This is a genomic window from Pseudomonas sp. KU26590, from assembly GCF_026153515.1.
Lineage (GTDB): Bacteria > Pseudomonadota > Gammaproteobacteria > Pseudomonadales > Pseudomonadaceae > Aquipseudomonas.
In genome coordinates this window covers 4,195,488-4,300,894 of the sequence record NZ_CP110644.1, presented here as the reverse complement: position 1 = coordinate 4,300,894, position 105,407 = coordinate 4,195,488, and the positions used below count along the sequence as shown (strand labels likewise).

General features: G+C 60.1%; 143 protein-coding genes, 3 tRNA genes and 1 pseudogene (2 of these 147 cut by a window edge). 84 read left to right on the top strand and 63 right to left on the bottom strand.

Annotated elements, in window-relative coordinates; all coding sequences use genetic code 11:
• Positions 1–1,281: the 3' portion of a RimK family protein gene (locus OKW98_RS19145; protein ID WP_265386186.1), read on the top strand. The gene continues 303 nt to the left of window position 1, outside the view; 1,281 of the gene's 1,584 nt are visible here — the last part of the coding sequence; the start codon falls outside the window, past its left edge; the stop codon is at positions 1,279–1,281.
• 4 nt (positions 1,282–1,285) lie between these two features.
• The gene (locus OKW98_RS19140; RefSeq protein WP_265386185.1) at positions 1,286–2,218 is read left to right on the top strand and encodes a magnesium transporter CorA family protein; all 933 of its coding nucleotides are present in this window, start codon (positions 1,286–1,288) and stop codon (positions 2,216–2,218) included.
• 44 nt (positions 2,219–2,262) lie between these two features.
• On the opposite strand, the gene pbpG is transcribed toward OKW98_RS19140, so the two are convergent.
• From pbpG to OKW98_RS19125, 3 genes are all read right to left on the bottom strand, one after another.
• Positions 2,263–3,213, bottom strand: a complete 951-nt coding sequence (gene pbpG / locus OKW98_RS19135) for a D-alanyl-D-alanine endopeptidase (RefSeq protein WP_265386184.1) — start codon at positions 3,211–3,213, stop codon at positions 2,263–2,265.
• A gap of 336 nt (positions 3,214–3,549) precedes the next feature.
• Positions 3,550–3,732, bottom strand: coding sequence for a hypothetical protein (locus OKW98_RS19130; RefSeq protein ID WP_265386183.1), 183 nt, complete (start codon positions 3,730–3,732; stop codon positions 3,550–3,552).
• A gap of 242 nt (positions 3,733–3,974) precedes the next feature.
• Positions 3,975–4,322, bottom strand: coding sequence for a hypothetical protein (locus OKW98_RS19125; protein ID WP_265386182.1), 348 nt, complete (start codon positions 4,320–4,322; stop codon positions 3,975–3,977).
• Positions 4,323–4,549: 227 nt separating this feature from the next.
• On the opposite strand from OKW98_RS19125, the gene OKW98_RS19120 reads away from it, so the two are divergent.
• Positions 4,550–5,362: a shikimate 5-dehydrogenase gene (locus OKW98_RS19120; protein WP_265386181.1), complete on the top strand. Its 813-nt coding sequence runs from the start codon at positions 4,550–4,552 to the stop codon at positions 5,360–5,362.
• A gap of 235 nt (positions 5,363–5,597) precedes the next feature.
• Here the strand turns inward: OKW98_RS19120 and OKW98_RS19115 are convergent, their stop codons facing one another.
• Positions 5,598–6,284 carry a YceH family protein gene (locus OKW98_RS19115; RefSeq protein ID WP_265386180.1) on the bottom strand — a complete coding sequence of 229 codons (687 nt, stop codon included), beginning with the start codon at positions 6,282–6,284 and terminating at the stop codon, positions 5,598–5,600.
• A 109-nt stretch (positions 6,285–6,393) separates the two neighbouring features.
• Between OKW98_RS19115 and OKW98_RS19110 the strand changes: the two genes are divergently transcribed.
• Both OKW98_RS19110 and OKW98_RS19105 read left to right on the top strand, forming a co-directional pair.
• Positions 6,394–6,903: a DUF1993 domain-containing protein gene (locus tag OKW98_RS19110; protein WP_265386179.1), complete on the top strand. Its 510-nt coding sequence runs from the start codon at positions 6,394–6,396 to the stop codon at positions 6,901–6,903.
• Positions 6,904–7,060: 157 nt separating this feature from the next.
• The gene (locus tag OKW98_RS19105; protein ID WP_265386178.1) at positions 7,061–8,218 is read left to right on the top strand and encodes an MFS transporter; all 1,158 of its coding nucleotides are present in this window, start codon (positions 7,061–7,063) and stop codon (positions 8,216–8,218) included.
• Here the strand turns inward: OKW98_RS19105 and nhaR are convergent.
• On the bottom strand, positions 8,215–9,111 hold the full coding sequence (gene nhaR / locus OKW98_RS19100; protein ID WP_265386177.1) for a transcriptional activator NhaR: 897 nt from the start codon (positions 9,109–9,111) through the stop codon (positions 8,215–8,217). The genes OKW98_RS19105 and nhaR overlap by 4 nt on opposite strands.
• 117 nt (positions 9,112–9,228) lie before the next feature.
• Between nhaR and OKW98_RS19095 the strand changes: the two genes are divergently transcribed.
• Positions 9,229–9,993 carry a TerC family protein gene (locus OKW98_RS19095; RefSeq protein WP_265386176.1) on the top strand — a complete coding sequence of 255 codons (765 nt, stop codon included), beginning with the start codon at positions 9,229–9,231 and terminating at the stop codon, positions 9,991–9,993.
• Positions 9,994–10,137: 144 nt separating this feature from the next.
• On the opposite strand, the gene OKW98_RS19090 is transcribed toward OKW98_RS19095, so the two are convergent.
• Complete coding sequence (locus OKW98_RS19090) at positions 10,138–10,314, bottom strand: hypothetical protein (protein WP_265386175.1); 177 nt, start codon at positions 10,312–10,314, stop codon at positions 10,138–10,140.
• A 225-nt stretch (positions 10,315–10,539) separates the two neighbouring features.
• Between OKW98_RS19090 and OKW98_RS19085 the strand changes: the two genes are divergently transcribed.
• Positions 10,540–11,241 carry a peptidase C39 family protein gene (locus OKW98_RS19085; protein WP_265386174.1) on the top strand — a complete coding sequence of 234 codons (702 nt, stop codon included), beginning with the start codon at positions 10,540–10,542 and terminating at the stop codon, positions 11,239–11,241.
• A 158-nt stretch (positions 11,242–11,399) separates the two neighbouring features.
• On the opposite strand, the gene OKW98_RS19080 is transcribed toward OKW98_RS19085, so the two are convergent.
• Positions 11,400–12,683 (bottom strand): NAD(P)/FAD-dependent oxidoreductase, encoded by a 1,284-nt coding sequence (locus OKW98_RS19080; RefSeq protein WP_265386173.1) that lies wholly within the window; start codon positions 12,681–12,683, stop codon positions 11,400–11,402.
• Positions 12,684–12,928: 245 nt separating this feature from the next.
• Here OKW98_RS19080 and OKW98_RS19075 point away from each other — a divergent pair.
• Positions 12,929–13,005 (top strand) — tRNA-Val (locus OKW98_RS19075).
• A gap of 111 nt (positions 13,006–13,116) precedes the next feature.
• Here OKW98_RS19075 and OKW98_RS19070 read toward each other — a convergent pair.
• Both OKW98_RS19070 and OKW98_RS19065 read right to left on the bottom strand, forming a co-directional pair.
• Entirely contained in the window at positions 13,117–13,338 is a 222-nt protein-coding gene (locus OKW98_RS19070) for a hypothetical protein (protein WP_237253429.1), read from the bottom strand.
• 162 nt (positions 13,339–13,500) lie between these two features.
• On the bottom strand, positions 13,501–13,824 hold the full coding sequence (locus OKW98_RS19065) for a hypothetical protein (protein WP_265386172.1): 324 nt from the start codon (positions 13,822–13,824) through the stop codon (positions 13,501–13,503).
• Between the two features lie 311 nt (positions 13,825–14,135).
• On the opposite strand from OKW98_RS19065, the gene OKW98_RS19060 reads away from it, so the two are divergent.
• The 3 genes from OKW98_RS19060 (at position 14,136) to OKW98_RS19050 (ending at position 15,478) form a co-directional block, all read left to right on the top strand.
• Positions 14,136–14,212 (top strand) — tRNA-Val (locus tag OKW98_RS19060).
• 253 nt (positions 14,213–14,465) lie between these two features.
• On the top strand, positions 14,466–15,023 hold the full coding sequence (locus OKW98_RS19055; protein WP_265386171.1) for a DUF4174 domain-containing protein: 558 nt from the start codon (positions 14,466–14,468) through the stop codon (positions 15,021–15,023).
• 83 nt (positions 15,024–15,106) lie between these two features.
• Positions 15,107–15,478, top strand: coding sequence for a 2-oxoacid ferredoxin oxidoreductase (locus OKW98_RS19050; RefSeq protein WP_265386169.1), 372 nt, complete (start codon positions 15,107–15,109; stop codon positions 15,476–15,478).
• 128 nt (positions 15,479–15,606) lie between these two features.
• Here the strand turns inward: OKW98_RS19050 and OKW98_RS19045 are convergent, their stop codons facing one another.
• The 4 genes from OKW98_RS19045 to OKW98_RS19030 all read right to left on the bottom strand — a co-directional run bounded on the left by OKW98_RS19045 (position 15,607) and on the right by OKW98_RS19030 (position 20,002).
• Complete coding sequence (locus OKW98_RS19045) at positions 15,607–16,239, bottom strand: DUF5666 domain-containing protein (protein WP_265386168.1); 633 nt, start codon at positions 16,237–16,239, stop codon at positions 15,607–15,609.
• 219 nt (positions 16,240–16,458) lie between these two features.
• Positions 16,459–17,925, bottom strand: coding sequence for a D-alanyl-D-alanine carboxypeptidase/D-alanyl-D-alanine-endopeptidase (dacB, locus tag OKW98_RS19040; protein ID WP_265386167.1), 1,467 nt, complete (start codon positions 17,923–17,925; stop codon positions 16,459–16,461).
• A 376-nt stretch (positions 17,926–18,301) separates the two neighbouring features.
• Positions 18,302–18,646: a YggL family protein gene (locus OKW98_RS19035; protein ID WP_265386166.1), complete on the bottom strand. Its 345-nt coding sequence runs from the start codon at positions 18,644–18,646 to the stop codon at positions 18,302–18,304.
• Between the two features lie 171 nt (positions 18,647–18,817).
• Positions 18,818–20,002 (bottom strand): MFS transporter, encoded by a 1,185-nt coding sequence (locus tag OKW98_RS19030; protein ID WP_265386165.1) that lies wholly within the window; start codon positions 20,000–20,002, stop codon positions 18,818–18,820.
• A gap of 105 nt (positions 20,003–20,107) precedes the next feature.
• Here OKW98_RS19030 and OKW98_RS19025 point away from each other — a divergent pair, with 105 nt between their 5' ends.
• On the top strand, positions 20,108–21,049 hold the full coding sequence (locus OKW98_RS19025) for a LysR family transcriptional regulator (protein WP_265389775.1): 942 nt from the start codon (positions 20,108–20,110) through the stop codon (positions 21,047–21,049).
• 21 nt (positions 21,050–21,070) lie between these two features.
• Here OKW98_RS19025 and OKW98_RS19020 read toward each other — a convergent pair whose 3' ends face one another.
• From OKW98_RS19020 to OKW98_RS18980, 9 genes are all read right to left on the bottom strand, one after another.
• Complete coding sequence (locus tag OKW98_RS19020) at positions 21,071–21,538, bottom strand: GNAT family N-acetyltransferase (protein ID WP_265386164.1); 468 nt, start codon at positions 21,536–21,538, stop codon at positions 21,071–21,073.
• The gene (locus OKW98_RS19015; RefSeq protein ID WP_416147382.1) at positions 21,535–25,194 is read right to left on the bottom strand and encodes a transporter substrate-binding domain-containing protein; all 3,660 of its coding nucleotides are present in this window, start codon (positions 25,192–25,194) and stop codon (positions 21,535–21,537) included. Before OKW98_RS19015 ends, OKW98_RS19020 begins: the two co-directional genes overlap by 4 nt.
• Positions 25,195–25,202: 8 nt before the next feature.
• A complete protein-coding gene (locus OKW98_RS19010) occupies positions 25,203–25,829 on the bottom strand; it encodes a response regulator transcription factor (protein WP_065991486.1) in 627 nt (208 codons plus the stop codon).
• A gap of 365 nt (positions 25,830–26,194) precedes the next feature.
• On the bottom strand, positions 26,195–26,584 hold the full coding sequence (locus OKW98_RS19005; RefSeq protein WP_265386163.1) for a response regulator: 390 nt from the start codon (positions 26,582–26,584) through the stop codon (positions 26,195–26,197).
• Positions 26,585–26,879: 295 nt separating this feature from the next.
• Entirely contained in the window at positions 26,880–28,211 is a 1,332-nt protein-coding gene (locus OKW98_RS19000; RefSeq protein ID WP_265386162.1) for a deoxyguanosinetriphosphate triphosphohydrolase, read from the bottom strand.
• A gap of 94 nt (positions 28,212–28,305) precedes the next feature.
• Positions 28,306–29,469: an EAL domain-containing protein gene (locus OKW98_RS18995; protein ID WP_265386161.1), complete on the bottom strand. Its 1,164-nt coding sequence runs from the start codon at positions 29,467–29,469 to the stop codon at positions 28,306–28,308.
• 160 nt (positions 29,470–29,629) lie between these two features.
• Complete coding sequence (locus tag OKW98_RS18990; RefSeq protein WP_265386160.1) at positions 29,630–29,971, bottom strand: hypothetical protein; 342 nt, start codon at positions 29,969–29,971, stop codon at positions 29,630–29,632.
• The gene (locus OKW98_RS18985; protein WP_265386159.1) at positions 29,968–30,354 is read right to left on the bottom strand and encodes a phage holin family protein; all 387 of its coding nucleotides are present in this window, start codon (positions 30,352–30,354) and stop codon (positions 29,968–29,970) included. Before OKW98_RS18985 ends, OKW98_RS18990 begins: the two co-directional genes overlap by 4 nt.
• Positions 30,355–30,359: 5 nt before the next feature.
• Positions 30,360–30,674: a DUF883 family protein gene (locus OKW98_RS18980; RefSeq protein WP_065991492.1), complete on the bottom strand. Its 315-nt coding sequence runs from the start codon at positions 30,672–30,674 to the stop codon at positions 30,360–30,362.
• A gap of 260 nt (positions 30,675–30,934) precedes the next feature.
• On the opposite strand from OKW98_RS18980, the gene OKW98_RS18975 reads away from it, so the two are divergent.
• Positions 30,935–31,174, top strand: coding sequence for a glutaredoxin family protein (locus OKW98_RS18975; RefSeq protein WP_265386158.1), 240 nt, complete (start codon positions 30,935–30,937; stop codon positions 31,172–31,174).
• 41 nt (positions 31,175–31,215) lie between these two features.
• Here the strand turns inward: OKW98_RS18975 and OKW98_RS18970 are convergent, their stop codons facing one another.
• Positions 31,216–31,482: a hypothetical protein gene (locus OKW98_RS18970; RefSeq protein ID WP_265386157.1), complete on the bottom strand. Its 267-nt coding sequence runs from the start codon at positions 31,480–31,482 to the stop codon at positions 31,216–31,218.
• 424 nt (positions 31,483–31,906) lie between these two features.
• Here OKW98_RS18970 and OKW98_RS18965 point away from each other — a divergent pair, with 424 nt between their 5' ends.
• Positions 31,907–32,797 carry a pseudouridine synthase gene (locus OKW98_RS18965; protein WP_265386156.1) on the top strand — a complete coding sequence of 297 codons (891 nt, stop codon included), beginning with the start codon at positions 31,907–31,909 and terminating at the stop codon, positions 32,795–32,797.
• Positions 32,798–32,907: 110 nt separating this feature from the next.
• Here OKW98_RS18965 and OKW98_RS18960 read toward each other — a convergent pair whose 3' ends face one another.
• Together OKW98_RS18960 and mobA are read right to left on the bottom strand one after the other, a co-directional pair.
• The gene (locus OKW98_RS18960) at positions 32,908–33,132 is read right to left on the bottom strand and encodes a YgdI/YgdR family lipoprotein (RefSeq protein WP_074887297.1); all 225 of its coding nucleotides are present in this window, start codon (positions 33,130–33,132) and stop codon (positions 32,908–32,910) included.
• An 84-nt stretch (positions 33,133–33,216) separates the two neighbouring features.
• Entirely contained in the window at positions 33,217–33,810 is a 594-nt protein-coding gene (mobA, locus tag OKW98_RS18955) for a molybdenum cofactor guanylyltransferase MobA (RefSeq protein ID WP_265386155.1), read from the bottom strand.
• A 78-nt stretch (positions 33,811–33,888) separates the two neighbouring features.
• On the opposite strand from mobA, the gene moaB reads away from it, so the two are divergent.
• Both moaB and glp read left to right on the top strand, forming a co-directional pair.
• A complete protein-coding gene (moaB, locus tag OKW98_RS18950) occupies positions 33,889–34,428 on the top strand; it encodes a molybdenum cofactor biosynthesis protein B (protein WP_065991499.1) in 540 nt (179 codons plus the stop codon).
• 6 nt (positions 34,429–34,434) lie between these two features.
• A complete protein-coding gene (glp, locus tag OKW98_RS18945; RefSeq protein WP_265386154.1) occupies positions 34,435–35,649 on the top strand; it encodes a gephyrin-like molybdotransferase Glp in 1,215 nt (404 codons plus the stop codon).
• 164 nt (positions 35,650–35,813) lie between these two features.
• Here glp and OKW98_RS18940 read toward each other — a convergent pair whose 3' ends face one another.
• Positions 35,814–37,646 carry a monovalent cation:proton antiporter-2 (CPA2) family protein gene (locus OKW98_RS18940; RefSeq protein ID WP_265386153.1) on the bottom strand — a complete coding sequence of 611 codons (1,833 nt, stop codon included), beginning with the start codon at positions 37,644–37,646 and terminating at the stop codon, positions 35,814–35,816.
• A gap of 264 nt (positions 37,647–37,910) precedes the next feature.
• On the opposite strand from OKW98_RS18940, the gene OKW98_RS18935 reads away from it, so the two are divergent.
• From OKW98_RS18935 to OKW98_RS18925, 3 genes are all read left to right on the top strand, one after another.
• Positions 37,911–38,099 carry a hypothetical protein gene (locus OKW98_RS18935; protein WP_122538211.1) on the top strand — a complete coding sequence of 63 codons (189 nt, stop codon included), beginning with the start codon at positions 37,911–37,913 and terminating at the stop codon, positions 38,097–38,099.
• Positions 38,100–38,248: 149 nt separating this feature from the next.
• Positions 38,249–38,515, top strand: a complete 267-nt coding sequence (locus OKW98_RS18930; RefSeq protein ID WP_037010913.1) for a PepSY domain-containing protein — start codon at positions 38,249–38,251, stop codon at positions 38,513–38,515.
• 158 nt (positions 38,516–38,673) lie between these two features.
• On the top strand, positions 38,674–39,105 hold the full coding sequence (locus OKW98_RS18925) for a GNAT family N-acetyltransferase (RefSeq protein WP_265386152.1): 432 nt from the start codon (positions 38,674–38,676) through the stop codon (positions 39,103–39,105).
• Positions 39,106–39,269: 164 nt separating this feature from the next.
• Here OKW98_RS18925 and OKW98_RS18920 read toward each other — a convergent pair.
• Positions 39,270–40,507, bottom strand: a pseudogene (locus tag OKW98_RS18920) (NAD(P)/FAD-dependent oxidoreductase).
• Positions 40,508–40,689: 182 nt separating this feature from the next.
• Here OKW98_RS18920 and OKW98_RS18915 point away from each other — a divergent pair.
• Both OKW98_RS18915 and OKW98_RS18910 read left to right on the top strand, forming a co-directional pair.
• Positions 40,690–41,721 (top strand): Ldh family oxidoreductase, encoded by a 1,032-nt coding sequence (locus OKW98_RS18915; RefSeq protein WP_265386151.1) that lies wholly within the window; start codon positions 40,690–40,692, stop codon positions 41,719–41,721.
• A 162-nt stretch (positions 41,722–41,883) separates the two neighbouring features.
• Positions 41,884–42,132 (top strand): hypothetical protein, encoded by a 249-nt coding sequence (locus OKW98_RS18910; RefSeq protein WP_265386150.1) that lies wholly within the window; start codon positions 41,884–41,886, stop codon positions 42,130–42,132.
• Positions 42,133–42,172: 40 nt separating this feature from the next.
• Here the strand turns inward: OKW98_RS18910 and OKW98_RS18905 are convergent, their stop codons facing one another.
• On the bottom strand, positions 42,173–42,385 hold the full coding sequence (locus OKW98_RS18905; protein WP_265386149.1) for a hypothetical protein: 213 nt from the start codon (positions 42,383–42,385) through the stop codon (positions 42,173–42,175).
• A 135-nt stretch (positions 42,386–42,520) separates the two neighbouring features.
• On the opposite strand from OKW98_RS18905, the gene OKW98_RS18900 reads away from it, so the two are divergent.
• The 3 genes from OKW98_RS18900 to map all read left to right on the top strand — a co-directional run bounded on the left by OKW98_RS18900 (position 42,521) and on the right by map (position 44,010).
• The gene (locus OKW98_RS18900) at positions 42,521–42,865 is read left to right on the top strand and encodes a helix-turn-helix domain-containing protein (protein WP_265386148.1); all 345 of its coding nucleotides are present in this window, start codon (positions 42,521–42,523) and stop codon (positions 42,863–42,865) included.
• Positions 42,866–42,973: 108 nt separating this feature from the next.
• Positions 42,974–43,228, top strand: a complete 255-nt coding sequence (locus tag OKW98_RS18895; RefSeq protein WP_265386147.1) for a ParD-like family protein — start codon at positions 42,974–42,976, stop codon at positions 43,226–43,228.
• Positions 43,225–44,010 (top strand): type I methionyl aminopeptidase, encoded by a 786-nt coding sequence (gene map, locus OKW98_RS18890; protein WP_265386146.1) that lies wholly within the window; start codon positions 43,225–43,227, stop codon positions 44,008–44,010. Before OKW98_RS18895 ends, map begins: the two co-directional genes overlap by 4 nt.
• Before the next feature lie 226 nt (positions 44,011–44,236).
• On the opposite strand, the gene OKW98_RS18885 is transcribed toward map, so the two are convergent.
• Both OKW98_RS18885 and OKW98_RS18880 read right to left on the bottom strand, forming a co-directional pair.
• Positions 44,237–44,506 carry a hypothetical protein gene (locus OKW98_RS18885; RefSeq protein WP_265386145.1) on the bottom strand — a complete coding sequence of 90 codons (270 nt, stop codon included), beginning with the start codon at positions 44,504–44,506 and terminating at the stop codon, positions 44,237–44,239.
• Between the two features lie 83 nt (positions 44,507–44,589).
• Positions 44,590–44,814, bottom strand: coding sequence for a DUF6555 family protein (locus tag OKW98_RS18880; RefSeq protein ID WP_265389773.1), 225 nt, complete (start codon positions 44,812–44,814; stop codon positions 44,590–44,592).
• A gap of 478 nt (positions 44,815–45,292) precedes the next feature.
• Between OKW98_RS18880 and OKW98_RS18875 the strand changes: the two genes are divergently transcribed.
• The gene (locus OKW98_RS18875) at positions 45,293–45,622 is read left to right on the top strand and encodes a hypothetical protein (RefSeq protein WP_065991512.1); all 330 of its coding nucleotides are present in this window, start codon (positions 45,293–45,295) and stop codon (positions 45,620–45,622) included.
• A 91-nt stretch (positions 45,623–45,713) separates the two neighbouring features.
• Here OKW98_RS18875 and OKW98_RS18870 read toward each other — a convergent pair whose 3' ends face one another.
• Both OKW98_RS18870 and OKW98_RS18865 read right to left on the bottom strand, forming a co-directional pair.
• Complete coding sequence (locus OKW98_RS18870; RefSeq protein ID WP_265386144.1) at positions 45,714–46,790, bottom strand: endonuclease/exonuclease/phosphatase family protein; 1,077 nt, start codon at positions 46,788–46,790, stop codon at positions 45,714–45,716.
• 46 nt (positions 46,791–46,836) lie between these two features.
• Entirely contained in the window at positions 46,837–47,037 is a 201-nt protein-coding gene (locus tag OKW98_RS18865; RefSeq protein WP_074887522.1) for a DUF1654 domain-containing protein, read from the bottom strand.
• 266 nt (positions 47,038–47,303) lie between these two features.
• On the opposite strand from OKW98_RS18865, the gene OKW98_RS18860 reads away from it, so the two are divergent.
• Both OKW98_RS18860 and OKW98_RS18855 read left to right on the top strand, forming a co-directional pair.
• The gene (locus tag OKW98_RS18860) at positions 47,304–47,528 is read left to right on the top strand and encodes a YgdI/YgdR family lipoprotein (protein ID WP_037010898.1); all 225 of its coding nucleotides are present in this window, start codon (positions 47,304–47,306) and stop codon (positions 47,526–47,528) included.
• Positions 47,529–47,666: 138 nt separating this feature from the next.
• Positions 47,667–50,285 (top strand): PAS domain-containing protein, encoded by a 2,619-nt coding sequence (locus OKW98_RS18855; RefSeq protein WP_265386142.1) that lies wholly within the window; start codon positions 47,667–47,669, stop codon positions 50,283–50,285.
• 65 nt (positions 50,286–50,350) lie between these two features.
• On the opposite strand, the gene OKW98_RS18850 is transcribed toward OKW98_RS18855, so the two are convergent.
• Positions 50,351–51,022, bottom strand: coding sequence for a lipopolysaccharide kinase InaA family protein (locus OKW98_RS18850; RefSeq protein ID WP_265386141.1), 672 nt, complete (start codon positions 51,020–51,022; stop codon positions 50,351–50,353).
• A gap of 373 nt (positions 51,023–51,395) precedes the next feature.
• On the opposite strand from OKW98_RS18850, the gene OKW98_RS18845 reads away from it, so the two are divergent.
• The 10 genes from OKW98_RS18845 (at position 51,396) to OKW98_RS18800 (ending at position 59,887) form a co-directional block, all read left to right on the top strand.
• Complete coding sequence (locus OKW98_RS18845) at positions 51,396–51,659, top strand: DUF1652 domain-containing protein (RefSeq protein WP_265386140.1); 264 nt, start codon at positions 51,396–51,398, stop codon at positions 51,657–51,659.
• Between the two features lie 255 nt (positions 51,660–51,914).
• Entirely contained in the window at positions 51,915–52,871 is a 957-nt protein-coding gene (locus OKW98_RS18840; RefSeq protein WP_265386139.1) for a sugar ABC transporter substrate-binding protein, read from the top strand.
• A gap of 93 nt (positions 52,872–52,964) precedes the next feature.
• Positions 52,965–54,515: a sugar ABC transporter ATP-binding protein gene (locus OKW98_RS18835; protein ID WP_265386138.1), complete on the top strand. Its 1,551-nt coding sequence runs from the start codon at positions 52,965–52,967 to the stop codon at positions 54,513–54,515.
• On the top strand, positions 54,515–55,510 hold the full coding sequence (locus tag OKW98_RS18830; RefSeq protein ID WP_122538241.1) for an ABC transporter permease: 996 nt from the start codon (positions 54,515–54,517) through the stop codon (positions 55,508–55,510). Before OKW98_RS18835 ends, OKW98_RS18830 begins: the two co-directional genes overlap by 1 nt.
• Position 55,511: 1 nt before the next feature.
• Entirely contained in the window at positions 55,512–56,534 is a 1,023-nt protein-coding gene (locus OKW98_RS18825) for a LacI family DNA-binding transcriptional regulator (protein WP_265386137.1), read from the top strand.
• A 48-nt stretch (positions 56,535–56,582) separates the two neighbouring features.
• Entirely contained in the window at positions 56,583–57,515 is a 933-nt protein-coding gene (gene rbsK / locus OKW98_RS18820; RefSeq protein ID WP_265386136.1) for a ribokinase, read from the top strand.
• The gene (gene rbsD / locus OKW98_RS18815) at positions 57,512–57,916 is read left to right on the top strand and encodes a D-ribose pyranase (RefSeq protein ID WP_265386135.1); all 405 of its coding nucleotides are present in this window, start codon (positions 57,512–57,514) and stop codon (positions 57,914–57,916) included. Before rbsK ends, rbsD begins: the two co-directional genes overlap by 4 nt.
• 42 nt (positions 57,917–57,958) lie before the next feature.
• Positions 57,959–58,987, top strand: a complete 1,029-nt coding sequence (locus OKW98_RS18810) for a nucleoside hydrolase (RefSeq protein WP_265386134.1) — start codon at positions 57,959–57,961, stop codon at positions 58,985–58,987.
• 62 nt (positions 58,988–59,049) lie between these two features.
• Positions 59,050–59,355, top strand: coding sequence for a hypothetical protein (locus tag OKW98_RS18805; protein ID WP_265386133.1), 306 nt, complete (start codon positions 59,050–59,052; stop codon positions 59,353–59,355).
• 205 nt (positions 59,356–59,560) lie between these two features.
• Positions 59,561–59,887, top strand: a complete 327-nt coding sequence (locus OKW98_RS18800) for an I78 family peptidase inhibitor (protein ID WP_265386132.1) — start codon at positions 59,561–59,563, stop codon at positions 59,885–59,887.
• 71 nt (positions 59,888–59,958) lie between these two features.
• On the opposite strand, the gene OKW98_RS18795 is transcribed toward OKW98_RS18800, so the two are convergent.
• Entirely contained in the window at positions 59,959–60,171 is a 213-nt protein-coding gene (locus OKW98_RS18795; protein WP_065991529.1) for a cold-shock protein, read from the bottom strand.
• 297 nt (positions 60,172–60,468) lie between these two features.
• Complete coding sequence (locus OKW98_RS18790; RefSeq protein WP_265386131.1) at positions 60,469–60,783, bottom strand: hypothetical protein; 315 nt, start codon at positions 60,781–60,783, stop codon at positions 60,469–60,471.
• Positions 60,784–61,181: 398 nt separating this feature from the next.
• On the opposite strand from OKW98_RS18790, the gene thrS reads away from it, so the two are divergent.
• The 9 genes from thrS (at position 61,182) to OKW98_RS18745 (ending at position 68,654) form a co-directional block, all read left to right on the top strand.
• Positions 61,182–63,104, top strand: coding sequence for a threonine--tRNA ligase (gene thrS / locus OKW98_RS18785; protein WP_265386130.1), 1,923 nt, complete (start codon positions 61,182–61,184; stop codon positions 63,102–63,104).
• Positions 63,104–63,655, top strand: a complete 552-nt coding sequence (gene infC, locus OKW98_RS18780; RefSeq protein ID WP_172613086.1) for a translation initiation factor IF-3 — start codon at positions 63,104–63,106, stop codon at positions 63,653–63,655. Before thrS ends, infC begins: the two co-directional genes overlap by 1 nt.
• Before the next feature lie 60 nt (positions 63,656–63,715).
• Positions 63,716–63,910: a 50S ribosomal protein L35 gene (gene rpmI / locus OKW98_RS18775; RefSeq protein ID WP_003442181.1), complete on the top strand. Its 195-nt coding sequence runs from the start codon at positions 63,716–63,718 to the stop codon at positions 63,908–63,910.
• Positions 63,911–63,938: 28 nt separating this feature from the next.
• A complete protein-coding gene (rplT, locus tag OKW98_RS18770) occupies positions 63,939–64,295 on the top strand; it encodes a 50S ribosomal protein L20 (RefSeq protein WP_007905879.1) in 357 nt (118 codons plus the stop codon).
• Between the two features lie 104 nt (positions 64,296–64,399).
• A complete protein-coding gene (pheS, locus tag OKW98_RS18765) occupies positions 64,400–65,416 on the top strand; it encodes a phenylalanine--tRNA ligase subunit alpha (protein ID WP_065991532.1) in 1,017 nt (338 codons plus the stop codon).
• Between the two features lie 32 nt (positions 65,417–65,448).
• Entirely contained in the window at positions 65,449–67,827 is a 2,379-nt protein-coding gene (pheT, locus tag OKW98_RS18760; protein ID WP_265386129.1) for a phenylalanine--tRNA ligase subunit beta, read from the top strand.
• 3 nt (positions 67,828–67,830) lie between these two features.
• Positions 67,831–68,133, top strand: coding sequence for an integration host factor subunit alpha (gene ihfA / locus OKW98_RS18755; RefSeq protein WP_002553164.1), 303 nt, complete (start codon positions 67,831–67,833; stop codon positions 68,131–68,133).
• Positions 68,114–68,470, top strand: coding sequence for a MerR family transcriptional regulator (locus OKW98_RS18750; RefSeq protein ID WP_037010862.1), 357 nt, complete (start codon positions 68,114–68,116; stop codon positions 68,468–68,470). Before ihfA ends, OKW98_RS18750 begins: the two co-directional genes overlap by 20 nt.
• A 107-nt stretch (positions 68,471–68,577) precedes the next feature.
• Positions 68,578–68,654: transfer RNA gene (locus OKW98_RS18745), tRNA-Pro, on the top strand.
• 79 nt (positions 68,655–68,733) lie between these two features.
• Here the strand turns inward: OKW98_RS18745 and OKW98_RS18740 are convergent.
• The 26 genes from OKW98_RS18740 to OKW98_RS18620 all read right to left on the bottom strand — a co-directional run bounded on the left by OKW98_RS18740 (position 68,734) and on the right by OKW98_RS18620 (position 82,706).
• On the bottom strand, positions 68,734–69,897 hold the full coding sequence (locus OKW98_RS18740) for a tyrosine-type recombinase/integrase (protein WP_265389772.1): 1,164 nt from the start codon (positions 69,895–69,897) through the stop codon (positions 68,734–68,736).
• Entirely contained in the window at positions 69,783–70,169 is a 387-nt protein-coding gene (locus tag OKW98_RS18735; RefSeq protein WP_265386128.1) for a hypothetical protein, read from the bottom strand. Before OKW98_RS18735 ends, OKW98_RS18740 begins: the two co-directional genes overlap by 115 nt.
• A 20-nt stretch (positions 70,170–70,189) precedes the next feature.
• Positions 70,190–70,906 (bottom strand): metallophosphoesterase, encoded by a 717-nt coding sequence (locus OKW98_RS18730; RefSeq protein WP_265386127.1) that lies wholly within the window; start codon positions 70,904–70,906, stop codon positions 70,190–70,192.
• Positions 70,907–70,960: 54 nt separating this feature from the next.
• Entirely contained in the window at positions 70,961–71,158 is a 198-nt protein-coding gene (locus tag OKW98_RS18725; protein WP_265386126.1) for a hypothetical protein, read from the bottom strand.
• Positions 71,155–71,310: a hypothetical protein gene (locus OKW98_RS18720; RefSeq protein WP_265386125.1), complete on the bottom strand. Its 156-nt coding sequence runs from the start codon at positions 71,308–71,310 to the stop codon at positions 71,155–71,157. The genes OKW98_RS18725 and OKW98_RS18720 overlap by 4 nt, the downstream gene beginning before the upstream one ends.
• Before the next feature lie 11 nt (positions 71,311–71,321).
• Complete coding sequence (locus tag OKW98_RS18715) at positions 71,322–71,534, bottom strand: hypothetical protein (protein ID WP_265386124.1); 213 nt, start codon at positions 71,532–71,534, stop codon at positions 71,322–71,324.
• Positions 71,531–71,929 (bottom strand): hypothetical protein, encoded by a 399-nt coding sequence (locus tag OKW98_RS18710; RefSeq protein WP_265386123.1) that lies wholly within the window; start codon positions 71,927–71,929, stop codon positions 71,531–71,533. The genes OKW98_RS18715 and OKW98_RS18710 overlap by 4 nt, the downstream gene beginning before the upstream one ends.
• The gene (locus OKW98_RS18705; RefSeq protein ID WP_265386122.1) at positions 71,926–72,612 is read right to left on the bottom strand and encodes a hypothetical protein; all 687 of its coding nucleotides are present in this window, start codon (positions 72,610–72,612) and stop codon (positions 71,926–71,928) included. The genes OKW98_RS18710 and OKW98_RS18705 overlap by 4 nt, the downstream gene beginning before the upstream one ends.
• A 148-nt stretch (positions 72,613–72,760) precedes the next feature.
• Positions 72,761–72,931 (bottom strand): hypothetical protein, encoded by a 171-nt coding sequence (locus tag OKW98_RS18700; RefSeq protein WP_265386121.1) that lies wholly within the window; start codon positions 72,929–72,931, stop codon positions 72,761–72,763.
• Positions 72,921–73,811, bottom strand: a complete 891-nt coding sequence (locus OKW98_RS18695; RefSeq protein WP_265386120.1) for a hypothetical protein — start codon at positions 73,809–73,811, stop codon at positions 72,921–72,923. Before OKW98_RS18695 ends, OKW98_RS18700 begins: the two co-directional genes overlap by 11 nt.
• A 42-nt stretch (positions 73,812–73,853) precedes the next feature.
• Positions 73,854–74,027, bottom strand: coding sequence for a hypothetical protein (locus OKW98_RS18690; protein WP_265386119.1), 174 nt, complete (start codon positions 74,025–74,027; stop codon positions 73,854–73,856).
• A 61-nt stretch (positions 74,028–74,088) separates the two neighbouring features.
• A complete protein-coding gene (locus tag OKW98_RS18685; protein ID WP_265386118.1) occupies positions 74,089–74,430 on the bottom strand; it encodes a hypothetical protein in 342 nt (113 codons plus the stop codon).
• Between the two features lie 75 nt (positions 74,431–74,505).
• A complete protein-coding gene (locus OKW98_RS18680; RefSeq protein ID WP_265386117.1) occupies positions 74,506–74,691 on the bottom strand; it encodes a hypothetical protein in 186 nt (61 codons plus the stop codon).
• A gap of 2 nt (positions 74,692–74,693) precedes the next feature.
• Positions 74,694–75,032: a hypothetical protein gene (locus OKW98_RS18675; RefSeq protein WP_265386116.1), complete on the bottom strand. Its 339-nt coding sequence runs from the start codon at positions 75,030–75,032 to the stop codon at positions 74,694–74,696.
• A complete protein-coding gene (locus OKW98_RS18670) occupies positions 75,029–75,661 on the bottom strand; it encodes a lambda exonuclease family protein (protein WP_265386115.1) in 633 nt (210 codons plus the stop codon). The genes OKW98_RS18675 and OKW98_RS18670 overlap by 4 nt, the downstream gene beginning before the upstream one ends.
• Complete coding sequence (locus tag OKW98_RS18665; protein ID WP_265386114.1) at positions 75,648–76,592, bottom strand: recombinase RecT; 945 nt, start codon at positions 76,590–76,592, stop codon at positions 75,648–75,650. Before OKW98_RS18665 ends, OKW98_RS18670 begins: the two co-directional genes overlap by 14 nt.
• Positions 76,593–76,599: 7 nt before the next feature.
• Positions 76,600–77,757 (bottom strand): hypothetical protein, encoded by a 1,158-nt coding sequence (locus OKW98_RS18660; RefSeq protein WP_265386113.1) that lies wholly within the window; start codon positions 77,755–77,757, stop codon positions 76,600–76,602.
• 169 nt (positions 77,758–77,926) lie between these two features.
• Positions 77,927–78,244 (bottom strand): hypothetical protein, encoded by a 318-nt coding sequence (locus tag OKW98_RS18655; protein WP_265386112.1) that lies wholly within the window; start codon positions 78,242–78,244, stop codon positions 77,927–77,929.
• Positions 78,241–78,510 (bottom strand): hypothetical protein, encoded by a 270-nt coding sequence (locus OKW98_RS18650; RefSeq protein WP_265386111.1) that lies wholly within the window; start codon positions 78,508–78,510, stop codon positions 78,241–78,243. Before OKW98_RS18650 ends, OKW98_RS18655 begins: the two co-directional genes overlap by 4 nt.
• Entirely contained in the window at positions 78,507–78,716 is a 210-nt protein-coding gene (locus OKW98_RS18645) for a hypothetical protein (protein WP_265386110.1), read from the bottom strand. The genes OKW98_RS18650 and OKW98_RS18645 overlap by 4 nt, the downstream gene beginning before the upstream one ends.
• Entirely contained in the window at positions 78,713–79,126 is a 414-nt protein-coding gene (locus OKW98_RS18640; RefSeq protein WP_265386109.1) for a hypothetical protein, read from the bottom strand. The genes OKW98_RS18645 and OKW98_RS18640 overlap by 4 nt, the downstream gene beginning before the upstream one ends.
• 39 nt (positions 79,127–79,165) lie before the next feature.
• Positions 79,166–79,423, bottom strand: a complete 258-nt coding sequence (locus tag OKW98_RS18635) for a DUF551 domain-containing protein (RefSeq protein WP_265386108.1) — start codon at positions 79,421–79,423, stop codon at positions 79,166–79,168.
• A gap of 123 nt (positions 79,424–79,546) precedes the next feature.
• On the bottom strand, positions 79,547–79,729 hold the full coding sequence (locus OKW98_RS27630) for a Lar family restriction alleviation protein (protein WP_416147365.1): 183 nt from the start codon (positions 79,727–79,729) through the stop codon (positions 79,547–79,549).
• A gap of 737 nt (positions 79,730–80,466) precedes the next feature.
• Positions 80,467–81,228 carry a methyltransferase gene (locus OKW98_RS18630; RefSeq protein ID WP_265386107.1) on the bottom strand — a complete coding sequence of 254 codons (762 nt, stop codon included), beginning with the start codon at positions 81,226–81,228 and terminating at the stop codon, positions 80,467–80,469.
• A gap of 164 nt (positions 81,229–81,392) precedes the next feature.
• On the bottom strand, positions 81,393–81,524 hold the full coding sequence (locus OKW98_RS18625; RefSeq protein WP_265386106.1) for a hypothetical protein: 132 nt from the start codon (positions 81,522–81,524) through the stop codon (positions 81,393–81,395).
• Between the two features lie 402 nt (positions 81,525–81,926).
• The gene (locus tag OKW98_RS18620) at positions 81,927–82,706 is read right to left on the bottom strand and encodes a LexA family transcriptional regulator (protein ID WP_265386105.1); all 780 of its coding nucleotides are present in this window, start codon (positions 82,704–82,706) and stop codon (positions 81,927–81,929) included.
• 104 nt (positions 82,707–82,810) lie between these two features.
• Between OKW98_RS18620 and OKW98_RS18615 the strand changes: the two genes are divergently transcribed.
• From OKW98_RS18615 to OKW98_RS18515, 21 genes are all read left to right on the top strand, one after another.
• Positions 82,811–83,005, top strand: a complete 195-nt coding sequence (locus OKW98_RS18615) for a Cro/CI family transcriptional regulator (protein WP_265386104.1) — start codon at positions 82,811–82,813, stop codon at positions 83,003–83,005.
• 31 nt (positions 83,006–83,036) lie between these two features.
• Positions 83,037–83,225 carry a hypothetical protein gene (locus tag OKW98_RS18610; protein ID WP_110658565.1) on the top strand — a complete coding sequence of 63 codons (189 nt, stop codon included), beginning with the start codon at positions 83,037–83,039 and terminating at the stop codon, positions 83,223–83,225.
• A 20-nt stretch (positions 83,226–83,245) separates the two neighbouring features.
• Positions 83,246–83,485 carry a hypothetical protein gene (locus OKW98_RS18605; protein ID WP_265386103.1) on the top strand — a complete coding sequence of 80 codons (240 nt, stop codon included), beginning with the start codon at positions 83,246–83,248 and terminating at the stop codon, positions 83,483–83,485.
• 82 nt (positions 83,486–83,567) lie between these two features.
• Entirely contained in the window at positions 83,568–84,434 is an 867-nt protein-coding gene (locus tag OKW98_RS18600; RefSeq protein WP_265386102.1) for a Bro-N domain-containing protein, read from the top strand.
• On the top strand, positions 84,434–85,237 hold the full coding sequence (locus OKW98_RS18595) for a hypothetical protein (protein WP_265386101.1): 804 nt from the start codon (positions 84,434–84,436) through the stop codon (positions 85,235–85,237). The genes OKW98_RS18600 and OKW98_RS18595 overlap by 1 nt, the downstream gene beginning before the upstream one ends.
• Positions 85,227–86,045: an ATP-binding protein gene (locus OKW98_RS18590; RefSeq protein WP_265386100.1), complete on the top strand. Its 819-nt coding sequence runs from the start codon at positions 85,227–85,229 to the stop codon at positions 86,043–86,045. Before OKW98_RS18595 ends, OKW98_RS18590 begins: the two co-directional genes overlap by 11 nt.
• Complete coding sequence (locus OKW98_RS18585; RefSeq protein ID WP_265386099.1) at positions 86,045–86,239, top strand: DUF1382 family protein; 195 nt, start codon at positions 86,045–86,047, stop codon at positions 86,237–86,239. The genes OKW98_RS18590 and OKW98_RS18585 overlap by 1 nt, the downstream gene beginning before the upstream one ends.
• Positions 86,236–86,427 carry a hypothetical protein gene (locus OKW98_RS18580; RefSeq protein ID WP_265386098.1) on the top strand — a complete coding sequence of 64 codons (192 nt, stop codon included), beginning with the start codon at positions 86,236–86,238 and terminating at the stop codon, positions 86,425–86,427. The genes OKW98_RS18585 and OKW98_RS18580 overlap by 4 nt, the downstream gene beginning before the upstream one ends.
• Positions 86,424–86,864: a hypothetical protein gene (locus OKW98_RS18575; RefSeq protein WP_265386097.1), complete on the top strand. Its 441-nt coding sequence runs from the start codon at positions 86,424–86,426 to the stop codon at positions 86,862–86,864. Before OKW98_RS18580 ends, OKW98_RS18575 begins: the two co-directional genes overlap by 4 nt.
• Complete coding sequence (locus tag OKW98_RS18570; protein ID WP_265386096.1) at positions 86,861–87,358, top strand: hypothetical protein; 498 nt, start codon at positions 86,861–86,863, stop codon at positions 87,356–87,358. The genes OKW98_RS18575 and OKW98_RS18570 overlap by 4 nt, the downstream gene beginning before the upstream one ends.
• Positions 87,355–87,858 (top strand): hypothetical protein, encoded by a 504-nt coding sequence (locus OKW98_RS18565; protein WP_265386095.1) that lies wholly within the window; start codon positions 87,355–87,357, stop codon positions 87,856–87,858. Before OKW98_RS18570 ends, OKW98_RS18565 begins: the two co-directional genes overlap by 4 nt.
• Before the next feature lie 112 nt (positions 87,859–87,970).
• Positions 87,971–88,258 (top strand): hypothetical protein, encoded by a 288-nt coding sequence (locus tag OKW98_RS18560; RefSeq protein ID WP_265386094.1) that lies wholly within the window; start codon positions 87,971–87,973, stop codon positions 88,256–88,258.
• Positions 88,255–88,725, top strand: a complete 471-nt coding sequence (locus OKW98_RS18555) for a hypothetical protein (protein ID WP_265386093.1) — start codon at positions 88,255–88,257, stop codon at positions 88,723–88,725. The genes OKW98_RS18560 and OKW98_RS18555 overlap by 4 nt, the downstream gene beginning before the upstream one ends.
• Positions 88,726–88,807: 82 nt before the next feature.
• Positions 88,808–89,206 carry a recombination protein NinB gene (locus tag OKW98_RS18550; RefSeq protein ID WP_265386092.1) on the top strand — a complete coding sequence of 133 codons (399 nt, stop codon included), beginning with the start codon at positions 88,808–88,810 and terminating at the stop codon, positions 89,204–89,206.
• Positions 89,206–89,517 carry a hypothetical protein gene (locus OKW98_RS18545; protein ID WP_265386091.1) on the top strand — a complete coding sequence of 104 codons (312 nt, stop codon included), beginning with the start codon at positions 89,206–89,208 and terminating at the stop codon, positions 89,515–89,517. Before OKW98_RS18550 ends, OKW98_RS18545 begins: the two co-directional genes overlap by 1 nt.
• A 91-nt stretch (positions 89,518–89,608) precedes the next feature.
• Positions 89,609–90,235, top strand: coding sequence for a recombination protein NinG (locus tag OKW98_RS18540; protein WP_265386090.1), 627 nt, complete (start codon positions 89,609–89,611; stop codon positions 90,233–90,235).
• A gap of 95 nt (positions 90,236–90,330) precedes the next feature.
• Positions 90,331–90,852 carry a hypothetical protein gene (locus OKW98_RS18535; RefSeq protein WP_265386089.1) on the top strand — a complete coding sequence of 174 codons (522 nt, stop codon included), beginning with the start codon at positions 90,331–90,333 and terminating at the stop codon, positions 90,850–90,852.
• A gap of 83 nt (positions 90,853–90,935) precedes the next feature.
• Complete coding sequence (locus OKW98_RS18530) at positions 90,936–91,613, top strand: hypothetical protein (RefSeq protein WP_265386088.1); 678 nt, start codon at positions 90,936–90,938, stop codon at positions 91,611–91,613.
• 230 nt (positions 91,614–91,843) lie between these two features.
• Positions 91,844–92,149 (top strand): hypothetical protein, encoded by a 306-nt coding sequence (locus tag OKW98_RS18525; protein ID WP_265386087.1) that lies wholly within the window; start codon positions 91,844–91,846, stop codon positions 92,147–92,149.
• Positions 92,149–92,484: a hypothetical protein gene (locus tag OKW98_RS18520; RefSeq protein ID WP_265386086.1), complete on the top strand. Its 336-nt coding sequence runs from the start codon at positions 92,149–92,151 to the stop codon at positions 92,482–92,484. Before OKW98_RS18525 ends, OKW98_RS18520 begins: the two co-directional genes overlap by 1 nt.
• On the top strand, positions 92,481–92,732 hold the full coding sequence (locus OKW98_RS18515) for a hypothetical protein (RefSeq protein ID WP_265386085.1): 252 nt from the start codon (positions 92,481–92,483) through the stop codon (positions 92,730–92,732). The genes OKW98_RS18520 and OKW98_RS18515 overlap by 4 nt, the downstream gene beginning before the upstream one ends.
• 73 nt (positions 92,733–92,805) lie before the next feature.
• Here the strand turns inward: OKW98_RS18515 and OKW98_RS18510 are convergent, their stop codons facing one another.
• Positions 92,806–93,054: a hypothetical protein gene (locus tag OKW98_RS18510; protein ID WP_265386084.1), complete on the bottom strand. Its 249-nt coding sequence runs from the start codon at positions 93,052–93,054 to the stop codon at positions 92,806–92,808.
• Between the two features lie 15 nt (positions 93,055–93,069).
• The gene (locus OKW98_RS18505; RefSeq protein WP_265386083.1) at positions 93,070–93,336 is read right to left on the bottom strand and encodes a hypothetical protein; all 267 of its coding nucleotides are present in this window, start codon (positions 93,334–93,336) and stop codon (positions 93,070–93,072) included.
• A 150-nt stretch (positions 93,337–93,486) separates the two neighbouring features.
• Here OKW98_RS18505 and OKW98_RS18500 point away from each other — a divergent pair, with 150 nt between their 5' ends.
• The 17 genes from OKW98_RS18500 to OKW98_RS18420 form a co-directional block, all read left to right on the top strand.
• Positions 93,487–93,732, top strand: a complete 246-nt coding sequence (locus tag OKW98_RS18500; RefSeq protein WP_265386082.1) for a hypothetical protein — start codon at positions 93,487–93,489, stop codon at positions 93,730–93,732.
• Positions 93,733–93,735: 3 nt separating this feature from the next.
• Positions 93,736–94,008, top strand: coding sequence for a hypothetical protein (locus tag OKW98_RS18495; protein ID WP_265386081.1), 273 nt, complete (start codon positions 93,736–93,738; stop codon positions 94,006–94,008).
• Positions 94,009–94,076: 68 nt separating this feature from the next.
• The gene (locus OKW98_RS18490; protein ID WP_265386080.1) at positions 94,077–94,616 is read left to right on the top strand and encodes an HGGxSTG domain-containing protein; all 540 of its coding nucleotides are present in this window, start codon (positions 94,077–94,079) and stop codon (positions 94,614–94,616) included.
• Positions 94,597–95,844: a terminase large subunit domain-containing protein gene (locus OKW98_RS18485; RefSeq protein ID WP_265389771.1), complete on the top strand. Its 1,248-nt coding sequence runs from the start codon at positions 94,597–94,599 to the stop codon at positions 95,842–95,844. The genes OKW98_RS18490 and OKW98_RS18485 overlap by 20 nt, the downstream gene beginning before the upstream one ends.
• 1 nt (position 95,845) lies before the next feature.
• Positions 95,846–97,261 carry a DUF4055 domain-containing protein gene (locus tag OKW98_RS18480; protein ID WP_265386079.1) on the top strand — a complete coding sequence of 472 codons (1,416 nt, stop codon included), beginning with the start codon at positions 95,846–95,848 and terminating at the stop codon, positions 97,259–97,261.
• A gap of 117 nt (positions 97,262–97,378) precedes the next feature.
• Positions 97,379–98,149 carry a DUF6651 domain-containing protein gene (locus OKW98_RS18475; protein WP_265386078.1) on the top strand — a complete coding sequence of 257 codons (771 nt, stop codon included), beginning with the start codon at positions 97,379–97,381 and terminating at the stop codon, positions 98,147–98,149.
• Positions 98,150–98,243: 94 nt separating this feature from the next.
• On the top strand, positions 98,244–99,407 hold the full coding sequence (locus OKW98_RS18470; RefSeq protein ID WP_265386077.1) for a P22 phage major capsid protein family protein: 1,164 nt from the start codon (positions 98,244–98,246) through the stop codon (positions 99,405–99,407).
• A 69-nt stretch (positions 99,408–99,476) separates the two neighbouring features.
• The gene (locus OKW98_RS18465) at positions 99,477–99,899 is read left to right on the top strand and encodes a hypothetical protein (RefSeq protein ID WP_265386076.1); all 423 of its coding nucleotides are present in this window, start codon (positions 99,477–99,479) and stop codon (positions 99,897–99,899) included.
• Positions 99,900–99,911: 12 nt separating this feature from the next.
• Complete coding sequence (locus tag OKW98_RS18460; protein WP_265386075.1) at positions 99,912–100,313, top strand: hypothetical protein; 402 nt, start codon at positions 99,912–99,914, stop codon at positions 100,311–100,313.
• Entirely contained in the window at positions 100,313–100,765 is a 453-nt protein-coding gene (locus OKW98_RS18455; RefSeq protein ID WP_265386074.1) for a hypothetical protein, read from the top strand. Before OKW98_RS18460 ends, OKW98_RS18455 begins: the two co-directional genes overlap by 1 nt.
• A gap of 13 nt (positions 100,766–100,778) precedes the next feature.
• Positions 100,779–101,171 carry a hypothetical protein gene (locus OKW98_RS18450; RefSeq protein WP_265386073.1) on the top strand — a complete coding sequence of 131 codons (393 nt, stop codon included), beginning with the start codon at positions 100,779–100,781 and terminating at the stop codon, positions 101,169–101,171.
• 1 nt (position 101,172) lies between these two features.
• The gene (locus OKW98_RS18445; protein ID WP_265386072.1) at positions 101,173–101,814 is read left to right on the top strand and encodes a hypothetical protein; all 642 of its coding nucleotides are present in this window, start codon (positions 101,173–101,175) and stop codon (positions 101,812–101,814) included.
• A gap of 1 nt (position 101,815) precedes the next feature.
• Positions 101,816–102,637, top strand: coding sequence for a hypothetical protein (locus tag OKW98_RS18440; protein WP_265386071.1), 822 nt, complete (start codon positions 101,816–101,818; stop codon positions 102,635–102,637).
• Between the two features lie 8 nt (positions 102,638–102,645).
• Positions 102,646–102,840, top strand: a complete 195-nt coding sequence (locus tag OKW98_RS18435) for a hypothetical protein (RefSeq protein WP_265386070.1) — start codon at positions 102,646–102,648, stop codon at positions 102,838–102,840.
• Between the two features lie 59 nt (positions 102,841–102,899).
• Positions 102,900–104,456 (top strand): phage tail protein, encoded by a 1,557-nt coding sequence (locus tag OKW98_RS18430; RefSeq protein WP_265386069.1) that lies wholly within the window; start codon positions 102,900–102,902, stop codon positions 104,454–104,456.
• Positions 104,457–104,511: 55 nt separating this feature from the next.
• Entirely contained in the window at positions 104,512–104,943 is a 432-nt protein-coding gene (locus tag OKW98_RS18425) for a hypothetical protein (protein ID WP_265386068.1), read from the top strand.
• A gap of 90 nt (positions 104,944–105,033) precedes the next feature.
• Positions 105,034–105,407 carry the 5' portion of a hypothetical protein gene (locus OKW98_RS18420; protein ID WP_265386067.1) on the top strand. The gene runs 34 nt beyond the window's last position, so 374 of the gene's 408 nt are visible here — the first part of the coding sequence; the start codon lies at positions 105,034–105,036; its stop codon lies off the right edge, out of view.

The window sequence follows — 105,407 nt, the reverse complement described above, 5'->3', positions numbered from 1 at the left end:
GTGATTCCGTCGGTGAAGACCATCAGCGAGCTGACCCGTAAATCCCTTTACGGCCTGGCCCTGGACGACCTCGACAAGCGCCTCGAACATGCGCTGCGTGACCATCCTTACGATGAAACCGAAGGCTTCACCCTGAGCCTGTATTTCGGTCAGACCGATCTGGCGCCGTTGCAGGATCTTGCCCGTCAGCTGTTCGAGGCGTTTCCGGCGCCGATCCTGCTGGTAGAGTTTCGCAAGCGCGACAACTGGCACATCGTCGGCGTCAAGACTGGCGCCTTGACCCGCCTGCGCGATCATCAGCAGGACCAGTTCGCCCAGTCCCTGGACAGCTTCAGCCGCAAGATCTGGCGCCAGCCCCGATCGCCTCGCACGTATCGCTACGACATGGCGATTCTGCATGATCCGCAGGAAGCGTTGCCGCCGTCCAACCGCAAGGCACTGGACAACTTCATCCGCGTCGGCCAGCAACTGGGCGTCGACGTGGAGCTGATCGAGAAGAAGGATTACTCGAGGCTGGCCGAATACGACGCGCTGCTGATCCGCGAGACCACCAGCGTCGACAACCACACTTACCGCTTCGCCAAGAAGGCCGAGAGCGAAGGGCTGGTGGTGATGGATGACCCGGCGTCTATCCTGCGTTGCACCAACAAGGTTTACCTGACCGACCTGCTCAAGAGCCACAAGCTGGGCATGCCGGCCACGGAAATCCTCTACAAGGAGCGACCGGATGATTTGGAGCACGTGGCGGCACGACTGGGCTTTCCGCTGGTGCTGAAAATACCCGACGGCTGCTTCTCCAAGGGCGTCATCAAGGTGCAGGACGCGCAGCAATTGCAGGAAGCGGCGCAGGAGCTGTTCGAGCACTCGGTGCTGTTGCTGGCCCAGGAATACCTCTACACCGAATACGACTGGCGCATCGGCGTGCTCAACCGCAAACCGGTGTTCGCCTGCCAGTACTTTATGTCCAAGGGGCATTGGCAGATTTACAACCACAAGGCCATTGATGCGGAGATCAACGGTGAGTGCCGCACCCTGGCGGTTCACGATGCGCCGCGGGCGGTGGTGGACCTGGCGGTGAAGACCGCGAACCTGATCGGCGACGGCTTGTACGGCGTAGATCTGAAGCAGTCCGGCGATCGCGTGGTGGTGATCGAAGTCAACGACAACCCTAACCTGGACGCCGGCATCGAAGACGCCTGGCTGCAGGACGATCTGTACGCGTTGGTGCTGGAGGAGTTCATTCGCCGCCTCGACATCAAACGTCGCGGTCTGGCGGGTTAGGGCGGTGGTCAAGGGCCACCGCCTGGAGGCGGGCCGGTTACAGGAATGCGCCGAAGCCGAAGCGAGCGTGCTGTGGTTCAGTAACCCGGATGCAGCCGAAAAGACGCTGCTGCTGGAGCGCTTTCATCTGGACGACCACGCCCTGGCCTCGGCGCTCGACCCGGACGAGGTGTCGCGCATCGAGTTTCATCCGGACGCGCTGTTCATGATCTGGAAGCGCCCGGAAAACTACTCGGGCAAGGACACGTTTTCCTTCGACGTGTCATCGTTCGGGGTGCTGCTCAGCCCGCATCACATGGTGCTGATCTGCGCCGACGACAGACAGTTCGGCGACCTGGGACAACACCGGCCGATGCACACGCTGCTGGACGTGCTGCTGGAGGTGCTGTTCCACAACATTCATCATTATCTCGGTCACCTCAAAGTGATCAAGATGATCGCCCGGGAACTGCAGCAGCAGTTCAATGCGTCGATGGACAGCCGCCATCTGGTGCAGATGTTTAACCTCAGCGAGAGCCTGGTCTATTACATCAACGCCATCGACAGCAACGGCTCGGTCCTGACCCGCCTGCGCAATCACGCCCACAAGCATCAGTTTTCCGGCGACAGCCTGGCGCTGATTGAAGACATGATCATCGAGAACGAGCAGTGCCATAAACAGGCGAACATCTATTCCACCGTGTTCGCCAGCCTGATGGACGCGCGGGGCAATCTGGTCAATAACAACACCAACAACCTGCTGCGCAAGCTGACGTTGATCAACGTGGTGTTCTTGCCATTGAATCTGGTGGCGGGGATTGGCGGGATGTCGGAATACAGCATGATGACCACGCTCATACCGTGGTGGATCAGCTACCCGGCATTGCTGATCGGCATGGCCGGGCTGGGCGTGGGGATGGTGGTGATACTCAAGCGCATGGCGCGGGCGAGTCAATGATCAGCGGGAGCCCGGAGGGTTCCCGCTGATCGTGGCGCGACGTCTTATTCCGACGCCTGCAAACCCTTCTGCCTCATCACCTGGTTCTTGTCTTTCTTGTACTGCAGCGCGACTTCCGGCGCCGGGCCGCTCTTGCCGGTTTCCATCCACAAGCGCATGCGGCTGGCATCGGCGAAGTGGGTGTATTTGCCGAACGCGTCGAGAATCACCACCGACACCGGACGATTGGCCATGCTGGTCAACAGCACCAGACAGTGGCCAGCCTGGTTGGTGAAGCCGGTCTTGGTCAGCTTGATGTCCCAGTTGGACTTACGCACCAGATGGTCGGTGTTGCTGAAGCCGAGGATGTAATTCGGCTTGCGGAAGGTCACGGTCTTCTCAGGCGTCGTGCTCAGCTCGCGCAGCATCGGGTAATTGCGTGCGGCGAGGGCCAGCTTGGTCAGGTCCCGCGCGGTGGAGACGTTGTAGACCGACAGGCCGGTGGGCTCCATGTACACGGTATGGTTCATGCCCAGCGCTTTAGCCTTGGCGTTCATCGCCCGGATAAACGCCGGATAACCGCCTGGATAGCTGTGCGCCAGACTCGCCGCTGCGCGGTTTTCCGACGACATCAGGGTGATCAGCATCATGTCGTGGCGGTTCAGCTCGCTGCCCAGTTTGACCCTGGAGAACACGCCTTTCATTTCGGCGGTCTGCGAGATATCGACCTTGATCATCTCGTCCATCGGCAGCTTGGCGTCGAGGGTGACCATCGCAGTCATCAGCTTGGTCACCGAAGCGATCGGCACAACGATGTCAGGGTTGCTTGCATACAGCACCTGACCGGTTTGCAGGTCGGTGATCATGGCGCTGCCGGAAGCCAGGTGGAGGTTGGCCGGGTCGCGCTTGAATGACGCAGGTTCGTTGGCCAGGGCGGTGGTGGAAAATGCGACGGTGGAAAGTGCGCAGCCTGTAAGTGCAAATAATAGGCCGATGACGGTTGGGCGAATTTTCAAGAGCAGAGCTCACTTAGTGATGGAAATAGCATGAAACGTCGGACTTTCTTCAAGCACGACAACACGTTCGGCGCATTTTAGGAGCAAGTTTCTGAAGTTGTCGATGGGGTGGCGCGGGGTTTCGCTGATAAAGCGCTGTTGTACGGGTCAGGTTCAGGTGGCGGATCCAAAAAGCCTGTATTTAAAAGGGTCGAATTGCCGTTTATGGCGTGCTTGCTAAGAGGCCTGCGCATCAACGTCAGCTCACCACGCAAAAAAAAGCCCGCGTCATTAAAGAGGCGGGCTAAAGGGGTGTGCGGAGCAACGCACGATTCACAGGGAAGAGCGAATAGGGTTTCAGCTGTTGAGCGGGCGGTGTTCAAGTTGCTGCGACAGGGCCTGAGCCACTGGCAGCGAAGGCAACGGGCCGCTGACGGGCTCGCCGTTCTGCATCAAGTACCAGCAGGCCAACAGACCGCGCTCACGAAGCTGGGCGGGTACTGCGCTGCCGACAACCGACATGATTTGAACCTTGGTCATAAGTGCCTCCATCAATCTATGGCGCTACTTTACGGCGCGACCGGTTGATGCAGAAATCACCGCCCTCGATAGTCGTCATTGATGAGCGGGTAGGGACAGTGATGGGGGCACGTGCGCAAAACCGTGTGGCGGCCCGGCATAAATGCCCCATGAACAAAAACCCCGCCGGGAAGGCGGGGTCAGTGTGGGGTGAGGGCTGGCTATCATGGATGGGCAGCCCTGCTGGCAGCAGCGAACCGCTGTTACCAGCGACCGCCACCGTGGTAGTAGCCCGGTGGTGGGCCGTAATAACGTGGCGGGCCGTAATAGCGCTGCTCATACACGACCGGACGTTCAACGACATAAGCCGGTTGGTAATAAACCGGTGGCGGTGGCGGTGGCGCGTAATAAACGGGCGCCGGGGCCGCGTACACGGGAGCGGGTGACGCATACACCGGACCGGATGCCACTGCCGCGCCGACGACACCGCCGACGACCGCACCGATCACGGCTGCTCCACCCCAGCCCGGGCCGCCGCCATGGGCTTCAGCCTGGCCTGCGAGGGCGAGGGCGCCTAACAACAAGGCAACTTTGGGGATCTGACGAATCATGACTGTTCCTCGGTGTTCATTCCCGTTGTCGCGAACCTGCGTTACGCTCAGGCACTGCCACGGGATAACTTCTCAGACAACGGTTTCGGAGATATCTGCGAGGCCGTTGGGTAAATTTTGTGTAAGGTATTCAACACTTTTAATGACAATGGCTTTGCCGCTTTCGGCGAAGTGTTGCGATTCTACGCCTTTCCCCAGGCGTCTTCTAATACCACTCGGGAGATTTCATGTTGGTCACTGCCAGTAAGGAAACGCTGTTGTGCATGTCACTGGCCGGACGTCCAGGCAACTTCGGTGTGCGCTTCCACAATCACCTGTATCAGCAGTTGGGCCTGAACTTCTATTACAAGACCTTCTCGCCGAACGATCTGCCCGCCGCCATCGCCGGCATGCGTTCATTGGGTATTCGCGGGTGCGGCGTGTCGATGCCCTTTAAAGAAGCCTCCATTGCACTGGTCGATGAGCTGGACGCGTCCGCCGCCGCCATTCAATCCATCAATACCATCGTCAATACCGATGGCCACTTGAAAGCGTACAACACCGATTACATTGCCATCGCTCAACTGGTTGACACCCATCAGGTCCCGCGCACGCGCTTCGCCCTGCGCGGCAGCGGTGGGATGGCCAAGGCCGTGGCCTGTGCGCTGCGCGACGCCGGTTTTACCGACGGGCTGATCGTGGCGCGCAACGAGCAGGCGGGCAGGGTGCTCGCACAGACCTGCGGCTTTGAGTGGCAAGCCGAACTGGGCAGTGAACGCCCGCCGCTGCTGGTCAACGTCACGCCGCTGGGGATGGAAGGCGATCAGGCCGAGGCGCTGGCCTTTGACGCGTCCGCCATCGAGCAGGCCGACACAGCATTTGACGTCGTCGCCACGCCGGCGCGAACGCCGTTCATTGTCGAAGCCGAGCGCCTCGGCAAGCGCCTGATCACCGGCGACCAGGTTGCGGCAATACAGGCGCTGGAGCAGTTCATTCTTTACACCGGCGTGACGCCGAGCGAGGCGCAGTATCAGGCAGCGGCGGCGTTCGCTCGGGGTTGATGCGTCTGCCGCTTGCCGCATACCAATGGGACATGCGGCAGTCGGAAAACCTGTGGGAGCGCGCTTGCCCGCGAATGCATTGTGTCAGTCGACATCTCCACGTCTGACACGCCGTCTTCGCGGGCAAGCGCGCTCCTACAGTGGATCTCGGACGATCATGGTCTTGGGCGGACGCAAAATCTGTAGGAGCTTGCCCGAGAACGCGTTGTGTCAGTGCCAGCTTGTCAGGCCGCTTTCACCCCTCCAGCAATGCCAGCCGTTCTTCCAGGGTGGCGATGCGGGCTTCGAGGGCTTCGATCCGCTCGGCCAGCGCCGCGCTACCCGCGCTGCCCGAACTGCCGCCGCTGCTGCGCTCGGTCGGGTGCGCCCGTGCGGCGAGGATCGTCTCCCTGTCGGCCGGATCGCCCAGCGCGTGCAGGTAGCGGTCCTCGCGCTGGCCGGCCTGTTTCGGGATCAGCACCGCCAGCCCACGGCCGATCAACCGGTCAAGCTGATGCACCACCGCGTCGGTGTCTTCGAAGTCGTGCATACGGTTGCTGCGGGTCAGCAGCTCGTTGACGGTCTGCGGGCCGCGCAGCAACAGCAGGCCGGTGAGGATGAGTTGCGCCGGCACGAGTTCCAGCGTTTTGTCGACGCGGTGTTCCCAGCGGTCCGCCCGGCTGCCCATGACCAGACGCGTCAGTTGCAGGCTTTCCAGCGCCCGCAGGCTCTGGCCAACCTGGCCGGGCGTCAGGTTCATCACCGGCTCGCGGCTGGTCTTCTGATTGCAGGCCAGCACCAGCGCGTTGAGGGTCAGGGGGTAGGTTTCGGGATGGGTCGCCTGCTTCTCGATCAGGCAGCCCAGAATGCGCACTTCGGTGCTGCTCAGCTGCAGGGTATCCGCGGCTTCAACGGTGTTTTCGGAATCCAGCTCGTCAGACATGACCCATTCCCCAGGCGTTGAAAAGGCTATGAGGGTAGGGGCTGGATGAGGTAAAAGACAAGCCGTGTTCGCGTCCGCCTCCGTGCGACTCATTCCCCCAGGAACTGCCATGACCCTTTCTCTTTACGCCGCTTCGATTCCTGTCTTCAAGCAAATGCTCACCGCCCTCAGCGCCGTACTGGCCAAAGGCGAAGCCCACGCCACCGCCAAGAATATTCAGCCGGATGCCCTGCTGCAGGCGCGTCTGTTCCCTGACATGTTCCCGCTGGTGCGTCAGGTGCAGATCGCCGTTGATTTCGCCAAAGGCGCCAGCGCACGACTGGCAGGCCTTGAGCCGCCAAAGTACGAAGACACCGAAACCACCTTCGCCGACCTGCAAGCGCTGCTGACCAAAGTGCTGGCGTTCCTCGACACCATCAAGGCCGATCAGGTCGACGGCAACGAAGCGCGCGAAGTCGTGCTGCGCCCGGGCACCGACAAGGAAAAACGCCTGAACACCCAGACCTACCTGCTGCATTACGCGCTGCCGCAGTTCTTCTTCCACGTCACCACCACCTATGACCTGCTGCGCCATAACGGTGTGGAAGTCGGCAAGCGCGACTACATGGGCGCTTACTGATCGGTCTTGCTGCCCGGCTCTGCTCGGGCAGCGACACGTGTTTCGTCCGGCGCCTGGTTACCCGGCGCCCGGCTCTGATACCCTCCGCATCCTGCTTCAAGTCACATCCGATCGACCGCTCCGCGAGGACTGGTCGTTTTGTCGTTCTGGAGATTTCATGTTTTTCCCCATTTACCTGCTGTCGGCCGCCGGCTTTACCGTGCTGACCACAGAGTTCGTGATCGTCGGTCTGCTGCCCGCCATTGCTCGCGATCTGGCCGTCACCATTCCCCAGGCGGGCTTGCTGGTCACGCTGTTCGCCTTCACGGTGGCCTGCTTCGGGCCGTTCCTGACCGCGTATTTCTCGCGCTTCGAGCGCAAGCGCCTGTTCATTACGGTGCTGATCATGTTTGGCGTCTCCAACGCCGTCGCAGCGCTGGCGCCCAACATCTGGGTGATGGCCGCCGCGCGGCTGATCCCGGCACTCGGGTTGCCGGTGTTCTGGGCGCTGGCCAGCGAAACCGCCGTGGACATCGTCGGACCGGACCATGCCGGCCGCGCGATTGCCAAGATCGGCTTCGGCATCGTCTGCGCCACCGTGTTCGGCATCCCCGTCGGCACCTTGATCTCCGACGCCATCGGCTGGCGCAGCGCCTTCGCCATCCTCGCGGTGATGGCGTTTGCCAAAGCGTTTCTGCTGTTCATTTACCTGCCCCGCAGCGTGCACAAGGATCAAGCCTCGTTCCGCAGCCAGTTCCGCATGCTGCGCAGCCCATTGATGCAGGGCCACGTGCTGCTGTCGGTGCTGGTCTTCAGCGGCATGTTCACCGCGTACACCTACCTGGCGGACATGCTGGAGCGCCTTGCCGGGTTCAACGGCACGGTGGTCGGCTGGTGCCTGATGGGCTTCGGCGCGGTGGGCTTGCTGGGTAATTCACTGGGCGGCCGGTTAGTGGATCGCCATCCGCTGATCGCCAGCTTGACCTTCTGCACCTTCATGATCGGCGGCATGGTCATGGTGGTGCCGAGCATGCACTCCCTGCCCGCGCTGGCCCTGGCGCTGGCCGTGTGGGGCGCGACCCAGGCGGCGCTGTTTCTGGTCAGCCATGTCCGGCTTATGAAAGCCGCGCCACAGGCCCCGGCTTTTGCCGCCTCACTGAACATCGCCGGTGCCAATCTGGGCATCGGCATTGGCGCGATCATCGGCGGCCGGGTGATCGAGCATCTGGGCCTCGGCAGTCTGGGCTTCGCCGCGGCCGGCATCATTGCGCTGTCGATTCTGCTGGCCCTGCTGCTGATGAAGGTCCGGCCAATCCCCGCAACCTGCGACGCCTAGTCCGGGAACAGCTGCTGGCGTGCGCCTTCGGTAATCGCAACGATGCCGGGGTGCTTGACCTTGCGCTCGACCGAGATCGCATAAAACGACTCGGTCACGGCGTCGGTATGGCCGATCAGCTCAACGTCGTATTGCTCGATCACTTCATCGGCGATCACGCTCGGCGCAATGAAAATCCCGCTGCCGGACTTGCCGAAGGCCTTCATCAGCGCGCTGTCGTCGAATTCCCCGACGATTTTCGGTTGGATATTCTGCTCGGCGAACCAGCGCATCAGTCGGCTGCGCACCACCGTTTGCTGACCGGGAACCAGCAGCGGCGCGCCTTGCATGCCGTGGGGGAAGTTCTCGCCGTACAGGGCGGCGAGGGCGCGGGTGGCAAAAAAACTCACGCCGCACTCGCCCAGCTTCTGGCTGTAGCCTTTAATGTCCAGATGAGAGGGCATGGGGCTGTCGGAAATCACCAGGTCCAGGCGCTGAATGGCGAGGTCTGCCAGCAGGCGTTCGAGCTGGTCTTCCCGGCAGCTGATGCGCACCAGCTCATTCAGCGCCATGCTCGGCGCGATGAGCCGATAGACAATGGATTTGGGCACGACATCGGCGACGCCGACGCGAAAGAGAATCTGCTGCTCGTCGGGCTGCGCGCGCAACACAGCTTCGAGCTCGCCACCGAGCTGAAACATCTGTTCGGCATAGGGCAGGGCGGCGCGACCGGTTTCGGTCAGCTCCAGTTGGCGCCCGACACGCTTGAACAGCTCGACGCCATACGTCTGCTCCAGCAGGCTGATTTGCCCGCTGATGGTCTGGGGTGTCAGATTCAATTGCTCGCAGGCGCGGACAATACTGCCGGTCTTGGCCACGACCCAGAAATAGTGCAGCTGTCGGTAATTGAGCATGGGCGACGTCACTTCGGGAAAACCGAAGTATACGCCTGAAAAATACGAATTTTGCTGAAGTGTTTCCGTCTCTAGAATGCCGCCCTATCCCCTGAACTGATCCTGGACACTCGCTATATGGAATACCTTCTGGAACTGGCTGCAAGCCCGACGGCATGGATCGCTCTGGCGACACTGGTCGTCATGGAAATCGTGCTCGGTATCGACAACCTCATTTTCATCTCGATTCTCACCAACAAGCTGCCAGTACACCAGCGCACCAAGGCGCGCCGGATCGGTATCAGCATGGCGTTGATCCTGCGTCTGGGCCTGCTGACCACCGTAGCGTGGATTGTCCAGCTGACCGCGCCGGTGGTTGAAGTGTTCGGCCAGGCGTTCTCCTGGAAGGACATGATCCTGATCGCCGGTGGCCTGTTCCTGGTCTGGAAGGCAACCACCGAGATCCACCACAGCGTCGACATCAAGAGCGAAGCCGAGAAAGCCGCTTCCAGCACCGTTACCCTGGGCATGGCCGCCGCGATCGGTCAGATCCTGATGCTCGACCTGGTGTTCTCCATCGACAGTATCGTCACCGCCGTTGGCATGACCGAGCACTTGCCCATCATGGTCATCGCCGTGGTCGCCGCCGTGATCGTGATGCTGGTGGCGTCGGAACCCCTGGCCAAGTTCATCAACGATAACCCCACCGTGGTCATGCTGGCCCTGGGCTTCCTGATCATGATCGGCATGACGCTGATCGCCGAAGGCTTCGGCGCCCACGTCCCGAAAGGTTATGTGTACACCGCCATGGCGTTCTCGGCCCTGATCGAGGTGCTGAACATGCTGGTTCGTCGGTCCCGCCAGCGCCGTCTGGACGCCGAAGCGCAGGGCCAGAAGGTCTGACGCTCAGGTAAGCTCCGCATGGCTTTGAAGGGCGGAGCGGGAAGGGTGAAGCATCAAAAAGCAGCGCAATAAAAAACGGTCGGGGATGGGATGCCATCACCGACCGTTTTCGTTTGTACTGTGATCAATCAGCACACGGCAGTATCAGTGCGCTGTGACCTGACCGATTTTGCGCTGTGCGCGCTCTGCGGATTTCGCGGCTTCGGTTTCCCGATAATGCGGATGATGGCGACGGGAGATCCGCATCACTCCCCAGAACATGGCGGCCGCGACGGCAAGCCAGGCGGCGATCAACATCACAATGGTCATTCCGAGGCTCATGGCTTCCTCCGGCTCTTCTCTTCGTCTCTTAGTACGGACAGTCTAGTACCCTTGTTGTTGCCGAAAGTTGACCAATGGCAGGAATTGCATGACCGATTCGTTCTATCCACTTGTGTCGACAGCGTTTCGGGCTATACCGCAACCGGTGGCGGCTCTATCATCCGCGCTCCGGCCGGATCTCGGGATCCGTCGCCATCAGTCAAGTGAGTGAAGAACGTGCGGGCATTGACGCGATTGGATAGCGTTGCAGGTCGACGCAAATGGCTGGCGCTCGCCGCCGTGCTGGTCTTGGCAGGCTGCTCGAATGCCCATCACTGGAAGCCCGGCTACCCGCCGATTTACAAGACGCTGCCTGACCGGGTGGAAATCAACGCGGTGCCGTCGTTCCGGGGCAAGGATTACCAGAGCGCGCCGTTCGCGCTGGCCAGCATGCTGACCGTGCACGGCGTACAGACCACGCCGGGGCTGCTGGAAAAACCGCTGAAACTGCCGGGCGCCGAAGACAAGCTCGACCGCAGCATGCTGGATCTGGCCCGCGAATACGGGTTTGTGGTGTACCCCGTCGATCATGGTCTCCCGGACCTGCTGGCCCAGGTGTCGGCGGGGTATCCAGTCATGGTGCGGTTCTCGGACGGCTCCCTGTTCTGGAAAGATCAGCGCTATGGCGTGCTGGTCGGGTTTGATCAGAACAAGCGCACGGTGCTGATCTATACCGGGCCGGGGCGTGTGACGGCGAGCTTCGATTCGTTTACTTCGGACTGGAACGACGCCGGCAACTGGGCGGTGCTCATCCAGGGCCCGCGCCAGGTCCCTGTGCCGGTGGACCGTGAACGCTGGCTGAAAGCCGCCAATGATCTGGCCCAGGCCGGGCAGGAACAGGCCGCGGGTGAGGCGGTCAAGGCACTGAACAGCAAAGCTGACCGCTGAGATGAATGAGCAATGATTCCGGGCTGGATGCAAAACCTGTAGGCGCCGGCTTGATGGCGAACGCAGTGGATCAGCTGCGAGGATGCAAGCTGGCTAAATGCGGTTCGCCAGCAAGCCGGCTCCTACGGGGGTTAATACTCACTGTTGGACCTGCAAACTCAGAACCCCAGCTTGTCCCGCAGGCTGTAATACCAGGCGCCCAGCGCCGTCAGCGGCGTGCGCAACAATTGCCCGCCCGGGAACGGGTAGTGGGGCAGGCCGGCGAAGGCGTCGAATCGTTCTGCCTGTCCGCGCAAGGCTTCGGCCAGCACTTTGCCGGCCAGATGGGTGTAGGTCACGCCGTGGCCGCTGCATCCCTGTGAGTAATAGATGTTGTCGCCCAGCCGTCCCACTTGTGGCAACCGCGACAAGGTCAGCAGGAAGTTTCCGGTCCAGGCGTAATCGATCTTCACGTCCTTCAGTTGTGGAAACGCCTTGAGCATCTTTGGCCGGATGATGGCTTCGATGTTCGCCGGATCGCGCGCGCCGTAGACCACGCCGCCGCCGAAGATCAGACGCTTGTCGCCGGAAAGCCGGTAGTAGTCCAGCAAGTAGTTGCAATCCTCGACGCAGTAGTCCTGGGGCAGCAACGTACTCGCCAGTTCCTCGCTCAGCGGTTCGGTGGTGATGACCTGAGTGCCGCAAGGCATCGACTTGGCCGCCAGTTCCGGTACCAGATTGCCCAGATAGGCGTTGCCCGCCACGATCACGAACTTCGCCCGGACCTTGCCCTCGGCGGTGTGCACCACCGGGCTGGCACCTCGATCGATGCGCGTTGCAGCCGACTGTTCGTAAATGACCCCACCCAGGGACTCGACCGCCGCTGCTTCGCCCAACGCCAGGTTCAGCGGGTGGATATGACCGCCGCTCATGTCGAGCATGCCGCCGATGTATTGGTCGCAGGCAACCACTTCACGGATGCGGCGCTGGTCCATCAGCTCCAGCTGCGTATGGCCGTAGCGCTCCCAAAGACGTTTTTGCGATTCCAGATGGCCCATTTGCTTGGGGGTGATCGCGGCGAAAACCCCGCCGTCCTTCAGGTCGCACTGGATCTGGTATTTGGCGACGCGGTCGCGGATGATCTGCGCGCCCTCGAAGGCCATGTGCCCGAGCAGTTGCGCTTCCTTCGGCCCGACCGTCTTTTCGATGGTGTCGATGTCGCGGCTGTAACTGTTGACGATCTGCCCGCCGTTACGGCCCGACGCGCCGAAACCTACCTTTGCGGCTTCCAGCACGGTGACTTTGAAGCCGTGTTCCAGGAGAAACAGCGCGCTGGAGAGCCCGGTGTAACCGGCGCCGATGATGACCACGTCGGTCTCTACGTCGCCTTGCAGCCCAGGCCGAGCCGGAACGGGATTGGCGGAAGCGGCGTAGTAGGAATGTGGGTATGGCGTGTTCGTCATCCTGGAAGCCCTGTTTTATATTTTTTACGATTGGACGGATCCTACCTGAGATGAAATTTCCCGGCCACCGACGCCTCAGGTTTGCGGCCTCGACAAGGCGCTGGCGAGGCGTTGGCTGCAAAGGCACACGCCGTGCACCCGACCCGATCCGTCAGCGCAGGCGCAAATAGCTCGGACATTCATAGGCTTAGGGACGAATCGACGTTGACAGCAATCCGAATCCCGGTAGAATGCCGCCCCACAGCAGGCACGTAGCTCAGTTGGTTAGAGCACCACCTTGACATGGTGGGGGTCGTTGGTTCGAGTCCAATCGCGCCTACCAAACAAATCCGCTCTGCTGGGCGGTAACAAAAAAGGGTGGCCCGAGAGGGTCACCCTTTTTTGCTTGCCTGAACCAGAATGACCTCGGGCGCGCGGCCGTTCCGCCGGCCGATCACTCGGGCTTGGCGCGAGTAATACGGCCCGCCCTGATCTCGTCCACATAGGCACGCAGGCGGTCAGCATCCTTGTACTGCTGATTCATCAAGTGCAGCACCGCGACCACATCCACATCGTTGACCCGTTCGGCCAACCGGCTGATTTCGCCCGCGGTGCTTTCCAGGTTGGCCGCAATGGTGCTCAGGTCACGCTTGAGTTCCAGCGCTGATTTTTTCATGCCCACGGTGCCGCTCTCCACTGTTGATGACGCCCGGGCCCGCGACTCTGGTTCAGACGCGGCGGCGACGCACTATATCAAAGCACGACAGCAAGCCACGACAGGCAGGCGTGAAAAAGGCGCTGTTCAAGCGCCCTCTATCTTCCCCATGCGTCAGATGCCTCAGCCGCCTGCGCCGCCTGCACTCGAAGACCCCGAGCCCTTGCTGCCGCCGCCAGTGGTGGTATCGCCACCGGGCAAATCGGCATCGTCTTTGTTGCCGGTGCCGTTGCTCATTGAAGTGCCGCCACCAATGCTGATGCCCTTCTTGGTTTGCGTGTCCACATCTGCGCCCTGGCGGGCCGGGTCGCTGCCTTGCACGCGCGGGTCGATGCCGGTCTGCGAAGGCGGCGGCCCCATGTCCGGCGATGTCGCGCCCGCCAGCGCTGCAAGGGAGGTGCAGGACAGCGCGCAGCCCAGTGTGAATGCAGCAAGTGATCTGTTCATCAGGTGATCTCCGTGTCTTGGTTCCTTGTTGCTATTGGGCATCTGAAGTTTGTCCGAAGTGCCATCACGGCGACAGGCGGCATGTTGAGCGGGTGCGACGGGCGGGCTGCCGGTCATTCGAGCGAACAGGCGCCGACAATCAGCAGGCGCGTCAGGGTAGTAACCGCTCGGGTCTGGTTGATCGACAGCCGCCCCGGATGTCCATCGGCCGCTGTCGATGTGCCGGTGAAATAATTTGCATATTCATAGGCTTACTGGGCGAAAAAGACGTTGACAGCTATTTGAATATCCGTAGAATGCCGACCCACAGCAGGCACGTAGCTCAGTTGGTTAGAGCACCACCTTGACATGGTGGGGGTCGTTGGTTCGAGTCCAATCGCGCCTACCAAACAAATCCGCTCTGCTGGGCGGTGACAAAAAGGGCGAATCGAGAGATTCGCCCTTTTTTATTGTCTGAAATTCCCGCGTCAGGCCAGCCTTCGTCACGTCAGCCATAGCCCCTATGGCCGGACCTCTCGACTCGATTCCACCCCGCGAGCCATTCCAGGCCGCGAAATAAATCCGCTTTTTTTCCCGCTACCGTCTGGACCTTTTCCCATGATGCGCGATCATCAGTGCATGGAAATCCAGAGGAGGTGTGTATGTTTAGCCGGTCGTTGACCCTTGCCGTTTTGTTCGCCCTGTCGAGCCCCTTGTTGGCTGCTGACGGTGATGGCCCACTGTCCCAGGAGCGCGGCAAGACTCGTCCACTGATCGTGATTGCGTCGAGTTCGGTGGACGCGACGCTGGTGGGCCTGAAGAAAAACCTCGACGAGCCCGCCAACAAGGAGGGATTCGCCAAGCGCGACATGGTCCTCTACACCATCATCAACACCGTGGGGCAGCGCAACGGCAAAGACCTCGACGCCCAGACCACCATGGCCCTGATCCGCGAGCTCAAGCTCGGCGCCCAGGCGGGTGGGCAGGCTCAGGTGATTCTGGTGGGCAAGGACGGTGAGAAGAAGATGACTCACAACGGTCCTATTGATCCGAAGGACATCTTCAGCACCATCGACCAGATGCCGATGGCCGAGAAAGAAGCGGCTGCTGCTGCGCCACCTGCGCCGGTCGCCGAGCCGAAGGGCGCCACGCAGTCCGGCAAACCGGCCAAGCCTGCCAAGGCCGCCCCCGCTGCACCGCCCGCCGGGCTGGATGATTAATCGCTCGGACGGCTTACCCATGGGGCTCGCTTGAGGTTGCTGGTAACATCGCTCCTTTTTTAGTTTAGCGAAAAGGACTTTTGATGAATGGGACTGGCATGAAACATTGGGCGGGCGCTGTGGCACTGATCCTGTTATCGGGTGGGTTGACGGGCTGCATGAGCTTGAACCAGACGCGCTCGGCAGGGCCGGCGCAGGTTTACACCAGTCAGAAACCTGCGGTCGCCGTTGCCGAGTGCATCAAGGTGACCTGGGCCAATGTCCAACTGTTCGGTGACGTGGCGGACGTGTTCATGGCGAAAGGCGATCCCGGCGCGTTCACGGTCTACACCACCGAAGGCGAGTATTTCGCTGATGTGGCGGGCAAGGCGGGCATGACTAAAGTCAATTTCTACGCCAAGCCGGGTGCCAAGGTGATTGAGCAGCGTGGCGCGGTGCTCGCGACCTGCCTCTGAGTCAGGCCTGCATTCACTGACCTGCGCGTGCTGACCGGTTCTGATCATCACTCGGCCCCGCGCAGGTTTCGAACGTCACAAACCCTCCACACCCGCCGCTTTGCATCGGCCGTTTTACATCGGCTGCTTTACATGGGTGGAGCAACGCCATTTTCCCCCGCAGAAATCGACAGCGCGGTCAGTGTGTTGTCCGAGCCTTTCTGCGCTTGCAGGACCACCTTCACCCCGGGCTTGAGCAAGCTGCGATCACCTGGCACCAGGTTGACGATCGGCACGTCATCGGGAATGACGATCTTCTTCTGTCCGCCTTTGTAATTCACGGTGATGGTGCGGCCATTACTGGCGACCAGATCGCCAACCGATCCGTTGGTCATCGTGCTGTCCGGCGTCAGGTCAAAGGCCCGATGACCATCCCCCGTGCCCGCCATTGCCGGCGGAAACACATGCACCTCCAGCGCCTTCAACGAACCGTCCGGCAGCGGCACCGCGGCGGAGCCGATGTAACTGCCCGGTTTGATTTCTGATACCTGCGCCAACGTGACACCGCGAATCTGCGTGTCAGGGGTCAGCACAACCTGCAGGTCCTCTCCGCGATTGCTGTGAATTTTCAGCGCATCGCCTTCGACCGCCGTGATGGCGCCGCGCACACGGGTGGGTTTGCTGTCTTCGGCGTGGGCCGGCAGCGCTGCCGATAGCAGTGCGCTGAGCAATCCGGACAGGAGAAGGGAGTGACGGAGGGTGTGGGTCTTGGAGGTCTTCATTGGCCGCGCGAATCCTGTGATGGGTCGAGCACGGAGCATAGCGTTAGTCGCCGAGACGGTGGATGACATTGCCGTCAGCAAGCGTGGATTGATGCTGCTGGCGTATCTCGTCCACCTGCGCAAGCAAATCCCGGTTTGCTGGGGCGGAGTTGGTACGCAGGGGGCCAGCCGGGCTGTGAGTACGTCGTTGAACGACTTCCCACAGCCCGGCGAAGGACTTTACTGCTGAAGCGAAATGGACGTGCTCGCCAGCTTCGGCTGGTTGTACAAGCTGACCAACACCTCATCCAGCACCGAAGATGCGCCCCACGGACGCGGGTCGTTGAGGATCGCCACGACCACCCAGGTGTTGCCGTTGCTGTCGCGGCTGAATCCGGAGATCGCGCGGACGGTGTTCAATGTGCCGGTCTTGATGTGGGCTTCACCGCGCAGGGCCGTACGTTTCAGGCGTTTGCGCATGGTGCCGTCCATCCCTGCCAGCGGCAGCGAACTCATGAACTCGGCTTGAAACGGGCTGTTCCAGGCGGCCTGGAGCATCTGCGCCATCTCCCGTGCGCTGACCCGTTCGGCGCGGGACAGGCCTGAGCCGTTTTCCATCACCAGGTGCGTCGCGATGATGTTTTTCTTCGCCAGCCACTGGCGCACAACACGCTGCGCGGCCTTGGCGTCGTCACCGTCCGCTTCGTTACGGAATTCAGCGCCCAGGCTAAGGAACAGTTGCTGGGCCATGGTGTTGTTACTGAATTTATTGATGTCGCGGATGATCTCCGCCAGGTCCGGCGAGAAGGCCTTGGCCAGCAGCTTGGCGCTGCCCGGCGTCACGTCCAGACGGTCCTTGCCGAGAATGGTCCCGCCCAGTTCCTGCCAGATGGCGCGCACGGCGCCGGCGGTGTAGGTCGGGTGGTCGAGCAGCGACAGGTACGTCTGGGAATTGCAGCCATCACCCAACTGGCCGGACACCGTGACGGTGATGCCGCCATCGGCTTCCGGCACCGGGTTGTACAGCACGTCGCCGGTGCATTTGCTGGATGACAGCGCCTTGACCTGGTTGTTGATGTGGATGGCGGCGATGGGCGGCTCCACCGAAACCAGAATCCTGCCGCCGTCGTTGCGGGTGACGAAACGCAGGGCTTTGAGGTTGACCATCAAGGAGTCGGGACGTACCAGAAACGGCTTGTTCTTGTCATTGCCATCGTCGTCGAAGACGGGCAATTGCGGTTGCACGAAATGGCTGCGATCAAGCACCAGATCGCCGGTCACCTGCTGCACGCCGTTGGCTCGCAGATCGCGCATCAGCAGCCACAGACGCTCCATGTTCAGCTTGGGATCGCCGCCACCCTTGAGGTACAGGTTGCCGCGCAGAACGCCATTGCTCAGGGTGCCGTCGGTGTAGAACTCGGTTTTCCACTGATGGGTCGGGCCGAGCATTTCCAGGGCGGCGTAGGTGGTCACCAGCTTCATGGTCGAGGCCGGATTGACCGACACGTCGGCGTTGAAAACAGTGGGAGTGCCGGGGCCGCTGACCGGCAGCATTACCAGCGACAGCGCATCGTTCTGCAGCTTGCTGGCTTTGAGTGCTTCCTGAACCTTGGGGGGCAGGGCGGTATTGATCGGGGCGGCGGCGATGGAGAACGAGAGGGGCAAAAGCAGGGTGGCGATAAATAGCGGACGCAAAGACTTGATCATTCAATAAACCCTACTGCAGCAAACAACGGAGATGAAGAGGGGGTGAATTCCCTCGCACTGTAAACGAAACACCAGAAAATGCCCGATGGCAGGGCGTAACAATGGTGTTTCGGCAAAGCGGCATTATGCCCCAAGCTTTCGTGACTTGCGCCGGGGTACTGCCGTCAAACGGCGCTATTTTTTCTGCTTGTCCATTCAAAGTCACGTTAAACCGTGATTCTCCGGTCGTCCCTGGCCGTGGCTGACGTCCGGCGGTGCAATTGAAGATAGCTGCCGGGGGGTTTCTGGCGAGGGAAAGCTTGAATTCGAGACACAAAAAAGCCATCCCGGAGGATGGCTTTTCGGTATCAGCTCGGCGGGAAGGCCCGCCAGCTCTTCAGACAGCCGCGTTGAACGGCTTTTCCGGGTACCAGGCGTCCTGCAGAGGGCTGACTTCAACTTCAGTCAGCTCGCTGCGGCCTTTGAGCCAGGCTTCGACAGCGGCGCGTTGCTCTTCGCTGACCGAACCACGGTTCGCCAGGCAGACCAGGCCGAAGTCGTCGCCGCCGACGTAGTCCAGACCGTTAGCGTCCATGGCCTCGATCAGGAAAGCGTCGAGGAAAGCATCAATGGCCTCGTCATCCAGGTCCTCTTTGAAGCCCAGCTTCAGTTCGAAGCCCAATTCCTGGAACTCGTCGACACAGAGTTTTTTGCGCAGACGACGGGAGCGGTTAGTGGCCATGAAGCGTTCCTCTTAAGTAATTTCGGGGCGCAGTCTACCAGTTTCGTCCTGAAGGTGCCTGCCTCGTCGGGCACTTGGGATAAAGCGTGCGAATCGCCTGCTTTAACCTGCGATGCCACCCCATCACCCGCGCGCCGAAAAAACAGCCGCTTTACCGAAAAACCAAAACCCTCAACGCTTGCGCATCATCAACAGCGCAACCACCACCGCCAGCGCCGCGATCCCGGTCGCGATCCACCCCAGGGACCCGAGTCCGAAGTGGCCGATACCCAACCCGCCAAAGATCGCACCCAGACCAATCCCGGCGTTCGCCGCCGAGATATTCATGGTTGCTGCCAACGCCTGGGCCTTGGCACCCGCTTGCATCACGCGCACCTGGCACACCGGAAACAGTGCGGTGTACGCAACGCCCCACAGCACCAGCGCGGCGATCAGCCAGATGTGGTCAGTGGCCAGCGGAATCGCGGCGGCCATGCCGATACTCAGAATCACCAGGAACAACACCATCGCACCCAGCGGGCTGCGATCAACCAACTTTCCGCCCCATTGGTTGCCGATCATGCCGACTGCGCCAAAGCCCATCAGCCACCAGCCCACTTGATTAGTCGGAACGCCTGCCAGGGTCTGGAGGATATCGGCCAGGTAGGTGTAGGCGGTGAACATCGCGGTGAACGCGAGCACCGACAGCAACACGTGGGCGAGGAATCGTGGCTGCTTGAGGATGTCGGTCTGCTTCTCGCCTTGCTTAGTGGGCGAGGAGGGCAAGGTCGGCATGCACAGTTGCATCAGGATGGCGATGACCAGCGAGATGACGGCCAGCACCCAGAAGCTGCCGCGCCAGCCGAGGGTATCGGCGGCGACGGTGCCCAGCGGCACACCGAACACGAGCGCGGCGGAAATGCCCAGGTAAACCCGCGACACGGCCTGACCCGATTTGCCCGGTGCTGCCAGCTGCCCGGCGGTTTCGCTGGCGGTGCCCCAGAAGACGGGCAAGCCCAGCGCTGGAATGAAGCGGGCAAGGGCCATCACCCAGATGTTGGTGGACAGCGCCGCCAGCACGTTGGAGGCGGCAAACACCAGCAGGATGATGGTGAACAGCTTTTTGCGCTCGACGCCGGCGAGTTTTGCCGTAAGGAACGGCCCGAACAACATCACGGTGAAAGCGAACAGCGTCACCACCTGGCCGGCGACCGCGATCGATACACCGAGGTCTTGGGCCATGGCCGGAAGCAGCCCGACGATCAGGAATTCGGTAGTGACAATGATGAATGCAGCGACGGCCATGATCAGGATTTGCACCCCTGATCGAGACGTCGCATCCGGCGCGGACGCCGTTGCGGAATTTGAGGGTTGCATAGAAAAGCTCCAAAAGACGATGCCATAGCCTATTGGAGATCTGCGTTCTCATCCGCGACATAAATGACTTACTATCGCGAATTCAGTTCAGTAATGGTAATCGCGGTGTTTTCATCCGAGCGTCTCAAGGGCATTGACGTATTTGTGGCAGTCGCCGATTTCGGCAGCTTCGCCAATGCCGCGTTGAAGCTGAACCTGACGGCTTCGGCGGTCAGTAAAGGCATTGCCCGGCTGGAGCAGCGATTGGGGCAGCGCCTGTTCAATCGAACGACTCGCCGCTTGTCGCTCACCGAAGCCGGTGTGAAGTTCTACGCCACCTGCAGCGGCGTGCTGGCTGATCTCGAAGAAGCCGAGCTGGCGCTCGCGTCAGAGCGGCATGAGCCCCATGGGCGGGTGCGGATTGATTTGCCTGCGTCCTACGGACGTCTTCATGTGTTGCCGCTGATTCTTAATTTCGTCAGGGAATACCCGCTGCTGCAGCCGCACATTTCGTTTTCCGACCGGTTCATTGATCCGGTGCATGAAGGCATCGATATCGTGGTCAGAATCGGCGGGCGGGACGCCTGGGCGGCGGGGCTGGGGCATCGCTTCATCGGTGCCCAGCGACTGGTGTTCTGCGCCGCCCCCAGTTACATCGCCGAGCACGGTCGGCCCGAGACGGACGCGGATCTGGAGCATCATCATTGCATCGCCTACGGTCAGTCCGACGGGCAGGTCGGGCCCTGGTATTTTCGTGGGCGCGTGCCGGGTGATCAGGAGCGTCGCGTCATTCATCCGCGCATTGCCGTCGGCGACGGCGAGGGCGAAGTATCGGCCACCCTGGCCGGGCATGGCATCGCCCAGCTACCGACGTGGCTGGTGCAAACCCACCTCAACGAAGGCCGGCTGGTGGAAGTGCTGCCGGAGCTTGCGACCGATGGACTGCCGATGAATCTGGTCTGGCTGAAAACCCGAGAGGCGCTGCCGAAGGTGAGCATTCTGCTGAAGTACCTGAGCGAGCATCTGGCGCCGTACGGCAGCGTCGATTCTGCCACCGGGCCGGCCTGATCGGCGGCACCTATTGGCGGGCTATAAATCCTTGCCCATGGTGATTTCACAGGCAGCCATCCCCGACGTCTCGTACAGCGTCCGTGCTGCAACGTTGTCGGAAAACACGTTCAACTCCAGACGCCGAATGCCGCGCTCGATCCCCCAAAACTCGACGGCGCTCAGTGCCTGCCTGCCCAGGCCCTGACGTCTGAAGGCCTGATGAATCTCCAGGTCGTAGACGAACAGTCTGGTGGGCAACGGCGGGTTCTCCACAACCCCTATCCAGAGGCTGCCCACCTCAACCTCATCGCCGATGCACACGCGATAGAAGTAATGCCCCTCGGTTTCCAGACCGTCCTCCAACAGTTCATTGAAGTCAGCGCGCGCGCGGGTGAAGGCCGGTGCGTCAGGCACTCCGTAGGTGCGAACAATGTCCCGGGCATAACCGGCGACGGAACGGTCAGCAAACGCCTGAAAATCAGCCGCGCTCATGGCAATCAGCTTCATGACAGCGGCCCTGCCTGTGACGCGGGCGTTTTCCCACGATGAACCACCAACGCCTGCTCCAGCGCGCCCATCGCCACATCGAGTGCGGACTGCCGCTCGCCCACAGTCGCCTGCGGCGCTTGGCCCTCGCAGGCAGCTTCCAGCGCTTCGCATCCTTGAATGACAGCTGTCGCAGAAATGATGTTCGCGGCGCCGCGCACCTTGTGGCCGATGTCTTTCAGTTGCTCCGGGAGCGTGGTCGCGTTCAGCTCGGCGCGGTCCTGATGAATGCTGGCGATGAGTTGATCGAGCAGCCGCTCATTCATGTCGGCCCTGCCACCGGTCAGCGCTTCAATGGTGTGCGGGTCGAACACGGCCTGCGGCAGCTGAACAGGCACGGCGGGGAGCGCCGGCAGCGGCAGGACCTTGCTCAAGCGGTCGTTCAACGCAGTGAGGCTGATGGGTTTGAACAGGCAGTCGTCCATGCCGGCATCACGGCAGCGTTGCTTTTCCTCCGGCTGCGCATTGGCGGTGTAGCCCAGCACGGTACAGCGCGGACGTGTCTCGCTTTGCTCCAGATGGCGGATGGCCTGCGTGAGGTCATACCCGTTCATGACCGGCATGTTGCAATCGGCAATCACCAGATCGAAACGCTCGACACGCCAGCGCTCCAGGGCTTCGGCGCCCTGCATCGCCATGTCGCAGCGATGCCCGAGAAAGCACAGCTGCTCGAACAGCAACAGGCGATTGGCCGGGTGATCGTCGACAATCAGGATGTGCAACTGGCCTGAGGCGTGGGGTACCGCTTCACGGGCGATGCGTTTCGCATCCAGCGGTTCCAGGGTGGTGAATTCGAAGGTCATCTCGATCCGCGTGCCATCCCCGGGACGGCTGCTCAACGTCAGGTTTCCACCCATCATTTCGCACAGGCTGCGACAGATCACCAGGCCAAGGCCCGCGCCGGTTCGCGCCAGTTGCCCTGACTGGTCCACCTGAGCGAACGGGGCAAACAGGCGCTGCTGGTCCTGCTCGGTGATGCCGATGCCGCTGTCGTGAATCACCACTTGCACGCGCACCTGCTGCGGGCTGCGGCCGCCTTCGGTCTGCAGGCTGATCTTGACCTGACCCATTTCGGTGAATTTGATGGCGTTGCTGATGAGATTGGAGAGAATCTGCTTGAAGCGCAGGGGGTCGATCAACACATCCGTGTTGGTCCGAGGGTCCAGATCCAGCGCCAGGGTGAGGCTTTTTTGCCGGGCCAGGCCGTCGAACACCCGGACCACAGACTCGACCAACTGGCGCAGATTGGCGCGCTCGGGACTCAGGCTCAGACGGCCCGACTCAATGCGGGCGATGTCCAGAATATCGCCGATCAACTCCAGCAGATCCTTCGCCGAACTGTAGGCCACTTCGATAGCCGGCCGGTCCAGATGGCCATGGTCGGCGCGTTTCAGGGCCAGTTCGAGCATGCCGATCACGGCGTTCATCGGCGTGCGGATCTCGTGACTCATGGTTGCCAGAAACGTGCTTTTCGCGCGGTTGGCATCGTCCGCCAGCTCCTTGGCGGTCTGCAGTTGCTCAATCAATTGCCGGCGTTCGCTGATGTTGATCCAGCCGCCGATGATGCCCTGCACTTTGCCGAGGGAGTCGCGGAACGGCAGGATCCAGTGGTAGATCGTCAGCTCGCGGCCGCCGATGTGCAGCGAGCGATCGAGAATCAGCGGCTCGTTTTCGGCCATGACACGTTTGTAATCCTCGACGTATCCCAAAGCCTCTTCGGTATTGCTTAAAATGCCGTCCAGAATGCTTTTGCCGATCACTTCCTCGCGCCGCGCGGCGAAGGCGGCGAGGTAGCTTTCGTTGCACATTTTCAGCAGGCCGTCGCGGTCACGGACGTAGATGGGATGAGGCGTGCCGTTGACCAGCGCGCTCATGAATTCGAACTGATCGTTGAGCGCACGCTCGGCTCGCTCGCGCTGTTTGATCTGCCGGCGCATCCAGGCATTCCAGGCCAGTGAGCCCAGCAGCAGCAAGCTTGCGCCACCGATGATCTGATAGATCAACAGTTCATAGTCGTGCCACGCACCGCTGCCCCGCGGCGTGTAAGTGCGCCAGCGATTGTTGATGGCGGCCAGGTCCTCAGGGGCGATGCTCGACAGCGCCTTGTCCAGAATCGAGGTCAGTTCGGGCGCATTGCGTGAGGTCGCCATGGCGATGCGCGCCGGCTCCTGGCCGACCGTGACGCGCATCTGCAGCGTGTCGTTGAGGGCTCGGGAGGACAGAAAATAACTGGCGCTGAACAACGAGGTGATGGCGCCCTCCGCCCGACCGTGGGCGAGCATGTCCAGGGCTTGCGCCGGGTTATCGACCTCCACGGGATAAATGCCGGGGTATTGGTCGCGCAGAAAGGGCAGGATCGGGCTGCCGAGCGTGAGCGCAACCCGCTTTCCGTCCAGTTGATCGAGATTGGAGGGGGCAGACGTTTCCTTGCGTGTGACCAGCACGAACACGTTGTCCAGATACGGTCGGCTGAAATTGAAGCGGTTCTGACGCTCTTCGCTGGGGATCATCGCGCCGATCAGGTCGGCCTGACCCTGGCTCAGCTGATAGGTCATGTCATTCATGCTGGTGGCATGGCTGACCTTGAAGGTGAGCCCGGTGCGCAGGCGGATGAGTTCGAGCAAGTCGGCGGTAACGCCGCTGAAATTGCCGGCCGCATCAAAGAACGTCAGCGGCGCATAGGCTTCGTTGAACACCACGCGAACGGTCGGATGCTGAGCGATCCAGCGTTCTTCTCGTTGATTGAGCTGCAGCTTCTGATCGGTGAGCATCAGGTCACTGCCGGCGCCCCAGCGCTTGGAAATGGCGATGCGCTCTTCCACCGGAATGCCTTTGAGCACCCGATTGACGATGTCCAGCAGCAGCGGGTTGGACGCCTGCACGGCGAAGCTGAAGCCGTTTGCCTCGTGCTTGCCGAAATTGGCCATCTGCACGTTGTTCAGATAGCCCTTGTTGATCACGTAGTGGGTGGAAATCGTGTCGCCCAGAAACACGTCGGCCTGATTGAAAGCCACGGCGTTGATCGCGCTCTGGAAGGAAGGGAAGGTCTGCAGGCGCGCCTTGGGGTAAAGCGCGGCGATTTCGTCGGGCGGCAGGTAGTGATAAACCATGCTCAGGCGCAAACCGTTGAGGTCGCCGTTCAAGGGTCGGGCCTCTCCGGCGCGGGTCACCAGGACGGGTTGATCAATGGCGTAGGGCGTGGACAGTACGATCCCGCGCGACGCCGCCTCATAGCCGTTGGCGCTGCCCAGCAGGTCGATTTCGCCGTTGCTCAGTGCCTTGACAGCCTCGTCGCGGCTGGCGAAACGCAGGACCTTGACCGGCAGGTCGAGCACGCGTCCGAGAATGCCGACGTAATCGGCGGTAAAGCCTTCGTAGTCGTGCCCGGTCAGGGTCATGTCGAAAGGCGGATAGTCCGGCGCGGAGGTGCCGACCACCAGCTCGCGCCTGTTGCGCACCCATTGCCACTGGGCGCGCTCCAGCGTCACGTCCATGTGCGCAGGGTTGGAGCGGCTCAGCAGCGTGTAGCGTTCCGGCGCCAGGGGATCTGCCTGAGTATCGAAGCCGAGGCAGACCATCACGGCTGCTATCCAATAGTCCTTTAACGCCTTTGGCATCCTGTCTCTCACACTAACGAATTGCGTTTTGCCATCTCGATAAGTTCTACCAGAGTCTTGGCCTTGAGTTTTTGCATCAAGCGGGTTTTGTAAGTGCTGACCGTTTTGTTGCTGAGGAACATGCCTTTGGCGATTTCCTTGTTTGTCCGCCCCTGGGCAAACAGTTGCAACACCATCAGTTCACGGTCATTGACGAGTTTGAAGCGCTCAAGCTCATTGGGGTCACCCTCTTTTTTGATCGACGCGGCAAGAGCCTGACTGGGAAAGTAATTGTAGCCGGATAATACCGCTTTGACCGAGCTGACAAGTTCGCTGAGGTCTTCCTGCTTGCACACATAACCCGAAGCGCCCGACTGCATGCATCGGATGGCGAACAGGCTCGGCGCCTGTGCGGTCAGTACGAGAATCTTCGAGGGCAGGTTCATGGCGTTGAAGCGGGCGAGGACTTCGAGCCCGTCCAGCTTGGGGATGCTGATGTCGAGGATGATCAGGTCGGGCATGCATTCACGGACCATCTGCATGGCGTCGACACCGTTGTCGGTCTCTCCGACCACCTCGTAATTTTCGTTTTCCAGAAGCATACGTATGGCCATGCGTATAACCGGGTGGTCGTCGATGATAAAAATTGAGTTCATGATCAATCCATAACGGGTGGCAAGAAAGCGCGCACCTTATCCCAGATGTTCAAGGCGCACATAAAGAGATCATGCCCGAAGCGCTATATAGGAATGTTCCTACAGAAATAAGCGTAAGTGCGTACATGGATGCACGCGGCGGTCATGAATGTTTAATGCGTAACAGCATTTACCGTTGATTTAAATGCATTTAAAAACGTGCGTTTATTTCGAATCGGAATAACCCTACGCATTCGCGAAACTGTGCCTACCTGTTTAAACACGTCGCTTGCCCGACATCAATGGCACGTTATAAATGCGCACTGGGCAGCGTGCCTGAATCGGTGCTGACAGATACCCGGATAGGACCGGCATGCAGGTGAAAATTATGCGGGCGTGGACAGCAGGCTGATCAGCTCCAGGGTGTTGAGCGGTTTGCTCAGGCACCCCAGCAACGGCAGGCCCATCGCCCTGGCTTCGGACTCAAGGCTCGCCAGCGGGTCCGCGTCGAGGCCACTGAGCAGTACGGCGCGCTGGAGCAACCCGCGCTGGTTGGCCGTCTGTATCAGCTCCAGGCCGCACATTCCCGGCAGACGCTGATCGCAGAGCAGCAGGTCATAGGGCTCGGCGCTGCGCTCCATGGCGCCGAGTGCTTCGCTGGCATTGAGCGCCGGCGTGACGCGGTACAGGCCATGGTTGTTCAGCAGGATCTGCAAGGCGATCAGCTGAAACGGATGATCCTCTACCAGCAGGATTCGGAAATCTTTAGTGAACATCGGCGGTTCCAGACGTAGGGGAGTGAGCAGGACCGTGTGACGGCGGGCCGGCGGCGCGCTCGCAGGCGGGCGGTATCTTCGGGAGGTAATGGGTCGGGTTGTCCCAAGGCTCGGAATGGCGCGGATTATTCGGCAGCGATGTACGACCAGCGATAAGGGCATTCCGACGGTTGCGTAGGAAATGTCCGAAGTTGCTGTTGGATTTCCTGAAGCGCCAATGAGAAAAGCCCGAATACAGGCTCGTATTCGGGCTTTCGCACGCGCCCTCGTAAAGGCGCAACGGCTAAAGGCACCGCTAGGCGGGGCTGGAGTGCCCCGTCATCTCGCGGGCCATTTCGCTGGCGTAGCTGTCGGTCATGCCGGCGATGAAGTCGATGACCCTGAGAAAGGACGTGTGCAGCGGCCAGCTCGGGTCAGGCGCGTTATTGCCCAGCAAATCGAGAATGCGCCGGCTTTTGAACGACGGCTCATGTCCGCCGAACTGCTCCAGCGCCGCGCCGCAGAAGGCATTCAGCAGGATTTCCAGCGTGGTGTAGGCGCCGATTTCGTGCAGCGTCTTGCGCTTGTCCTGAAAGATCTTCTTGCGCGCCATGTCCTTGGCATTGAGCACGCAGCGTTTGGCCGGCCCGTGCATGTGTTCCACCAGATCGCCTTGCAGTGTGCCGGCCAGCAGCGCGTCCTGCTGTTCGACGAAAGCGCGGGCGGCGGCGTTGGTCAGGTGCTCGATGGCCTTGCCGCGCAGAATCGCCAGCTTGCGACGGCGTGAGTCATTGGGGCCCAGCTGGCGATAGGTTTCCGGCAGATCATCGCCCACCAGTCCCAGCAGCAGCGACTCCACTTCGTCGTAGGTGAGCAACTCCATTTCAAGACCGTCTTCGAGATCGATCAGCGCGTAGCAGATGTCGTCGGCTGCCTCCATCAGGTACACCAGCGGATGCCGGGCCCAGCGTTGCTCCTCGATCTGCGGCAGGCCGAGTTTGCCGGCGATCTGTTCAAGAATCGGCAGCTCGCTCTGGTAGCAGCCGAACTTGTGTTTCTTGTAGCCCAGGGAGTCGGCGTGACGCGCCGTCCACGGGTATTTCAGATAGGTGCCGAGGGTGGCGTAGGTCAGTCGGGTGCCACCCTCGAACTGGTGGTATTCCAGCTGAGTCAGCACGCGGAAGCCTTGGGCGTTGCCTTCGAAATTGAGAAAGTCGTTGCGCTCGACTTCGCTCATCGCATCGAGCCAGCCGCGTCCTGCGGCCTGTTTGAACCAGTTGCGAATGGCGTCTTCGCCGGAGTGGCCGAACGGCGGATTGCCGATGTCGTGGGCCAGGCAAGCCGATTGCACGACCATGCCCAGATCGCTGGGGTCGCACCAGTCGGGCAGGGCGCTGCGCAGGGTTTCGCCGACGCGCATGCCCAGTGAGCGGCCAACGCAGCTGACTTCAAGTGAGTGGGTCAGGCGCGTGTGGATGTGGTCGTTGCTGGTGACCGGGTGAACCTGGGTCTTGCGCCCGAGACGGCGAAAGGCGCCGGAGAAAATGATCCGGTCGTGATCCTTGTGGAAGGGACTGCGCCCCAGTTCTTCAGGGCTGTGCAAGGTCTTGCCAAGGCGCTCGCGGGTGAGCAGGGTTTGCCAATCCAAGGCCGGTACTCCGTCGGGTGATTACCGCGCTAGCTTCCCGGTTCACCCCGCACGCTGCAAGCACAAGATCGATGAAAGGATACCCGCAGCGCCGTCAAAACCCGGCCGCGTCGACATCGATCAGCAACAGCCGCTCGCCGTTGTCGAAGAACTGCCCAGCCGTCAGGCAATACTGATTGCTGGTGGCGTCGCGGTAGGTGCTGGAAAGCGTCAGGCGCCGCTCGTGCCAGCCCTCGGCGAGCAGGTGATAGAAATAGGGCCGCCAGGACCAGTTATGGCCCAGATACCGGGCGTCTGCGGTCCACGCACCGTTGCGCCATTCCAGATTGGGCGTGAGCTGCGTGCCGTGGCGGTCGCACTGGTAAAAACGCAGCAACCACGGGAAGTCCTTGACCTGGGGCAAATCGTCCAGCGGCCCATTGCCCTCGGCCCAGCTCTGCAGCCTGGACATCAACCGGGTGAGTTGCTTGCGCAGGGTCATCAGGCGTTCACGCTCACCGACTTTCTTCGTCACGTAACGATCACGCAGGGCAGCGAAACGGTCGACGAACGCATCGGCTTCGAAGAAATCCAGCTGCGCCGGCGCGAACAGATAGCCCTGAACGTAGCGCGAGCCGCATTCGAGGGCGAAGTCCAGCTCGGCTTCGGTCTCGACCCCTTCGGCGATGATCCAGCAGCCGGTTTTCTCCGCCATCTGCGCGAGGGCCTTGACCACGTCGCTGCTGGGGCCGCCCCGCGCTGCGGCCTGAAACAGACGCATGTCGAGCTTGAGGATGTCGGGTTGCAATGCCAGCACCCGGTCCAGCTGCGAATAGCCGGCGCCGAAATCATCGATGGCGATGCGTGCGCCGGCGTCGCGATAGCGAGCCACCACCTCGTTCAGGCGCTGGCCGTCGCCGCTCAATTCGGTGATCTCAAAAACGATCCGTTCAGCGGGAATGCCATAAGTCTGCAGCTGTTTGAGGCTGGGCGGTGATTCGTCGGGGCGCAGGCGACTGATCCAGCGCGGGGAGATGTTCAGGCTGAGGAACCAGTCGCTCGGCGCCTCGTGAAAGCGGCTCAGGGCATTGTCGCGAACCTGACGATCCAGCCGACGCAATTGCACGGCCGGGCGGCGCGGGTCAGTAAATAGCGGGCCGACCGATTGCAGGCTGCCATCTGCCTGACGCAGACGGCCTAGCGCTTCGATGCCGGCGATGCGGCCCGTCGCTGTGTCGATGAACGGCTGGAAACAGGCGAGCGGTTGCCCATCGAACACATGGCCTCCTTAGTGGCGATTGGTAGGGGTGACGGTTGGTATGAGTGGATGTTCGGGGTTTGTCATCGGACAAACACCGTCACCTCACCCGATAAGGCTATCGGGCAAGGTGAGGGCAGTTAGCGAGAATGCAGCTAGCAAGAATACAGCCAGAAGGCTTTCAGCGACGGCGGGACGAGTTCTGCAGGGCCATTTTGATCAACGGCAGAACGGTTGCGCTGAACTTGATCAGGCGGGTAACGCTGCCGGTTTTTTTGCTGCGCGTGCCCTTGCCGGTGAGAAACCCGAGCAGCGTGACGACACCGACGCCCCACAGCGGCCCATGCTTGATGCCGAGGGAGCCAGGCAGGTCGGAGGCCATGCCGCGCATGCGTTGCAGGGGATGCATCAATCGCGAGGACTCCTGACGGATCTCTTGACGGTGCATCTCCATGCGCAGGCGGATCAGCGCCTTGCGCAACTCGCGACGGTTGTGGGTCTGGGGCAATTGAGGTGCGCTCATGGCATCAGTCGCTCGCGGTCGTTGGCCAGTTCTTCCAGTGTTGAGTGGAAAGGTGAAGACTCATCGAACACAGCCGCCTTCAGCCGCATGGCGCAGAACAGTGCCGCCAGGGTGTATAACCCACACAGGCCAATGATCCCGTAGAGGCGATAGCTGTCCCAGACGAGAACCAGCAGCAGCGCGGACAGGCCGATGAGCAGCAGCAACGCGAAAACCAGCGCCAGGCCTGCGAACAGCAACAGCCTGACCGTACGGGCTTTCTGCTCCTGAAGCTCGATGCCGAAAAGCTCGACATGGGTGTGCAACAGCCCCAGAAAGGCCGCACCCAGCCGCCGTGGCGAAGAGGATTGATCGGTCCCGGTTGGACCTGTCGGCTGCGTCATGGCCGTTAGCGCCGAGTGGCCAGCAGGCCCAGCAGGAAGCCGACGCCAGCTGCGATGCCTACCGATTGCCATGGATTGTTCTGAACATAGTCCTCGGTGACGATGACCGCTTCCTTGCCGCGTGCGCGCAGGGTTTCTTCGGTCAGTTTGAGGGTTTCACGTGCACGGAGCAGGCTTTCGCGAATCTGCTCACGCAATTCGTCAGCCTGTTCACCGGCCAGAGAGGCCGTGTGCGCCAGCAGTTTTTCCGTATCGGCAACCAGCGTCTGGAAGTCAGACATCAATATGTCCTGGGCTTTTTCTGCTGTAGGTCGAGCCATGGTTTTCTCCTTAGGGGATGACGATATGGGGTTTCGAGTATGGCGCATTCCTGAAGGTTCATTCCAATCGCGTGAACAGGGCGCTCGTTTCGCCGTCAGCTGTTTCTGCGCCGTTCCGGTGCGTCCGCCGAACGTCGTGCTCCAGTGTGGGTGGGCGACAGGAGCAGGGCCAGGCAGCTTGCGCAGGCTCGACGGTTTTGGCGGCCAGTTCTAGACTTGCCGATTCAACCCTTGGAATCGCAGCCACAGAGGGCCCAGCCATGCCACCGGAATGTCAGCTGTTTGGAACGTTGGGGTGTCATTTGTGCGAGGTGGCCGAAGCCGAACTGATGCCGCTGGTGGAGCACGGCTTGATGGTGGAGCTGGTCGACATTGCCGAGAGCGAGGCGCACCACAAAACCTATGGCCTCAGGATTCCCGTGTTGAGGCGGGCAGACACCGGCGCCGAACTGGACTGGCCGTTCGACACCGATCAGGTCGTGCTGTTTCTGAGCGACTGACGCGCGCGATCAGGGCATAAGCCCGCGCGTCAGCGTCGGCTTCAGAGGTATTGCGTGTCGACCACCATGGCTTGAGCGACGGCGGCTTTCTGCTCATCGGTCATGCCGTCCCAGACGTGCACTTTGGCGTAATAGCCGAGGCCGGCGACGACGTACAGGCTCAGGGTCAGCACGATGAACACCGACATGAACGTCCAGCGACCCACGTCGTGGTCCTCGTTGGAAAAGGACTGGGAGTAGTTTTCATCGTTCTGCGATGAAGTCCCGGTGGAGAGACGTTTGATCCATTGGAAGAATTGAACCAGCATGGGCGTAACCTCAAAAGTTGCGAAAAGAAATCTGTGGCGATGGCAGCACGTCGTGCAGTGGCGCTCAACGCGGGATACAAACCCTGAAAACGCAAAAAGCCCGTCGATGACGGGCTTTCTTTTTATGAGTTTCAGGTCTGGCAGGCGTTTTCGATTTCAGTCACGAGCATGTTCGTGTCCGCTCGGATTCGCGCCTGCGTGCCGATTTCGAAACATTTTAGGACAAATCATTTTGCGCATCCAGAGCCGTACCGTGGTTGTCAGACAACTGGCGCCGGTTTTTCATGCGGCATAACGTCGCGCACTTCTGTGGGGCGCGGGCTAGAGCCTTGCGGCGAAACCGTCATTTGCCCTGTCGCGTAAAGATTCTCCGGCGTTGATAATGCCGACCCTGTCGCACTCGTTATTTGAGCCTGAGCCGTTTATGTCCGCACCCGTGTTTACCGCTGCCCACCTTCAAGCCAGCACGTTGTATCTCCCGCCCGGCCCGTGGCCGACGGTGCTCGATTGCCTGTGCGAGCGCTTCAGTGCAATCAGCCGCGAGCAGTGGCTGGACCGGATCGCGCGGGGCAAGGTGCTCGACGCTGACGGCCAGCCGATCGCGGTGGAACTGGCGTACCGCGAAGGCCTGCGTATTCATTACTTTCGGGAAGTGCCCAACGAGACGCCGATCCCGGTGCAGGAGTCGATCCTGTATGCCGACCAGCATCTGGTGGTCGCCGACAAGCCGCATTTTCTGCCCGTCACCCCTGCGGGCGAATACGTCGAGCAGACACTGCTGCGGCGACTGATCCGCACCCTCGACAATCCTGATCTGGTGCCTCTGCACCGCATCGACCGGCACACGGCGGGGTTGGTGCTGTTCTCGGCCAACAAGCAAACGCGGTCGGCGTATCAGGCGTTGTTTCCAACCCGGCAGATCGACAAACGCTACGAGGCGATTGCGCCTGCGCTGCCGGACATGGCGTTTCCGCGCGTCCACAACAGCCGCTTGGTGGATGGGGAACCCTTCTTCCGCATGCAGGAGGGCGAGGGGCCGAGCAACACGGAAACCCGCGTGGAAGTCAGCGAGCAAAATGGCGGGCTCTGGCGCTATGCGCTGTACCCGGTGACCGGCAAAAAACATCAGTTGCGCGTGCACATGGCTGCCCTGGGCGCCGGCATCTGCAACGACCCGTTCTATCCCGACGTGCTCAAGGACGCCGTGGACGACTACGCCAACCCGCTCAAACTGCTCGCCCAGGGTTTGCGCTTCATCGATCCGGTGACCGGAGAGGAACGGGTCTTCGAGAGCCGGATCACGCTGGACTGGTAGCGCGCTGGTTTAGGGCTGCGGATTGTTGAAGGCAAAAAAAGACCCGCTCGATTGGCGGGTCTTTTGGCTTTCAGCGACGGTCAGTTCAGACCCTCGCGATCAACCTGAGATCACAGTTCTTTAACGGTACGAACCTGATCTTTATTGATGCGGGTTTCTTTACCGTCCAGCTGTTTGAACTCGTAGAAGCCCGACTCTTCGTCGTACTTCGGCTCGTCGGTTGCCTGGATTTCACGGCCGTCGTTCAGCGTGATCACCGTTGGCGAAGAGCAACCGGCCAGAGAGGCGAGGCTCAGTGCAAGCAGGAAGGCGGCAGGAAGAGTCCGTTGTTTCATTGCTGTGTCTCCGGGGTATTTTGTTTAGTGATGTCTCTGACGCAGAGTGTAACGGCAAAGTTCCATGAAACCTGCCCACCGCGCTCAGGGCTTGATCTGGGTCAATAGATCCGGCGTGTTGAGGTTGGCCAGACGCAGGTCGTCGGCCTCGCACTGAAACCCGACGGCGCGCAATTCTGCCATGGTCCGGCGCGGGCTGCGCTGTCCTTGCTGCCAATGCTGTTCGAACACGTTCGCGTGGTGGGTGGGAATGCAACATAAAAGCGGCTCCCACTGCTCGCCCTGACGGACCATGACCGGCGCGCCGGTATTCGCAGCCGCGGTCTGGCGCAGGCCATCGAGAAGCGCACGATCCAGCAGCGGCATGTCACAGGGGATGACCAGCAGATAGTCATGCTTCGCCACGGCAAGGCCGGCGCGAATGCCGGCGTAAGGCCCCGGAAAATCCTGTTGCTCATCCTCGACCAACCGGTCGGCGTAGCGCGCGTACTGCTCGCGGTTGCGGTTGCACGAAATGATCAAGTCATCCGTGAGCGGTCGCACCAGCGCGTATAAATGCTCGATAAAAGGTTTGTCGCGCCACACGATCAGGCCTTTGTCACGCCCGCCCATACGCCGACCCTGGCCGCCGGCGAGCAGCAGGATGGAGCAGGGCGGGAGGGCGTCGGAAGGGGTCATGATCAGCTCGGTTGGCGCGGTAAAAAACAGGTGCTGTGATATAACACCGCCCTGTTTCCTCTACAACCGGACCTCGCCATGAAAGCCAAGGCAGACTCGCCTTTCGTACCCCTCAACATCGCTGTTCTGACGGTCAGTGACACCCGTACTTTTGAAACCGATACCTCCGGCCAGATGTTCGTCGACCGCCTGACCACGGCCGGTCATGGCCTGATCGAGCGCGTGCTGCTCAAGGATGACCTGTACAAGATCCGCGCCCAGGTGGCGACCTGGATCGCCGACGATGAAGTGCAAGTCGTGCTGATCACCGGCGGCACCGGTTTCACTGGCCGCGACAGCACGCCGGAAGCCGTGGCCTGCCTGCTGGACAAACAGGTGGACGGTTTTGGCGAACTGTTCCGCCAGATTTCCCTGCCCGACATCGGCACCTCGACCATTCAGTCCCGCGCCCTTGCCGGCCTGGCCAACGGCACGCTGGTGTGCTGCCTGCCGGGCTCGACCAACGCGGTACGCACCGGCTGGGACGGCATTCTCGCGGATCAGCTGAACAACAGCTTTCGCCCGTGCAATTTCGTGCCGCACCTGAAGAAGGCCGAACCCTGCGCGACCCGCGGGTGAGCCGTTATGAGCGCACCTGAAAAGAGTCGCCTGATGCCGGTCGAAGAGGCCATGCAACGATTGATGGACCTCGCGGCCGCCGCGCCGATCAGCGAGCGTGAAACCGTGGCGCTGGCCGATGCCCTCGGGCGCGTGCTGGCCGAGGATCTGGTCTCGACGCTGGATTTGCCGCCGTGGCCCAACAGCGCCATGGACGGTTATGCGATGCGCGTGGCGGACTGGACCGGCGAGCCGTTGCCGGTGAGCCAGCGGATCTTCGCCGGGCACGCGCCCGAGCCACTGCAATCCGGGACCTGCGCGCGGATCTTCACCGGTGCCCCGGTTCCTGAAGGGGCTGATTGCGTCGAGATGCAGGAAAACGCCGAGGTTCAAGCCGACGCGACCGTGCGCTTTCTCGAACCGATAAGCGCCGGTCAGAACATTCGCCCCAAAGGGCAGGAAACCACCGTCGGCGACAAGGTGCTGGATGCCGGCACCGTCATGAACCCGATTGAACTGGGCCTGGCCGCCAGCATGGGCTTCGGCCACGTGCAGGTCATGCGCCGCGCCCGGGTCGCGGTGCTGTCCACGGGCGATGAGTTGATCGAGCCCGGGCAGCCGCTGGGACCGGGGCAGATTTACAACAGCAATCGCGTGTTGCTGTGCAGCTGGCTGACGCGGCTGGGCTGTGAAGTGGTCGATGCGGGCATTCTTCCCGACAACCTCGAGAAAACCCGCGCGGCGCTGGGCAACCTGAACGACGTCGACCTGATCCTCTCCACCGGCGGCGTGTCCGTGGGCGAGGCGGATTTTCTCGGTCATGCGCTGAGGGAGGAGGGCGAGATCGCCCTGTGGAAACTGGCGATCAAACCCGGCAAGCCGCTGACCTTCGGCCATTTCCGTGGCGTGCCGGTGATCGGTCTTCCGGGCAATCCGGCCTCCACGCTGGTGACCTTCGCGTTGCTTGCACGGCCCTATCTGCTCAGACGCTTGGGCGTGCAGACCGTCAAGCCGCTGGAGTTCCAGGTGCCGGCTGCATTCACCTGGACCAAACCGGGAAACCGGCGCGAATACCTGCGCGGACGTCTTGAACAGGGCCGGCTGGTTGCCTACCGCAATCAGAGTTCAGGTGTACTGCGCAGCGCCGCCTGGGCCGACGGGCTGATCGAGATTGTGGAGGGCACAACGGTGGCGGAGGGCGACTTGCTCAACTTCATTCCGCTGAGCGAGGTCATGGGCTGAAGAGGCTGGTCCTCGGTTCGACGGAAGACCAGCGTCATATGAAGAATTGTGTAGGAGCGCGCTTGCCCGCGAAAGCATTCATCCTGTCGCCGAATATGCCACCTGACACACCGCCTTCGCGGGCAAGCGCGCTCCTACAGGTGGTCTCGGTTTAACCGAAGGACCTACTGTCTAGCCTTGGCGGCAGGCTGAGCGTCGCTCGCTTCTTCATCCATCCGGTCGGATTCAAACAGCTCGGACAGTTCGGTTCGGGCCTCCAGCGCGCTTTGCATGACCTTCGCGGCGTCGTCGTAGATCAAGTGCTGGCGATTCAGCACTTGTTCGTCATGACGTTTGAATCGATCAATCCGCGCGGCCGCCTGGGCTTCACTGAGCCCCAGCCCGATCAGCGTGCGGCGGGTCAGTTCCAGGCTTGAATAGAAGGTCTCCCGCACCGCCTCGGCGTCCAGGTCCAGCAGGCGGTGAACGTGCTGGCGGTTACGGGCCCGGGCGATGATCTTCATGTGCGGGTACAGCCTGCGCACCAGCTCGGCAGTCTTGATGTTGGTGTCCGGGTCATCCGTGGCGATCACGAAATATTCGGCTTGATCTACCTTCGCGGCGCGGAGGATTTCCGGGCGCAACGGGTCGCCGTAGAACACCGGCACATTACCGAAGCTGCGGGTGAATTCGATGGTTTCCACCGAGGTGTCCAGCGCAATGAACGGTATGTTCTGGGCGCGCAGGATACGTGCAACGATCTGCCCCATCCGGCCCATGCCGGCGATGACCACACGCGGGTTGCCGGATTCGATTTCCTTGTATTCGGCCGGCACTTCCTTGACCACCGGTTTGGGTTTCAGCCAGCGCGACAGGACCAGCAGCAACAGCGGCGTCAGCGCCATCGACAAGGTGATGGTCAGCACCAGGGTGTCGTACAGGGCGGCATCGAACAGACCCTGATCGCGGCCGATCTTGAACACCACGAAAGCGAATTCACCGCCCGCCGCCAGGACCAGCCCGAGGCGCAGCGCGCTCTGCTTGCCCAGCCCGCCCGCCAGACGCCCGACGAAGAACAGCAACGGCAACTTCAAACCGATCAGCAACAGCGTCAGGCCCAGCACGGTGAACGGCGAGTTGATCAGCAGGCCGATGTTGGCGCCCATCCCGACGCTGATGAAGAACAGCCCCAGCAGCAGGCCTTTGAACGGCTCGATCTGCGCTTCCAGCTCATGGCGGTATTCGGAGTCCGCCAGCAGCAGGCCGGCAAGAAACGCCCCCAGCGCCATGGACACGCCCACCAGATCCATCAGCCACGCCGTGCCGATCACCACCAGCAACGCGGTCGCGGTGGAGACTTCCTGCAATTTGGTTTTGGCGACGATGCGGAACACCGGACGCAACAGGTAACGACCGCCGACCACGACAATGGCGATGCCACCGAGCACTTGCAGGCCGTGACGCAGGGAATCGCCGGAACTGGCATCGTGCGAACCGCCCGCCAGCATCGGCACCAGGGCGATCAGCGGAATGGCCGCGATGTCCTGAAACAGCAGAATGGCGAAGGCCAGGCGACCGTGGGGCGCATTGAGCTCCTTGCGTTCAGCCAGGCTTTGCAAGCCAAAAGCGGTCGATGACAGCGCCAACCCCAGGCCGAGTACCACGGCGCTGTTGAGCGGCTGATTGAAGCCCAGCAACGCGACCGCGCCGATGGCCACACCGGTGAACAGCACCTGCGCCAGGCCGACACCGAACACCGATTTGCGCATGGTCCAGAGGCGTCGGGGCGACAACTCCAGGCCAATGATGAACAACAGCAGCACCACGCCCAGCTCGGAGATGTGCGCAACGCTTTGCGGGTCGCCGATCAGGCCGAGGCAAGACGGGCCGATGATCACGCCCGCGATCAGGTAGCCAATCACGGCGCCCAGTTGCAGGCGTTTGGCCAGAGGAACCGTGAGAACGGCGGCGAGCAGGAACACGACTGCGGCCTGCAACAGGCTGCCTTCATGGGGCATTGGGAACTCCTTGTTGAAAGAGGGCGGAGGAAGGATTCTGCGTTTTTTGCAGACCCGTCCTACCGTCCTGAAACGCTTGAGCGACTGAAAAGTGCGCGTATTAAACCACGTGAAAGTGACGGACATCAGCGGCCGAGACGCTTCGCCGCAGCCGTGACGCAGCCCCGATGCGGGCGCTGGCGTGTCAGCGTCGACGTGAGCAGGTACCATGTCCGCACAGTTGTACTGCGCCCCACATCTCGACCGGTTTTCAGGAATCCCGCAATGACCAACAAACAGCGTCTGATTTATTCGATCATCATCGCCTTGAGTGTTCTGGCGATCATGCTTGGCCTGTCCCATCTGCAGACCACCGGCGTGCTCAGCGAGAAGACCTTTCAGTACATTGCGATCTTTGTCGCCGTCGTCGTGGTGGTGCTCAACGGCGTGCTGCGGCGCAAGGTCAAGCGCTGATCCGCGTCAGCGCAGCATTCAGCCAGTGTCAGCGGTGGCATTCATTCGGCAGCATCAAGCGGTTACAAACCCCGGATGAACTAATTTTTCGGTCAGGAACTCCAAAAATCCGCATTCAAAAAGCCCGCAAAGGGAAATGGAGTTCAATCATGATCAAGAAACTTACCGCTGCCGTTCTCGCTACCGCTGCCCTGACCACCGCACAGTTCGCCTTGGCGGACAAACCGGGCGCTGGCTGGATCACTATCGAAAAAGCCATCGAAAAGGCCAAGTCGGCGGGTTACACCGAGATCTACAAGATCGAAGCCGACGACAACGGCTACTGGGAAGGCGAGGGCCGCAAAGCGGACAGCCTGACTTACGAATTCCGCATCGACGGCACCTCCGGTAACGTGCTGCGCGATCAGAAAGACTGATCGACCCTGCGCTTTAGCGCGTGTGGAAGCCCCCGGGCTTCCACGTCCATCCTCACTGACACCCTCGCCACTCCTTCGCTTTAACCGTTCTCAGCTTTACTCCCTCCTGTACATCCGACAACCTTGGCGTCCCCATTTCCGTCAGCAGGAAGCGACGCATGAGTGTCCGAATCGAATTCAAATCCAACCCCTCCGAAGAAGAACGCCTGCAGATCCTCGAGCCACTGAGGGATTACAACGCAGCCATGGCCGGCGACGGCAAGCACGAAAAGTTTGCCCTGTTCGTCCGTGACGAGCAGACCGATGCCGTGCTCGGCGGCCTGCATGGCCGCATTCTCTACAGCTGGCTGTTCATCGAGCTGCTCGTGGTGCCTGAACAGGCCCGGGGCCAGCGCATGGGCAGCCAGCTGATGGCGATGGCCGAAGATCTTGCCCGCGAACGGGGCTGCGTCGGCGTGTGGCTCGACACCTTTGATTTCCAGGCGCCCGATTTCTATCGCAAGCATGGGTATGAGCAGTTTGGTCAGCTGGATGACTATCCGCCCGGGCACCAGCGGCTGTTCTTCCAGAAGCGGCTGAAAGCGGGGTAGTCGAAGGTTTCAACGGCGCACCGAAGTGGGTGGGACGCACGTCTTGTAGGAGCGCGCTTGCCCGCGAACGCGCTGGTTCAGCTGCCGAGGCTGCGTCTGACAGAACGCTTTCGCGGGCAAGCGCGTTCTTAGGCCGGGGTGCGTATCTTGGACAACGGCGCGGCTTACCTGAACCGGTTCGGGCTATAAGGCGCCGGATCGGTAAACGGCGTGGCGCCGGTCATCATTTCCGCCAGCAATCGGCCAGTGACCGGGCCTAGCGTCAGACCATGGTGGGCATGCCCGAAGTTGAACCACAGCCCTTTGTGCGAAGCAGCCGGCCCAATGACCGGGCGCATGTCCGGCAAGCAGGGCCGGCGCCCCAGCCAGGGTTCAGCGTCCAGCCGCTCGCCCAGCGGATAGAGCGTTCGGGCGATGGCTTCGCAGCGGCGCAGCTGAATCTCGTTGAGGGCGCATCCGGCGCGGCGAACTCCACGCCGGTGGTTAGGCGAATCCCTCGCGCCATGGGCGCAAGCACATAGCCCGCCTGGGCGTCGATGATCGAGTGCTGCAACGGCGCATCCGGGTTTGCCGCGTAGTGCATGTGATAGCGGCGCTTGATCCCCAAGGGAATGCGGTAGCCGAAGGGGGCGATCACTTCCGCCGATTGCGGCCCCAACGCCACCACCGCGTTTTGCGCCATCACGCGTCCTTCCCCTGTATCCACCTGCCAGCCATCGTTGTGCTCGCGAAGACTGCGCGCGTCGCCCTTGAGCAACAGGCCGCCACGCTCGACGAACAGGGCCGCATAACCGCGGACCAACGCACCGGGATCGCTCACGCTTTTCGGGTCGAGCCAGTGAATGGCGCCCAGCGTTCCATTCAGGTGAGGTTCACGCTCGCGCAACTGGCTTGCATCAAGCACCTCGTAACGCAGCCCGTGACGGTCATACGTGCGGGCGTCGGCCACCGCCAGATCAAATTACGCCTGGTCGCGATAGAACTCGATCCAGCCCTTGGCGCGGATCAGCGAAGTCATGCCTGCCGCCTGGGCCAGCCGGTCATGCTCACTGACGCAGCGTTCGATCAGCGGCAGCATTGCGCGGCTTGCGCCGGCCAGGTTGGCGGGCGAGGAGTTTAGCCAGTACTGAAACAACCAGGGCGCGATCTTCGGCAGCCAGGCCGGGCTGAAACGCATGGAGGATTGCCGGTTCAGCGCATACCGCGCCAGCCGCGACCACTCACGGGGAAAGGCGTACGGGACGATGCTGGAGCGTTCTATGAGGCCGGCATTGCCGTGGCTGGTGCCCGCGCCCGGCTCATCGCGGTCCAGCAAGACGACCTGCTGGCCTGCCGCTTGCAGGTGCAGCGCAGAACAGACGCCGACGATACCGGCGCCGAGGACGACGGTTTGGCAATCCACAATCTGGCTAGCGGTTAGAGAATCCATCGAGCGGTCCTTGTTCGAATGAGGGCAGGGCGGTCGTTGTGCAAGGCCTGCAGTTTACCCGCTTGTTGCTGCGCATTACTCTTCAGAGCGAGCGTCTCCAGACGCCAGCCTTTTCTGTTCCGCTTCCACGTCCAATAATCACAACGGAGCTTCAGATGCCTTCAACGCACGACAGCCAGACCACCCGGACGATTTCCTTTGCTGATCTGACAGAACTGCTGCGGCAGATTTTCGTGCGCCACGGCACCTCGCCCGATGTCGCGCGAGTGCTGGCCGCCAACTGCGCGGCCGCCGAGCGCGATGGCTCCCACAGCCACGGTATCTTCCGCATCAAAGGCTATCTGTCGTCGCTGGCAGCGGGTTGGGTCGACGGCCAGGCCGAACCACAGGTCGAGGACGTGGGCGCAGCGTTTGTGCGCGTCGATGCCATGGGCGGTTTTGCCCAGCCGGCGATGCAGGCGGCCAAGGCCCTTGTCATGGAGAAGGCACGGAGCGCCGGGATCGCCATTCTGGCTATCCGCAACTCCCATCACTTCGCCGCACTATGGCCGGACGTCGAGCCGTTCGCTCAGGAAGGTTTCGTGGCGTTGAGCGTGGTCAACAGCATGACCTGCGTCGTGCCCCACGATGCGCAAAAGCCTTTGTTCGGCACCAACCCCATCGCGTTCGCCGCGCCACGCGCCGACGGTCAGCCCATCGTCTTCGACATGGCCACCAGCGCCATCGCCCACGGCGACGTGCAGATTGCCGCCAGAGAGGGGCGCATGCTCCCGCCCGGGATGGGCGTCGATCGCCACGGCGCGCCGACCGAAGACCCGAAAGCCATTCTCGACGGCGGTGCGTTATTGCCATTCGGGGGATACAAGGGATCGGCGCTGTCGATGATGGTGGAGCTGCTGTCAGCCGCGCTCACTGGCGGCCATTTCTCCTTCGAGTTCGACATGTCGAAATCTCCCGGGGCACAAACTCCCTGGACCGGTCAGGTGATCATCGTCATCGATCCGGACAAGGGCAGTGGTCAGGCATTTGCCGAACGGAGCGAGGAACTGGTCCGGCAGATGCACGGCGTCGGCCAGCAGCGCATGCCGGGTGATCGCCGCTATCGTCAGCGTGAGCGGTCGTTGAAGGACGGGATTGTGTTGTCGGCAGAGGATCTTGACCGGCTGGAGGCGCTGGCCCGGGTTTAAGCGTCAGCCTTTGGATCTGGCACGTGTGACGGCAGGAAGGCGGATATGGATGACCACACGATCCGGGCTTATCCCCATGACCATTCGTCGCGACAGGACTTGCGCTAGAGGGGCGTTGAAAATACTGTATGTTTAAACAGTATCGAGAAGAAGAGAGCGACCATGCAAACCAATCAAGCCAACACCCGTCCAGAATTCGCCGCGCAGAAAAACGAGTCGTCGTTCAGCAGCGTATGGGGTAACGAGATGCAGCGTGAGGATTTTCTTGCACTGGCATCGGGACTTCGCCAGTTCAGCGCCAGTCATGCCGACCTGGCATTTGTGCCATCCGGCGCGGGTTGTGCAACAGGCTATGCGACGGGCCACGCTAGCGCCTACGCGGCTGAGCAGGGTCAGCTCGCGGCAGAGTGATCTTGAAGGCGCTGCTCCCGGCAAGACTACCAGGACCGATTCAGGGCTTGAATCGCACCAGGACCGGGACGGGCGTTTGACCGGTCACCGTGTTATCTGCGTAAGGCTGCCGCGTTTTGCCGGTGCGAATCATCGCCAGAGCAATCAATGTGCCCACGGCCGATAGCGCCAACCAACCCAGTAAGAAAGAAATCATCGTCTGGTTCTCCGAACTACTGAAATCGGGCTGCCATTCAAAAGAATGGCGATACATCAGAACCTATCGGCTACGAAGGGGATTCCTTGAGCCGTCAATGTGGAAGATTGACCAAATGAGCCCAAGGGCGCAACTCCCGCGGACCAATGGGGTCTTGCTCTTTGAACACAGTCAACTTCAGGACCCTCGTTTATGAAAGATCTCGGTTCACGTTTGAAAGAAGAACGCAAACGGCTCGGGCTGTCGCAACAGGACTTCGGTTCCATCGGTGGCGTAGAGGCCAACGCCCAAGGCAAATACGAGAGCGGTGAACGGATCCCGCGTTCTGATTACCTCGCGGCGCTAGGCAAAAAAGGCATCGACGTCATGTACGTGCTGTCGGGTGAACGAACCCCGATTGCAACCGACACGCTGAGCGAGGCGGAGCGGGCGGTCATTACCCATTACCGGGCGCTCAGCGAAGACGACCGCGAGGCAATTTCGCAGTTGGCCACGTCACTTTCCGAGTGCGCGACCGAGTTTTCCCGCTCTGCATAAAAGCTCGCGTTCTGCATAGAGTCTCGTTCTGCGTAGAGAAATGACGAGGGCCGGTTGCGAGAAAATATATGGAACGTATATGCTCCGTATATTCTTCGAGAGGTCGGTATGGGACTGGTAAAAATTTCCGAACAGATGCACGCCAATATTCGTTGCGCCAGCGCGGCCTTGAGTCGCTCGATCAATGCTCAGGCTGAGCACTGGATGCGGGTGGGCATGCTCGCCGAGCTGCACCCCGGTCTGAATTACAGCGAAATCTGCCAGCTGCTGATCCGCGCCGAAACGTCAGGCGGCGCCGTGTTGAGCCTTCAGCCCTGCGATCTCGTACCGGATCTGGCCCCGGCCAGGGCGGTGTCCCGATGAGCATCAGCATCAAGACCGAAGCCGATCTGGTCGGGCTGCGTGTGGCGGGGCGCCTGGCCGCAGACGTGCTGGCGATGATCGCAGAGCACGTCAAACCGGGCATCAGCACCGAAGCGCTGGATGACATCTGCAACGCCTACATCGTCAACGAGCTGAAAGTGATCCCCGCCAACGTTGGCTACCACGGGTTCACCAAAACCACCTGTATTTCGCCCAACACGGTCGTCTGCCATGGCATCCCTGCAGCGGATGACGTGCTCAAAGACGGCGACATCGTCAACATCGACGTGGCGGTGATCAAGGATGGGTGGTACGGCGATACCAGCCGTATGTACTACGTCGGGGAGGTCAGCCCGCTCGCCCGCCGACTGGTCGAAACCACGTACGAGGCCACGCTGGCGGGGATACACGCGGTCAAACCCGGTGCGACGCTGGGCGACATCGGCAATGCCATCCAGAGCGTGGCCTACCGCGAAGGCTTCAGCGTGGTGCGCGAATATTGCGGGCATGGCATCGGTCGTAAATACCACGAAGAACCTCAAGTGCTGCATTACGGCGCGGCGGGCAAGGGTCTGAAACTCAAGACCGGCATGGTCTTCACCATCGAGCCGATGATCAATGCCGGCAAGCCGGGCACCTACGTGCTGGACGATGGCTGGACCGTGCTCACCCGCGACCAGTCATTGTCGGCGCAATGGGAGCACATGGTGGCGGTGACCGAGACGGGGTTCGAGCTGTTGACCCCGTGGCCGGACGGCACGGGCGACTACCCGGCGGTCTGAGCGCAGGCGCTGACTGATAAGCGGGCGAGAGGCTTGGACGCATGAAGTCACAATAGCGGGCGTGACGAAAATGAGACTTAGCTTGTAGGCTCCTTCTCGTTCCCCTGTGGTGCTGCTTCCTGACAGGCTTAGGATGATCAGTGCAGGTAGCGCCAGGGGAGAACACCACTTTATCGATTAAGCAAAAAACCGGCCTTGGCCGGTTTTTTATTGCGCGCGTGAATCTTTAGTGCCTGGCCTGCTCAGCCTCAAGCTGCCTGGCCGCCACGACGCCGGAAGAACTGAGTTTGATGGGGTACTTCAGAGACCGGTCCCCTTCACTGGGATGCTGGACGCAACCGTCGTGAATCAAGCCCGCCGTCTGCAAATGCTCAAGGGTGTCAGCGACCGCGTTCTCCCCCCTATAGTTGTCCAGAACTTCTTTGCCAAGGCCTGCCGGGTGGGCATGCAGCAATCGGGTCAGGACTTCCTGTTTCAATGCGGTGTCGATGGTCATGTTTACCTCGCTTTGCTGGTGTGATGAGCGCTGCTTGTAAATTCCGACCGCGTGAATCAGGGTTTGTTTGCAGTTTTCCTCGATCAGGCGCGTTTCCATTGCACCTGGGTGACGCCCAGGGATTCGGCGTAGAGCAGCGCCAGTTTCACAGGACCCGCGCAAATGTGGCCTTCGACCGCGCCCACCCCAGCGTGCAAGGTCGCAAAATGCAGCGCGTCACTTTCGCATAGATGGTTGCCCTGATGATTGAAGTGCCGCGGCTCGCCTTGAAAACGGTAATGAATTTCAAAATCCTTGTAGTCATTCATTTTCTTGGCCTGTAGGGGCGTGCGGCGACGCCCGGTGAATGAGGGCTTCCTCGATGTACCTGACAGCCTGCGCGTCGACTGCATCGGCAATGCTGTCCCTTCATTTCGAGATCGATACAGGCTGATCAACTCTCAATGGGCCTTGGATCGTAATGCATCTCCACCTGAGACGGGCCATTCGCAATCGGGTTGCGAAGCGACCGACCGACGCAGAATTGCACACCTTCATGAGCGTTTAAAATGGCTGGCCGATGGGCGGCCATGTGCCATATCGCTATGGATATTCGCGATACATCCAGACGCATTGAATGGGTGAACATGGCGTTTTTGAGGGGGCGCGGGAGATCAAATCAGCCCGCGAAGGTGACCGCTGGAGTGCGCGGAAATGTTTTGTGCGGAAAAGGCAAATTGATGGCCCGCAGCGGCTGCCTTTTCTGGAAAAATCCTTTTCTATCAATTGATTCCGGGATGAATATGTATGCGCAGTGTGGGCTTGGCCGTGGTGGCGGCTTTTCTGGCAGCGGTGTCCGTGACCGCGCACGCCAAGGACCTGAGCAAGAATGACCTGCAAGTCTGCAAATGGGGAGCGGGGGTTGCGGGGGCGGCGCAGCAGTCCAAGCTCTCTGGCACGACCCTCTACAGCGCGCGCAAAAAGCTGCAGAGCCGTAAGTTCGCCAAACCGTGGATGAGCAAGATGGCGCTGGGCATCACGGAGCAGACCTATAAAAGTCCTTCGAAACTGAAACCCGCCGCCGTGAAGCAGACCTACTACGAGGGCTGCATCCAGCACGATCTGGCGCGTAAATGACTCGAGAGCTTATTGAGCGTTAAACAGCCACGCCGCGCCTGCCACCCTGTGGCAGGCGCCTTGAGTCGGGGTCAGCGTGCGCCGCTGCGGATCAATGGCAGTTGCCGGCCAGGTGATAATGCTGCGCTTCGGCGGCCGCTGAGCTCTTGAACTCAACCCGGTTTTTCTCGGCAATTGCGTTGTACGAAGGGCAGTCCGGACGGTGGTAAACCATGGTTTTCTTGTTGCCGCGAATCGCCAGCGTCAGGTTAGCCGCGTTGCTGCCGGCGCTCGCAGCGGGCTTCATCGGATTGCTTGCAGTGGGCCGGGCTTGTGCTGTTACGGCAGACGCGCTGGCTGCGCCGTTGCCACCACTCAAATTGGCGCTGAGGAAAACCGGTGCGTGGTCGGACACGCTGTCACGGCCCTGGGCGTGGGTCAGTCCGAGGAATTTCGGATAATCGAACACCTCGACCTTGTTCACCCGGATCGCCGACTGCTTGCTGATGAAGATGTTGTCATAAAGGTTGGCGAGTTTGCCGTCCTTGGTCGACAGGGTGCTGGCGCCGTCGAGCACCAGCGGCCGGGCGCTGCTGTCGAGCTTGTCCCACGCGGGCGAGTTGGGCGGGGTGTTGAAGTCGCCCATCAACATGATCTGGTTGTTGCCGGGGTAGGTTTCCTGCAGCCAGGTCCAGTAATTGGACAGCGCGACGATTTCCGAAGCACGGTCCGCCTGGTTCTTGCCGTACAGGATGTGCACCGTGGCCACGACAAAGGTCTTGCCGTCCTTCAGCGACCGGAATTGTGCGGAGTAGGGTTCGCGCTCGAAGGTGTCGCTGCGGTCCAGGTAGCTCACGGCACCGTCTTCATAGGCAACGGCATCATCCCGCCAGACGAACCCGTACATCTCCTTGTAGGAAGATCGACCCACGGCATGGGATGCCATCGAACTCCAGTGCTTGCCGGTCTGCCGGGTCAGCTCCTTGGCCAGCGCCTCCAGCGCGTCTTCGCTCATCAATTCCTGAACCGCGAGAAAGTCGACCTTCTGCGCGACCTTGGCGATGCCCTGGAAGTCCTTGTTCGGGCGCACGCTCAAGTGCTCCAGGTTCCAGGTCCCGATGTTGACGTCAGCCGAAGCGGTTTGCAGGAAGGTAAAAGCCAAAAGCAGAGCGACACAAAATCTGAGCATGTTTTCCAACTGGATTATTTATAGAAGGGGGTATTCAGGTTGCGGGTCAATCTTCCTTGGGCACGGTCCAGAATATCTGCACGCCGCCGTCGTCTCGCCAGGCCAGGGTCACGTTGTCGTTCTCGTCGATCTCTTCCAGCAACTGTTTCCAGTCGTCCTCAAGTTCGTCCGCAAGCCGGAAAATCAGCGCCGCGCGGGCCTTCTGTGCGCTCTGCGAGTTGATGATTTTCTGCACCCGCACGGCCATGCGCTCGTAGTGCCCTGGCGATGCTGCGGTTGATGCGTTGGTGTCAGACACGAAGTGACCCTCCTGTTCGCTGTATGCGCATACAGTATTTGAGTGTCGGACGTTTCGCAACATCGGATCGGACAAAAACCGTCATTGACTCAAGTCGCTGATTTTTCGGCTGATTGTTCGGGCTGCGAACCAAACTCGATCGCGCTGATCTGATCTGCTAGATGACGATTCAGTGCTTGAGCGCTCGACGCTTGAGCCATACACCAGGAGGCTTTATGAAGATTCAATCGTTGCTGATGCCGGTCGCGTTCGCCTGTTGTGCAGCGTTGGCGGGTTGCTCCACATCGACCGTGGTCACCTTGCAGAACGGTACGCAGTACGTGACCAAGGATGCGCCGAAGACCAAGAGCAAAGACGGCTTTTATGAGTTCGAAGACATCTCCGGTAAGACCATCCGCGTGCGCGCCGACGAGGTAGCCACTGTCAAAGAAGAGGATTGAGCCACGGCGGGGCCCGGCTTGGATCAGCACCGGGCCCGTCTGTATGCAAACTCGTCCCCATCTGAATGGAACGTCTTCGCATTGCCGTCGCTCTAAGTGAGGCTAGCTGCTCACGATATTTCCTGTCAGGCCCTAATTATGGATACCCCACCCAACACCGGGTTCAGCGCAGCACCCCTGCGTTTCCTTGCCAACGGCGGTGCGGTCGGTGATCTGCTTCAGTCCCCCTTGATAGACGGCTCGCCCCTCGGCGCGCCCTGCGACTGGCCGGACTGTCTGAAAGCCCTGATGGGCACGATCCTCCCTGTGCAGGCGCAAATCGCGCTGTTCTGGGGTCCCGAATTTGTGGCGCTCTACAACGACGCCTATGCGCCGAGCATCGGCGAGAAACATCCGCGCGCCCTTGGCCGGCCGGCCATCGAGAACTGGCGCGAGCTCTGGGACGACCTCGAGCCTCTGCTGCGCGGCGTGCTGGAAACCGGGCAAACTTTTGCTGCCAAGGACCGTGCGTTCTATATCGAACGGCATGGCTGCGGCGAAACCGTCTACTTTGACGTCTCCTATTCCGCGGTGCGCCAGAGCGACGGGTCCGTCGGCGGGGTGCTCTGCGTCGTCACTGAAACCACCGAGCGTGTGCATTTCGAACGTCGTCAGGCGTTGCTGCTTGAGCTGGGCCAGGCGTTGCCCTCTATTCGCGACCCCGAGCAGATCAAGGCAGACGTCATCCGACGTATCGGTCACGAGCTGGGTGCCGCCCGTGTCCATATCGCGGAAATGGACGAGGAGAGGGGCGATTTCACCATTCTCCGTGAATACCGTCAGGGTGACGTGACGACACGAACAGGGGTGATCTCTGTCAGTGTTGAGACCTGTTCTGCACTGCGCCAGGGCGTCACCGTGCAAGCGTCGGCAAGGGCCGATTCCGTTTTTTCTGACCCTTGCGCCGTTGCATCTCGGTCAGACAGCGCAGGGAGTCTGGCCGTGCATGTCCCGCTGATGCGTCATGACACCTTGGCCGGCGTGTTTACCGTCGAGTTCAAAGGTCAGCGGGTCTGTAGCCCCCATGACATCCACATCATCGAAGAAACGGCCAAGCTGGGCTGGCAATGGATCAACCACACGCGGGCTGAATCGGCGCTGCACGCCAGTTCCGCGCAACTGGCCGGGATGTTCGAGCAGGCCGGCGCCGGGATTGCGCTGTGTGATCACCGAGGCGTGTTTCAACAGGTCAATGATCGCTACTGCGAGATTATGGGGCTGCAGCGTCAGGCAATCGCCGGCCGCTCGATCCTCCAATTGCAGAACGACGTGGAAGCCAACGCGCAGCCCATGTTCTACGAGAACTTTCTGACCGCCGAAGCGCCCTTCGAACTGACCCAGCACCACGTGCGCACGAACGGTTCCGTCGTCTGGGTGCAGACCCACGTCACGCCCCTGCTCGATGCGCAACAGCAGGCGAGCGGGCTGCTGTTTGTATGCGTGGACATCTCCGCGCGGGTCGGCGCTGAACACCAATTGATCGAACTCAACGAAAGCCTCGAACAGCGCGTCGCCACCATGGTGGCCGAGCGCGAGGCGGCCATTTCGCTGCTGCACGAGTCGCGCAAGATCGAGATGGTCGGCCAGTTGGGCGGCGGCATCGCCCATGACTTCAATAACCTGCTGACGCCGATCATGACGTCACTGGAATTGCTGCGGCGCCAGCCGGTCAGCAATGATCGCTCCCATCGGCTTATCGACGCCGCGCTGCAAGCGGCAGATCGCGCGCGAATTCTGGTAGGCCGTCTGCTCACCTTTGCCCGCAGGCAGACGCTCAAACCTCAGGTCGTGGCGCTGAACAGCCTGGTCAACGGCATGCATGACCTTATCCAACGCTCGCTGGGCCCGACCATCCAAGTGATTGTCGAGATTCCTGCAGATCTGCCAAACATTCTCATTGATCCCCATCAGCTCGAACTGGGCGTGCTCAATCTCGCGGTCAACGCCCGTGACGCGATTGCCGAACGTGGCTACTTGAAAATCAGCGCTTGCCCTGAGGTGATTGCCGACAGTCCGGGACTGGGCCCGGCGCCGGCGCAGGGTTGCTACGTCAGGCTGACGGTGTCGGACAACGGCAGCGGCATGAACGAAGAGGTGCTGCAGCGTTGCGTTGAGCCGTTTTACTCAACCAAAGGCGTCGGCAAGGGCACCGGCCTGGGATTGTCGATGGTGCAAGGTCTGGCCCTGCAATCCGGCGGTGGTTTTGATATTCAGTCGACGCCGGGTCTCGGCACGCGCGTTGACATCTGGCTGCCGGTGTCCAGCGCCGATGCGCTGACACCGGCGGAAGGCGAGGGCGACTCAGCGCCCGACGCCCATCACCCTTTTCACGTGCTGGTGGTGGACGACGAGGAACTGGTCCGCTACACCGTTGCGCTGCAATTGCGTGACCTGGGCTATCGGGTGACCGAAGCGGCGTCGCCGTCCGCTGCCGAGCACATGGTCAGCGCCGGGTTGCGGCCGGACGTTCTCATCACCGATCAGTTGATGGCAGAAAAAAGCGGCACGCAGCTCGCCCTGAGTCTGCGGGAAGTGCTGCCTGCGCTGCCGGTGCTGGTCGTCACGGGGTACACCAGCGAGTCGTCGACACAGATTGCCGGCTTCGACGTACTGGCCAAGCCCTTCAGCCGCGCCGACATTGCGTCGAAAGTGGCGCAGGTCATCAACCAACGGGAAGTGCCGGCATTGGTCGGCGAGCACGCTGGTCACGCCTCTTGAATGGCCAGGCCCTTCACGCCAGGTTTTACCGGGCGTGAGGGGCCTGCTTACGGTAGCAGCCTCGCCTAAACGGCTTGGCCGATTGCCTGTTCGTAGCACGACAGGAAGTACTGCCACTGAGACTCGTCCCAGAACGAGTGCCTTCTGAGCTGCGGAATGTCGTGACGCGCGGCGCCCATGATGGTGATCCGGCCGTGGGATTTTTCCAGATCCAGCAGCGCCAGTTCGAAATCAAAGCGCGTGTCGGTGACCGTCGCCTTGATGAAGATGTGCTTGGAACGCATGCAGCCATGTTGCCACTTGCCCAGGTGCATCTTCGCCAGAGTCTCGGCGAGGCGCTTGAAGAGACGCTGATGTTGCTCGACGCTCAAGGTGCTGGCGCCGCCCTGGGCATACCAGGTGTCAAGGTCGATGAAACCGCCCAGATCCTTGGTCACCAAAAGGCCTTGCCATACACCGGCGACCTTGCGTGCGCCGTAGAAAACGGGCCGTGGCGCGTTAACGCCCAGTTCCTCTAGTTTTGTCAGCGCGATGCCCTCACGCAGTGCAGTCGGGCGCCCGGTGGGGTAACGCAAGCTGCGAAACAGATGGCCGGTCTGGCGTTTGACGTAAAGCGTTTTGCCATCGTGCACCACGCGCTGCACACCGCTGGTGCCGCTGCGGCGCACATTCGGCGGCTCGACCCAAGGCCCCGATGTGCCCCACCAGAATTCAAATTCGTTGTTGCCCCGACCCATCATGCGCTCCAGATACTGTAGAAATCTTCTTGTGCAGCGACTGCCATCTTGCAGTGCGAGCCCCTCTGGCCTTTGCGGGCGAGATTAGTTCAGTGCCTGCTCAGGGATATTGGCTAATGGCCATTTTCGACGGACCCAGCTTACTGGCTTGATCCGTTCGTGAACCCGCAAAACCCGCGCCATTTACGCCATCCAGCAGGCTATAAGTGCAGTGGTGCTTTGTATGGCGGCGCTGTGCACATCTCATCGAATGGCCCATGGGACGCGCAACTTCTGATCTGCGTCATGTCCGTTCGTCCCATTCATGTGAAACTCGCGGAATTGCTGGCGCCGTGCGACATCCACCGTGCATAACCAAATAAGGAAATTTGCCATGATCTCCACCCTTGAACTCTGCCATATCGTCGAATCAGGCTTCCTGCCCGCCAAGTGCAAATGCACCATCGATGCCAACGATCAAATACTTGTTCAGATTTTTGATCGCGAGAGGGGCCACGCCGACTTGCTCGCTGCCGGCATTCCGGTCAGTTCGCTCAACTCCAGTCGTGCCATTGCCAACCTGATCGCCAAGTTAAAAGACGACTTGAAGCTGCACGCTGCCGGCCGACGCGCGACCGCTCATCAGGAACGTGCGTAACAAAATTGGTAACATTGCCGGCACGATTCACCAGTGCTTCTATCCTCCGACACCGAGTGCAGGGCTACAGCGTTGCAAACGATCGGAGGAGCAGCGCGCTACCCGGCCCGCCCCTATATGTCCTGCTTTGCGCAGTTGACAAAAGCCCAAACGGTTCCCATAGTTTCGCTCACGCAAACGTTTGCGATTCCGTCGATGCTTCCCCTGACGCGTAAACGCTGCCGATAACAACAATCATAATATCGGAGTGATTCCATGAAGCTGCCCTTCGCTGCACGCCTTCTTGCTGTTGCCATGCTCACCGCTTCTGCTGCAACCCTGCCTCTCTCTTCCGCCTTCGCTGATGACGCGAAAAAGCCGACCGTTGCGCTGGTGATGAAATCCCTGGCCAATGAATTCTTCCTGACCATGGAAGACGGCGCCAAGGACTATCAAAAACTGCATTCCGCTGACTTTGACCTGATCTCCAACGGCATCAAGAACGAGTCCGACACGGCCGCGCAGATCGACATCGTCAATCAGATGATCGTCAAGAAAGTCGACGCGCTGGTCATCGCTCCGGCGGACTCCAAGGCGCTGGCGGCGGTCCTGAAAAAGGCCATGGACGCGGGCATCAAAGTCGTCAATATCGACAACCAGCTCGACGCCGACGTGCTGAAAAGCAAGGGCATGGAAGTGCCGTTCGTAGGCCCGAACAACCGCAAGGGTGCCAAGCTGGTGGGCGACTACCTGGCCAAGCAGCTGACCGCGGGTGATGAAGTCGGCATCATCGAAGGCGTGCCGACCACCACCAACGCGCAGCAGCGCACCGCGGGCTTCAAGGACGCGATGGACGCTGCGCAGATGAAGATCGTTTCCACGCAGTCGGGTAACTGGGAAATAGACAAGGGCAACGCGGTCGCCTCCGCCATGCTCAACGAATACCCGAACCTGAAAGCGCTGCTGGCCGGTAACGACAGCATGGCCCTGGGCGCTGTCTCGGCCGTTCGTGCGGCAGGCAAAGCGGGCAAGGTTCAGGTCGTCGGCTACGACAACATCAACGCCATCAAGCCGATGCTCAAGGACGGCCGTATTCTGGCCACCGCTGACCAGTTCGCTGCCCGTCAGGCTGTGTTCGGTATCGATACCGCGTTGAAGATGGTCAAGGGCGAGAAGCTCGAGATCACCAACGGCGTGATCGAAACCCCGGTCGAGCTGGTAACCAAGCCGTAATAAGCCGGTCTGGTTTTTACTCGGCACTGTCCAACTCAGCAGTTTTCCAAATATGTACCGCCTGCCCGTGAGGGCAGGCGCGTGGAGATCGTTATGTCAGCGTCTGCTCAGGCCGCTGTTCTATCTGTCAGTGGTATTGGCAAAACCTACGCCCAACCCGTACTCGGTGACATCGACCTGACGCTGATGCGTGGGGAAGTGCTTGCCTTGACCGGCGAAAATGGCGCCGGCAAAAGCACGCTGTCGAAAATCATCGGCGGGCTGGTCACACCGACCACCGGCCAGATGCACTTTCAGGGGCAGCCCTACCAGCCTGCCAGTCGCACCCAGGCCGAAAAGCTTGGCGTGCGCATGGTCATGCAAGAACTCAATCTGCTGCCGACGCTGTCGGTGGCGGAAAACCTGTTTCTCGATAACTTGCCCAGCCGCGCCGGTTTCATCAATCGCCGCAAGCTGCGTGAAGATGCGATCAAGGCCATGGCCCAGGTCGGCCTCGAGGCCATCGACCCGGACACACTGGTCAGCGAACTGGGCATCGGCCATCAACAGATGGTCGAAATCGCCCGCAACCTGATCGGCGACTGCCACGTGCTGATCCTCGACGAGCCGACGGCGATGCTCACGGCGCGCGAGGTGGAAATGCTCTTCGAGCAGATCACCCGCCTGCAGGACCGTGGCGTTTCCATCATTTACATCTCCCACCGCCTGGAAGAGCTGGCTCGCGTCGCCCAGCGCATCGCCGTGTTGCGCGACGGCAAGCTGGTCTGCGTCGACTTCATGGCCAATTACAACAGCGAGCAACTGGTCACGCTTATGGTCGGCCGCGAACTGGGCGAGCAGATCGATCTGGGCGAGCGCAAGATCGGCGCAGTGGCGCTGTCGGTCAAAGGCTTGAATCGCGCCGACAAGGTCCGCGAGGTTTCCTTTGATGTCCGGGCCGGCGAAATTTTCGGGATTTCCGGGCTGATCGGCGCCGGGCGTACCGAGCTGTTGCGGCTGATCTACGGCGCGGACGTGGCCGACAGCGGCAGCATCGAAGTCGGCAGTCCGCTGCGCAGCGTGCAGATCAAATCGCCGGTGGACGCCGTGGGTCATGGCATCGCCTTGATCACGGAAGACCGTAAAGGCGAAGGCCTGCTGCTGTCGCAATCGATCAGCTCCAACATCGCGCTGGGCAACATGGAAGCCATTTCCAGTGCCGGCGTGGTCAACGGCAATTCGGAAATCGCTCTGGCTCAGCGCCAAGTGGGCGCCATGCGCATTCGCAGTTCCAGCCCGACGCAACTGGTATCGGAACTGTCGGGCGGCAATCAGCAGAAGGTCGTGATCGGCCGCTGGCTGGAGCGCGATTGCCAGGTGATGTTGTTCGACGAGCCCACGCGCGGCATCGACGTCGGCGCCAAATTCGACATCTACGCGCTGCTGGGTGAACTGACCCGTCAGGGCAGGGCGCTGGTGGTGGTCTCCAGTGATCTGCGCGAGCTGATGCTGATCTGCGACCGCATCGGCGTGCTGTCTGCCGGGCGCCTGATCGACACCTTCGAGCGCGACACCTGGACCCAGGACGAACTGCTTGCCGCTGCCTTCGCGGGCTATCAAAAACGTGACGCGCTGCTGTCTGAAGCCGCGCCCAGGATCGACTGATGAAAACTTCTACTTCTCCTGCTGCGTTGCCGTCTCCGGGCAAGCGCAGCGGCAACTACTTCGGCCTGGGCACCTACCTCGGGCTGGCTGGCGCATTGCTGGCGATGATCGTGTTGTTCTCGTTGCTCAGCGATCATTTCCTGTCCTACGAAACCTTCAGCACCCTGGCCAACCAGATTCCCGACCTGATGGTGCTGGCGGTCGGCATGACCTTCATCCTGATCATTGGCGGCATCGACCTTTCCGTGGGTTCGGTGCTGGCGCTGGCCGCCTCGGCAGTCAGTGTCGCCATGCTCGGCTGGGGCTGGGGCGTGTTTCCGTCGGCGTTGCTGGGCATCGCCTGCGCAACAGCGGCGGGCACGCTGACCGGCTCGATCACCGTGGCGTGGCGCATTCCCTCGTTCATTGTTTCCCTGGGCGTGCTGGAAATGGCGCGCGGCGTGGCGTACCAGCTGACTGACTCGCGCACCGCCTACATCGGTGACTCGTTTGCCTGGCTGTCCAATCCCTTCGCATTCGGCATTTCGCCGTCGTTCGTCATCGCGCTGATCGTCATCTTCGCCGCCCAGGCTGTGCTGACGCGCACCGTGTTTGGCCGCTACCTGATCGGCATCGGCACCAACGAAGAAGCCGTGCGCCTGGCGGGCATCAATCCCAAGCCTTACAAGATCCTGGTGTTCTCGCTGATGGGCCTGCTGGCGGGCGTCGCCGCGTTGTTCCAGATATCGCGCCTGGAGGCCGCTGACCCCAACGCCGGTTCCGGCCTTGAACTGCAAGTGATTGCGGCAGTGGTCATCGGCGGCACCAGCCTGATGGGCGGGCGTGGCTCGGTGATCAGCACCTTTTTCGGCGTGCTGATCATCTCGGTCCTGGCCGCAGGGCTGGCGCAAATCGGCGCGACCGAGCCAACCAAACGCATCATCACCGGCGCGGTCATCGTCGTTGCGGTGGTCCTCGACACCTACCGCAGCAATCGCGCGCGGCGGCGCGGCTGACATGGCAACCATCAAGGATGTAGCGGCAATTGCCGGGATTTCCTACACCACGGTGTCCCATGTCCTTAACCGCACCCGACCGGTCAGCGAAGAAGTGCGCAAGAAGGTCGAGGCCGCCATCGTGCAGCTGGACTACGTGCCCAGCGCCGTTGCGCGGTCACTCAAGGCCAAGGCGACGGCGACCATCGGCCTGTTGATCCCCAATGGCATCAACCCGTACTTCGCCGAACTGGCCCGGGGCATTGAGGATTACTGCGAGCGCAACGGCTTCTGCGTGATCCTCTGCAATTCCGATGACAACCCCGACAAGCAGCGCAGCTATTTGCGCGTGCTCCTGGAAAAACGCGTCGACGGCCTGATCGTGTCGTCGGTGGGCGGTGGGGACAGTCTTCTCGAAGGCTTGGCGGCCGTGCGTACGCCGCTGGTCATCGTCGACCGGGACCTGGATGGTGTGACCGCCGATCTGGTGCGCATCGACCATGAGCTGGGCGCGTATCTGGCAACGTCACATCTGCTGTCCCTCGGTCACCGGCACATCGCCTGCATTTGCGGCCCGGCGCAGACCAGCGTGGCGAAGATGCGTCTGGCGGGGTATCACCGGGCCATGCGGGAAGCCTCGGTCGAGGTGCTGGAAAGCTGGGTGGTGGAAAGCGATTTCACCGGCCCCAGTGGCTATCTGGCTGCGGTAAAACTGCTGGAGCGGGATCCGCCGACGGCGATTTTTGCCGCCAACGACATGGTCGGCATCGGCGTGTTGCGCGCTGCTGCCGAGCGAAACGTGCGGGTCCCGGCGGATCTGTCGGTCATTGGCTTCGATGACATCCAGATGAGCCAATACGTGTATCCGGCCCTGACCACCGTCGGCCAATCCATTCTGCAACTGGGCGAGCGCGCTGCCGAAGCGCTGCTGCGGCGGATCTTGGCGCGGGGCGAAACCCCTGTCGAACATCTGATTGTTGCACCCAGTATCGTGCTGCGAGAATCCACCGCACCTCCACCCCAGGCATTCACCGAATTTCGTTAAGCCGAGCGCTCCGCCCGGTCTGAAAAAGCGTTCTGAAGAGTAGACGTCATGCAAGCAAAAGTAGTGATAGTGGGCAGCCTGAACATGGACCTGGTGACGCGCGCGCCGCGTTTGCCCCGTGCCGGAGAAACCCTGGCGGGACAGTCGTTCGTCACCGTACCGGGCGGCAAGGGCGCCAATCAGGCCGTGGCGGCGGCGCGATTGGGTGCCAGTGTCGCCATGGTCGGCTGTGTCGGCGATGATGCCTATGGCGAACAACTTCGCACCGCGCTGCTGGCCGAAGGCATCGATTGTCAGGCGGTCATCCGCATCGACGGCGAGTCCACCGGCGTCGCGTTGATCGTCGTCGATGACAGCAGCCAGAACGCCATCGTCATCGTGGCCGGCGGCAACGGGCACGTTACCGCGTCCGTGGTGGACAGCTTCGACGCCTTACTGTCCCAGGCCGAAGTCATCATCTGCCAACTTGAAGTGCCACTGGACACCGTCGGCCACGTCCTCAAGCGCGGCCACGAACTGGGCAAGACCGTCATCCTCAACCCGGCACCGGCCAGTGGTCCGCTGCCGGCCGAATGGTTCGCCTGGATCGATTACCTGATCCCCAACGAAAGTGAGGCGACCGCATTGACCGGCCTGCCCGTGGACAGCACCGCCAGTGCAGACGCCGCCGCCTCGGCATTGCTCGCCGCAGGCGTCAGCAAGGTCATCGTCACGCTGGGCGAGCAGGGCGCCTTGTTTGCCAGCAAGTCGCGCTCCGAGCACTTCCCGGCGCCCAAGGTCCAGCCTGTTGACACCACGGCGGCAGGCGATACCTTCGTCGGCGGTTTTGCGGCGGCACTGGCCGATGGCAAGTCCGAATCCGACGCCATTCGCTTTGGTCAGATCGCAGCAGCGCTGTCCGTGACCCGTTCCGGCGCGCAGCCTTCCATTCCGACGTTTGCCGAGGTTCAGGCCTCTGCGGCACATGGGTACTCATCATGAAAAAAACACCCCTGCTCAACATCGCCTTGTCCCGCGCTATCGCATCTCTCGGCCACGGCGACATTTTGATGATCGTCGATGCGGGTATGCCCGTGCCGGCCGGCGTCGAACTCATCGATCTGGCGCTGACCCACGGTGTGCCTGACTTCCTCAGCGTGCTGAATGTGGTGCTGACTGAAATGCAGGTCGAGAGTCATGTCCTCGCCGAAGAGATGCTGTCGAAACGGCCGCCAGCTTTGGCTACCGTCACTGCATTGCACGCCTCGGGTGACCTGGGCGAGCAGCGCCTGATGAGTCATGACGCGCTGAAACACCTCAGCCGTGGCGCCCGGGCTATCATCCGCACCGGCGAATGCCAGCCGTACACCAACATCGCGTTGGTGGCGGGCGTGGTTTTTTAACGTCTGTTTTTTATTTTCATCAGTCAGGAACAAGGAGTTCCCATGAATACAACCCGTCATTTTTTCACTGGACTGATCAGGAGTGCCGCGCTGTTGGCCATTTTATCCGCCACGTCGGTGCATGCCGCCGAGAAGCGCGACGTGATCATCGACACCGACCCGGGCGCCGACGACGTTGTCGCGTTGCTGCTGGCGCTGGCGTCACCGCAAGAACTGAATGTCATGGCGATCACCACCGTGGCGGGCAACGTGCGCATCGACAAGACCTCACGCAATGCCCGCCTGGCCCGCGAATGGGCCGGCCGCGAAGAAGTGCCGGTTTACGCCGGTGCCGGCCGCCCGCTGGTGCGCACGCCGATCTACGCCGAGAATATCCACGGCAAGGAAGGCTTGCCGGGCGTAGAAGTGCACGAGCCGAAGCAACCGTTGGCTGAAGGCAATGCCGTGCAATACCTGGTCGACACCTTACGGAAGGCTGCGCCCCACAGCATCACCATCGCCATGCTCGGACCGCAGACCAATCTGGCGCTCGCGCTTATTCAGGCGCCTGAGATCACGCAGGGGATCAAGGAAGTCGTGGTCATGGGCGGCGCCCACTTCAACGGCGGCAACATCACCCCCGTGGCCGAGTTCAATATCTACGCCGATCCGGATGCGGCGAAGGTCGTGCTGGCCAGCGGTGTGAAGCTGACTTACGTGCCGCTGGACGTTACCCATAAGATCCTCACCAGCGAAGCGCGCCTCAAGCAGATCGATGGCCTGAACAATCAGGCGGGCAAGCTGGTCAGTGACATCCTCAATGAGTACGTCAAGGCTGACATGGTCCATTACGGCCTGCCCGGCGGGCCGGTCCATGATGCGAGCGTGATTGCCTGGCTGATCAAGCCGGAGTTGTTCAGCGGCAGGGAGGTCAATCTGGTGATCGACAACCGAGAAGGTATTACCCACGGCCAGACCATTGCCGACTGGTACGACACCCTCGGTCAGAACAAAAATGTATTTTGGGTCGAAAACGGCGATGCTCAGGGCTTTTTTGACCTGTTGACTCAGCGCCTCGGTCTTTTGAAGTAACTCTGCAGCGCTGCGCTGTCTAGCCCCAGCTGCGCAGCGCAGAGCAACCAAGGTGCAAAACCGTGTCTATCAATCTGAACAACCCCGATTCCTTCACCCATGACGCTGTCCGGCAGATGATTGCGGCCGCGCGGGATGGCGCGCACAACCAGCTGCGTGTCGGTCGCGACGGTCGCGCGTGGATTTCCAGCGACGCAGTGGGCGGCGTGGACATCGGCGGTTTGCTGTTTCGCCTGGAAACCTGGGCTGCCGGGTCAGGGTGCGTCGGCCCGGTAGCAGCCAGCGATGCCGTCTGGGTCACGCAGATCTACAACGCCCTTCGCGACAACTGGGCCAACCCCACCACGGATTACGTCGACGTCTACTAAGTCGCGTAGGTCTGGATCAGTGCGTCCTGCAGGCGTGCCTTAAACGTTTTGTCACGATTTGAATGCGCCGGGCAGACGATGCCTGGGGCAGACTCCTGCGCTGCTCTCGACGGGGGGTGTGCTTGCCTTGGCTTGCGCGTGGCGAAACGAAGCCGCTCGACCGCTGTCGCAGAGGTTCTGCTTTAGATAAACGTTAGGAGGTTGTATGCCCTGGAAATACGCATCATCAGGTCTGATGCTCGCCGCAGCGCTGCTGGCCGGTTGTAGCAGCATGACGAAGTCGTCGAGTCAGCCTGAGGACAGGGTCACCAGTTCCGCTGGTGGTTATGCCCGTTGTGATGTGGCAGCGGTGCAGTTTGCTGTCGGCAAGCCGGCGTCAGCGGCATTGCTGGATCAGGCGAAGGCCAAGGCCGGCGCGCAGACGGCCAGAGTGCTCGGGCCCAACGACATCGTGACAATGGAATACCGGTCGGATCGTCTGAACCTGAACACCGATGATTCCGGGAAGGTCAACCGCGTCAATTGCGGGTAACGTCACCGCAAGATGAAATTGCAGGCATAAAAAAACCCCGTCAGTGACGGGGTTTTTTCAGATCGCTTGGATTACTCCGCGCGAACCTGAGCAGCTTGCATGCCCTTTTGGCCTTTCTCAGCCACGAAGGAAACAGTCTGGCCTTCTTTCAAGCTTTTGAAACCGTCGGATTCAATGGCTTTGAAATGTACAAAAAGGTCGTCGCCGCCACCCTGTGGGGTGATGAAGCCGAAGCCTTTTTCATCGTTGAACCATTTTACGGTGCCGGATTGGCGATTAGACATGGTGTATCTCCAGGAACATAATTTTCAGTAGTGCTGTGTTGCTCAGGCCAACTGGGCACACGAGCGCTATCATAGTCGAATTGTGTGAATGCTGGACTTTTTCGATTAGAACTTTGCGTCAGCAGCTTCGATATAACGCTTCAAATTGGCCCTTCAGGCCTGTTCAAGCCCATTGGCACGTCTGCCAGCGAACCCTTCCATCAGCTCTGAAACCCGCTGAATTCGCGGGCTTCAGGGCGTCAGTCGATTCCCGCTTCTTTACGCCCTGGTCCTGGGCATCAAGGAAATGTAAATTTTTTATTTTTTGCCATTCAGGCAGTTTTTGCTCACTGCAGCCTGCAGGCGAGAGGTCATATCGGTACTGGGAGGCGTCGTTTTGTCATTCAGCGAGGCGATCTCCTTGTCCGAGAAATTCTTGTTGATCTGCTGAGCGCCGCACTCGCAGTGCGCTTTGACTGCACTGGCGTCCATCGACGGATTGCTCTGGGTGGCTGCGGTGGTGCATTCGTTCATGTAGCTGGTCTTGGTCTTCGCGTCCATCGCGGCATGAGCGCTGAAGGGCAGGGTCAGGGCCAGCGGGGCGAGGAGGGCGGCAACGCGTAGAAGCTTCATGGTGGATTCCTTTTTGTCGATTTGTCGTTGTGCCGTCCAGTTGTCAGGCACAGAACGTGTACTACCGATAATCTGAGGTCTTCGGTGCGCACCAGTTCCGTGGCGCTGCTGCGGCCCGGTTCAACCGCTGACCCGCGTACGGCCCCACCTACCGTTTAGCTGACCCTGCCGTAACGCTGTGATAGCATGCGCGCCTGCAGATTAGCTCGCGTCTCGCGGGGCACCGTTGCCCTGCTGCAAGTTCTGTCGAATTCGTAAGTTCCAGTCACTCTGGTTCGGTCTTCAGGTTGGCCTTCGGGCTCCTGCCACTGTGAGGCAGGCATACCACCGAATCGCGTACTGGCTCTATCCCACCCACGTGACCTTTGGTAGGGGTCACCACTAGGAGAGGAGGCGCCATGCCAACTATTACTCTTCCCGACGGCAGTCAACGTTCTTTCGATCACCCGGTATCCGTTGCCGAGGTCGCAGCCTCCATTGGTGCAGGCCTGGCCAAAGCCACCGTGGCCGGCAAGGTCAACGGTCAACTGGTTGATGCCAGCGACATCATCGATGCCGATGCGAGCCTGCAAATCATCACCCCCAAGGATCAGGAAGGCCTGGAGATCATTCGTCACTCCTGCGCGCACCTGGTCGGCCATGCCGTCAAGCAGCTCTATCCGACTGCAAAGATGGTGATCGGCCCGGTCATCGATGATGGCTTCTATTACGACATTGCGTATGAGCGTCCTTTCACCCCGGACGACATGGCGGCGATCGAGCAGCGCATGCAGCAGCTCATCGAAAAGGATTACGACGTCATCAAGAAGGTCACCCCGCGTGCGGAAGTGATCGAAGTGTTCACGGCCCGTGGCGAAGACTACAAGCTGCGTCTGGTCGAAGACATGCCGAACGAGCAGGCCATGGGCCTGTATTACCATGAAGAATACGTCGACATGTGCCGCGGTCCGCACGTGCCGAACACGCGTTTTCTCAAGTCATTCAAACTGACCAAGTTGTCCGGCGCCTACTGGCGCGGGGATGCCAAGAACGAGCAGCTGCAGCGCGTTTATGGCACCGCGTGGGCCGACAAGAAGCAGCTGGCTGCTTACATTCAGCGCATCGAAGAAGCCGAAAAACGCGATCACCGCAAGATCGGCAAGCGTCTGGGCCTGTTCCACACCCAGGAAGAAGCGCCGGGCATGGTCTTCTGGCACCCGAACGGCTGGACGCTCTACCAGGTGCTTGAGCAGTACATGCGCACGACCCAGCGCGAAAACGGCTACCTGGAGATCAAGACCCCTCAGGTTGTCGACCGCTCGCTGTGGGAGAAGTCCGGTCACTGGGCCAACTACGCCGAGAACATGTTCACCACCCAGTCGGAAAACCGCGACTACGCCATCAAGCCGATGAACTGCCCGTGCCACGTACAGGTGTTCAATCAGGGCCTGAAAAGCTACCGCGAGTTGCCGCTGCGCCTGGCCGAATTCGGCGCCTGCCACCGCAACGAGCCCTCGGGCGCGCTGCACGGCATCATGCGTGTTCGGGCTTTCACCCAGGACGACGCGCACATCTTCTGCACCGAAGAACAGATGCAGGCCGAATCCGCCGCGTTCATCAAGCTGACCATGGCGGTCTACGCCGATTTCGGTTTCAAAGACATCGAGATGAAGCTGTCGACCCGTCCGGAGAAGCGTGTCGGGTCCGATGAATTGTGGGATCGCGCTGAGTCCGCCCTGGCTGCAGCCCTTGACAGCGCTGGTCTGCCGTACGATCTGCAACCGGGCGAGGGCGCGTTCTACGGTCCGAAGATCGAATTTTCTCTCAAGGATTGCTTGGGTCGCGTGTGGCAATGCGGTACTCTGCAGCTCGATTTCAACCTGCCGATCCGTCTGGGCGCCGAATTCGTGTCGGAAGACAACGGCCGTAAGCACCCAGTCATGTTGCACCGCGCAATCCTTGGCTCCTTCGAACGCTTCATCGGAATCCTGATCGAGCATTACGAAGGCGCCTTCCCGGCGTGGCTTGCTCCAACTCAAGCAGTGATCATGAACATCACTGATAAACAGGCTGATTTTGCCCTTGATGTGGAAAAAACATTGGCGCAAAGCGGATTTCGTGCCAAGTCCGACTTGAGAAATGAAAAGATCGGCTTTAAAATCCGCGAGCATACGTTGCTCAAAATTCCGTATCTCCTCGTGATTGGGGATCGGGAGGTTGAAACACAAACTGTCGCTGTGCGTACACGTGAAGGCGCAGACCTTGGCTCGATGCCGGTCGCCCAGTTCTCGGAGTTCCTTGCACAAGCGGTTTCCCGGCGTGGTCGCCAAGATTCGGAGTAATTATTATTAAGCGTGAAATGAGACAAGATAAACGAGCTGCACCGAAAGCCCCGATCAACGAGAATATCTCGGCACGTGAGGTTCGTTTAATTGGGGCTGAGGGTGAGCAGCTTGGGATTGTGTCAATTGAAGACGCGCTTCTTAAGGCTGAAGAGGCCAAACTGGATCTGGTGGAAATTTCCGCCGATGCAGTACCCCCTGTTTGCAAACTGATGGACTACGGCAAATCGATCTTCGAAAAGAAGAAACAGGTTGCTGCCGCCAAGAAGAATCAGAAGCAGATCCAGGTTAAAGAAATCAAGTTTCGTCCAGGGACGGAGGAAGGGGATTACCAGGTAAAACTACGCAACCTGGTACGTTTCCTGAGTGACGGGGACAGGGCCAAGATTTCCTTGAGATTTCGCGGTCGTGAGATGGCCCACCAGGAGCTGGGGATGGAGCTGTTGAAGCGGGTTGAAGCTGACCTGCTCGAATACGGTTCGGTCGAACAGCATCCTAAGATGGAAGGACGCCAGCTGATCATGGTCATCGCCCCGAAAAAGAAGAAATAACCACCAGGGCACGGCAGGCCTTGCGGTTATGTTTATCAACTGAATGCGGAGTATCCGAACATGCCAAAGATGAAGACTAAAAGTGGTGCAGCTAAGCGGTTTTTGAAGACCGCGAATGGCATCAAGCACAAGCACGCTTTCAAGAGCCACATCCTGACCAAAATGTCGACAAAGCGTAAGCGTCAATTGCGTGGAAGCAGCTTGCTGCATCCGTCCGACGTGGCAAAAGTCAAGCGCATGCTGCGCCTTTGCTAATTTTGATCAAGAACAGAGGAATTAACTCATGGCTCGTGTAAAGCGTGGCGTCATTGCCCGTAAGCGTCACAAAAAAATTCTGAAACTTGCTAAAGGCTACTACGGCGCGCGTTCACGCGTATTCCGTGTTGCCAAGCAAGCGGTAATCAAGGCTGGCCAATACGCCTACCGTGACCGTCGTCAGAAAAAACGTCAGTTCCGCGCTCTGTGGATCGCTCGTATCAACGCTGGTGCGCGTATCAACGGTCTGTCCTACAGCCGTTTCATCGCTGGCCTGAAAAAAGCGTCGATCGAGATCGACCGCAAGGTTCTGGCTGATCTGGCAGTGAACGAAAAAGCGGCGTTTGCTGCGATTGTCGAGAAAGCTAAAGCCACTTTGGCCTAAGTCCCCGGCAATCACCGGACCCCGCTCGGGGTTCGGTGTTAAACGTCATAAATAGGGGAAGAGCCTTGTAAGCTCTTCCCCTATTTTGTATCTGGAGTCTGTACATGGAAAACCTGGACGCGCTGGTCTCTCAAGCACTTGAGGCTGTGCAAAGCGCCGAAGATATCAATGCCCTGGAGCAAATCCGGGTTCTGTACCTTGGCAAAAAGGGCGAATTGACTCAGGTGATGAAGACCCTGGGGAATCTGCCTGCCGATGAGCGTCCGAAAGTCGGCGCGCTGATCAACGAAGCCAAGGAGCGTGTCACAGAGGTTCTCAATGCGCGCAAGGCATCGTTTGAGGAGGCTGATCTTGCGGCCAAACTCGCGGCCGAATCCATTGACGTGACCCTGCCTGGCCGCGGCCAGACCACTGGCGGTCTGCATCCGGTTACCCGCACTCTGGAACGAATCGAGCAATTCTTCACCCACATCGGCTACGGCATCGCCGAAGGCCCTGAGGTCGAAGACGATTACCACAACTTCGAAGCGCTCAACATCCCAGGCCATCACCCGGCCCGGTCGATGCATGACACTTTCTATTTCAATGCGAACATGTTGCTGCGCACCCATACCTCGCCGGTTCAGGTCCGCACCATGGAATCGCAGAAGCCTCCGATCCGCATCGTCTGCCCCGGCCGTGTGTATCGCAGTGACTCCGATATCACCCATTCCCCGATGTTCCATCAGGTCGAAGGTCTGCTGGTCGACCGCGATATCAACTTCGCCGACCTGAAAGGCACCATCGAGGAATTCCTGCGCGTGTTCTTTGAAAAAGAGCTGGCAGTGCGTTTCCGTCCTTCGTATTTCCCGTTCACCGAGCCTTCGGCTGAAGTCGACATGGAATGCGTGATGTGCAGCGGCAAAGGCTGCCGTGTCTGCAAGCAGACTGGCTGGCTTGAAGTCATGGGCTGCGGCATGGTCCACCCGAACGTGCTGCGCATGTCGGGCATCGATCCGGAAGAGTTTCAGGGCTTCGCCTTCGGCATGGGCGTAGAGCGTCTGGCGATGCTGCGCTATGGCGTCAACGACTTGCGCCTGTTCTTCGACAACGACTTGCGGTTCCTCGCGCAATTTCGCTAGGTCGCCCGTAACGAATTCTTTAGGAGAGCAGGATGAAATTCAGTGAACAATGGCTGCGCGGCTGGGTTAGCCCGCAGGTGTCCCGCGACGAGCTGGTTGCTCGTCTGTCGATGGCCGGCCTTGAAGTAGACAGCGTCGCCCCGGCAGCGGGCGTTTTCAGCGGTGTCGTGGTGGGCGAGGTGCTGAGCACCGAGCAGCACCCGGACGCTGACAAGCTGCGCGTTTGCCAGGTGAGCAACGGTACCGAGACCTTTCAGGTTGTGTGTGGCGCGCCAAACGTGCGCCCCGGTCTGAAAATCCCGTTTGCCATGATCGGCGCCGAATTGCCGGGCGATTTCAAGATCAAGAAAGCCAAGCTGCGGGGCGTCGAGTCCAACGGCATGCTGTGCTCACAAGCCGAGCTGCAGGTGGGTGAGGGCAATGATGGCCTGATGGAGCTGCCGGCCGACGCGCCGGTGGGCCAGGATGTACGCGTTTATCTGGAGCTGGACGACGCGAGCATCGAAGTCGACCTGACGCCCAACCGTGGCGACTGCCTGTCGGTGGCTGGTCTGGCCCGTGAAGTGGGTGCGCTCTATGACGCAGCCGTGACGCGTCCACATGTTGCGGTTGTTCCGGCCGTACACGATGAAGTGCGTCCGGTTGAAGTGCTTGCGCCTGCAGCGTGTCCCCGGTACCTGGGTCGCGTCATCCGCAATGTCGACCTGTCGCGTCCTACACCGTTGTGGATGGTTGAGCGCCTGCGTCGCTCGGACGTGCGCAGCATCGACGCTGCAGTTGACATCACCAACTACGTGATGCTTGAGCTGGGTCAGCCGCTGCACGCATTCGACCTTGCCGAGATCAACGGCGGCATTCGCGTTCGCATGGCGGAAGAGGGCGAGAAGCTCGTCTTGCTGGACGGCCAGGAAGTCAGCCTGCGCGCCGATACCCTGGTCATTGCCGACCACGAGCGTGCTCTGGCCATCGCCGGTGTCATGGGTGGCGAGCACAGCGGTGTGTCCGCAACAACTCGCGATATCTTCCTCGAAAGCGCTTTTTTCGATCAGATCGCCGTGGCCGGCAAGGCACGTTCATATGGCCTGCACACCGACGCGTCCCATCGCTATGAGCGCGGCGTCGACTGGCAGCTGGCCCGCGAAGCCATGGAGCGTGCCACTGGCCTGCTGCTGGAGATCACGGGCGGTGAGGCCGGTCCGGTCATCGAGACCGTCAGCGATCAGCATCTGCCTTCGGTGGAGCCGATCATTCTGCGTGCCGAGCGTATCGAGCAGATGCTCGGCATGAAGATGGACGCAGCGGAAATCGAGCGTCTGCTGACGGCACTCGGCCTCACCGTCGCGCCTCACGCCAGCGCGCAATGGCGCGTCCAAGTGCCGAGTCATCGCTTCGATATCACCCTCGAAGTCGATCTCATCGAAGAGCTGGCCCGCCTCCACGGTTACAACCGTTTGCCGGTCCGTTACCCGCAGGCGCGTCTCGCGCCACAACCGCGTGCCGAAGCCCAGAGTGATCTGCCGGCCTTGCGTCGTCTGCTGGTAGCTCGCGGATATCAGGAAGCGATCACTTACAGCTTCATCGATCAGAAATGGTTTGAGCTGTTCAGCCCGGGTGTTGAGCCGCTGTTGCTGGCCAACCCAATTTCGGCTGACATGTCGGCGATGCGTTCGTCCCTGTGGCCGGGTCTGGTGAAGTCGCTGCAACACAACCTCAATCGCCAGCAGGATCGCGTCCGGCTGTTCGAGAGCGGCCTGCGTTTCGTCGGTCAACTGGAAGGCTTGAAGCAAGAACCAATGCTGGCCGGTGTAATCTGTGGCAGCCGTCTGCCGGAAGGCTGGGCGCAAGGCCGCGATGTCGTCGACTTCTTCGACGTCAAGGCTGACGTCGAAGCAGTGCTGGGCTTCGCCGGTGCGCAGGATGATTTCCGTTTCGTACCCGGAAGCCATCCCGCGTTGCACCCGGGTCAAACCGCGCGTATCGAGCGCGACGGCCGTGAAGTCGGCTACATCGGCGCGCTGCATCCTGAACTGTCGAAGACCCTGGGCCTTGATCGTCCGGTGTTCGTTTTCGAACTGGTTCTGGCTGAAGTTGCGACAGGTCGTCTGCCGAAATTCCACGAGCTTTCACGCTTCCCGGAAGTGCGTCGCGACCTGGCACTGCTGGCCGATCGTGATGTTTGCGCGACCGCTGTGCTGGACGTTATTCGTGAGAATGCAGGGGAATGGCTCACAGACCTCAGGCTGTTTGATGTTTACCAGGGTAAAGGCATTGATCCGCTTAGAAAAAGCCTTGCAGTCGGCTTGACCTGGCAACATCCATCGCGCACTCTTACCGACGATGAGGTAAACGCTTCGACGCAGCAAATTCTCACCTCGCTAGAGGCAAGGTTAAACGCCACGTTAAGGATGTAGCGTATGGGGGCTCTGACGAAAGCTGAGATGGCCGAACGTCTGTACGAAGAGCTAGGCCTGAACAAACGAGAAGCCAAGGAACTGGTCGAGCTGTTCTTTGAGGAAATCAGGCACGCTCTGGAAGATAACGAGCAGGTCAAATTGTCCGGATTCGGCAATTTTGATCTGCGCGATAAACGCCAGCGACCGGGCCGAAATCCCAAGACAGGGGAAGAAATCCCGATTACCGCTCGCCGTGTGGTCACCTTTCGCCCAGGGCAGAAACTGAAGGCCCGAGTTGAGGCTTATGCTGGAACCAAGTCATAACGACGAGCTACCGCCTATCCCCGGCAAACGCTACTTCACCATTGGTGAAGTCAGCGAGCTCTGCGCGGTCAAACCGCACGTTCTGCGTTATTGGGAGCAGGAGTTTCCTCAACTCAACCCGGTCAAGCGCCGCGGAAATCGCCGATATTATCAGCGACAGGATGTGCTGATGATCCGCCAGATCCGCGGGTTGCTTTACGATCAGGGCTTCACCATTGGCGGCGCGCGTTTGCGCATGTCCAGCGATGAGGTCAAGGATGATTCGCTGCAGTACAAGCAGCTGATCAAACAGATGATTGTCGAGCTGGAAGATGTCTTGGTTGTGCTGCGTAAGTGACAACGCGCGGTGAGCCGAAATACTTTCATCATTCAAAAGCTTAGGGTATATTCCTCGACGCTCTCGCAAGAGCAGCAACGAAGAAGCAGCACAGAGTAACGCCTAGTCGGGGCGTAGCGCAGTCCGGTAGCGCACTAGCATGGGGTGCTAGGGGTCGAGTGTTCGAATCACTCCGTCCCGACCATATTTTTCAGTGACTTAGGCCAATGTTCTCAGCATTGGCCTTTTTCATGAGCGTGACTTTTGCGTGACTTGTCGAATTTTCATGCCTGCCTCCTCTTCAGAATTGTCAGCACCGGTCCGCGTGAATCGGTGGCTGAGACCATGTTCGCAGCTTCAATCAAATGCCCGAGCTCAGCGCCCGAGTAGTGACTGGTGATGCTGCCGTTCTTGTGGCCGAGCAGGGCCTTCCGGTCTTCCTCCGTGACACCCGCCGCGCGTAGGCGCCGGCCGAAGGTATGCTTCAAATCGTGAATCCTGATCGACAGATAGCCTGGGTGCGCGGGGCGAAGGTTTTTCTCCTGCCAGAGTTTCGCCGCGCGAATCCGAGCCTTCTTCCAGGCTGAGTCGTTCATCCGATGCATTGCCGTGTCGTTGTAAGCGAACACCCAGTCCCTGTTCACGCCGCGCTGCTTCTCAATGATCGACCTCGCCACGCTGTTGAGCACCACCAGGCGCTCATCGCCGTTCTTCACGCCTGACCGCGCGTGCCGCCCGCCAAAGTCAGCCGGGATAAGAAACACGCTCGTTTCGAGTTCCGGCACCGCGATTTCCCAATCCCACCTCAATTTGCAGACCTCCTGCTCGCGACAGCCCGTGTTCACTTTGAACAGGGCCATCGTCTGCAGGTGCGCCGGCAATTCCCCGAAAAGAATCGATTGCTCCTCCCATGACATCGGGTAGGGCTTGCGGCTCGACTTCTTCTCTTCCAGCTTCGTGAGCATAGGCACGCTATCCAGCCACGGCCTTCGCTCATCGTCTCGCCACTTCCTGGCACATAACGACAAAACCCGAACCACCCGCTCAATCGAAATGTTCACCGTCCTGTTGCTCACTCCTTTTTTGACCTTTCCGTCCTCCAGCTTCTTGGTCGCCAACCTGTCCTTGATGAATGGCTCAAGAGCCTGATCATCAATATGGGTCAGCGGCATGTCGCCAATGAACGGATCAAGTTGCGAAAGGTGGTGAGCGGACAGCTTGAAGGACGGCTGATCCTTGATCTCCAGCAGAAACTTCATCGCGGCATCGCGCCAGGTCTTCACCTGACGCACACCGTAAACCTTCTGCTGCCGGATCTGCTCAAGCCGATGGATCAGGTAGCGCTCTGCTTCTTGTCGGTCAGCTGTGCCAGTAGATTCGTAAAGTCGCTCGCCGTTGATTTTCTTGTCGATATGCCAGAGCCCGTTCCTTTGGGAGAGCCCGGTGATCGTTTTTCGCGCCATCGTGTATCTCCTTTCTGGCGCTCGCTGCGGGGCAATTGTTGCGCCCCTGCGCCTTTTTTATCAATTGCCTTGGCCGCCACGTAGGAGGAAGCCCAGTCGTCGAGCTCCTGCCGGTCAAAGCCGACGCCGCGCTCACCGATGGGGAATTCGTTCACGAAGGGCCGCACAATCTGGTTGAACAGCGCGAGGTTCATGCTCAGGTAGGCCGGAGCTTCACCGGCACGAATGAAGCGGGGCTGGATTTTGTGTGCGCCCATTGGCTGCCTCCGTCCGGGGTCTATGCAGGGTTGAGTGGCTGCAGGGTGGTGAGATCCAGCAGCGTGAAGTGCCCACTGCCGTCTTTGAACCAGCCGCCGGTGTCGATGTGGTGAACATTGCCCAGCACGACGGGCCGCTCGATTGGCGTATGGCCGACGACAACGGCGCGCACATCGGGAATCGGCCGGCAGTCCTGCTGCTCGTACCGGCTGCGCGACCACATGCATGTGTTCTGCACAAGCTTCAGCCGCTTGTAGCTTTCTGGCGATTCCAGTTCGGCTTTCATCTGCGACCAAGTGTCGAAGACGCAGTCGGCGTGGATGATCCCGACGATGCCCTCGGTGGTCTCGACCTCGATCGCAATCGGTAGATCCTGGAACATCACCTGATAGTTCTGTTGCTCATCGCGCGGCAGGCCGACGAACCAGGTGCCGCCGTTCTGCATCCAGTTACCGATGTCGCAGGTGTCGAAGCGCACCACGTAATCGTCATGGTTGCCGCGCACTGGGTGGAACCACGGCTTGTTCAGCCACTTGATGACGTCTTCGCATTCAGGCCCGCGGTCAACCAGATCGCCGACGCTGAAAATCCGGTCGACGGCCGGGTCGAAGCCGATAGCATCCAGCGCAGCCTGCAAGCGGGTGAAGTGGCCGTGAATGTCGCCCACGGCAATGTCACGGCCAGCAGTGTTCGCGGCGAAGCGCTTCACGCGCGATACCTCAATTGTTTCGAGCACAGTGATCTCCCGCCCGCCGTACACCGGCAGGCATGTGGATAGATGGGGAGGGGGTTAAGCGAATTCGGCGTTGAATGCTTCGATGACGGCAGGGGCGCAGAAGTTGATCGGCAGGGCATCAGTGCTCTTGCCGTCAGAAATGATCACCCAGCCGTCCTTGCGCAAAGTTGCCGTCTGCCGTCCGAGGCGTATGCGCGCGATCGGCAGAAACGAGAACGGCAGCTTCCGGTTGATCCAGTACAGAACCTTCATGCCGCCTCCTTGCCGCGCTGCCACCAGAACCAGGCGCGGGCCATGGCTCGATCTAGATAGCTGCCGTTGGTCATGCGCTGGCCTCGGCACCACTCCAAAGTCAGACCTTTGTCCTCAGCGTAGGCTTGCTCGAACTGATTTCGAATTTCCATAACGTCCGCTCCTACAGCAGAAAGCCGCACTTGCAGCAGAAATTGAAGTTGACCGCGTTGCGCGTGTCGCAGGTCGTGCACACCTTGCAGGGCCGGTCCTTGGCTTTGACGGCCATGATGATCCCGTCACCGAACTCGGCTTGGAGTGCGGCCCACTTGACCCCGGCGGTGTGCAGGTCAGCGGCACGGTTGATTGTGGTTGAGGTGAATCGCGAGACGGTCATTTGTTCAGCCTCTCGCAATCAGCAATGCACTGGTTGTAGCCTTCAGCCTTGAGCTCTTCTAGGGTATTTGTGGAGATCATGCGCTCGGGTAACACGACCGGGCGCTGCGGGTGGCGGTAGAGCGGATCAATGTCCTTGACGTTCTGATCGTCAGTCGGCGCCTCAGATTCCAACTGAGTGCGCCAAACGTAGTCGCACAGGCCGGTGGCCCAAACGTATTCCTTGTAGAGGTACGCCACCGGCTCCTCCACCACTGCGCGGACATCCTCGGCAGCGGCGGCGAGTACGGCCCGTACTTCGGTCGAATCTTTGAACATCTGCGCCTTTGAGAATCTATCAGCCCAGCGCTCCAGCAGCTCACGCGGCACGCTCACCAGTTGTGTGTTGTTGGTCATGGTTTCAACCATCCACAGCTATCGCATTCTGTATTTGGATTCTGCTCTGCCTCTCTAACCGCGAAGCAATCCAGACATTTACCCTTCGCCGCTTCTGCATCTTGCCCGCAGCTCTCGTCGACGTTGTGGGTGATGGGGGTGGCGGGTTGGCTATCGAAATATTCGCGCAGCCTTTCCTTCGCAGGCAGAAGGAATTCGTCGTACCAAGCAATTCGAGAAGACTGCTTTGCCATATCGGTGCACGTGTCGAAAGCCACGCGATCCTTAGCCAGCAACTCCCGCGCCTTGGTCAGTTCGGCTTGGCGCTTGTCTGCCAACCGTTCCATGGCTAAGCGCATTGATTGCTCCGCACCCAGTCGGGATGTCAGCTCTTCACGCTCGGCGGTCAGGCGGGTGACTTCAGAACGGTCTACCAGTTCTGTTATCGAGTAGACTTTTGGGTCTTCGCGATACGCCCAGTCAGGCCGTTGGATGTAATTAGTCCGGCATGTGCCACTGTGGCTCTCAACTCTCCACCCCAGCACTTCCACATCGCCAGCAGGCGGCACAGGGGCGGCGGCGAGCATGGCCTGCCACAGTTGCGCAATTGATTCGTGATCCAGCTTTCCGAGGCAAGATACAGAGCCCATGCTGAGCATTTCACGGGTCGGCTCAAGTGGCGCCGTCTTCAATTCTTTGCTCATTTCGATGTATCCAAAAAACCGCAATACCACGCGCGGCTGTAGCTGTGCTGGGCCCAAGTCGGCCAATTTGATTTGTCACGGGTGCGGGTTTCAGATCGGCGAGCCCTGCCGTCAAGCAGGCCGAGCCAGTAGAACCACTTCTTGCCGCTCATCCCCGCTCCCCCTTGATAACCCGCATCACCCGTTCGGCAATCGCGGTGTCTTTGAATTCGGCCAGCAGCGCGGCGCAGAGTTTTCGGTCCTGCTCCTTCTGCTGGTGTGGGCACATGCTGCGGCGCTTCGGCAGCAAGCGGATGCATTCACGTTCTTCAACTGTCATGGTTCACTTCCTCCCGCTCACCGTCAGCCCGCATGGCGTCGATGGCGTGTTGGTTGATTTCTCTGGCTACGGATAGCGCTTCAGCGGGTGTCAGATGAACCTGATGGAACCAGTGAAGGCTGATGCGGTGATTGCCGTCCAGGCCGGGGAATACGGTGGCCGAGACGCGCGGGGCGGGTTCGATGGGTTCGGGCATGGCGATACCTTCAGGCAGCCAGCGCCGCCGCTGACTGTTTGTGGTTTGCGAGAAATACGGCCCGGGCGAATCCAGCGGGGGTGGCGCTGCGGAAGTTCGCCCGTTCAGGCCCGGGCGGGGCTTTATGGATTCGGTCATCCGGCGAGCCGAGGCTTTCGTCACTGAATTGCTGCGGCATGACGAACCCCCCCCAGTCCACAACATGGTCTTTTTTGTATACTGATCTGCTGCGCAGAATCCCGAGAACTGCCACGGGTGAAACGAGTAGTCCGGCTTTCGCCACAGGCTGCTGATCTGGCTCACAGGATTTTCGGCAAACCACGGCGCACCGGACATTTCGCCAATGATCTGGCACTGCCAGACGACATGCATCGCCTTGAACTGAACAGCGGGATCTGCCTGGCGCTTTGCCTCGAACCACCGCGCACCACTGACGGCAAGATCTGTGCACGGCGGGAATCCGGCAACGAACTCAACTCGCCCGGTGGCAACAGCCTCACGGATGACTCGCCATGATTCGGGGTGATCAATGATGTGACCAACTTTCGTGACTGCGCCGGCGGTGTGCACGCCTGAATGGTGCTGCGGGTCAATCAGGATGGCTTCGTAACCGGCCTCGACCCATGGTTGCGCCATGACACCGGTGAGGTCGCACAGGAAGATCGCTATTTTTCTTTGGTGCATGGCAAGGCCTCGCCAGTGGCGTGATTCAAAGTTGGGATGGGGTTACAGCTCGCTATTCCGCTTAGCCCGCATGATCGCGGCGATTGCCTTCACACCCGCATACTTCCGCCGGCTACCATCATCGAGTTTCGCAAGAGGCACAGCAGGACCATCACCCACCCAGCACGTTGGTTCCCACGGGCCATTGGGGTCGAGCTTCAGTTTGTTGGGTTTCATGGTGATGCTCCCGTGCAGGTGATGGCCTCCGAAGGTTCGGTGGCTGGTGGGCTGGAGGTGGTTATGCGTCGTGAGAGGTGCGAAGCTCGAACGACCCTTCACCGCAGTTCAACATCGAGCAGACTCGGTTGATGATCCGCAGCGCAGCATCGAAGACCTTCGCGTCATCCGGCTCGCGGCTTAGGCGCTTCATGTTCGGCTGATGTTCAAGGCAGACCTTATCCACGAGGCGCCAGGCTAACTTGCGTAGCTCGTCGGCGCTGTTATGCGTCCGCAGACTCAGCGCGAAGACCAGCGCCACATCCTCCGGCCGGTACTGTCCGCCGCTCCGGGTGTTGTAGAGCTTCTTGACTGATCCCATCCAGGAGGGAAGGGTGACGACGCCCGACGATACGGTTGCCATGTTCGGCCTCCTTGAGTCCGCTGGGTGGGAGGTGATGTTGCGCCGCGCGCTTGCGGCGCTGGGGTGCGTTACGCTTCATCGGTTGAGCTGGAGCTCAGCTTTGGTCTGGGCGATCTGCAGCTCCAGCCTCATCAGCGTTTTCTCACCGCGTGCGGCGTCTTCGGGCTTCCAATCCTTTGAAGCGACCAGCAGGCGATCGATGCTCTGCTGCATGTGATAGATGTTGGAGTAGGCTTCTTGATGGTTTTTAGGGGATGGCATGGTCAGGCTCGCTTTCGACTGTCGATGTCGATGAAGTGGATTTCGGCGATTTCACGGAGGATGGCGCGGGTGATGCCCAGCGCCTCACAGATCTGCGCCTGCGAACGAGTGCCGGCCAACTCCTTTATCTTGGCGGCCAGGGCGTCGCGTTCTGCGCGGCGGCGCTCGCTTGTGGCTTTGGTGGGTGTCGAGAACTCAATGCCGTGCTGTTGGGCGATGCGGTTGATGCTTCGAGTGGATCGCCCCAGCGCCTTGGCAGCCGCATAAACCCCGGCTTCCTTGAACTGGTGCAGAGATTTGGCTACCTCGGGCTCTGCTGCCCGGTGTGCGTCCCATCTCATGCTGCCTTCACCTCCATACGCTGACGCATTTCCTGCTCAAGCTCGTCGAGCTCTTCCAGGAACGCTTTGATCTCTGTTTCCATCTCGCGGATGCGCTTGAAGTCGCACTCGTACCGATGGCAGATGTATTGAAGTTGCTCGGGCAGCCGGTCGTCATAGCTCACGAAGTCCGCCCAACGCCGGCCGGTGCAGGCCATCTGTGCCAGCATCTGCCATTCGTACTGCGGGTCATGCTTCCCGGATTGCATGGTCGCAATGTGGGTAGCAGTGTTCGGGCACTTGATTTCCAGAACGCCATCCTCGCCGACCAAACCATCAGGCGAGGCGCCGAAGCGGGCGATGGTTGGGTGCATGACAAGGCCGGACTCGACGATCATCACGCCTTTGTCCGACTCGTAGGCCATGCCGGCGAAGGGCTCCAACTCCACGCCGCGCTGAACTGCAGGGTTGCGCGAAAGGTCCGCGCCCCCTTGCTGGCCGGTCAAGCGCTCACACAGGAGCTCCATCATGTAGTTCTTGCGGGTTGCCGACGGCGCACCGCCGCGACCGCTGGCCATCACGTCCTTGACGCGGCTGGCCGTGACACAGCCAAGCCTTGCCGCAAACCACTCTGCACTACGCTGCTCCATCTAAAACCTCCTCTGCCTCGCCTTCGATCGGCGCGGCTTCTGCTTTCAGGGTTTCGCTGCGCTTGGTCACTTCCGCTTTAAAGCGGGCATGACCTGCGGCGTCTTTGGCTTGCTTCATGGCGGCGGTGCCCTGGTGATAAACCTCGGCCAGTGACTCAAGGCTGCCGGCCTTCTGCGCCATTTCGATCCAGCTGTTCACCAGTTCAGGATCAGTCGGCGCCGAGCCGGGCATTCCGGCCAGGCCTTCGCCACCGTCCGTGTTCAGGTGGTGAATGGCCTGCTCCAGGCGGTCAGTCTTCGGCCAGTACTTGTAGCCGCGTTTAACCACGGTTTTCTTAGCCATCTCACCCGGGTCGGTCACCCACGGGCAGGACTTCTGGTTCTTGATCCAGGCTTTCCATGCGCTCGACCGGTCACGTATAGCGTTGACGTCGTCAATACTCATCGTCTCCGTGAGGTAGTCGCCGTCGGCTGTCTTGACCACCACGTACACCCCAATGGCCTCGCCGCGATCTTTGGCGAAGGGGTTGTAGGAGTGGGTAGGCGGCTTATCGAAACCGTTCAGAGTGAACGAGTCCGCTGCGTAGACCAACTCGGCCTGGGCCCAGCGGATCGCGCCGGTAGCCATCGCCAGATCCATCAGGCCGATGTAGCTGATGTCCAGACAGATCTTCCCGTCGCGCGGCACCAGATACGCCTGCTTCTTCGCCGGGTTGAGGCTGATGCCGATGGCGGCAATATTGGTGATCGCATTGACGACAGACTGCCGGTTCTGCAGCGCGATCTTCGTGGCGTACTCGCCTGACGTGATCACCTGGATGGCAAACTCGGCCTCTCGCTCGAAGTTGAGCGACCGGTCGGTGAGGACATTGGCAAACTGGTTGCGAGCGCCATAAATGTCCTGAGTGATTGTGGTGACTGCCTGATTCATATCAGCCTCAGTATTGGATGGAGACGGCAGGGATCTTGCGCTGGGCGATCAGCGTTACCGCCTGCTTGGCGCATTCCTCGGTCATGCCGCCGGCTACGAAAGCCTCCAGCGCGGCACGGTTAATCGACTTCTTGTGCTCAAGGTCGGCCTCGCGGGCCTGCGCCTGCTTCAGCTCAAACGCGACTGCTGCGGCCTGGCGCTCGACCTCTTGCTGACGGGCACGCTCTACGGCTTCCGCTTGGCGCAGTTCGGCGGCGATGCGTTCCTGCTCGGCCTTCTGGATTGCTGCGAGCCGGGTCGCTTCGGCCTGGGCGGCGATGCGTTCAGCCTGTTCAGCGGCAAGCTTCAGTTGCAGCGCCTGTTGCGCGGCGGCGGATTCCGCGTCACGGGCGGCCTGTTCGGCGGCGCGCTGCTGAGCGGCTGCCTGATCCTTCAGCGCCTGCTCACGTGCGGCCGCAGCGTTGCGTTCTGCTTCCGCCTTCGCTTCGGCATCGCGCTGCGCTTGCTCGGCGGCGGCACGGGCAATGACAGCATCACGCTCTTGCTGTTCGCGGATGGCTTTCTCGGCGTTGAACTTGGCGATCTCTGCCAGTTCGGCCTCGTGCTTTGTCCGGTCAGCGAGCAGGGCACGCAGCTTGGTCAGCGCCTGATCCTTAGCCTGAGCGGCCTCTGCTAAAAACTCCTGCCAGCTATCATCGATGGCGACCAGTTCCAGATCAGCAATGACCTGGGCGACGTGCGCGGCGGTCGGAACCTCTTCGAACACCGCAAGATCCTTGATGCGCTGGATGCCGTCGTTGTGCGCATCGACGCGCGCGTCTTCAGCCTTTTCCCAATCCGTCAGCGGCTGGCGGGTGGCGTCTCGCAGCGCATCCATCGAGTTGACGAACTCGCGCAACTCGGTCTCGACGACCTTTGGCATTTCCTTGAGGCGCTTCAGGTAGTCGCGGCCCGGTTTCTCGACCGCTGCCTTCGACTTGCTGACCTTGGCGGCCAGGCTGGCGATGCGCTCGCGGCCTTTGCGAGTGGTCAGGTCCGGAACTTCACCTGCGACCTCGGCCTTCACAGCTTCCAGGAACTGGTTCAGGCCACCTGCCACGTAAATTACCGGTGCGTTATCGGCGCTGATGTCGTCGATGGTGATGACTTGCTGAGTTGCAGACATGCGGAGTCTCCCGCGCCATCCGTGTGCCGGGGCGCTGCGATTGAATAGGGTGGGGGTTATTGCGTGATTCGGTCAGCGAGTGACAGCGAGATCATGAGGAAGGTGAAGGCTGCGAGGACCGGGAAAGACCCGCGCCAGAAGATCAGTCGACGACGGCGCTGGGTGGCGGTCATGGCGTGTGCCTGCCTTCGCCTCGGCATTTCCAGCACTGCGATGTGCTGCCGTGGTAGGGGCCTGACGTCTCGATGAACCCAGAGCCGTGGCATGGCACGCAAGCTACCTTTTCACGCTCCCGTTTCAGAGCCTTTTGCGACTCGGCCAATTCGTGGACCATGGGATCGGCGGGATGGAATGAATGTTCGCTGATACTTTCGGCGATTCCCGCAGCATCCTCTGCGATGAGGTTGATCTGCTCAGCAGTTGCCATCACGCCATGCTGCTCAAGCGACTCAGCAATCATTTCTTTCCAAAGATCAATGCTGCTCATACCCGCACCTCGTAACTCAGCGTCCACTCACCACACAGGCAAGTCCGGCGGCTCCACGCTTCAGGGTTCGAGATATGCGCCCGCTCAGCCTCGCGCATTGCGTCCAGCATGGTCAGGCCCTTGAACACCATCAGAACCCGGTCCTCGGGGACTGCCATGCTTTCTGGCAACTCAACGCTTGGAGCACCGAAGCCTAAGATTGTCAGACGGCGTTCGATGTCAGCGATCTGCTCTTCAGCCAGCGATGGATACAGTGGAGTGGTCATGCTGCTCTCCTTGCGTTCTGCACTACGTCACGCCCAACAGCACGGCGGAAACGCGCGCAGTAGTAGTGGAATTCTTCGGCGTCGATCGCGTCGGACATGAAGTGGTCGACGATGCATTTCTCGGCAAGGCGATCGTAGAGGGGAGGCCTGTCGCCAGATTCGATGTCGTCGAGGTAACGACCGATCAGAACGTGCGGGCTGTTCATAGCTCCGCATCCTCGGCCTGAGCAATCAGCGCATCCCTCGCCATCGGCGTCAGCAGCGTGATCGCGATCTGGCGCAGCGCTTCGTCAGGGTTGGGACTGTTCAGGGCCTCAGCGGCCGCAGTGCAGGCGTCAGACGATGCGCGTCGCTTGGCGGCTAGCACCAGTCGGCCCAACACTGAGTTGCTGATGCCTGTAGCCGAGAGCTGGCCCATCACAAACTCATCCACTGCGGCGGCGAACTGTTCGTAGGTGACACCCTGGGGAGAGTGAAGGGAGCGCTTGAACTTGACGTCGGCGCCGAGCAGCAACTGTTCCGCTGCATCGTCGATCCAAATCCGTTCCGCGTCCGTGTCCAGCTCCACCGGAAGGCGGTTGTCATACTCGAACTGTGCTTTGGCTAAAGCATTCATGGTCGCCTCCGTCGGCGGGGTGGGTTATTCGGGGGTGGGTTATTCGGTAGGCGGGGCGGGCATTGGCTGCCAATGAGTCACGCCATTGCTCAGATACATCTGCGTGTAGAGCTGCTTTCCAGAAGCGTCCAGACCGCAAGTGACATCGCCGAAGTAATCTTGTATGTGCACCATGTCCATGCCGCCCTTGGGCCAAGCATGCTGCTCAGCGTGCGGCGAGGTTCCGTCTGAATAAGCCAGCACAGCGTCATCTTTCAGTTCGGGCAGCCTGTCGCTGCACTTGATCCATTCGCTCATGTTCAATCTCCTTGCTGATTAACCAAACACACGGCACTGCCCAAGCCAAGAACGCGATCGGCCAGATAGGCAGCGGAGGATGGACAGTGCGGTATGTTCAGTGGGGGTTGGTGTAGGGGGGTGTTACGCAGTTGTGGTACGCGGCAACTTGTTCCAGCGGCGAACCACGGCCTCTTCTGAGCAGGCTTGCTGCAACTTGTGATCGCACTGGCGGCACTGGACCCAGCTCGCAGAGTTTGTGGAGCTGTCCACTTCCAGGTCATCGCTCTCGCATACCGGGCACGGTTTAGGCTTGGGATCACTCATCGCAATCTCCTATTGCTCGCTCACTGGGAAGGCAGTGGCTACCTGTTGAATGGGGTGATGCAGAAGGACGGACGCTACCCCGTCGATGTGTTCGCAGTCTGGCCCGAAGGCTCTCAGTTTCTGCTTGGCCACCTACCTGCCGTAGCACGGGCTGTTTTCTGGCTCCCGATTGCGCCTTGCGTGTCTTCGATTTTCCACGCCGCTTCTGCATCGCTCTGCAATCTCCGAGGGCGAACCCTCAGCCCACCGTATTCAATGCCCCGTGACAGGCTGGCGGGTAACCGGTATTCACGTTCCGGCGAGATTGCAGAGCTTATGGGCACTCTTGCGAATGCCGACGGCACATCATGCTGCGAACAGGTCCTGCTGGATCGGCTGCGGTCGGCACCGTTGGATAAATGAACGAATTGCCGCCTCGATAACCCCGGCGTCCTCCTCAAGCTCAGGGCAACCCTCAGGCACCGTCGCTATCGCGCTCCGAAGAGCTGAGGCATGAGCCTGTAGTGATGGAATCACGATGCTGAGCATGTTGCCGGTCGTTCTCACATCCATGCTGCAGCAGCTGCACAAGCGTATGTAATCAAGCATGTACTTCGGCATCGCGTTCTCTCCTTTCAAGACCAAGCCACCATCAGCCCCAGCGCGAGGGCGTGCAGCGAAAGTATTGCTGTCAGAAGTCCCCATGCTTGTGGGGGTGAGGGTAGGGTTGGCATGGTCTTGTCTCTGGTCGTTAGGGTTTAGGCGGCCGCTGGAATCACTACCAGTACGGTGCCCACCATCGTTCCTGACTGCTTGAAGCTGGACTCGGGTAGCGCTTCAATGTGTCCACCGCGCTGCTCAACGATGCTTCGGAAGTCACGAGTCAGGGCGTCGTCGCGGAAGGTCACGCCAGACGGCATGATCGCCACCAGCCGTCCGCCGGGCTTCAGGAATTTCAGGGCATGGAACACGTGATGAATGTCGCTGCGCTTTTTGTCGAAGGGCGGATTCATCAGCACCCGGTCATAAACCGGCTTTGGCTCAACTTGCAAGAAGTCGCCCGGCGCCGAAACACCAGACATTGGCAGGTTCAAGCTGACCAAAATCGCGTGGTTGTCAGGCAGCAACTCGTGCATATAAACCTGCACATCATTAGCGGCGGCGTGAGCTGCGATTGCCAATGAGCCTTTTCCTGCGCTTGGCTCCAGAACCATCATGCCGTCGCCGATCTCAGCCAGGTCTGCCGCCTGTTTCGCAACGATTGGCGGTGTTGGGAAGAATCCAAAGTCCTGCGGCACGGTGACCTCGCCGGTCATTAGGATGTTTTCGATTGCATCCGCTGCCTCACCAGCAAAAAGGTGAGCTTTTGCTTTCGTGTTCCACTTCCCGCCAGCGGCCTTCAGTGTTTTATCCAAGCGCGCATAAAGGCTCTTGTCGAGTTGCCCGCCAGTGATGAACAGCTTGTTGTCTTCGGTGCGCGAGGCGCTGAGCAGCGCCATAACCTCATTGTCGACTTTCATGTGTTGCTCCCGTTCTGTTTCCAAAACGCCCGGTCGCCCAGGCGCTTCAGAAATCGTTCGGTTTGTTCACAGCTGAAACGGCAGTCGGTAGATCGCCATGCCGTCTTCGGTGTAGCCGACGAATACTGGTTCTTGTTTATGGGTCATGGCGTTTCTCCAGGGGGTTACTGTTGGGCTTTCCAAAAGGTCAGCATCAGCTGCTCATCGACGCTGTAGAGGTAGCCGGTGGCGGCGCACATCTCAGCGACTTCGGTCACTTCAGCCTGATCGCGGCACTGCACTCTGTTGGTGTTCATTTCGGGTATCTCAGTAGGTTGATTTCCCGTCTGGCCCTGTTGCCAAGGCCAGCCAGTGAAATCTGTTTTTCAAATCAGGCCCCGGTCGCTCACCCGGTATCACGCTTCCGCCCTCGTTTGCGGCCTGCGTGTCGCTTGAATGACAGCTTCATGGCCGTCACACCTGTTTGCATCAGAGCCCTGCTGGGTTGATGGCCTGCTATGCCTGCAGGCTTGGCGGTCTAGGTTTTTAAAGATCTACCGATCCGTGAGGCCCTTGGTAGGGGCTGATTCGTTTCGATGGGCTTAGTTAACCATCGGTTTATTGATGAGTCAACACCGATGGTTAATTATTTTTCAGTAGGCGAAAAAAATCCCGCTCGGGTGGCGGGATCATTTACTGAGCGCTTGGCGCGCGGGGCTCTACCAGAGAGCTGAGGACCAGAACACCCGGCCCAGAACAATTATTTCCATCTCGATCATCTCGATGGCTGAGTATTCCTCGTCGGGGTGCTCCTCTCGGTTGAAGCTGCGCATCCGCATTCCTCCTCCTGGGAGACGGTACAGCGTCTTCACGCGAAGCTGCCCGCCGTGATCGATGGCATACATCTTACCGTCCGTGATTGATGTGGTGCCCTGATCTACCCCCACTGTGCTGCCATCAGGCAATACCGGCTCCATGCTATTCCCGCTCACCGTGACGCACACAGCGTCTGACGGCTGGACACCTTGTTTGCGGAGAGTCAGCTTGCCGAACCTCAACTTCTGCTTATGAGACTGCTCTACGGCTGTGCGTCCCTTGCCCGCCGAGAGCTCTACTTCCTTTAGAAATGGCACATACACCTCATCGTCATCGAGCGGCGTGTCGTCATCCCAGACATCAATTGGCCCAAGCAGCTCGGCATTCGAAGTAGCAGCTGCACGGTCTGGGGTTGCTCGCGTCAGCTTTCCTATTTCGGCAGCCAGGCGCGCACTGAATCGCTCCACAGGCTCCTTTATCTGTTCGGACAGTATGGCGGCAAATTGCGCGTTGAGGGGGTTGATCCCCTTGAAGTACAGATTCACGGCGGCCGGCGTTATACCGGCGGCTTCCGCAATTTTCTTTTGGCTAAGACCCAACTCCTTCTTTTTCGAGAGGAATAGATCGTGAGCGGCCTTGCATTCAGCGAGGCGATCCGGGGGCAAAAGTCGTTTTCTGGTCATGGCGTTAATTTATTACCAACGGTAAAAACGGGGAAGAAACCATCGGTATTGATTAATCATTAACAGATGGTTAATATCGCCTCATCTACAACCGAGGCCAGATCATGAACGAGACACCCCTCGAAATGTTTGTTGCTGACAAAGGGCAGTCCGAAGCCGCACGGCTTCTTCGTGTGACGGCCCCAGCCATTCACAAAGCGCTTTCCGCGAAACGGGACATCCGTGTGCTTGAGCTTCCTGACGGCAGCTTCCAGGCCAAAGAGCAGCGCCCGTTCCCTTCACAAAAATCCGCAGCCTAAAACCCACTTATCAGCCATTGAGGAGTCACCGATGTACGAAGACCCGAAACACCTGAACCACAACGAAACGAAAGTCCGACTGAGCGACGAATACGACGAGTACCTGCGTTCGCTGGCAAAGATCCACGGCACGCAGAAGGCCGTGTTGGCTCGTGAAATCTTGAAGGCCGCAATCCAGCAGATGAGGGACGAGCTTACCCGCATCCAAGACATCGCCTGAAGGCCCGCAATGGAGGCTTTATGCCTGAGACCGAAACCGACCTGCTGTTACGGCAGATCGCGGATGAGGAAGACATCCAGTTCCTGAAGGAGGCAGCCGCCGAACTCGGGATACCAGTTCAACAACTGGTGAAGGAAAAGATCGAGAAACACATCGTCCAGCGCACCAGGCCAAAGACGATGTCGGGAACAGTCCAGCCATTCAGGCGACCGTATTCCCCCTCGAAACCACGGCCTGATGAGGGCCTGAATCGTGAATAAACCTAAATCGCAGGCACAAAAAAGCCGGGGCGCAATCCCGGCTCTTGTGCAGCGCATAACTTGAAACTCTGTGAGGCCGATTATGCATACCTCTAATACAGATGTACAGGCCCTGAAACGGTCCGCGCCACGAAATGCGATTTACGAAAACGTGGCGCGGATTTCTCCAGTCACGCCATTCGATTTCCATGGGTTTCCAATTCGGGTGGTAGACGACATCCATGGCGAGCCTCACTTCATCGCAAAAGACATAGCTGAAGCGCTGGGTTACGCAAACACCTCGAAAGCGATCAATGCTCACTGCAAAGCCATCAGTACCTGCCATACCGAAATGGGAGGTCAGGTACGTGCGGTGCAGATCATTCCTGAGCGTGACCTCTACCGCCTGGTCATGAAGTCCAAGCTTCCGGCTGCAGAGCAGTTTGAAGAGTGGGTTGTGGGTCAGGTTCTGCCTACCATTCGTAAGACCGGCGCCTACACCGCGCAGCCGCATAACAATTCGAAGATCCTGGGCGAACTCGCAATCCTCGAATGTTTCGACCGCCTGCTGAAACCGGCGCCGTCGAGCAAAATGATGATGCTTTCCAAGATCGCTGCCAACAATGGTCTGGATGCCAAGTTTCTCCCCGGCTATGCGGTCGACGCCGCGCCTGATGCTTCGGGCGGCTCTTCAATGCCCACCAAGTCTGCCACTGCCTTGCTCAAGGACTTTGCCCTGGGCGGTTCGGTTGTGGCCTTCAACAAGCGCCTTGAAGCCGCCGGCTACCTCAAAGAGCTGACCCGCAAGAACTCCAGGCAGGAGGTGGTTCCGTTCTGGTCCGTGACTGATAAGGGCCTCGCCTACGGCAAGAATCTGACCAGCCCTCAATCCCCCCGCGAAACACAGCCGCACTGGTACGTGGATCGCTTCCTTGAGCTTGCCGAGCTTGTCGGCAAAGGACGTCCATGATGGCGCGCTCCAGAAATATCAAACCGGGGTTCTTCTCGAACGAACACCTGGCAGAGCTGGACTTCGCCACTCGGCTGCTGTTCATCGGTTTGTGGACCGAAGCAGACCGGGAAGGGCGGATGGAAGATCGTCCTCGCCGCCTGAAGATGGCCCTGTTCCCAGCTGACAGCGTGGACATCGTCCACATGCTCGATGACCTGGATCATTTGGGGTTCATCAAGCGTTACACCGTTGGCGACGTTCAGGCGATCCAGATCATCAACTGGGCCAAGCACCAGAACCCTCACATGAAAGAGGCGAAGAGCATCATCCCTGCAATGCCCGTTGTAGAGCCTTCGCAGGGAAAGCATGAGGAAAGCACCGTACTAGCACCAGACTCGCACAGTTCTTTCCCTGCTGATTCCCTCTCTCTTGATTCCGGATTCCTGATTCCTGATTCCCTCAACCCGTCGCCAGCTCCGGTGGACGCGGGCGAACTTTTTGCGCGGTTCTGGAAGCTCTACCCGCGCAAGGTCGGGAAGGACAAAGCGGAGAAGGCCTGGGCAAAGCTCAAGCTCACCGAAGCCCTGTTCGACACGATCATCAAGGCATTGGCGAAACACTCGCTGACACCCGGCTGGACCAAAGACAACGGCCAGTTCATACCGCACGCCTCGACTTGGCTCAACGGCAAGCGCTGGGAGGATGAAGTCTCGGTGCCGAGCAACGTGCACCACCTCCCATCCAGCCGCCACACCGGCTTCGATCAGCGCGACTACAAGGCCGGTCTGACCGCCGTAGGGGATGGCACCTATGAATTCTGAAGCCCTGAACATCGATCTGACCATCAGCCACCTTGAGCAGCGCTTCGGTGTTGTCTCCAAGCAGGCGGCCGAATGCGCAACCCACGGGGCCTACGCATCGATCGTTCACAAGAATTCGGAAGCCCCCTCCGGTTGCCCCGGCTGCGCCGCTGAAGCTCGTCTGCGAAACGATCAGGAGGAACAGCGGGCGATGTATGCCCGGATTGCCGAAAGTCGTCTGGAGCGCAAGCTGGGGTCGTCCCTGATCCCTCGCCGGTTCATGGGTAAGACCTTCGAGGACTTCCTCGCTGATACGCCTGGGCAGCAGGCCAACCTCGCCAAGTGCATCGAGTACGCCGAAAACTTCCCGCAGCACCTGGCTGATGGCCGCTGCATCGTGATGACCGGCACCCCAGGCACTGGCAAAACGCATCTCGCAACCGCTATCGCCTGCGCAGTGATCCTGAAGCACAAAGCCACAGCGGTTTACCGCACCGTCGGCGGGTTGCTCCAGTTCATCAAGGGCAGCTACGGCGACAAGGCCGAATACACCGAGGCCGAGGCGTTCGTCAGTCTGTCCCAGCCATCGCTGCTGATCATCGACGAAGTGGGCGCGACCAAGCCGACCGAGTTCGAGCTGGCGACCCTGTTCGCTGTGATCAACGGCCGGTACGAGGAACAACTGCCCACCATCGTGATCTCCAACATCGACGCCAAGGAGCTCGGCACCGTGCTGGGCGACCGCAGCGTGGATCGGCTGAGGGAAGGGCGCGGCATTGGCCTTGTGTTCGAAGGCGCCTCGGCGCGGCTGCCACGGAGGGCTTCGTAATGGCTGTCCGACTCGCAACACCAGTGGAGGCGCGAAAAGCCCTCGAAATGGCCGTGACCATGACAAATCACCGGGTTCGTTATGTGAGCGTCCCGGTCCTGAGCGACGAGGATTACGACCAGATGCTCGCCCTGTCGATGTCTCGCCTCGACTCCCTGATTGATCGTGCGGAAGCCGAGGAGGCAGCCCAATGACCCCCATCCAAACCCAAACCGTAAACACCCTCAAGTCCGAAGGCTTTCAGGTCGTCGAGATCAACCGAGACATCGTAAGGCTGATCAAGGGAGCCGATGCGCGCCTTGTGCGTCGGGACGGCACGCAGAAGCGGGCGCAGCACATGGTTGTGGACACCAAGGTCGCTGTGATTCGGGGGTGCGTATGAGCGATTCGAACATGAAAGCCGAGTTCACCGACTGGTATCTGGCAGCGATGATCGACCTGCTGGGAAAAGGCATCGAGTCGCAGGCGCGCCTGAATCTGGACTGGTTGCGTGACGATGGCAGCTTTGCTGACCCCTCACTTCGACTGGCTCTAATGGCGTGGGAGGCATCCAAAAGCAAATGGCAGCCCATGGAAACCTGCCCTAAGCACGTCGATGTCCTGTTCTTCAATGAGCGCAACGGCGTAATTCCCGGCCGTCTGACTGATGCCGATTCGTTCATGACAGACAAAGAGCGAGACGAGTGGGACGGCGGCGAGGAAGCGCAATTCCGCATCGACGCCTTTGGGTTCGGTCATTGGGGGGTGGATCGCATGGATGGATTAGAGACGCCAATTCTTTGGATGCCATATCCGGAAGAGCCGGAGGTGAAGCCATGACCAGTCGCGATCAATTTGAGGCGTGGATCACCGCCGACGCTGCGCGTGAGAACCGGGTAATCCGCATAGTCCGCGAGCGCGATTGGTACGCCGGCCGAGACAAGCATTTCCTGAACGGCAGCTGGGCGGCTTGGCAAGCGTCCAGTAACGCACCTATCAGCGGCGGCGATCTTTCTTACGCAGTTCTTCTTGAGGATCGCAGGGCGCTGAAAACCGAAAACGAAATGCTCAAGCGCGACAACAAGAAGGCATTCGCCAACGGGCGCAATAGCGGTTTGGACGATGCCTCGAAGCTCTGCTACCAGCTCGCTCTTGCCCAATACCGCCCGGAAGGCAGCCGCTACACCATGTTTATTCCGAAAGCGCATAAGGCGCTGGGTGATGTGCTGTGCGCAGCTTGCAACCAAATCGCTGACTTGCCAGATGGACCCCTGCAGCGTCATCGCGAACGCCAAGAGCAAAAGGCAGCCAAGGCCAAGGAGTCACTGTCATGAGCGACCTGACTACAAAACCAAAGCCGAATAACGCACCGACCTACATGTGCCTGTACCCCCGATTGGCAGAAATTGCCCGCTCGAACGGTTACGCGCTTGCGGTGCACGGTTCGCTGGCCCGCGACATGGATCTGGTCGCTGTGCCCTGGGTTGAAAGCCCTTCTGAGCCAGAAGTGGTCATCACCGCCATCGAGTCAACCTTTGCCATACGCCGCATTGGCGAACTGACGCCAGCGCCGCACGGCCGGTTGGTGCAAACCATCGGGATTCAGTTCGGCGAGTGCTTCATCGACCTCAGCTTCATGCAATTGACGGGCGCTGGCTTCAAGGCCGGCACGGAAGCTGCCGCCAAGCTGATCGATAACCGCATCGCTGAATACGTCAGCGAGCACGGCATCTACGACCACGACACCGGAACCACCGAATTCCCTGGGAATGGGGACGAAATGGTCGAGGAGTGGGACGGGTTGGCTTCAAGCATTCGAGGGATCAAGCCATGACCACCTCCCGAATCTGGATCTGCATAGCAGCCATAACCCTGGTAGCCGCAGTCGGCACCGGGCACAGAGTTGAGACGGTTGTGAAGCCGTTGCCGCAGGAGACGCCCTTCAAATGAGCAGTCGTGAAGAATTCAACGAGTGGTTCGCCAACCAGTTCTGGGGCGAATGCTACGCCGACGTCAAGGATCACTTATTCAGTGCGTGGAAGGCCTCCCGTGAGGCGCTGGTGATTGAGCTGCCTGAACCCTTCGCTGTTATCGGTGACTACGCCGCTTGTGGTGGCGGGAAGGCGGTCTGGGATCTCGATTATTCAGAGAAGATCGACGATCGGATGTGCAAGAAGACGTCCGTATACGACAGGGCATGTCTGGAGGCCGCTGGCCTGAAGGTGAAGTCATGAGCGAAGTCACCAGAGGAATCATCGGCATGCCTTTGCATCTGGCAATGTCGAGCAAGCTGTCCCGCATGCAGTTTCATTCCTGCGCGCAGGGCCTGCTTGCCGAGATCGAACGCCTCCAGCGCTTCGAGACCGCCTACAAGGAGTTCAGCGACAAGACGGATTGGGTTCGCCCTGATCCTGCCGGTCAAGAGGTCGGCATGCACGTCGCCGACATCCTCCGCAAGCGCTGCGATGATCTGACTTCGCACAATCAGGCGCAGGCGGATGAGATCGTGCGGCTGCGCAAGGACCAAGTCGAAGCGATATCGGATTACAACGCCGCAGTGGATCGCAAAGACAAGTTCATCGGTGAGTGCGACCGCCTGAAGATCGAGAATGCGACTCTACGCAAATTCATCATTGAGTTCGCTCAGGCCGACGCGCAGATCGCTTACGCCTATGCAGCTCTCTGCGGGGAACAGCCATGACCTGGTCCCAACTCAAAACCCTGCTGAAGGAACAGACCGTCTACACCAACGGCCGTGAGACGTACTGGTTTGGGGGTGCGCGATGACAGAGTTCGCACTCAAATCCGTAGGCGATATCGCCCGCATCATGGGCTACCTGCACGCCACCGACCTGACGAAGCCAAAGCTGGTCGTGATCAAGGACGAGAAGCGTCCCGACGTCAGCAACCGCAAGATGTGGGCAATGCTCCGCGACGTCTCCCAGCAGGTCGAGTGGTACGGCAAGAAACTGTCGGACGAAGACTGGAAGCACATCTTCAGCGCTTCGGTCGAGAAGCAGCGCGCGGTGCCCGGGCTCGACGGCGGGTTCGTCGTGCTGGGTATATCCACCCGTAAGCAGTCGCAGAAGTGGTTCAGCGATCTGTTCGAAGTCATCCATGCCTTCGGCGCAGAGCAGGGCGTGAAGTGGTCGCAGGTTGATCTTTGGGAGGGCCGGTACTGATGAGCCATCAATTCAAGCCGGGCGATATGGCGCTGATCATCGGTGGCAACCATCCACCCTTCAACACCGGCCGGGCATGCACGATAGTTTGCTTGGCCAAGCCGGGCGACACGGTCAACAACCCGCACAACGACGCGCGATATCTCTATCTGGGTGATGACGTTATGTGGCTGGTAGAGGGCCCATCAATCGAAAACGATTCTCCAGACCCAGAAGATGCAGGTCTTGACCTGATCGAAGATCGATTCCTGATTCCACTCCGGGGCAGCTTCGCGCCAGAACAAGCCAAGTCCCGCGAGGTGCCAGCATGAAGACCATTAAGGCCCTCATCAGCCTCGCAGCGATTCTGCTCGAGCACGGCTACCGCTCGAATCCGGCAGCGCATCAATTCGGAGGTGGCCTGTGATCGCCAGGGCAGCGGTGAGCTCGCCGCCGGCGCGCAAACCAAAGACCTGCGCCAACCCGGAGTGCGCCACCAAGTTCGTACCGGCCAAGCTGGGGCAGAAGGTCTGCGGCTGGGCGTGCGGCCTGGCTATCGCTCCGGCGAATCAGGACCGGGCTCGCAAGTCACTGGCTCAGGTCGAGCGCAAAGAGATCAAGGTGCGCAAGGAGAAGCTGAAGAGCAAATCCGATTACGCGAAGGAGGCGCAAGCAGTCATCAACCGTTACGTCCGCCTGCGCGACGCCCACCTTGGCTGCATCAGTTGCTCAAAACCGGCGACATGGGGCGGTCAGTGGCACTGCTCGCATTTTCGCAGTGTCGGTGCCGCGCCGCACATCCGCTTCAACCTCTGGAACATGAACAAATCCTGCTCTCAATGCAATTCGCACCTCAGCGGGAATCTCGCTGGGTATAGGCCTGCGCTGATCGAGAAGATCGGGCAAGAGCGCGTCGACTGGTTGGAGTGCAACCAAGCGATAGCCCGGCATGACATCCCATACCTGAAGCGGCTTAAAGCGATTTTCACCAAAAAGTCCAAGCGACTTGAGGAGCGCAATGAGGGGGCTATCTCATGGGCAGAAATGTGATTCTGCTTCGGCAGTCTTTGGCCGAGATTTCAGGCTCTAGAAGGGCAATTGGCGTTTTTCGGTGCCCCGAGTGCTCGACGGAATTCGAGACTCGCATGGAGCGCGCCAAGGTCATGACCGGCCTCTGCATCGCATGTGCAAATAAGGCGGGCGGTAGAAGGCGCGCAACGCACGGGCTCAATAACTCAAACAGTCGCCTGCACGTCACTTGGGCAAACATGAAGCGTAGATGCCTGAAGCCTCGCGGCACTGAGGTTCACAAGTACGCAGGCGTGAATCTTTGTGATGAATGGATGCGCTTCGAGCCGTTCATGGAATGGTCTCTCGCCAATGGATACACCGATCAACTGACGTTGGATCGAGTGGATTCTTCGAAGGGGTATGAGCCAAGCAACTGCCGGTACGTGGATTACAACGTGCAAGCGGCCAACCGCCGTATCACGGACAAAAACACTAGTGGGCATGTGGGTGTTTACCGCCAGGCTGGAAAGTGGGTCGCCAAAGTTCAGTGGAAGCGCAAGCAGATAAACCTGGGCCGCTACGACGACATAAACGATGCAGTGAAGGCGAGGAACGATTACCTGATCGCACGCGACCTTCCTCACACGAGGGCGTAGGCGATGAAGATGATCGACGACCTGAAGGCGCTGACCGCGCACTACCGGGCACTGACCAGAGAATTGAAGAGGGGAGAAGCGGCATGAGACTTATCGGAGCGCGTCAGGCTTGGACCGATGCACAGCACGAATCCAACGCATCCATCAGCGCCGTCGCCATCAGCAAGGCGGAGTCGGCACCCATCAAGACCGGTCAGCGTATGCGTCGGCACGAGGCTGTTTTCGCAGCGCTTGGCGACGATAAAGAGGAGCGCATCAAAGTCGTTCGTCAGCGAATCAGCATCAGCGAGACGCGCGGCACGCCCATCGGACGGTCTACTGCCAGGGCCGCTCATCTCACCATGATCGGCAAGGTGCTCCGCGCAATCGACACGCTGCCGTTCCAAGTGCAGCAACTCGGGCACTTCCTGTATCACCCATGCATGACCATGCAGCACGTCATGAACGCGGTGCTGATCATCCAGGCCAGGGCAGCACTACCTGACCTCACGTCGGCCAAGCGGGTGAAGGCTCAGTACCTGGTAACCATGGCGCTGCAGTCCTACAAGGGGGAGGTGACCGGTGCTGCCGAATGGGGGCCGGCCAGGGTTGCTGCTGAGATGCAGGCGTTCTTCGGAGTAACGATCGAGCCAAAGCACTGGAATCGCGACTGGCTGGATCTGTGGGAACAGCTCAAAGCGGTAATTCATGAAGTGGATATTCAGGCTCAACAGCCCGTATGGCAGGTAATTCACGCGGAAAAAGAGGAAAATGCAGCATAAACATTGACATGGTGGGGATTCATCAGTAGATTTCCCATAGTGCGCAACTCTCCACCGACGCACACAGATATCTAACCCGGCCCTAGTGCCGGGTTTTTCGTTTTCGGCTCTCCCACACCCATTGCTCCGAGCTGGGAGTGCTGGTGCAGCCGATTTGGTCAAAGTGGGCCTATTCAGGCCCTCACCATCTGCCTACGAACAACCCGAGGCGCGCCCACGAGGAATGAGCAGTGGATTTCAGCCTCATAGCCATCCTCGCCTGGTCGCAATTCGGACTGCTCGGCATGTTCGGAGGGTTGGCCAGTTACTTCTGGCCCCCGTCCACGGACATGCGCTTCGAGTGGAAGTTGTTCCTCGGCAAGCTGGTCATCTCATTCTTCCTGGGCAAAGTCGCCGGCGAGTTCATTTCGGTCGACTACGCCTATCGTTCGGGCCTTATTCCAGTGCTCGGTTTCTTCGCACACCCTGTCCTCGGTTTGATTGAAGTGAAGGTCAAGGCGTGGGTGAGCGGCATCCATCCTACGGGAGGCGCGTGATGCTCATTGTCTCGATAGCTGCCTTGATAGCCTTCTCCATGGTCATTGGCCGGGCGATCTTGTTTTCCTTTCGCGCTAAGGGTTGCAGGCAGGCGGATAGCGCTGAAGTCGCTTACATTCTGACGAACTCCCTTCTGTACACCGCTGCCTACATCGCGCTGTGGATATGGGAGCCGGCGAAACTGATCAACAACAGTATCCCCAGCATCATGTTCGTGATGTTCACCATCGTGTCGGCCTCCTACTTCTACCGTCGGATCGGCGCAATGACCGATGGGCGCAATCGCCGTCGAATTGAGCGTCGTGGAGCGGATAGCCGGAGGGCGCCGCAATGAGGATCGCCAAGAATCTGATGCTCCGCATCTTCGGGGCAGTCGTCCTGTTCTTCTTCTGCACCGGAACCGGTTACGTGTACCGGACATGGGAGTGCAGGAGCGACACCCAGACCATTTACGTCGCAGCGCCTGGCTATCAGGTGATTGACGGCGCCATACCCAGCCGTCTTTATGAGATGAAGGTCACGCGCTGCACGCTCCCAGAGCAGTGGGGCGGTGAGCGAGAGCCGCTGGCAGGTTATCCGTGACGATCACGCATGACGCGCCACGAAATCAGATGCGCCCGTTTCGTGGCGTAAGTTGATTGTAGATGGCGCATATTTATGCACTAAGCCCGGCCGCGCTTTCTACGGCCACAGCAAGGCATTCAAGCGTGAACTGCTCGGTGTATGTCATGCGCACATCAGTGTCGACTCCGTTGACAATGCGCGAGCCCTTGATGATGTAGCGGATGCGGCGGTCCGAGACCCCGAGCCGTTTGGCAATCCAGGTCTGGGACTTGCCGATACGCTCAATCAGTTGTTGAGCGTTTTTGGTGTCGCCATTGTAGTTTTCTGCGTTAGGGATCATTGGCGAGGTCTCCTTTTATGCCGCGACGCCTTGAGCGACAACGCGGTCTTGGCGGTCAGCATCGGTACGGTGAGTGCGAGCAGGTTCTACAGCGGTCCACTGGCCATCAATCAGCTTCACTTTCTGAACAGTCACCGACCAAGTTGAGCAGTCAGTTTCATTGTAGGCCGTCACCAAGCTGTGCTCTCCCCAGTAGCTACTCAGGATGACGTTGCCAACTGCGAAGTGAGCGGCACGGGCTGCGTGGATTTCTTGGGCTTGAGCTTTGGTGATGCGGGCCATGGTTTTGCTCCAGTTCGCCTTCCCGTAATGGGCGGCATGGGTTAAATGTACCGGACCATTATTCCTATGTAAAGTGGTAATCTACGACTTTATAAGAAATATGTTCCGGTCATACCATTAAAGCGCACGTTTCGTGGCGCGGAGTAAGCCATGAAGCTGATCCTGAAACGCATCACCCCCGGGCCTCGCTGTATGACGATCGATGAAATGCTCGGCGAACCACCTGAGCGGCCGCTCCCGCAGCCATTCGCGCTACACGTCGAAGACGGGGAGATTCTTCCGGGTCAATCAAAGACCTGCATGTCTAGCGATGCGAGCGGACAAGTAGTGCTGACCGTCACGTTCATTGTCGATGGCCGGAATGTAATGGTGCAAGGCGACGCATTCGGGGAGTAAGCCATGAGCCAACTCAAAGTCGTCACCTTCGAACGTGAAGGCTGGCGTGATGCTGTGCGCACGCTTCGCAAGGTCGCAGAACAGATTGAGTCCGGCGAGCTTCCACTCTGTGATGTCGGTGTACTTGCCCTGATAGGCGACAACGGTCAGCTCGACGTGTACGGCTTCGGCAAGCGCGGGGATGACCTGCAATGCATCGGCGCCATGCGTCTTGCTGAGCAACGCCTGATCGACACCATGCTTTCCGCTGAAGACGAGCTGATCCCGGCTCAATGATTCATTGAATGACGTTCGAATGCATTGAATGACCGTTGCGAAAACAAACCCCATGAATGAGGCTTCCAATGGCCCTATGCGGCGCATCAAAGCGCGGCAACGGGGAACCATGTAAGCGCCATGCAGTACCGGGTTCCTCTCGCTGCAAGCTCCACGGTGGCAAGAGCACTGGGCCAAAGGATCTGCGCGGCAACAAGAACGCGGCCAAGCCCGGATCGATCTATAGCCAATACCTCACTGATGCAGAGAACGACATGCTGTCCCGCATTGAGCTGGGTCGTGTCGATGATGAGCTACGCCTGACCCGCATTCGATTGATGCGTGCGTTGAACAGGGAGAATGAGTTCGGAGAAACGGCAGAGCTTGAGGCGCGGGTTGAGCGTGAAGGCGCTGGCGAGTACCAGGCCAAGACCGAGGAGAAGTTTAAGGTCAGGGACTATTCAGGCTTGATCGACCGCTTGACTGGTCGCATCGAGAGCCTGGAACGCACTCGCGCCGAATTGCTGAAGACGAATCCTATTGAGTTGCCACCGGTGACCAGAATCGAGATCGAGGTGGTAGGTGGAAGGAAGGACGCTGCGGGTGCAAATGACGCAGCCGCAGGCTGACTTCTACCAACTGACTGAGAAATACCCGGCGTTCGTAGGTGGGTTCGGTACGGGCAAGACGGAGACGCTCGCTAACTGCGCGCTGCGTGACGCTCTGGCATCCTCCTCGGCGCTGATCGCGCTGTACGAGCCCACCTATGACCTTGTCCGCCTCATCCTTGCCCCGCGCATGGAAGAGAAGCTCACGGACATGGGCATCCGGTACAAGTACAACAAGCAGGAAAATATCATTTACACGAGTTCGCCCAATTGTGGCGACTTTGTGCTGCGGACGCTGGAGAACCCGGCTCGCATCATTGGTTACGAGTCATACCGGGCGCACGTCGACGAGATCGACACGCTGAAGAAGGCTCAGGCAGCCATGGCATGGCGCAAGATCATCGCGCGGAACAGGCAGCGTCCTGATGGCGTTGAACTGCCGTTCAATCGTGTTTCGGCTTACACCACGCCGGAGGGCTTCCAGTTCGTCTACGACACATGGGGCCGTAATCCGAAGCCTGGCTACGTGATGATCCAGGCGGCGACGTACACCAACCCATTCTTGCCTGACGACTACGTGCAGACACTGCGCGACAGTTATCCGGCAGCGCTGATCGATGCCTACATCGAAGGTCGCTTCACCAACCTTACGTCTGGCAGCGTTTATCCGGACTTCAACCGGGTGCTGAATCACACCAACGACACGTTACAGCCCAACGAGCCTGTCCTGATCGGGATGGACTTCAACCGGCTGAAGATGAGCGCTGTGGTTTACGTGATGCGCGATGGTTGGCCGGTGGCGGTCGATGAGATCGTTGATGGCCGCGACACGCCGCAAATGGTCGCGCTGTTCAATGAGCGCTACAAGCTGAAGGGCCATGCCGTTCAGGTCTTCCCCGACGCATCCGGACAGAACGCCAGCAGCAAGAACGCCAGCGAGTCTGATCTGAGCATCATTCGGCAGGCCGGACTGACTGTTCGAGTCAACTCGACAAACCCTGCTATCGCTGACCGCGTCAACGCCGTGAACGCGTTGATCTGCAACGGCCTCGGCGTTCGGCGACTGAAGATCAATACCAATCGCTGTCCGCACCTCACGGATGGTCTGGAGCAACAGGCGTACGACAAGAACGGCATGCCTGACAAATCAAGCGGCGTGGATCACGTGATTGATGCGGCCGGCTACCCGCTGGCTCATCTGTTCCCGATCGTCAAGCGAACTGCATCCACTTCATCCCTGAGTATCTGACATGTCCGACGATCCCAGCAAAACGCTCCTTGCCGTCGACGAGATGCGCAAAGACTGGGACATCGTCGATGCGCTGATGGGCGGCACCAAGGCAATGCGGGCGGCGAAAGAGAAATTCCTGCCCAAGTGGCCGAAAGAGAGTGCCGAGGCTTACGCGGCTCGGATCAAGACTTCGACCCTGTTGCCGGCTTTCAGCGAAACCGTTCAGAACATGACCGGGCGCGTGTTTGCCGAGCCGATTGTTCTCAGTGATGACGTTCCGGACGCCGTTGAAGAGTTCGCCGAGAACTTGGATTGCCAGGGCAACAACCTGCAGGTCTGGGCGCAGTCGTTCTTCTCTAAAGCACTGTCGCACGGTCTCTGCCATGCACTGGTAGAGCACCCGAATACGGTCGACGAGGAAGGCCGACCGCTGCACAAGACCAAGGCCGACGAGAAGAGTGCCGGTGTTCGCCCATATGTAGTGATGATCGCGCCCAAGCAGGTGCTCGGGTGGCGATCAAGTACGGCAACTGGTCGGCACGTCCTGACCCAGTTTCGCTACCTCGAAGTGGTGGAAGAGGATGAGGGCGAGTTTGGCGTCAAGCTGGTACCGCAGATTCGCGTCCTGACGCCCGGCCGCTGGGAGACCTTCCGCAAGAAGGAACCTTCGGTGGGTGCTGGCTCTACCGAGGAGTGGATCAGCCACGCCAACGGCACGAACACGCTGGGCGAGATACCGCTCGCCACGCTCTACACGAAGCGCACAGGATTTATGACGGCCTCACCGCCGCTACTGGAGCTTGCACACCTAAACGTCAAGCATTGGCAGTCACAGAGCGATCAGGACAACATCCTGCACGTTGCCCGAGTGCCGATGTTGGCTGTGATCGGCGTCGAGGATGACTTCGACCTGGTCATCGGCACCAGTAGCGCCACTCGCTTGCCCAAAGATGGCGACTTGAAGTGGGTTGAGCACACCGGCGCCGCAATCGAGGCTGGCAGCACGTCTCTGCACGATCTGGTAGACGACATGCGCCTCTCCGGTGCCAAGCTGCTGGAGAAGGACAAGCAGGGCGTCAAGACAGCCACCCAGGCCGAGGACGAATCAGCTCAGGAAATGAGCCCGCTCCAGACAATGGCCGGCCAACTCGAGGACGCGATCGACCAGATCCTGGCGTACTTCGCCGAGTGGCTTGGTCAGGAGGAGGGCGGCCATGTCCAGGTCAGCGGCAACTTCGACGTCGACTTCGCGCCAGAGATTGCCTTGCCGATGCTGGTCAACATGGCGAGCAACGGCCAGATCTCCGACAAGACACTCTTTGGCGAGATGCAACGCCGCGGCCTGCTGGGGGATGACCTCAAGTGGGAAGAGGAGCAGGCGCGCCTCTCCACTCAGCCGGCCAAGGCCGTGATCCCGACCAAGACAACGTTCTAACCGAAACACCTACAGCGGCCCTGGCACTTGCCGGGGTTTTTTTATGGCGCGATTCCGGATGGATAGCGCTGCAGCGGGCCGGATAGCCCAAAACTGGCGGATGCCTGGAGACGAAGCATGAAACTGAAACTCGACGAGAACGGCCACGCGGTGCTGGTTGATGGAAAACCGGTCTACGTGCACGACGACGGCAAGGAAGTTCCTTTCGACGCCGCTGGCACGGTGGCAACCATCAGCCGACTCAATGGCGAGGCCAGAGGGCACCGTGAACGAGCTCAGGCCGCCGAGGAGACCGTGAAAGCGTTCGAAGGCATCACCGACCCTGCCGCTGCAAGGAACGCCATCGACATCGTTTCCAAGCTTGACCAGAAGAAACTCGTCGATGCCGGTGAAATCGACACCGTGCGCAGCGAGATCAGCAAGGCATTCCAGGCGCAGCTCGACGAGGCCAACACCAAGGCCTCCGGCTACGAGAAACAGCTCTACGAAGAGCGCATCGGCGGCGCATTCAGCCGCTCGAAGTTCATCACCGAGAAGCTGGCTATCCCGGGCGACATGGTGCAGTCCCGTTTCGGTGCCAACTTCAAGATCGAAGACGGCAAGACCGTGGCCTATGACCAGCACGGCAACAAAATCTTCAGCCGGTCGCGTCCGGGCGAGGTTGCTGACTTCGACGAGGCGATCGAGACGCTGGTTGAGCACTACCCGTACCGCGACAACATCCTCAAGTCGAGCGGCAAGTCCGGCGGTGGCGCCCATCAGAGCGACAACAACGGCACCGGTACCGGCAAGAGCTACTCCCGCGAACAGTTTGCATCGATGCCGCCAGCCCAGCAGGCCGACATCGGCAAGCAGGTGTCCACCGGCGCCGTCACGATCACCGATTAACAGCATCAAATTCTTCCGAAACCCGGATGGGGGCCGGAGTGCGAGCTGGATGGCTCATTTATCAAACCTCCCTATCCCGAAAAGGAAATGAATCGTGTCAAACACCCTGACTGGCCTCATTGGCCCGCTGTATGAAGCGCTCGACGTTGTGTCGCGTGAGTTGGTCGGCTTTACCAAGGTGGTCACCCTCGACGCGTCGGCTGAAGCAGCTGCCGTTGGCCAGGAAGTCCGCTCTCCGGTAGTTCAGCCGGTCGGCCTGCAAGACATCACCCCGGGCCTGACCGCGCCGAACGCCGGCGACCACATCATCGGCAACGTGCCGGTGATCATCACCACCAGCAAGTCCTACCCGATCCGCTGGAACGGTGAAGAACAGAAGGGCCTCAATGGTCCTGCCGGTGCTGGTACTTCGGTCATCATGAAGAACCAGTTCATCAACGCCTTCCGTGCGCTGGGTAACGCGGTCGACCTGAGCTTGGCAAGTGCTGCCATTGCTGCTGCGTCGCGCGCCACAGGTACTCCTGGCACCACTCCTTTCGGCGTGGCTGGCGACCTGAGCGACTTCGCGCTGGCTCGCAAGATCCTGGAAGACAACGGCGCACCGACCACGGCTTTGAACATGGTCATCAACTCCTCGTCCGCAGCCAACCTGCGCGGCAAGCAGTCTGTGCTGTTCAAGGTCAACGAAGCCGGCACTGACGAGATGTTGCGTCAAGGTGTTATCGGCCGCGTTGAAGGCTTCGATGTTGCCCAGTCGGCGCAGCTGAAGACCGTGGTCAAGGGCACCGGCACCGGTTACCTGGTGAACAGCACCGGGCTGGTCATCGGCTCCGTGTCGATTCCGGTCGACACTGGCACCGGCACCATCCTGCCGGGCGATGCGATCACCTTCGCGGGTGACCCGAACGTCTACATGGTCAACGCCTACTCCGCAGGCGTCATCACCATCGGCGGCCCAGGCCTGCAGACGGCGATCGCTGATAACACCGCGATCACCATCGGCAACAGCTACGCGCCGAACGTTGCGTTCGCCAAGTCGGCACTCGTGCTGGCTGCTCGTGCGCCTGCAATGCCTGTTGGCCTCAATGGCAAGCCTATCGACGCCGCTGACGACATGATGATGATCACCGACCCGGTGTCCGGTCTGAGCTTCCAGCTGACCCAATACCGTCAGTACCGCCAGATCTACTGGGAAATCGGCCTCGCATGGGGCGTGAAGGCTGTTAAGCCAGACCACATCGCCATCCTGCGCGGCTAATCCCGGTAACTGCCATCTCGGTGAGCGGGTTTTGCCCGCCGCCGACTGAACATGATCGAGGAATCGGAAATGACCAAGAAGACCGCAGAAGACAAAGCGCTCGAAGCTCAGCAAGCCGCTGAAGAGTTGCGCGCCAAGGCCGACGCCGGCTATGTGACGCCGGAAGAGAAGAAAGCCATGGCCGCCGAGCAGAAAGCCGACGACCTGGCTGCTGCCGCCCATGAAGAGAGGGGCGACGACGAGCGCACTGCCGAGCCATCGCTGGCAGGTGACGTGCTGGTTATCGACCCGGAACTGCCTGCTGGCGACCACGACGCTCAGGTGATCGGCAACAACCCGCTGAATCCTGCGCCTGCTCCTGGTCTCGTTGAAACCGACGCCACCGTGCGCATGGTCAACGAGAAGTCGGACGGCACCAAGGCGTTCGCCGACGTGCACCCTGACATGGTGGGTGATTACGCCCGCGCTGGCTGGCGTCACGCCGAAATCTAAGGAGATCTGGATATGCCGTCGGTAACTGGCACTTACAGGATGGGTCCGGGCGGATTCTTCTCGGATACCGACGGCTCAGGCCCTTATTCAATCAACTCCGCCGGTGTGGCCACCCTGATTACTCAGGTTTCGGTCGCGCAGGTGGGCGTTGCGGCGAGTTCTGTCACTTCGGTGACGAGCGCTGCGGCCAACACCACGCTGCTGGCGGCCAATGCTGCTCGGCGCGGGGCGACAATCTTCAACGAATCCACGTCGGTGCTCTACCTGAAACTGGGCAGCGCATCGTCCATCACCAGTTACACGGTGATCATCGCTGCAAACGGATATTACGAAGTGCCGTTCGGCTACACAGGGGCCATCACTGGCCTCTGGGCGTCAGCCAACGGTGCTGCACGAGTGACGGAGGTGTCTTGATGCCTCTTTTCATTCCTGCCGGGCTGATCATCATCCCCGGCGTTTTCACGGTCGCAAGCCTGCCGGACCCGACGCTGTATCCGAGGCAATACCTCTGGGTCACCGACTTGCACGACGGCCAGCCCGATTACGTGCTTAGCGACGGTGTGAACTGGAAGCCAGTCAGGCCTCTGGCAGCACGCATCATCGCGAACGCCGACGCCGCCATGACGTTGCAGGCCCTTACGAATTCACCCACCCAGGTGCTGAAGGGCGCGCTCACAGCGAACCGGCCTGTCACGCTCAGCACCACGCGGGCGTACAGCGGCGCGAAGTTCCGGATCAAGCGCGAGGCCACCGGCCTATTCGGCCTGGTCATTGGTTCGCTCGGTACGCTCGCACAGAGCAGCTGGATGGACATGGAATACGACGGCGCCCAATGGGTCCAGACCGCGAGTGGCGGCTTGCTCTGACACAGGACATCACATGCTCACTCAACAACAGATGGCGGATGTCCGTCGCTACGCCGGATACCCGATGGTGGGCGACATCGTGCTCGGCGACGGTACAGACCTGGCGCGCGGATACGTCGCCCCGGGCATTTACCAGACGCTGCAACGCCGGCTCACGACCATGAATCCAGCCGAAGAGGCGCGGGTGGTCCTATACCTCACCACGCTTGCGGATCTGGAAACCGACATCATCGGCGCACGCGAGAACCTTGACACCGATCAGGCCGCCGTCTGGGTGCACAACAAGAACGAAATCGGCGACCGCATGCGCCTGTACAAGATCTGGCGCCGCGAGCTCTGCAGCTTCCTCGGTGTTGTGGCTGGGCCCGGCCTAGGCGACGGCACGATCAGCATGACGAGGGCCTGACATGGACGGCACGAAGCTGCAGGTCAAGATCTACAAAGGATACGGGCAGGCAGCCAAGCGGATCGGCTTCGACTATCAGCAGTACCGCGCCGCCGCGCCTATTGAGCCTCTGTCGGCGGGCGTGCTTCAGACGCTGCCCGCATCGTTCACCACCAAATTCAGCTACAACGCACCGAACAAGTACGGCGAGGCAACCTGGCTCGGTCTGTTCGATGCTCGACTGTTCCTGCCGGGTGACTTTCTCGTCGGGCGGCAGGGCACGTTCTTCATCGCGGCCATGCAGGACACGCTGCCCATCCTCTGCGTGCAGACCAACCGCACGATCGAGGTCATCCGGGTGGCTCAGGATGCACCGGTTGGCCTTGGCTCATGGGCTGGCGACAAGAGAGCCTCCACCGAGATCGTGATCATGCAGGGCTGGCCAGCAAGCATCTTGCAGGGCACCAAAGGCGAAACGAACGAGGCAAAACTGCCCGGCGACGTCAAAACCCCGTGGTGGGCAATCCTTCTTCCGGCATGGCCCGGGATTGTGCTGCGTACCAGCGACATCATCCGCGACGACCTCGACCGTAAATACGTCATCTCCAGTGCGGAGCTGAGCGATATGGGGTGGAGAATCACCGCAATGCAGGCACAGGTGTGAAATGGCGAGTCTTACCGACGTCGTGAAGCAAATCGCGTCCCAGATCAACGCCATCGTCTACCCAAACGGCAGCGGGCAGCCGAGCATCGCCGGTATCCCGCTCCGGATTTACCCTGGGTGGCCGGTGCCGAACGAGCTTGAGGCTGATCTCGTGGCAGGGAAGGCGCACATCAGCATCTACCCGCACGGAAAGGACGCGAAAACCTCCCGTTACATCGGGCGCACATGGGTTCCGCTGACCAGCTCAGTTCATACGGTGGAAATGACCGTGCAGGACGCCGTAGTGACCCTGTCTGGCACGATCAGCAAGCAGAACCTGCTGATCAACATGAACGGCACCCACTACGTCTACGCCATGCAGCCGTCGGACACGCTGACGACCGCAGCCACTGCGCTTGCTTCGCTGATCCCTGGCGCTACCAGCGTCGGCCCGGTCATCACGCTGCCAGGTGCTCACAGCGTCTTCACCAGAGTCGGCGGGTTTGGCTCTGCGTACATGGAGACCAAGCGCCAGGAGCAGGCGGTAATGATCACCATCTGGGCCAACAGTCCAGAAGCGCGAGACGCCGTTGCAAGCCCGATCGATTCAGCCCTGTCCGACAGCAATAGCATCAGCTTCACGGATGGCTCGGCGGGCATCATCAGGTCGTCTGGCTCTCTCATGACGGATCAGCTGCAAAAGGCTGACCTGTACCGCATAGACCTGTTCTACAGCATCGATTACGCCACCACCCAGACACTGCAGTCCACCGAGGTCATCGCTCCGGTGCTGAACATCGTGAACGCCCAATCAGGGCAGACCATTAAAACGCTCAACCCTTGAGGCCCGACATGGACTCCAACACTCCAAACGCTCCCGTGACCGTGCCGGCCTTCAAGGCAAAAGCGTCCACGTCCGCATTCAAACTGACCGTGAAGTTCGCCTTCGCCGACTACCAGGTCGGTCAGGTCATCTCTAACCCTGAAGAGGTTGCTGCCGTGCTCGATGGTGAGTGCGCAGGAAACGTTCTGAAAACCGCCGCCTAACAAGCGAAACCACACAAAGAAGCCGCCCACTGAGGCGGCTTTTTCATTAGGAGGAAGCCATGCCCATCTATCCGGCAGGCAGCTTGAACACGGCGGCGCTACAGGCCCCAGATCTATACATCCAGGTGGTTCCACCGAAAACCCGCTACATCAACGGCGTGGCGACCGACATCCTCGGTGTCGCCGGGGTTGCAGACTGGGGCCCGGTGAACAGCGCGACCCTGATCGGCTCTCCTGGTGACGCCACACAGCGGTTCGGCACCCAGACAGTCCGCAAGTACGACCTGTGCACCGCGCTGGCCGTGTCGATTCAGGGCGGCGCCTCCAACATCCGTGCCGTGCGCGTGACTGACGCCACTGATACCGCGGCCACCAGCACGCTGAAAGACACCGCTGCTGCCACCGGCGCAACGCTGACTGCTTTCTACACCGGTACGCTGGGCAACTCGCTGAGCGCTACCTTGGCAGCTGGCACCGCCGCTTCCAGCTGGAAGCTGACCGTGTCGCTGCCGGGCGTATCGCCTGAAGTGTTCGACAACATCACGGGTGCTGGCCTGACCCTGTGGCAGAACATCGTCAGCGCCGTGAACAACGGCCAGTCTGGCATTCGCGGTCCTTCGCAGTTGGTTATCGCGACCGTCGGCGCAACCGCCTTGGCTCCCGTCGCAGTCACGCAGACCATCGCCTTCACCGCAGGCACGTCGGGCAACACCACTATTACCGACGCAGTGCTGATCGGCGTGGATGGCGTGACCGGCACCTCACGGAAAGGCATGTACGCACTGCGCGGGAGCGGCTCTCAGGTCGCGAACCTCGTAGACGTGACCGACAGCACCCAATGGCCAACCATGCTGACCTACGGCCTGTCCGAAGGCTGCTACATGATCACTCAGGGCCCTGCCGGTGCTTCCTACGTCACCGTTGCTGCTTCGCTGACGACTGCCGGCTGTGACAGCTACGCACTGAAGGTCATGGTGGGTGACTGGGTGTACTGGCAGGATCAGGTGAACGGTCAGCAGCGCATGATTGCGCCGGCCACCTTCGCTGCCGCCAAAATCGCCTCGCTGTCGCCGAATCAGAGCCCGCTGAACAAGCCGATCACCAACGCGGTGTCGACTCAGCGCAACCTGTCCCAGCAGCCGTACAGCATCGCCGAGATTGGCGCGATCAACAGCGCCCGCTTGGATGTGATTACCAACCCGTGTCCGGGCGGCAGCTACTTCGGCCATCGCGCCGGGTTGAACTGCGCGAGCAACGGCGCGGTGAACGGCGACAACTACACCCGGATGACCAACTTCATCGCGCTGACGATCGCCGCATCGTTTGGTGGCGTGATCGGTCAGTTGCAGACCCCGGATGTGCGTCGCACCACCAAGTCGACCATGGAAAGCTTCCTGCAGACCCTGGCTCAGCAAGGGATGATCGGCGACGTCAACGGCGGCCCGGCCTTCTCGGTGCAGATCGACGCGAACAACAACCCCGACGCGCGCGTTGCCCTTGGCTACATGCAGGCCGATGTGCAGGTCAAGTACCTGTCCGTGATCCGCTACTTCCTGGTCAATCTGGAAGCCGGCCAGTCGGTAACCATCGTTGCATCCGCCACCCCGCGCAGCTAATCGCTGACCCACTTCCCAGCCCGGCCCGCGCCGGGTTTTTCATTTGGAGCATGCCATGCCCGGTCAAGGCGGATACAACACAGGCAAGGATGTCGCGATCGACATCAACACCCCCTCGGGGCCGATCCGGCTGCCGAAGATCATGAATTTCGACTCCAAGCCGAAGGTCACCAACCAGGAAATCACGCCGCTCAACGGCCTGACCGACGAGTTGATGATTCCGAAGGGCTGGACCGGCACGTTTGAGGCCGAACGAGTCGACTCGACGCTCGATGACTGGTGGGCGCAGTTCGAAAGCGACTACTACAACGGCGTCAACCAGAACCCGGCGACCATCACCGAGACCATCCAGGAGATCAACGGCGGCACGACCACCTGGCGCTACACGCACGTGATTCTGAAGCTTGAAGACGCTGGCAAGAAGGAAGGCGACAAGACGATCCGTCAGTCGATGTCCTTCACCGCCCGCCGCCGCATCAAGGTTTAACCCTGTTCGCACGGCACCCCGGCAGGGGGCGGGGCTCGTCACTCCGCACGCCGTGCACCTTTGACGACTCACTGACGAGAGGATCTACCCATGGCAAGAGTTACCGTTAATGAAAGCGTGCCACCGGTCCATGTTGACCAGAAGCCGCGCTTCGAAACCATTCAAGACTCGCGCGGCCGCACCATCCAGCTGCGTAAGCTCGGACCGCTCGAGCAGGGCCGGATCGTGATGGCCGTTGGTGGTGAGACGGCAGGCAACCAGACCTTCATGTCCGGGTTCGCGCTGCCGGCCGCTATGGTCGTTTACATCGATGACGTGGGCTACGGGTTACCAAACACCCTGGTCCAAATCGAAGCAATGCTCAAGGAACTGGGCGAAGAGGGCATGGAAGCTATCAACAACCATTTCCTCGCCAAGTTCGAAGCGGCTAAGGCTGAGAAGGCCGCTAAGGCGGCAAAAGACGG

Bases quoted from the DNA above. Each gene is read 5' to 3' on its own strand.
- OKW98_RS19130 (WP_265386183.1), bottom strand. From the start codon at position 3,732: ATGACCAAGGTTCAAATCATGTCGGTTGTCGGCAGCGCAGTACCCGCC.
- OKW98_RS19125 (WP_265386182.1), bottom strand. From the start codon at position 4,322: ATGATTCGTCAGATCCCCAAAGTTGCCTTGTTGTTAGGCGCCCTCGCC.
- OKW98_RS19120 (WP_265386181.1), top strand. From the start codon at position 4,550: ATGTTGGTCACTGCCAGTAAGGAAACGCTGTTGTGCATGTCACTGGCC.
- OKW98_RS19115 (WP_265386180.1), bottom strand. From the start codon at position 6,284: ATGTCTGACGAGCTGGATTCCGAAAACACCGTTGAAGCCGCGGATACC.
- OKW98_RS19110 (WP_265386179.1), top strand. From the start codon at position 6,394: ATGACCCTTTCTCTTTACGCCGCTTCGATTCCTGTCTTCAAGCAAATG.
- OKW98_RS19105 (WP_265386178.1), top strand. From the start codon at position 7,061: ATGTTTTTCCCCATTTACCTGCTGTCGGCCGCCGGCTTTACCGTGCTG.
- nhaR (WP_265386177.1), bottom strand. From the start codon at position 9,111: ATGCTCAATTACCGACAGCTGCACTATTTCTGGGTCGTGGCCAAGACC.
- OKW98_RS19095 (WP_265386176.1), top strand. From the start codon at position 9,229: ATGGAATACCTTCTGGAACTGGCTGCAAGCCCGACGGCATGGATCGCT.
- OKW98_RS19090 (WP_265386175.1), bottom strand. From the start codon at position 10,314: ATGAGCCTCGGAATGACCATTGTGATGTTGATCGCCGCCTGGCTTGCC.
- OKW98_RS19080 (WP_265386173.1), bottom strand. From the start codon at position 12,683: ATGACGAACACGCCATACCCACATTCCTACTACGCCGCTTCCGCCAAT.
- OKW98_RS19070 (WP_237253429.1), bottom strand. From the start codon at position 13,338: ATGAAAAAATCAGCGCTGGAACTCAAGCGTGACCTGAGCACCATTGCG.
- OKW98_RS19065 (WP_265386172.1), bottom strand. From the start codon at position 13,824: ATGAACAGATCACTTGCTGCATTCACACTGGGCTGCGCGCTGTCCTGC.
- OKW98_RS19055 (WP_265386171.1), top strand. From the start codon at position 14,466: ATGTTTAGCCGGTCGTTGACCCTTGCCGTTTTGTTCGCCCTGTCGAGC.
- OKW98_RS19050 (WP_265386169.1), top strand. From the start codon at position 15,107: ATGAATGGGACTGGCATGAAACATTGGGCGGGCGCTGTGGCACTGATC.
- OKW98_RS19045 (WP_265386168.1), bottom strand. From the start codon at position 16,239: ATGAAGACCTCCAAGACCCACACCCTCCGTCACTCCCTTCTCCTGTCC.
- dacB (WP_265386167.1), bottom strand. From the start codon at position 17,925: ATGATCAAGTCTTTGCGTCCGCTATTTATCGCCACCCTGCTTTTGCCC.
- OKW98_RS19035 (WP_265386166.1), bottom strand. From the start codon at position 18,646: ATGGCCACTAACCGCTCCCGTCGTCTGCGCAAAAAACTCTGTGTCGAC.
- OKW98_RS19030 (WP_265386165.1), bottom strand. From the start codon at position 20,002: ATGCAACCCTCAAATTCCGCAACGGCGTCCGCGCCGGATGCGACGTCT.
- OKW98_RS19020 (WP_265386164.1), bottom strand. From the start codon at position 21,538: ATGAAGCTGATTGCCATGAGCGCGGCTGATTTTCAGGCGTTTGCTGAC.
- OKW98_RS19015 (WP_416147382.1), bottom strand. From the start codon at position 25,194: ATGCCAAAGGCGTTAAAGGACTATTGGATAGCAGCCGTGATGGTCTGC.
- OKW98_RS19010 (WP_065991486.1), bottom strand. From the start codon at position 25,829: ATGAACTCAATTTTTATCATCGACGACCACCCGGTTATACGCATGGCC.
- OKW98_RS19005 (WP_265386163.1), bottom strand. From the start codon at position 26,584: ATGTTCACTAAAGATTTCCGAATCCTGCTGGTAGAGGATCATCCGTTT.
- OKW98_RS18990 (WP_265386160.1), bottom strand. From the start codon at position 29,971: ATGAGCGCACCTCAATTGCCCCAGACCCACAACCGTCGCGAGTTGCGC.
- OKW98_RS18985 (WP_265386159.1), bottom strand. From the start codon at position 30,354: ATGACGCAGCCGACAGGTCCAACCGGGACCGATCAATCCTCTTCGCCA.
- OKW98_RS18980 (WP_065991492.1), bottom strand. From the start codon at position 30,674: ATGGCTCGACCTACAGCAGAAAAAGCCCAGGACATATTGATGTCTGAC.
- OKW98_RS18975 (WP_265386158.1), top strand. From the start codon at position 30,935: ATGCCACCGGAATGTCAGCTGTTTGGAACGTTGGGGTGTCATTTGTGC.
- OKW98_RS18970 (WP_265386157.1), bottom strand. From the start codon at position 31,482: ATGCTGGTTCAATTCTTCCAATGGATCAAACGTCTCTCCACCGGGACT.
- OKW98_RS18965 (WP_265386156.1), top strand. From the start codon at position 31,907: ATGTCCGCACCCGTGTTTACCGCTGCCCACCTTCAAGCCAGCACGTTG.
- OKW98_RS18960 (WP_074887297.1), bottom strand. From the start codon at position 33,132: ATGAAACAACGGACTCTTCCTGCCGCCTTCCTGCTTGCACTGAGCCTC.
- mobA (WP_265386155.1), bottom strand. From the start codon at position 33,810: ATGACCCCTTCCGACGCCCTCCCGCCCTGCTCCATCCTGCTGCTCGCC.
- moaB (WP_065991499.1), top strand. From the start codon at position 33,889: ATGAAAGCCAAGGCAGACTCGCCTTTCGTACCCCTCAACATCGCTGTT.
- glp (WP_265386154.1), top strand. From the start codon at position 34,435: ATGAGCGCACCTGAAAAGAGTCGCCTGATGCCGGTCGAAGAGGCCATG.
- OKW98_RS18940 (WP_265386153.1), bottom strand. From the start codon at position 37,646: ATGCCCCATGAAGGCAGCCTGTTGCAGGCCGCAGTCGTGTTCCTGCTC.
- OKW98_RS18935 (WP_122538211.1), top strand. From the start codon at position 37,911: ATGACCAACAAACAGCGTCTGATTTATTCGATCATCATCGCCTTGAGT.
- OKW98_RS18930 (WP_037010913.1), top strand. From the start codon at position 38,249: ATGATCAAGAAACTTACCGCTGCCGTTCTCGCTACCGCTGCCCTGACC.
- OKW98_RS18925 (WP_265386152.1), top strand. From the start codon at position 38,674: ATGAGTGTCCGAATCGAATTCAAATCCAACCCCTCCGAAGAAGAACGC.
- OKW98_RS18915 (WP_265386151.1), top strand. From the start codon at position 40,690: ATGCCTTCAACGCACGACAGCCAGACCACCCGGACGATTTCCTTTGCT.
- OKW98_RS18910 (WP_265386150.1), top strand. From the start codon at position 41,884: ATGCAAACCAATCAAGCCAACACCCGTCCAGAATTCGCCGCGCAGAAA.
- OKW98_RS18905 (WP_265386149.1), bottom strand. From the start codon at position 42,385: ATGTATCGCCATTCTTTTGAATGGCAGCCCGATTTCAGTAGTTCGGAG.
- OKW98_RS18900 (WP_265386148.1), top strand. From the start codon at position 42,521: ATGAAAGATCTCGGTTCACGTTTGAAAGAAGAACGCAAACGGCTCGGG.
- OKW98_RS18895 (WP_265386147.1), top strand. From the start codon at position 42,974: ATGGGACTGGTAAAAATTTCCGAACAGATGCACGCCAATATTCGTTGC.
- map (WP_265386146.1), top strand. From the start codon at position 43,225: ATGAGCATCAGCATCAAGACCGAAGCCGATCTGGTCGGGCTGCGTGTG.
- OKW98_RS18885 (WP_265386145.1), bottom strand. From the start codon at position 44,506: ATGACCATCGACACCGCATTGAAACAGGAAGTCCTGACCCGATTGCTG.
- OKW98_RS18880 (WP_265389773.1), bottom strand. From the start codon at position 44,814: ATGAATGACTACAAGGATTTTGAAATTCATTACCGTTTTCAAGGCGAG.
- OKW98_RS18875 (WP_065991512.1), top strand. From the start codon at position 45,293: ATGCGCAGTGTGGGCTTGGCCGTGGTGGCGGCTTTTCTGGCAGCGGTG.
- OKW98_RS18870 (WP_265386144.1), bottom strand. From the start codon at position 46,790: ATGCTCAGATTTTGTGTCGCTCTGCTTTTGGCTTTTACCTTCCTGCAA.
- OKW98_RS18865 (WP_074887522.1), bottom strand. From the start codon at position 47,037: ATGGCCGTGCGGGTGCAGAAAATCATCAACTCGCAGAGCGCACAGAAG.
- OKW98_RS18860 (WP_037010898.1), top strand. From the start codon at position 47,304: ATGAAGATTCAATCGTTGCTGATGCCGGTCGCGTTCGCCTGTTGTGCA.
- OKW98_RS18855 (WP_265386142.1), top strand. From the start codon at position 47,667: ATGGATACCCCACCCAACACCGGGTTCAGCGCAGCACCCCTGCGTTTC.
- OKW98_RS18850 (WP_265386141.1), bottom strand. From the start codon at position 51,022: ATGGGTCGGGGCAACAACGAATTTGAATTCTGGTGGGGCACATCGGGG.
- OKW98_RS18845 (WP_265386140.1), top strand. From the start codon at position 51,396: ATGATCTCCACCCTTGAACTCTGCCATATCGTCGAATCAGGCTTCCTG.
- OKW98_RS18840 (WP_265386139.1), top strand. From the start codon at position 51,915: ATGAAGCTGCCCTTCGCTGCACGCCTTCTTGCTGTTGCCATGCTCACC.
- OKW98_RS18835 (WP_265386138.1), top strand. From the start codon at position 52,965: ATGTCAGCGTCTGCTCAGGCCGCTGTTCTATCTGTCAGTGGTATTGGC.
- OKW98_RS18830 (WP_122538241.1), top strand. From the start codon at position 54,515: ATGAAAACTTCTACTTCTCCTGCTGCGTTGCCGTCTCCGGGCAAGCGC.
- OKW98_RS18825 (WP_265386137.1), top strand. From the start codon at position 55,512: ATGGCAACCATCAAGGATGTAGCGGCAATTGCCGGGATTTCCTACACC.
- rbsK (WP_265386136.1), top strand. From the start codon at position 56,583: ATGCAAGCAAAAGTAGTGATAGTGGGCAGCCTGAACATGGACCTGGTG.
- rbsD (WP_265386135.1), top strand. From the start codon at position 57,512: ATGAAAAAAACACCCCTGCTCAACATCGCCTTGTCCCGCGCTATCGCA.
- OKW98_RS18810 (WP_265386134.1), top strand. From the start codon at position 57,959: ATGAATACAACCCGTCATTTTTTCACTGGACTGATCAGGAGTGCCGCG.
- OKW98_RS18800 (WP_265386132.1), top strand. From the start codon at position 59,561: ATGCCCTGGAAATACGCATCATCAGGTCTGATGCTCGCCGCAGCGCTG.
- OKW98_RS18795 (WP_065991529.1), bottom strand. From the start codon at position 60,171: ATGTCTAATCGCCAATCCGGCACCGTAAAATGGTTCAACGATGAAAAA.
- OKW98_RS18790 (WP_265386131.1), bottom strand. From the start codon at position 60,783: ATGAAGCTTCTACGCGTTGCCGCCCTCCTCGCCCCGCTGGCCCTGACC.
- thrS (WP_265386130.1), top strand. From the start codon at position 61,182: ATGCCAACTATTACTCTTCCCGACGGCAGTCAACGTTCTTTCGATCAC.
- rpmI (WP_003442181.1), top strand. From the start codon at position 63,716: ATGCCAAAGATGAAGACTAAAAGTGGTGCAGCTAAGCGGTTTTTGAAG.
- rplT (WP_007905879.1), top strand. From the start codon at position 63,939: ATGGCTCGTGTAAAGCGTGGCGTCATTGCCCGTAAGCGTCACAAAAAA.
- pheS (WP_065991532.1), top strand. From the start codon at position 64,400: ATGGAAAACCTGGACGCGCTGGTCTCTCAAGCACTTGAGGCTGTGCAA.
- pheT (WP_265386129.1), top strand. From the start codon at position 65,449: ATGAAATTCAGTGAACAATGGCTGCGCGGCTGGGTTAGCCCGCAGGTG.
- ihfA (WP_002553164.1), top strand. From the start codon at position 67,831: ATGGGGGCTCTGACGAAAGCTGAGATGGCCGAACGTCTGTACGAAGAG.
- OKW98_RS18750 (WP_037010862.1), top strand. From the start codon at position 68,114: ATGCTGGAACCAAGTCATAACGACGAGCTACCGCCTATCCCCGGCAAA.
- OKW98_RS18735 (WP_265386128.1), bottom strand. From the start codon at position 70,169: ATGGGCGCACACAAAATCCAGCCCCGCTTCATTCGTGCCGGTGAAGCT.
- OKW98_RS18725 (WP_265386126.1), bottom strand. From the start codon at position 71,158: ATGAAGGTTCTGTACTGGATCAACCGGAAGCTGCCGTTCTCGTTTCTG.
- OKW98_RS18720 (WP_265386125.1), bottom strand. From the start codon at position 71,310: ATGGAAATTCGAAATCAGTTCGAGCAAGCCTACGCTGAGGACAAAGGT.
- OKW98_RS18715 (WP_265386124.1), bottom strand. From the start codon at position 71,534: ATGACCGTCTCGCGATTCACCTCAACCACAATCAACCGTGCCGCTGAC.
- OKW98_RS18710 (WP_265386123.1), bottom strand. From the start codon at position 71,929: ATGACCAACAACACACAACTGGTGAGCGTGCCGCGTGAGCTGCTGGAG.
- OKW98_RS18705 (WP_265386122.1), bottom strand. From the start codon at position 72,612: ATGAGCAAAGAATTGAAGACGGCGCCACTTGAGCCGACCCGTGAAATG.
- OKW98_RS18700 (WP_265386121.1), bottom strand. From the start codon at position 72,931: ATGACAGTTGAAGAACGTGAATGCATCCGCTTGCTGCCGAAGCGCCGC.
- OKW98_RS18695 (WP_265386120.1), bottom strand. From the start codon at position 73,811: ATGCACCAAAGAAAAATAGCGATCTTCCTGTGCGACCTCACCGGTGTC.
- OKW98_RS18690 (WP_265386119.1), bottom strand. From the start codon at position 74,027: ATGAAACCCAACAAACTGAAGCTCGACCCCAATGGCCCGTGGGAACCA.
- OKW98_RS18685 (WP_265386118.1), bottom strand. From the start codon at position 74,430: ATGGCAACCGTATCGTCGGGCGTCGTCACCCTTCCCTCCTGGATGGGA.
- OKW98_RS18680 (WP_265386117.1), bottom strand. From the start codon at position 74,691: ATGCCATCCCCTAAAAACCATCAAGAAGCCTACTCCAACATCTATCAC.
- OKW98_RS18675 (WP_265386116.1), bottom strand. From the start codon at position 75,032: ATGAGATGGGACGCACACCGGGCAGCAGAGCCCGAGGTAGCCAAATCT.
- OKW98_RS18670 (WP_265386115.1), bottom strand. From the start codon at position 75,661: ATGGAGCAGCGTAGTGCAGAGTGGTTTGCGGCAAGGCTTGGCTGTGTC.
- OKW98_RS18665 (WP_265386114.1), bottom strand. From the start codon at position 76,592: ATGAATCAGGCAGTCACCACAATCACTCAGGACATTTATGGCGCTCGC.
- OKW98_RS18660 (WP_265386113.1), bottom strand. From the start codon at position 77,757: ATGTCTGCAACTCAGCAAGTCATCACCATCGACGACATCAGCGCCGAT.
- OKW98_RS18655 (WP_265386112.1), bottom strand. From the start codon at position 78,244: ATGAGCAGCATTGATCTTTGGAAAGAAATGATTGCTGAGTCGCTTGAG.
- OKW98_RS18650 (WP_265386111.1), bottom strand. From the start codon at position 78,510: ATGACCACTCCACTGTATCCATCGCTGGCTGAAGAGCAGATCGCTGAC.
- OKW98_RS18645 (WP_265386110.1), bottom strand. From the start codon at position 78,716: ATGAACAGCCCGCACGTTCTGATCGGTCGTTACCTCGACGACATCGAA.
- OKW98_RS18640 (WP_265386109.1), bottom strand. From the start codon at position 79,126: ATGAATGCTTTAGCCAAAGCACAGTTCGAGTATGACAACCGCCTTCCG.
- OKW98_RS18635 (WP_265386108.1), bottom strand. From the start codon at position 79,423: ATGAGCGAATGGATCAAGTGCAGCGACAGGCTGCCCGAACTGAAAGAT.
- OKW98_RS27630 (WP_416147365.1), bottom strand. From the start codon at position 79,729: ATGAGTGATCCCAAGCCTAAACCGTGCCCGGTATGCGAGAGCGATGAC.
- OKW98_RS18630 (WP_265386107.1), bottom strand. From the start codon at position 81,228: ATGAAAGTCGACAATGAGGTTATGGCGCTGCTCAGCGCCTCGCGCACC.
- OKW98_RS18625 (WP_265386106.1), bottom strand. From the start codon at position 81,524: ATGAACACCAACAGAGTGCAGTGCCGCGATCAGGCTGAAGTGACCGAA.
- OKW98_RS18620 (WP_265386105.1), bottom strand. From the start codon at position 82,706: ATGACCAGAAAACGACTTTTGCCCCCGGATCGCCTCGCTGAATGCAAG.
- OKW98_RS18615 (WP_265386104.1), top strand. From the start codon at position 82,811: ATGAACGAGACACCCCTCGAAATGTTTGTTGCTGACAAAGGGCAGTCC.
- OKW98_RS18610 (WP_110658565.1), top strand. From the start codon at position 83,037: ATGTACGAAGACCCGAAACACCTGAACCACAACGAAACGAAAGTCCGA.
- OKW98_RS18605 (WP_265386103.1), top strand. From the start codon at position 83,246: ATGCCTGAGACCGAAACCGACCTGCTGTTACGGCAGATCGCGGATGAG.
- OKW98_RS18600 (WP_265386102.1), top strand. From the start codon at position 83,568: ATGCATACCTCTAATACAGATGTACAGGCCCTGAAACGGTCCGCGCCA.
- OKW98_RS18595 (WP_265386101.1), top strand. From the start codon at position 84,434: ATGGCGCGCTCCAGAAATATCAAACCGGGGTTCTTCTCGAACGAACAC.
- OKW98_RS18590 (WP_265386100.1), top strand. From the start codon at position 85,227: ATGAATTCTGAAGCCCTGAACATCGATCTGACCATCAGCCACCTTGAG.
- OKW98_RS18585 (WP_265386099.1), top strand. From the start codon at position 86,045: ATGGCTGTCCGACTCGCAACACCAGTGGAGGCGCGAAAAGCCCTCGAA.
- OKW98_RS18580 (WP_265386098.1), top strand. From the start codon at position 86,236: ATGACCCCCATCCAAACCCAAACCGTAAACACCCTCAAGTCCGAAGGC.
- OKW98_RS18575 (WP_265386097.1), top strand. From the start codon at position 86,424: ATGAGCGATTCGAACATGAAAGCCGAGTTCACCGACTGGTATCTGGCA.
- OKW98_RS18570 (WP_265386096.1), top strand. From the start codon at position 86,861: ATGACCAGTCGCGATCAATTTGAGGCGTGGATCACCGCCGACGCTGCG.
- OKW98_RS18565 (WP_265386095.1), top strand. From the start codon at position 87,355: ATGAGCGACCTGACTACAAAACCAAAGCCGAATAACGCACCGACCTAC.
- OKW98_RS18560 (WP_265386094.1), top strand. From the start codon at position 87,971: ATGAGCAGTCGTGAAGAATTCAACGAGTGGTTCGCCAACCAGTTCTGG.
- OKW98_RS18555 (WP_265386093.1), top strand. From the start codon at position 88,255: ATGAGCGAAGTCACCAGAGGAATCATCGGCATGCCTTTGCATCTGGCA.
- OKW98_RS18550 (WP_265386092.1), top strand. From the start codon at position 88,808: ATGACAGAGTTCGCACTCAAATCCGTAGGCGATATCGCCCGCATCATG.
- OKW98_RS18545 (WP_265386091.1), top strand. From the start codon at position 89,206: ATGAGCCATCAATTCAAGCCGGGCGATATGGCGCTGATCATCGGTGGC.
- OKW98_RS18535 (WP_265386089.1), top strand. From the start codon at position 90,331: ATGGAGCGCGCCAAGGTCATGACCGGCCTCTGCATCGCATGTGCAAAT.
- OKW98_RS18530 (WP_265386088.1), top strand. From the start codon at position 90,936: ATGAGACTTATCGGAGCGCGTCAGGCTTGGACCGATGCACAGCACGAA.
- OKW98_RS18520 (WP_265386086.1), top strand. From the start codon at position 92,149: ATGCTCATTGTCTCGATAGCTGCCTTGATAGCCTTCTCCATGGTCATT.
- OKW98_RS18515 (WP_265386085.1), top strand. From the start codon at position 92,481: ATGAGGATCGCCAAGAATCTGATGCTCCGCATCTTCGGGGCAGTCGTC.
- OKW98_RS18510 (WP_265386084.1), bottom strand. From the start codon at position 93,054: ATGATCCCTAACGCAGAAAACTACAATGGCGACACCAAAAACGCTCAA.
- OKW98_RS18505 (WP_265386083.1), bottom strand. From the start codon at position 93,336: ATGGCCCGCATCACCAAAGCTCAAGCCCAAGAAATCCACGCAGCCCGT.
- OKW98_RS18500 (WP_265386082.1), top strand. From the start codon at position 93,487: ATGAAGCTGATCCTGAAACGCATCACCCCCGGGCCTCGCTGTATGACG.
- OKW98_RS18495 (WP_265386081.1), top strand. From the start codon at position 93,736: ATGAGCCAACTCAAAGTCGTCACCTTCGAACGTGAAGGCTGGCGTGAT.
- OKW98_RS18490 (WP_265386080.1), top strand. From the start codon at position 94,077: ATGGCCCTATGCGGCGCATCAAAGCGCGGCAACGGGGAACCATGTAAG.
- OKW98_RS18485 (WP_265389771.1), top strand. From the start codon at position 94,597: ATGACGCAGCCGCAGGCTGACTTCTACCAACTGACTGAGAAATACCCG.
- OKW98_RS18480 (WP_265386079.1), top strand. From the start codon at position 95,846: ATGTCCGACGATCCCAGCAAAACGCTCCTTGCCGTCGACGAGATGCGC.
- OKW98_RS18475 (WP_265386078.1), top strand. From the start codon at position 97,379: ATGAAACTGAAACTCGACGAGAACGGCCACGCGGTGCTGGTTGATGGA.
- OKW98_RS18465 (WP_265386076.1), top strand. From the start codon at position 99,477: ATGACCAAGAAGACCGCAGAAGACAAAGCGCTCGAAGCTCAGCAAGCC.
- OKW98_RS18460 (WP_265386075.1), top strand. From the start codon at position 99,912: ATGCCGTCGGTAACTGGCACTTACAGGATGGGTCCGGGCGGATTCTTC.
- OKW98_RS18455 (WP_265386074.1), top strand. From the start codon at position 100,313: ATGCCTCTTTTCATTCCTGCCGGGCTGATCATCATCCCCGGCGTTTTC.
- OKW98_RS18450 (WP_265386073.1), top strand. From the start codon at position 100,779: ATGCTCACTCAACAACAGATGGCGGATGTCCGTCGCTACGCCGGATAC.
- OKW98_RS18445 (WP_265386072.1), top strand. From the start codon at position 101,173: ATGGACGGCACGAAGCTGCAGGTCAAGATCTACAAAGGATACGGGCAG.
- OKW98_RS18440 (WP_265386071.1), top strand. From the start codon at position 101,816: ATGGCGAGTCTTACCGACGTCGTGAAGCAAATCGCGTCCCAGATCAAC.
- OKW98_RS18435 (WP_265386070.1), top strand. From the start codon at position 102,646: ATGGACTCCAACACTCCAAACGCTCCCGTGACCGTGCCGGCCTTCAAG.
- OKW98_RS18430 (WP_265386069.1), top strand. From the start codon at position 102,900: ATGCCCATCTATCCGGCAGGCAGCTTGAACACGGCGGCGCTACAGGCC.
- OKW98_RS18425 (WP_265386068.1), top strand. From the start codon at position 104,512: ATGCCCGGTCAAGGCGGATACAACACAGGCAAGGATGTCGCGATCGAC.